The organism is Mesotoga sp. UBA5847, assembly GCF_002432735.1.
Classification (GTDB): domain Bacteria; phylum Thermotogota; class Thermotogae; order Petrotogales; family Kosmotogaceae; genus Mesotoga.
The window spans coordinates 1-115,343 of sequence record NZ_DJGL01000014.1; the positions used below are offsets into that span (position 1 = coordinate 1).

Sequence of the window (115,343 nt, forward strand, 5' to 3'; positions counted from 1 at the left end):
CGCCCGTTGCCAGAAGAGTCTCAACCGCGACTCTAGAATCTTCATCCTGAGTCAACATCGCATCGAGTATCGAATCTGAAATCTGATCTGCCATTTTGTCGGGATGGCCTTCGGTAACGCTTTCACTGGTGAACAACCAAGTCTTCATGACTGCCTCCTATAAACTGAATCTATTCTCCATATTCTTCCTCGGACAAGAATCTACCACCAATTATCTCGAAGGACAAGGGCCTGAATGCTCTGCTGAAGTCGGCAATGATCTGGATCTTGTTCTGACACTTGCTGCCAACAAATTCTTTATCCAGTCTATAGGCTCCCTTTCCCTTTCCGTAATTGACGCTCACATCGTAGTACTTTCTCAAGTGACTTCTAAACTTCTCCCCACACTTGTTGCATTCAAAATGCACGATAATTGTGTTTCCACTGTCGTAAAACGGATTCTTACTTATGTCACGCGGCTTCTTCTTGAAAAACATCCGAAACTACCTCCTCATGACTATTCTGAAGTCCTTCGAAGCCTCGTTGCCCCAGTGATCACGAACTACTACCCTGGCATCTCTTGGATTCGTCCAGTCTATGTCGTCCCAGATGTTTATCGGAAGCAAACTGAGAGATATCCTGGAGTTAAGGTTAAACCAGTAGTCAGACTCTGTCGATGGCGAAGAGTATATTTCGTGGACCCTGTCTGCTTCGTCCAAATCGAAAGAAACGAAGTCAATCTGATACACGAGATTGTTTTCAACATAAAGCTCGATCGTCTTCGGGCTTACCGGATGCCTCAGTTGCACCTTGGCATGGAGATCCAGAGGGGTGCTGGGGGTCATTTCGATCGTTGGCTTTCCCTGTGCGAAAGAATAGGTCTTTCCGCCTGCCCTTATGTCAAGAATCTCAACCGCAGATGTCGGATTACCTGTGTCAAAATAGAATCCGGGATTGATTATCGTCTTCATAGTTGAATCTCTTACTTCGAGATGAAGATGAGGCGGCACATTTCCACTGTTTCCGGATTTCGCAACAACATCGCTTTTCCTAAACGGAAGCTCTCTCGGGTCGAAGGTTACTTCGATATATTGATCTCCAAACTCGGAGATCAATTGATGATAAAGATCGTTGAGTTTTCTTCCGGTGAGAGAGGAAGTATCTCCAATCTCGTTAACGTGAGCGAATATAACATTGATTCCTTTCTCGTTTGTGAGAATGTTCGTAACCTCTGGAAGCATCAGAGCTATACCGATCCCGTATATGGGATGATTTAAGTATATCTGGTGAACATACGAGTTGTCCGGAGAAAGGAGATCTAATCCAACGATGCTTCCCGTGGAGTAATCCATTCCCATATGGAAGTGCTCGGGATAATTGATGTTTCTTGAGTTGCCACGATACTCGCCAAAGTAACCTGTTACTTCTGGAGCCCTCTTCAGCGGAAACAGCAAAGTCGCAGAAAACAGCACACCTACTAATAAGAGTACCGCTGTGACCGACAATAATCTCTTCATTTCCTTCCCTCCTCACAAATAGAAGAAATGAGCCTTTTATTTATCTCATCGGAGGACACATACTCAACCTCAATAAGATCCTTTTCGTAGTTCTCAGAAAGAATTTCAACCGAACCCCTGAACCTCATGAAGCTCGAAAACTCGGTAGGTTTAAGTCTAAGTTTTCTCCGAGATCTCTTACCGTATAGCCGCGTTGATATCTCGCTCAATATACCTTCGATATTGTAACTCTTCAGAGCACTAACCATCACGGCTTCTGGAAAGATCGTCCCGAGCTCCGCAAGTCTCTCATTCGTGCATAGATCGATCTTATTCAAGACATGGATCCTCTTGATTTCACCGGCGCCGATGTCCCGCAGGGTACGATCGACGATTTCATATTTCTCTTTGACTGCCATGTCAGAGGCATCGGAAACTACAGCCAGGAGATCCGAGTATTTGACTTCATCTAACGTCGATCTGAAACTCTCCATCAATTCGTGTGGCAGTTCTCTAATGAATCCAACGGTATCTGAAATGAGAACCTGCATTCCTGCAGGTAGTCTAGCTCTCCTGACTCGAGTATCAAGAGTCGCGAACAATTTGTTCTCTACAAGAAGGTCTTCACTGCTGATTTCAGATACCAGCGATGACTTCCCAACATTCGTATATCCTACAAAGGAAACCAGTGGGATCGACGAAACGAGTCTTTTCTTCCTCGAGATCTCTCTCTGCCTGCCCATCTCTTCTATGTCTTTGCGAAGCCGAGAGATTCTGTCCTGCGCCTGCCGCCTGTCCGTTTCAAGCTTCTTCTCTCCGGGCCCTCTTGTTCCTATTCCCGCTCCAGTCTGTGAAAGCATCCTTCCGAAGCCTTTCAGCCTCGGCAACTGATACTTAAGACTGGCCATCTCAACTTCGAGTTTCCCTTCCTTGGTCGATGCGTGGTCCCCAAAGATCTTCAGGATAAGTTGCGTCCTATCCATTACGGGGACTCCAAGAAGCTTCTCCAGGTTCATTGCCTGAGATGGAGACAGCTCATGACGGGTGATAATGAGGACTGCACCAAAAGCTTCCAGTGTTCTCCTCGCAAAATCCACCTTGCCTTTGCCCAGATAGTGACGGGGATCAGGGTAATCGAGGTTCTGGACCACCGTCTCAACGATTTCGTACCCAGCAGTCCGGGCGAGCTCGTTAAGCTCGCCCAGTATTTCTGACTTGATATTCTGCTCTTCAGACGAAAAAACAGCGACAAGTAAAGTGTCTATGCTCGCTTCAGTCCTCCTTCTTGCCAGTAGTATTCGTCAATTTCACGTACTTCTGGGGAACCATCATCTTGATTGCATGTTTGTAGACCAGAGTCTGCTCCTGACCGTCCTCAAGCAGCACCGTGAAATTGTCGAACGACTTGACCAAACCCTTCGTCTGGAATCCCCCTTCGAGGTACATCTTCACTTCGATCCTGTTAACCCTAAGAAGATTCAGGAAACGATCCTGCAAATTGAACTTTTCAGCCATTCTTACCCCCCCAAACTGAGAGAATCGCATTTTCTAAAACCCGAGCAGCCTCACCTTCCAGACTGGACAGGTCAATTCTCAGAGCTTCTGAATATCTTCTAAACCACATAATCTGACGACGAGCGTATCTTCTTGTGTTCACAAGAATCCGCTCGATGGTATCCGAAAGGGATACACCACACCTAACATATTGTACCATTTCGGCGTAACCTATTGTCTTAAATGCGTTGAGCTCGGGCCCATAGCCTTTCGACAGAAGGCTCTCGGTCTCATCGGCAAGGCCTGCGCGAATCATCTCATGTAGACGACTCTCTATTCTGGCATGGAGCTCGCTCCTATCCCTTTCAAGAATGACAAGAAAAAACTCACGATTGTGATCTCTCTCGTTCTGCAACTCAGTTAGCGGTCTTCCCATTTTGAAGAAAACCTCAAGATACCTTATAGTTCTCTTGAGATCGTTCTCGTGGAATCTTTCAAAGGCATTCTTGTCGACTCTTTCCAGGATCTTCCTCAGCGATCCTTTGTTTTCGGATTCTATCTGAAGAAGGGCCTCTCGCACCGTTTCATCTCTAGGAGGGACGTCCACCAAACCCTTCATAAGGACCTCGGCGTAAAGGCCAGTTCCACCGGCGAGAATCGGGATCTTCCCTCTAGCAGTTATGTCCGCAACACTTTCCAGAGCAAGGTTTCTGAACTCCATCACATCAAAGTCTTCATCAGGATCACGTATGTCGATCAGCCAGTGCTTAAGGACGGCCTGTTCACTCTCGGTCGGCTTGGCCGTGCCGATATTCATGAAACGGTAGATCTGACGCGAATCAACGGATACAATTTCTATCGGGAGTCTCTGAGCCAAATCCAGAAGAAGCGATGTCTTTCCCACAGCGGTCGGTCCGAGGAGAATTGGTATCATTCTTTATCAATAACCCCGTACAGGACACCGCTCTTTTTGCTGCCCCAGAGCCTGTCAAACTCGAGATCGAGCTCTTCGAAGAGGCTGTCTCGTGTTCTGCTTTTGATAATAAACCTCTTTGATGAAATCCTGATCATTTCATCGACGTCCGATCTATTTATCCTTTCATACATCGCAAATGGCCTTAGAGGGTTAATCGAATGAGACCTCATCTGCGGGCTGTCAAACATAGGATCACAATAGACTATATCGTAGGCATTGTCTTCACAGCCTTTCACAAAGTCTCGTAAATCTCTATTATGAAGCTCTATCCTTCTCGAAGCCTCTATTAACCATTCATCTGCATAGGGGTAGTTGCGAAGACCGTGAGAAACGATCCTGTATATGTGTTCGGACGCCTCCAGGCCTATCACTTTGCCCTCAGGCAGATAGTGCGCGATAAGAAGCGCTTCATTTCCGAGACCGAACGTTGTATCCAACACAGTTTCACTTCCGGAGAGATCCATGCTCTTGATCAAATAGTCGGAGTCTTGAAGCCTCATGTTCTTGAATCTTACCTTTGACATTCCGGGGTGAAAGAAGAAAACCGTCTCCCTATTTCTAATGGTTAACTGGCCATTCTTATCGAAAACATAGTAGAAGTCGAGCGAATGCTCGCTCTCAAATTGCTTAAGCCGGCTTCTTGAAACATATTTAACACCGAGTTCTTCGGCCAGCTCTCTCGCAGAAGACACCTCTTCTTTCGTCGGTTTGTACGAAGTCGTAACCACGAATCTCATCTGTTTTCTCCATTGTTGATGCCAGGAATCAACTCTCTAAGCAGATCAAGTTCGGATTCCTTGATTCTTATCTCTTTCTCGAGCGCATCATACTCTTTCTGGAGATTCTCCAGTCTTCTTTGAGCCTGTTTGTAGCTAAGGTAAGCGTTGACATTCGTTATCGCCAGGAGCGATAAGAGAAGAGCCATGAACAAGAACAACCCGAGCGGGAATCTTGACTTATCCTTCTTGCTCTTTATTTGAGACCACTCCTGGCAATTCCGGCAATGAAGTACTTCTGCGTAATCAAGAAGAGAATTACAACAGGAATTATCGAGAAAGTGGCAGCGGCCATCAAAAGGTGATAGTCGCTTCCGGTAGCCGAACTGAAATTCTGGAGCCCGACAGGTAAAGTTCTAATCTCCGGACTCTTTGTAACAATAAGAACCCAGAGGAAAGAATTCCAGCTTCCAACGAATTTCAGCAGCGCACCAGTAATCACCGCCGGCTTTGAGAGCGGAACGAGAATCGTCCAGAGAAAACGCCACTTTGAGAGTCCGTCTATCATAGCCGCATCGTAGAGTTCATTAGGAATCGTCATGAAATGCTGCCTCAGAAGGAATATCGCAAAGACGGAGACAACCCACGGAACGATTAGAGCATAGTACGAGTCCACCCAACCGAGCGCCGTAAGCGTGATATAGTTCGGGACCAACAGGACCTCGCCAGGAACCATCATCGTTGCCAAAAAGAGCGTGAACAACAGATTCTTGCCGAAGAAATCCATCTTCGCAAAGGCGAATGCGGCCATCGCCGCAAAGATTATCTCTACAAAAGTCGTAACCATCGCCACAAACACAGTGTTGAAGTAGTACCTGCCAAACGGAGCCGCATTCCAAGCCGAAACGTAATTCTGGAAGAAGTTCTTGAACGTTTCAGCAAATGTGAAATTCGCCTTGCCGGCTGGAACATCGTCTTTAAGCCAGACTGCGTGTATTCCCGCAAGCTTTATGTCAAAGGACTTCGCTCCGGAAGGAGAGATTATTCCCCTGTAATAGACCCTCTCAACCTCGACCGGCTTGATTGAAAGGTCAAGCTCGCTGAAAATGTCGGAATGTACCTTCGAGAAAGTACCGACCATAGAAGTCTCTTTCCATCTACGTCTGATGAAATCAGCAAACGGTTCTTGACCACTTATGTTCGCCTGTCTATCAAGGTTGGCTACTATTCCTCCGACCCCTATCGTTTGACCGGCAGATGAGGCCACTTCTCTCAAAAGGGCCACAAGATCAGCATAAGTTGTGTTCTGATCCATTGCGCTTCTGACCTTCCTGTCAAGCTCCGGATTAGCGGCAACAAGTAGTGATGTCCTCAAGAAGTTCATTGCGTCGTTGACGACCTCTAGCGGTGTTTGAGTATTCGTGAAGTACTGCGAAAGGCTGTTCTTGAAATCCCTGTCGAGATAGTTCAAAAAGATCGTAACTGCACTTCGAACATTGGATGGATTAATTGCGGAAAGCAGATAATCCTTCAGCTCCCGCTCAACATTCCAACTCTCTATGAATTGCGAAAGCAACGCATGGACCTCAGCATCGGTTCTGATTCTACCCACAATCGAAGAACCTGAAAGATTGGCGTTCTGAGATTCGTTGTAAAAGACTTTTATGTCGGAGTAAAGGTCAAGCAAATCCGACCATTGCACCAGCCCATCAGGGATGCTTTCCAATGAACGCTCCAGCTGGCGTACAGACAGGGACATCCGAGCGTCTCCAGCAGAGACTTCTTCAGACAAAGCGATAATCTCGGAGACAGCCTTCCGAATTTCATCTGTGCTGCTTCTAAGATCGGCCACGATCCTTTCTAGTTCGCTCAGTTCGGTAACTCCTGTTGTACCGGTTCTGTAAGACTCAAGTGACTCTATTGACTTTGCAAGAGCAGCAACAGGCCCTTCAAGGAGTACAGCCGACTCTTCGCGGATTCTTGCCTTCATCTCTTTGGTTGCATCGGTATCTATTGGCAGTTCCTTCATCGCAGTCTCAACGCTTTGAGATAGCCTTTCGATCGCTCTTGAGTACTGCGCTCTTAGAGAGCTAACCAGGACTACTCTCTTCACAAACCCACCATCACTATAGACAGCTGCGTTGAAGAATCCGTCAAGAAATCTCCCTGCATCTTCTACCGGTAGATCTCTTAATGACTTTGCATGAGCATCCGGTACGTTATCCTTGATCGCGCTATATCTGTCGACCAATTCGGCAAAGAGCTGTTCATCAACTTGCGATGCGTAGTTTGCAGGAGCGCCATCTCTGCCAAGCAGCTGGATCTCTATTTCGCCTCTCCTTATGGGGTCATCGTTCAAATTAACAGAAAGGGTATCAAAACTAACTGACTCTTCCATCAGTGCCGCGAAGTTCCTGAATTCGCTAAGACTCAGCGTCGCAAGATCGACAGAGGCGCTGGTGCTCTTCTGCTTAATCTGAGTCTTAAAGGTGAAGGAGCTTGCTGCATTTTTCGTGGTCCAAACTGGCGGCCAGCTAGAAACCTCGCTGGGAGCTTTGAACGACGTGGCAACCATCCATGCAAATGGAACGAGCATCAGGAATGCTCCCCCAATAATTACTACATAGAGAAGGATTTTCGAGATTATCTTAGTCGATGATGTGGTCATCTGCGCACCTCAACCCTCATAGTGAACGCGCTTCTTGCCTACGTACATCTGTACCATAGTAAGAATCAGGATTATCACGAATAGTATGTAGGCAGCTGCGCTTGCGACTCCCATTCTCTGCTGATTGTAGAAGGCATCAAATACATAGTAGACAAGTGTCAACCCACTCTTGTTGACAGGTCCGGGCAGTCCCTGGTATAGTATGAAAATCTGCGAGAAGACCTTGAATGCACCTATCATCGTTATTATCATAATGAAGAACGTCGTACCCGAAAGAAGCGGCCACGTGATGAATTTGAACTTCTGCATGCCGCTTGCTCCATCGACATCTGCAGCCTCATAATACGATCTATCTATATTCTGAAGACCGGCAAGGAAGATTACAGTGGTGTAGCCAACGTGCTGCCAAACCGAGACTATGGCGATAGTCGGAATGGTCCACACTTCTTCCTTAAGCCAGGCGATCCTCGGCAGATTGAAGATCGAGAGAACATAGTTCAGTAACCCGAACTGGTCATTGAACATCCACTGCCATACCAGAGACACGGCTACTACTGACGTGACAAAGGGTATGAAGTAGGCAGTCCTGAACAGAGAACGAAGCTTGATGTTTTTGTTGAGAAGCATCGCTATGATCAGAGCAAGACCTATCTGAGTAGGCACGGCAAGCAAGACGTAATAGACGGTGTTGTAGATAGATTTCAGAAAGTCCGAGCTCTCTTTTGCAAGAGTGAAGTACTGAACAAAGTCCGCGCTTTGCTTCAATACTACAAAGGCCAATACGTAATATAGGGCAGCGAAGAGAATCATCGTAGACCACTGGCTGGACCTCATCTTAATGCTCTGAATGCTTCCTCTCCTTCGGAGAAGCACAAAGAGCCCCAAACCCATCAATCCAAGTCCAGCGAACAGTCCTGCAGCGGAAAGATCACTCGATAAGTTGCGCAGCAGGATATAGCCGATTAGCGCAGCAGCGAACAATCCGTACAAAAGCGAGTGGCCTTTCTTTGTTTTGTCGTATTTGCTCATTAGCCCGAACAGATGATAGAGAATCTGAATCACCACAAGAACAACAACGACGTATACTGCCGTGTTTATCAGCGAGTTGACAAAACTCAACTGAACGGGATATGTAAGTCTGAAAAGCTCCTTATAGTTGTCAAGACCTATGAAGTACCGGGTAGTTGAAGTATAATCCCATTTGAAGAAACTCAGAACAAGAGAGAAGCCGATCGGCCAAAAGACAAACACACTCAAGATCACTATCGAAGGCAATAGAAAAAGATACGCTTGCCAAGTCTCCTTCCAATACTTCTTTGAACGCTTAGCGTAAGGCAAATCATTCCCTCCCATTTGCTATGCATGGGTTTAGTATCTTAAGTATACCAAAGATTCGACCGTGCTCCTGAACATCATGGATGCGAATTATCTCGACCCCTTTCAGATACAGGTAAGTTGAGATTGAAAGCGTCTCTTCCAATCTTTCTTCTACCTGTGTTCCCGTAATCTTGGAGATGAAACTTTTTCTTGAATGCCCTACAAGAAGAGGGAACCCCAGTTGCTTGAACTTAGAGATGTTTCTCAGTATCTCGATGCTCTGCTCCGCATTCTTGGCAAAACCTATCCCCGGATCGAGGATTATCCTCTCTCTACTTATCCCCGCTCTAATTGCGCGGTCTGCTCTTTCAACCAGCCATGCCGAAACCTCTCCGACCACATCGCGGTAATCGGTCATCGCGCTCATAGTAGCAGGGTCTCCTCTCATATGCATAATTATTACTGCCGCATTGTTCTCCGAGATGACGTGGATCATCTCCTCTGAACTAAGCCCCGTAATATCATTTACTATGTCCGCTCCTTCAGAAAGTGCGAGTCGGGCAGTTTCGCTGTTGTAAGTATCAACAGAAATAACGGCATCCGGCCTCCTGTTGCGCAGCTGCCTTATGACCGGGACTACTCTGGAAATCTCTTCGCCGATACTTACCTTCTCCGCGCCCGGCCTTGAAGACTCTCCACCTATATCGATTATCGAAGCTCCCCAATCTAGCATCCTTATCGCGGCTTCTACGGCAGTAACTCCGCCTTGGTACCTGCTGCCCGGGAAGAAAGAATCCGGAGTCACATTGAGTACCCCCATAATAACGGGGCTGGAGAGATCGAGCTTTCTTCCACCGCAGAAGATCACTATTGATTCCTTCGCTTCTCTATGACTCGCTTGACGAAGAGTTCGAACACCGGATTAGGCTTGCCCACTTTCGATCTGAACTCGGGATGATACTGAATTCCGACAAAAAAACTCTTTTCGGGAAGCTCGACTGCCTCCACGAAAGTCGCTTTTGAGGATATTGAGAGTTTCTTTACATCGATTTCTCCGGGCATTCTGAAGAGCTCGGGGAAGCGATCAAGGTTGACTTCGTATCTATGCCTGTGCCTTTCATAGACTAACGGTTCGTTATAAGCTTCAAAAAGGACGGTGTTTTGCTCAATAGGAGTCTCTTGGGCACCAAGTCTCATGGTTCCGCCGAGTTTCATGATTTCCTTTTGTTCTTCCATAATGTCAATTACGGGATAAGGGGTCGACGGATCGAACTCCGTAGAATTGGCTCCCTCATATCCGGCGACGTTCCTTGCAAACTCGATAACCATAAGCTGCATCCCAAGACATATTCCAAGAATTGGAGTATCTTCTTCTCTGGCGGCCTTTATTACTGAGATCTTCCCTTCTATTCCCCTCTTTCCGAAACCGCCGGGGATGATTATCCCGTCGTACTTCCTGAGCTCAGATTTTATTTGCTCTTCCGTCATGTCCTCAAAACACTGCGAGTCGATAACTTCGGGTTTGCTTACTCCACAAAGCGCGATGCTTTCCGAAATGCTCTTGTAAGCATCATCGGTGCCAAGGTATTTTCCGATCAGCGCGATTCTTGCTGGAAGGAATGATCTGGGGTAATTCCAATCGAACCTTTCCTCAATTTCTATACTGAGCCAGGCGGCAATCTTTCTATGAATCCCGTACGAGTAGACTATAAGAGGAACATCATAGACGTTTTCGGAGTCGGGCAGATTGTAGACCATCTGTCGATCAACTCCACCGAAGAGAGCGATCTTGGCAAGCTCATTCTCCTCAATAGGCTTTTCGGACCTGACAGCGATCATCTGAGGTTGAATGCCAATTCTTCTGAGAAGCTGGACAGACTGTTGAGTAGGCTTGGTCTTGAATTCGTTGGTCACTCTGAGGTAAGGAACATATGTTACATGAATAAAGAGGAAGTTCTCAGGACCTTCTTCGACCCATAGTTCGCGAACGGCTTCAAGGAAGATCTCACCTTCAATGTCACCGACGGTACCACCGATTTCTATCATTATGAGTTCACCGGGAACGCTCTTGATTCGTGACTTTATTTCGTCTGTAACGTGAGGAACCATCTGTACGGTCGCCCCGAGAAAGTCTCCCTCTCTCTCTTTATCGATTATTGTCTTGAATACCTGGCCCGCGGTCATATTATTTTCTCTTCTCATGTTCTTTCCGAGAAATCTCTCGTAGTGTCCAAGATCGAGATCTGCCTCGTATCCGTCTTCTGTGACGAAGACTTCACCATGCTGATTAGGATTCATCGTTCCGGCGTCAAGATTTAGATAGGGATCGATCTTGAGGGTGTTAACCTCTACCCCACATTCCTTCATTACGCGCGCGATGGAGGCAGAGAGTATCCCCTTGCCAATTCCGCTTATTACACCTCCGGTAACCACAACGAACTTCTTCTTCATCGATTACAGTCCTCCACTATCCGAGTAGTCTCTTAATATACTCAATTTCAGAAGCGTGATCCTCATCGTCCCCAGGCGTCTCCAGAAGCCAAGGTTTTTCCTGAATTCTCTCATTGGAAAGAAATTCTCTGAAACCATCGTCTTTTCCGATATGGCCTTTACCGATCATCTCGTGTCTGTCTTTGCCGGCACCTAGAGGAAACTTGCTATCGTTAAGATGTATCATCTTCAGTTTTTCGTAGCCCACCGTAGAATCAATCTTGTCGATTAGTCTCGAGGTACCTTCCTTGTTTCTTATCTCGAAACCCGAATCGAACCCGTGACAAGTATCATACGTTATTCCGATTCTCTCTGGTTGTACGGCTCCGTCAATAATTGACTTGAGTTCCTCAAAGCTGCTGCCTATGTGATTTCCTTTCGCAGCAACGTTCTCGAGCAGCAGCATGACATCATTTTCCCGGTTCTCGCCTAGTACAATCTCTATACCTTTCAGAATCCTCGCAATTCCCTCCTCGAGACCATCTCCAAGGTGGCTCCCGGGATGGAAGTTCAAATACTTCAGACCGAGGGAAGCGGTTATTTTCATCTCAAGGGAAAGCAAAGTAACGGATTTTCCCCAAACTTCCTCGTTAGGAGAGGCGATGTTGATCAGATAACCCGAATGTACCATAGAATCAAAGGGATCCAGCGATTCCCTTTTCATTTCATCTTTAAAGCTATTCGACATCTCCTCTTTTGGAAGCGATGCTCTCCACATTCTGGGACTGTGAGGAAATATCTGGAAGGCGTTGCCGCCTATCGAAACAGTTTCTTTTGGGACTCTGTCAAAGCCCTTCGATGTGGACATGTGTGCTCCAAGCTTTATCATTCGGTTCACCTCATCGCTCTTCTTCGCCAATCCTTAGAATAGCGAGGAAAGCGTTTTGCGGAATCGATACCTGCCCAATCTCTCTCATCCGCTTTTTTCCCTCTTTCTGCTTCTCAAGGAGCTTCATCTTCCTCGTCAGGTCCCCTCCATAACACTTCGCAAGCACGTCTTTTCGTAAGGCCTTTATGTCACTCCTCGCGATTATCCTACCTCTTGATTTCGCCTGTATGGGAATCTGAAACTGGTGCTGAGGTATTAATTCGCTCAGCTTGTCGACAACCTTCTTTGCAATTGGATACTCCTTATCGACATGGACGATGAACGATAGTGAGTCAACGGTTTCTCTGTTGACCAGGATTGTCACTTTCACCAGATCAGATTCTCTATAGCCGAGGATCTCGTAATCCATCGATGCATATCCCCTAGAAATAGCCTTCATCCTGTCAAAGAAATCAAACATGATTTCAGAGAGCGGGGCTTCGAATCTCAAAACGACACGGTTCTTTCCGGCGTTCTCTACCGCATTGAACTCCCCTCTTTTCTCTGAAGTTATGAAACCGATGAGGTTCCCCATATACTCGGAGGGGGTGATAATAGAAAGATCTACGAACGGTTCTTCAACCTTCAGAAACTCTCCCGGCTCGGGGAAACTTGCGGGATTCGTTATCTCCTCAACATCCCCGTTCTGCATCGTAACTCTATAGACAACGTTTGGAGCGGTCAGAATGCAGGTGATGTCGAACTCTCTTTCAAGCCTCTCCCTCACTACATCCATGTGAAGCAGTCCAAGAAAGCCAACCCTAAATCCAAAACCAAGTGCCGGAGAGTTTTCTGGCTCGAAGACGAGTGCTGCATCGTTTAATTTGAATTTGTCCAGCGCCTTTCTCAGTTCATCGTAGTACTCCGGCATCCCGGGGAACATTCCGGCGTAGACCATCGGCTTCGCCTCTTTGTACCCCGGCATCGCTTCCGCGGTGGGGTTGCTGGCCGAGGTTATCGTATCGCCGATTTTCGCACTCGAAACGTCCTTTATGACGGCAATGATGTAGCCTACTTCGCCGGCATCTAGAGAGTCTGTCTTTTCCATTTGAGGCAGAAAGTATCCGACTTCTACAACTTCGAAGGTCTCTCCCGAAGACATCATCATTATCTTGTCTCCGGCCTTGACGCTTCCATCGAAAACTCTGACATGAACTACTACTCCTCTATACTTATCGTAAATGGCATCAAAGATTAGAGCTTTCAATGGGGCTTCAAGCTTTCCGGAAGGAGGCTTGACTCTGCTGACTACCGCTTCCAGTATCTCCCTCACTCCCTGACCTGTCTTCGCGCTTGCCTGAAGGCAATCGTCCGAAGAATAGCCGATGAGGTCGATTATCTCTGCCAGCGTCTCTTCAATATTTGCGTTAGGGATATCGATTTTGTTCAAAACCGGTATGAGTTCCAGATCATTCTCGATAGCCAGGTACGTATTCCCCACGGTCTGGGCCTCAACTCCCTGAGAAGCATCTACCAGAAGAATTGCTCCCTCGCAAGCCGCAAGGCTTCTCGAAACTTCGTAGTTGAAGTCGACATGACCCGGCGTGTCGATGATATTTATCTCATAAGTAATTCCGTCATCAGCCTTATAGTTGAGCTTAACCGGCTTCGACTTAATAGTTATGCCTCTCTCCCTTTCTATGTCCATCGAATCCATGAATTGATCCTGCTTATGTCTTCTGTCCACTATATCGGTTATGTCGAGAAGTCTATCGACAAGTGTCGTTTTGCCGTGGTCGATATGAGCAATAATCGATATGTTTCTTATACGATCTCTGTTATACATTAGAACTCCCTCCTGCCGGTCAAGGATGATTCTATCACGGCGTAGGTTAAGCAAGTTGAATTGAACAGAAAAGAATGAAAACATATCCAGCAAAAAAGCTGGACGAGCCATCTCGTCTATGAATAATCTGGTTTAGTCTATCACCAAGGCCTTAACGAGTTAACACTTAAAATTGACCGGTCAACTCTTTAAGAAACGTCGGAAGAGCAAACGAAGCCCTGTGAATCTCCGTATTGTAGTATCTCAAAGGTGCTCCGAAATCAAGCACTCTCTCTTCATCGAAATCTTCTCTCGGATCCGCTTTCTTAGATCCAATAGTATATGTCCACATTCCTGAAGGATAAGTGGTCATGAAACTCGTGTACATCTTCGAAATCGGGAAGACTGAAGAGATTCTGTTGTAGGCTATCGCCACCCATCCCTTGTCGTAGAAAGGATCCTCGGTCTCTGCACAGAAGACTCCATCCTTTCTAAGGGCTTTGTAACAATTAGCGTAGAATTCCTTTGTGAAAAGATGGCCACCCTCGCCTGCCGTGGGATCGGTTGAATCAACTATTATTACGTCGAAGTAGTCCTCGTTCCTTCTCACGAAGTCGGCTCCGTTTTCGTTTATTATTGATGCCTTGGGATTGTCAAGTTCGACCGACATCTCCTTGAGATAGAGTTTTGCCGCGTCTATTACATAGGGATCGACCTCGCAGAGAATCGCCTCCTCAATGGAAGGATGCTTCAGAACCTCCCTCAGACTTCCCCCATCGCCGCCTCCAATGATCAAAACTCTTCTCGGATCGGGATGCGTGAAGAGAGGTACGTGAACCAGCATCTCATGGTACATGAATTCATCGGCTTCAGTGAACATTGTTATCCCGTCCAAAACCAGGACCATGCCAAACTCAGGGTGTTCGAAGACATCTATTCTCTGAAAGGGACTCTGGTAAGAATATACAAGTCGCTTCATTTTCATAAAAAGACCTGCATTCCCTCCCGTATAGTATTCCATGAACATTAGATGATTCAAAGTCCTCAACTCTCTATCTTCCATTCCTTCACCTCCGCGTTATCATCACAATTATCTCACCGGTCTGGAACACTACAATGATTAATTCACACTATTCAAAGCTTATAAAGACTTCAAAGCTTTTGTCACAATTACTTTTCTACTTAGGCCAAATGGATTCTATCACTTTGATTAAGGCATAGTCAAACTTGCGGAATGCCTTATCTAAGGGCTCAATGAACGAAATTCCCTGATTTCTGTACTCTTCGTCATTGGGCCGCATCCTGATGGTAGAATTAAGAGTAAAGACTTTCCCCGACAGGAGGCCTTCGAATGTTCTTAAGGCAAGACATGGGTATTGATTTGGGAACTGCCAACACCCTGGTTTATGTGAAGGGACAGGGTGTGGTAACAAATGAACCTTCGGTTGTTGCTATTGACGTGAATTCAGGCAAGATCCTTCAGGTAGGCCTGGAGGCAAAGAGAATGGTGGGAAAGACACCTGCAAGCATTGTGGCGACCCGCCCGTTGAAAGACGGAGTTATTGCCGATTATGATATCGCTCTCGCAATGTTGAAGTATTTCATGGGCAGAGCAACGGGCAGACGGCGCTTCGTCAAACCCAGAATAGTTGTCGGAGTTCCTTCGGGTGCGACCGAAGTCGAAAGAAAGGCGATCGTCGATGCCGGTATTGAAGCGGGAGCCAAGAAGGTCTTTCTCATTGAAGAGCCGATGGCAAGTTCAATAGGCGCCGGGCTGAATGTTGAAGAGCCGACAGGAAATATGATTGTCGATATCGGCGGCGGCACAACCGAAATCGCCGTAATATCTCTTGGGAGTATCGTTTTGAGCCAGTCTATAAGGGTCGCCGGAGATGAGATGGATGACTATATTGTCCAGTATATCAAGGAGAAATACCGGCTCTTGATTGGTGAAAAGACTGCCGAGAGAATAAAGATGGAGGTTGGTAATGTTGTTGAGGCAGAAGAGGCCGATAGCTCTTATTCAGAAATCGTAGGTCTCGATCTCAATTCCGGATTGCCGAGAAAGATCTCCGTTTCAGGCGCAGAAGTACGCGAAGCCATTGTAGAACCGGTGGCGAGAATCGTCGAGGCGGTTAAACTCACTGTTGAAAATACGCCTCCAGAACTCATCTCGGATATTGTTCAGAGCGGTATAGTCATTGCGGGCGGAGGGTCGCTCCTCAATGGCATGAAGGAACTAATACAGGGTGAGACTGGAATCACGGTTGTTGTTGCCGAAGACCCCCTAACCTGTGTAGCCAGAGGCGCCGGTCAGGTTCTTGAGAGAGTCCCCATTCTTGAACGACTCGAAAAAGGCAACCTTAGATAGGAGGAGCTTCGCAGGTGAAGTTCGCCGAGGCGGCAGTAGTGATTCTTATGATCTTTCTCATCCTTCTGACACTTTCAGAAGTATCTGGAGTGAACAGAAAGATGAGTGATTTGCTTGAAACCCTTGCCCTGCCGCTGATAAATATTAGAGTAGACATAGAGAACTTCTTCAGATCGGTATTTCAACTCAGGAGTATCGATCGAGTCATCAGAGACCTGAACAGGTATGCTGAGTCTTTCAGCAACAGGTTTCCATATCCTCTGCCAATGAGAGTCGCATTCTTCAGCTTCGAGCGAAACAACACCGCCATCATGACTACTGATAGAAGCGCGGCTCAGGGAGTTCCTGTTGTTTCGGTCTTTTCTTCGACCATCTATGGTGTGGTGAAGAGCTCGCATGACGGATATGTTATGGTCTCACCATTAACGGCTCCTGGTGTGAGGATTTCCGCCGTAGTACAGAAGGATAACAGAACAGTTGAAGGAGCTGTCTACTCGAGTGGAGGTAAGCTGTACTTCTCTACTTTCGACCCCTATTATCTGGAGAGCGGTGATCAAGTAAGAATCGCTTCGACGGTCCAGGGTTATGGGTACTACAAGACCATGAAGATTGATCTAATCGGCGAAATCGCCGGACTCCACGGAAGCGACTATCTAGTAAATACTCCAAATGTTTTTGGTGATTACTTCGTCTATCTGGAGTGGCAGGAATGACCTGGTTATTACTGATAGTCCCTGCTCTGTACTTTGATCTCGGATTTGGAGATCTCATACCTCTATATCCTGCATATTTGACATTGCTCGTCTTCCTTCCAACCAGAAACATCGCTTTTGTTCTCTCTGTTGCGCTGGTCATTTCATGGATAGTGGGGATGGCTCTGTCTGGAATCAGCATGGTTATAGTGCTCTCATTGATCGTTACATTATCGGCGTTGGCGATTCACGGGAGATATCGGACGCTCAGTTTCGGAGCGCTTACATCGGCAGCTATTGGTCTTGCTGGAGTGTTTTTTTCGGGTACGAGCTTTGGTGTCCTGGTTCCTTTTCTGGCAACATTCTGCATCCTGAGGAGGTTGAGCATTGAAGACTAAGAGTGCCAGGAGGTTTGACCTCTTCTTCGTGCTTTTCCTTCTAGTGATGGGACTGTTTGTATATAAGCTCTACGATTACCAGATAGTCAACCAAGAGAAGTATGCGAAACAGGTAGAGAGTATAAGCCGTAGATCCATTTCAATCCTTCCTCCCAGAGGCATGATTATTGATCGCAACGGAATCCCTCTTGCTTGGGACGCACCTTATTACAGGATTACGAAGAAAGTCGTCTTTCTTCCTGAAGATCTGAAGAGGATGATGGTTGACGCTTCAGAAAACAGAGAGAAAATGGAAAAGCTGATTCGGCGTCTCGAGGTTTTTGGCAGCGTTGAGACAGTCCTACCAGCTTCGGTCGCAGAGAGACTGAATGACTTTCCCGAGTTGGAAGTCTCGGAAAGGATCATAAGGCATTACCAGGATAATCCTGGAATCTCTCACGTAGTGGGTTACATCAAGTCTGATGGGGAACCGGTTATGGGAATAGAGAAGCAATACAACGAACTCCTCAGAGGAACTCCCGGTGAACAGCTCATTCGTGTCGATGCTTTAGGAAGGCAGATTAGCCTCGAAGGCGAAATACCCCCTTTGCCGGGAGATGATCTGAAGATCACAATAGATTCTAAAATGAGTGAATATATCTATAACCTCATAAACGAAACCGGAAAGACCGGCGCAGCTGCTGTAATGAAGACCGACGGAGAGGTTCTCGCTCTTGTTTCAGTGCCAAGCTTTGAAAGCATGTTTTTCACAACGGGGATTTCAAACAGGGATTGGGACCGTCTTAATCTCGATCCTTCGAGACCTCTGGTAAATAGAGCTTTGAGCCCCTTCTCGCCAGGCTCTGCGATCAAACCGTTCATTGCCATGGTGGCTCTGGCAGAAGGGAAAGACAGCACAAAGGAGATCGACTGCGGAGGGGTTTTTCAGTACAAAGACAGTCGAGGCGTGGTTCAGGGAGTATACAGAGATTGGAACCTTTACGGCCACGGAAAGACCGATCTTGCCAAAGCTATAACAGTATCTTGCAACGTTTATTTCTATCAGCTCGGTCTAGAACTGGGAATCAACACGATCAACAGATACGCAGAACTGTGGGAGGTCTTTAAACCTACCGGAATCGATCTTCCCGAGGAGTCAGTCGGCTTGATGCCCTCCCCCACTTGGAAACGTGAGAGGCTTGAGGAAAGCTGGTTTCCTGGCGACACGATTCAGATATCAATAGGCCAGGGTTATCTCAGCATCACTCCGCTGCAGCTGGCAAAGTTAACAGGCGAAATCGCGACTAGAGGGATCGAGATCATTCCTTTTATCGGTTCAAAGAAAGAGAGTAGCAGAGAAGCAATCAATCTGAAAGACAGCGATTGGGATCTTCTCATCAATGCAATGGGAAATGTCATAAGCAAGGGTGGAAGTGCCGCCGATGCGGGAACCGCATACTCTGCATTCAGAGGTTTTGAAGAGACGGCCGCCGGAAAGACCGGTACTGCGGAACAAGGAGGTTCGAAACCGGCTCACTCCTGGTTTACAGGTTTCATGCCTCTTCATGAACCGGAGATAGTTGTTACGGTGTTCGTTCACGAAGGCGGCTACGGATCGGGCCTGGCTTCACAAATCTCAAGAAAGATTATGGATTATTATGTGACAGAATACGCCCGGTAGAATCATTCCACCGGGCTCACAAAACTCAACTCTTCTCCCATCTCGAAGAGAATCCTTCTCTCTTCGAAGAAGTAGCCGACCCTATCGATATTCTCTTTTCTGACCGCAAGCGTTGAAATAACCCTATCAGAGTAGTCTACATTTCGAACGGAGAAGTCTCTTCCTTCCACGAACAATCTGCTGAAGTCGTTCCACTGACTGTAGCTCATCTCGGCAGCTAGCTCAACTCCCGGGCAAAACAGAGCTGGCTTTCCTGACCTCAAGGCCTTCAGGGCCGTTTCACCATAGGCGTCTATCAGTCCTCGTATTCCCAGCTTAACTCCTCCGAAGTACCTTATGACTGCCACTGCAACATCGGTCAACTCGAGTCGACAGATCGATCCAAGTATTGGCTGCCCTGCAGAACCGTGAGGCTCTCCACCGTCGGAGTAATTAGCCACTTCCCTTCCTGGAAGCGAAATACGATACGCCCAGCAACAGTGGTCGGCACCTGCGTGATCCTGCGAGACAGCCTTTATTAGTGACTTTGCTTCATCCTCGTTCTCACACCTCTTACTGAAGCCGATGAACTTTGACTTCTTGATGTTTATCTCACTGCTTCCGGTTTCGAGAAGTGATTTCGTACAATCCATTACTCTCCTCTTGAAAACTTATCTATGAAATCCATAGCAGGTCCGAGAATGTAATTGGCATCGGCAAGTGTCTTTTCGTAGACTTCCAGCCTCTTCATGAACTCGTAGAATTCCGGATCTCTGTTGTATGCATCTGCATAAATGGTGAGAGCTTGAGCGTCTCCCATCCCAGTTATGATATCTGCTTCCTTCTGTGCAGTCGCCATCATTATCTGCGCTTCTTTGTCGGCCTCCGCCCTAAGCTTCTGAGCCTCTCTATTCCCTTCGGCTCTAATCAATGAAGCTTCCTGCATTCTCTCGGACTTCATTCTTTCGAAGACAGCATTTCTGTTTTCGTCGGGCAAGTCGGCCCTCTTAACACGTACAGATATTATCTCGATCCCAAAGTCCTTCATGTCATTTGCGGCAAGTTTGGTTATCTCGTCGAGAACATCGGTTCTTTGGCCGGAGATAATGTCATCGTAATCAAGTTTCCCAAAAGTATTTCTTACGTGAGAGTACACAATGTCGTCTATCCGTGTGAGTGCGATCTGTTCTGACTTCATTGTCTCTACGAAACTCCTGGGATCTACTATCCTCCATAGCGCGAAGGTGTCTGTAAGAATCGTCTTTTTATCCCTAGAGTAGATCCTCTCAGCATCAACATCGTAGATCTGAATTCGCTTGTCGAACTTCCTTACAGAGTCGATGAACGGAGTCTTGGTGTAAAGACCGGCCTCGGTAACTGACTCGCGTATTTCGCCAAATCGAAGGACCACGGCCTGTTCAGTCTCGTCAAGTATGAAGAAGAAGCTAGGCAGCATAACTGCCGCAACTATTACCACAATAGCAATCGGAATGATGAATTTGTACTTCATTATCTCTCGCTCCCTTCAAGATCAAGGAGTTTAAGAACGCTGCTCTGGTCAAGAACAACGGTCTTACTGGCCTCTCCAAGTACTTTAGCAAGCGTTTCCAGATACATCCTGGTTCGAGTAACCTCCGCAGCCTTTTCGTACTCCTGGAGAATCGCAAGGAATCTATCCGCTTCTCCTTCTGCATTGAGAATCCTCTCCTGTGCGTAGCCTTCCGCGACTCTAGTCAATTGAGCCGCCTCTCCTTCTGCCTTGGGAATGAGGTCGTTCTTGTATTTCTCGGCCTCATATATGAGTTTCTCTTTGTCCTGCTTGGCACTGTTCACATCGTCGAATGCGGCGATAACCTGTTTTGGAGGCGCCACCTCTTGCAGGAACACGTTTTTCACCAATATGCCTGTACCGAGCCTCTCAAGTTCGGCCTGGACTCTCTCTGCGGTCCGAATTGAGATTGTGTCTCTCTCGGTTGTGAGAATTGAGTCTATAGTGCTGGAAGCAACTTCCTCCCTAAGCACCGACTCTGTTGTGAACTTCACGATGTCGCCATCATCCACGATATTGAAGGCGAGTTTTGCCGGATCCCCAACATAATACTGGATAACCATTTCCACCGAGACGATATTTCCATCTCCGGTGAGCATGAGAGACTCATTTGCCAGGGTCTGGTAAGTACCTGTTCTAACGGTTCTAAAACCGATTTCCTGCTTTCTCAAATTCGAAGTATCTACAACGACTACGCTCTCAAACGGAAATGGCAGATGGTATCCAAGTCCTGGACCGACGGTATTTGTATACTTTCCGAATCTCTTGATCAGTCCGACCTGATCGGGCCCAACCAGGAAAAACCCGCTCAAGAAATACACGGCAACGATTGCGACAATAACCAGCAGCACAAAAAGCCCGGACCATAAAAAGCTCTTCTTAGGGCCTCCACCGCCTGTGAAATTATCTTCAGGTTCCTCAATTTTTACGTCAACCATTATCCAACCTCCTTCCAGATTTCTATCTCTGTTCCAAGATCGACGCCTGCAGCCTCTCTTACTTTTCGCTTGATCACTTCAATTAAACTCAAAACGTCTTCCTGGCTGGCGTCTCCTTTATTGACTATAAACCCTGCGTGCTTTTCCGATACTTCAGCGTCCCCGACCCTAAAACCCTTCAAACCTAACTTTTCGATGAAGGAACCTACATAGAAGTCAGGCCTCGGTCTCATAAAAACGCTCCCTGCACTGGGATACTGAAGCGGCTGCTTCTCAAGCCTTTTCGCCAGGATCTCAGACATCCTTCTACTGATTTCAAGCTTCTCTCCTCTTCTAAGAGCGAACTCGGCTCCGAGGATGATTTTGTTGCTGGATCTGAAAATACTGCTTCTGTAAGAAAAACCAGCGGCCTTCCCGTCGATTTCTCTTGCCCTGTTGCTTTCATCCAGATAAGTCACTCTGGCAACGCGATTCCCGAGTTCGCCACCGAAGGCACCCGCGTTCATGAGAATCGCCCCCCCGACAGAACCGGGCAGTCCAGTGAGAAATTCAAGGCCAGTCAACCCCTCAGATAAACAGTGCCAGATTAGAGTATTGACACTGGTCCCGGCCTGAACGAAGACCCTCTCTCCTTCGGACTTCATCAAGTTCAGATTCTTGGTCGAGACTACAACTCCTTCAAAGCGGGCGGGACAGATGATATTTGAACCTCCTCCGATGATTCTGAATTCAATCGCCTCAGATTTCAGAAAGCTCACGATTTCCGCAAGCGACTCAACGGAATACGGCTGAACAAAGACTCTTGCAGGACCTCCTACCCTGATCGTCGTATGCCACTTCAGAGGCTCATTAAGCCTTACATCCGCCCCCAAAGAATAGAGGATATCAAAACAGTCTGTCAGTTCTCTTTTTGCCATTGATAAAGCCTTTCAGTGATCTCCCTACCATTGTGAAGGCTTTGGAGATAGTTCTTCAATTCATACCTCCTTGAGAGAATTGAGTGAACTGCTTCAAGAATGAAGGCCTTCGTAGACTTGTCGGTCGTCTCTCTCCCATACAACTCAGCAAGCGCCTTGACAGCCATTGAGGAATTAGTGCTGCTTAGAGCCATTATGACTTGGTCTCGGAGTTCCGAGTCATTGTTCTCACTAAGCATCAAAGAGAGAAGACCCACTACCTTCTCTCCTTCACCCAGGCGCGCAAGAGCCTCGTAGATAACGACTTGAGACCTCTCGTCACTGAAATCTTTCAGCATCTCATAAAGGTTTGTAACGGTTCTCCTGTCACCTATTTCACCTGCGAGGTCCGCAAGGTACAGCCTGGAGACGGGGTCGATATTCGTTATTCGCATCTTCTCTATGAGAAGCGGAACAACTGCCTCTCCCATCTGCAAGAGCGCATCAAAGCAAATGTGCGCAGTTTCGCTGTCTTCATTGACCAGAAGGTCAAGAAGAGCAGGAATCGCCTCCGTTCCCTTTTCTTCAACTATCCTGTTTATTAGCTCTTCTCTATTCACTAGACGCACCTCATTTCTCAATCTGGAATCTGGCCGCTCATTTCCTCGATCTCTCTTTCTTTAGAGCAGCCATGAAGCTCTTCTATACTCGAAATGGTGTTGGAACCGAACTGCTCTTTTCTGACGACAAAGTGCTTGTCTGCATTCTGAGCAATTTGGGGAAGATGGGTTATAACTATAGTCTGTATCTCCTGCGAGATCTCTCGCAGTTTGTCCGCCACTACCGCTCCCAGCCTCTGCCCAACACCAGAGTCAACCTCGTCAAACACAATCGTTCTAAGATCCAGCTGCTCTCTCAAAGCAGACTCAAGCGCCAGTAAGAACCTTGAGAGTTCCCCTCCGGAGGCCACCTTACCTATCTCCATAAATTTCATTCCGGGATTTGTCTTCACAATCATCGTCACTCTGGAAGTACCGTAGTTTCTCGGTATCTCTTCCTGGCGCAAATGAAACTTCAGTTCTGCACCTTTCATCCTAAGGCTTTCAAGATGAACTCTTATTTGCTCTTCTATCTCCCTGGCCCTGGCCAATCTCTTTTGGTCGAGAATCTCTCCGGTCTTCTTCAATTTGTCAAGCAGATCCTCTTCACGCCTCTTCAGCCTCTCTTTTCTCTCCTCAAGCTCTTGCAGAGACCTCAACTCTTCTTTGAACGTCTCGAGCTTAGAGAGTATTGCATCTGCAGAATCACCGTATTTTCTCTTCAGCCCCTGGATTAAGGTCATTCTGTTCTCAATCGATGTAAACTCTTCATCGTCGATGTCAAGGGAACCTCTCTCCTCTTCGACCTTCGAGTACAGGGAGTCGAGCTCTTCTAGTGCAACTTGGAGATTTTCTCGCCACTCACCATATCCAAAGCTTTCAATTCTCTCGACTATAGTAACTGCATCGTTAAGCGAGTTATAAACAGACAAATCGCCGTCCTTAAGAAGCTCTCGCAGCTCATGAAACGTATCTAAGAGGGCTTGAGCGTTTCTATATCTTGTATACTTCATCTCTACGATTTCATCCTCGCCCGGCTGCAGTCCCGCCTCTTCTATCTCGCTAATCTGGAAACTCAAGAAGTCCTTCTCTCTCTCTATGTGAGCAGGGTCTACACTGAACGATTCGAACTCGCGCTTGACCTTCAAAAACTCTCCATATAGCTCTCTGTAATTTGTAAGGCTCTCTTCGCCTTTCAGCGCATGATCCAAAATTTCGTGGTGCTTAGACTCGTCTAGAAGACTAACACTGCTGTGCTGAGAGTGAACCTCTACCCTGTCGCTGAAGGCAGTCTGAACAATCTGCCTTGGCACCATCCTCCCGTTTATCCTGTAAATCGTCCGTTGCCCAGTGAAACTTACCGTTACAAGGAGGTGATCTTCTTGAATCTCGATTCCCGTTTCTCTCAGTTTCGAGCTCAAAGAATCGTCGACCACAAAGTTTCCTTCAATACTTCCGGCATTAACGTTATCCCATTGGGGAGGGAATCCTAACACTGTCAAGAGCGCCTTAAGAAAGATAGTCTTCCCTGCTCCGGATTCACCGGTTATTGCGTTCATTCCTTCAGAGAATTCAACGTAGAACTCCCTGAATGTAAGAAAATCCCTTCCTGCCAGCGATAGCAGCATATTTTCCTCCAACTTAGTGTATAGTCCAAGTGGAACTCATACATCAATCTATTATACTATCGATCAACAGTACCTTCAGTGACTCTGCTTTCGGTCCGGCAAGACACCGGCATATCGGCGCCTTGACAGTCCCTGCCACACTCCGTATAATGTTCACTGTGACGAATTCACTGGAGGTTGTTTATAATGAAAAGAACATATCAACCATCAAGAGTTAAGAGGAACAGAACACATGGTTTTCTTGTTAGATCCCGAACGGTTGGCGGCCGAAAAGTGCTGGCAAGTAGACGAAGAAAGGGAAGAAAGAGACTGTCTGTGTGAATCTGAAGGATCAGTCCCTTAGTAAAACAGAAAGACTAAGAAGAAAGGCAGACTTCGACAGAGTCTTCAAAAAGGGAAAGTCAATTGTTGACCCTTTTTTTGTTGTATTGTATGTTAAGAATAGTCTGCCTTTTTCTCGTATTGGAGTATCGATAAAACGGAAATTCGGCAAGGCGCACGTGAGAAACCGACTCAGAAGATTGGTGAAAGAGGTTTACAGGACTAATAAATCAGTCTTGCCCGCGGGGTATGATATACTTTTCATTGCTAGAAAGGATTTATCTGACCTGTTTAAAGAGAGAGAAGTTGGGTACTTTGGCATTATGCTCGTTATCAAACGAATCGCTGAGAAAATTGGAGAAACGTCCGATGAAAAAGATACTACTGTTTCTAATAGATTTCTACAGAAGAAAGATCTCACCTAGAACCCGCCCAAGATGCAGGTTTTGTCCCACGTGTTCAACATACACATATGAAGCTATAGAGAGATTTGGAGCTTTCAAGGGGCTCGTTCTCGGAACATGGAGAATACTCCGATGCAATCCCTTCAATCCAGGGGGCTTCGATGAAGTACCAGATCACTTCACGCTACTGAGGAGGCACGGAAAATGAGAAGAGCGATACTTCTTACTTTGATCTTCATGACACTTTGCACGCTCTCTGTATCGAGCAAAGAACTAGTTACTCAGGAAGGAACCAGTACACTCATAGTCTCAGGCAAAACGCTCAAGGTTACCCTCGACACAGTGAGAGGGTTGATTCTTGGAGTTACGAGTTATGCCGATAACAAAACAGTCGAGTTCTATGTCTACAACGAAAGTCTTGGCAAAGACGGCTTTAACGTATTCGATGCTGAAGGAAACGAGCTTCTTCCAACTTCATTTTCATACAGGGAGGATATCGACGGAAACATAGTTGTGACATTTAATTACGAGCAGGGCAGTAAGTCTTTCATTATTCTCAACAGTCCTTACTATGATTTCAAAGTTCAGTTCGATTTCAACCAGAGAGTAGAGGTCGCTTTGCCGTTCATATCTTACCAAAATCAAACGTTGGGACCCGATTCCTCTTACTATATGACATATGACAAGTTCAGCGGCCAGAAGACGCTGTTTGCAGTAGCGTCGAACCAGGGGACATTTAAGTTCCAGAGATACGAGCTTGAAAGTGGAAGAGGGGTTCTGGAATCTTTTGCAGGCCCAATGAGATTAATACATATTAAGCAGGCCCTTCCAGAACACTACGACGCAATAGTCAAAGATCTCCAAGACTTTGGCGGGGTGACCATTTTCTCATGGATCTACCATGGGATAGTCTACTTCCTCTTCTGGCTTTACCAGTGGTCTGGGAACTTCGGATGGGCGCTGATTATCTTCACTATAGTAACGCGATTCATCCTCTATCCCCTTTATCATATTCAGACGAAGTCAATGCTGATGATGAGGATGCTGCAACCGGATGTTGATAGAATAAAAAAGAAGTACAAGGACCCGAGAAAGCAGCAGGAAGCAATGATGGCACTCTACAAGGAAAAGGGATACAATCCCGCTTCCGGCTGTCTCCCGATACTTCTTCAGTTACCCGTGCTGATTCTTCTCTACAACGCGATTCGGTACTTCAGTGAAGCGATGGCATATTCTCCGGGTTTCTTGATCTGGAAGGATCTATCCGTTGGCAACTTTGTCATGAACATTCCCTTCATAATCATCACGGTCGTTGTGGGAATATATAGTTCGTTGCTGACCGCTCAAGATGCGCGATCTGCAAGATCCGGAGTAATTATGCAGATCATTTTCCCGATTCTATTTGCAACGTTCCCATCAGGGTTGTTGCTGTACTGGACAACCCAGAGTGTGCTACAGCTAATGATTAGCTGGGTTGTTTACAGACGTCACGGAATAAAGGGGCTGACTTTGAGGCAGATGCTCAGTCTGCCAGAAAAACCTGCGAAGTAGACAGAGATGAGCTCAGGAGGTGTTAGTTCGAGATGAAACCAATTGAATACAGAGCCGAGACCGTTGAAGAGGCGATAAGGCTGTCTCAGGCTGATCTCGGTGCCTACGAAGACGAAATGGAAGTTACTATCAAGGAGAAAGGCTCAAAGGGTTTTCTAGGAATTTTCGGATCAAAGGAATCGGTAATAGAAGTCTCTCTTCTTGACAAACACTGGGAAAGGAAACTTCACGACTTCCTTAAGGGAATACTCAAAAGCTTTGACGAAGAGACTTTTTCCGAAGTGAAGCTCGTCGGAAGAACTTACAGAGTTCGAATAGAAGGCGAAGAAGTGGCAAGGCTCATTGGAAAACACGGAAAGACAGTGGCCGCATTGCAGCATATTATGAATATCTATGCAAACAGGATGGCTCCTACCAAAGTTAATGTAACTGTCGACATAGGGGACTACAGACTTGAAAGGAAGAGACTGGTTGAAGAAATCGCTCACAGGACAGCAAAGTCGGCTCTTTCCAAGAGAAGCAAGATCATAATGGAGCCAATGTTAGCCTTTGAGCGCAGACTCGTTCACGAAGTTATCTCGCAGTATGAAGAGCTCAAGAGTTATTCCGTAGGATTCGAGCCATACAGGAAAGTTGTTGTCGAATACAGCGAGAGAAAACACTCTTACGATAGAAAATCTGATCCAAAGAGGAGGCGCTACGAAAGTGTCAGACCGAATTCTGATAGGCAAAGCGCATGAAGTTGAACCACAGCTGTTCGACAATGAAAGTGCAAGGAAGGTCTCCAAGAGAGTATTGATAGGAAAGGCTAAAGGCGCCGAAAACTTCGTCATGAGGTTGTTCACCGTTGGAGAAGGAGGTCATAGTCCTCATCACAGTCATTTGTGGGAACATGAAGTCTTCATTGTCTCGGGTGAAGCGACAGTTGTTACGAATCAGGGCGAGGTCCAGGCATCTGCCGGGAGCTACGTCTTCGTTCCTTCAGGAGTGAAGCATCAGTTCAAGAACACAGGAAAGGAAAATCTCGAATTCATCTGTGTGATTCCATCTTCGGCAGATGAGGAATAGAATAGATACAGTTGATAAATAGAATTTGATGCGAAGGAGGGACCGACATGCCGTTTTACAGATATAAGTGTGAAGACTGTGGAGAAGAAACCGAAGCCTTCCAGAAAATGTCCGATGAACCCCTTACGGTTTGCCCAGCATGCGGGGGCAATCTGAAGAAACTGGTGAACAGCGTGGGAGTTGTTTTTAAGGGTGGAGGCTACTACAGCACAGATTCAAAGAAGTCTCCGACTGTTGATAGCAGCAAGAAGCCTTCAACTTCTACTAGCAAATCAGAATAATTAAAAGACATCTAAGCTTAGGTAAGGCACTGCGTTTGTTGAAAGAGGGGAGAACAATCCCCTCTTAGCTTTTTCATATGCAACCATCGCGATCATTGCCGCGTTATCCGTGCATAGATTAACAGGTGGGAAGAAAGCTCTTATCTTCGACTCTTCCGACAGATCATTCGCTCTCTCTCTCAAGCGAGAATTCGATGCAACCCCACCGGCAAAGGCGACTTCTTTCAGACCCTTACTCTCGGCTGCGTGGAATGTCTTCGTAACCAACGAATCGACTATAGCTTCCTGAGCAGATGCCGCGACATCATAAGCCGAGGCCGACGGGTTCTTCTTCAAGAAGTACAGGACTGAAGTTTTGATGCCACTGAATGAAAAGTCGAAATTACCCTTCTCTTGAAGCGGCCTTGGAAAGTGATATTTGACTTCTCCTTTCTGTGCTGCCTCCTGTATTGCAGGACCGCCCGGATAACCCAGCCCAAGCAGCCGCGCAATCTTATCAAGGGCCTCACCTGCGGCATCGTCTCTTGTCCTTCCTACAAGCTCAATTCTATTCCAGTCTTCAAGCACAAGAATTTCGGTGTGACCTCCCGATACCAAAAGCACCATGAAGGGCGGTCTCAGTTGAGGGTACTCCAGGAAATTCGCATAGACATGACCAAACAAGTGATTCACACCGATGAACTTTTTGTTCATTGCAAGGGCCATCCCTTTTGCAAAAGACAACCCGACCAGCAGAGATCCCACAAGCCCGGGACCCATGGTCGAGGCGAAGACATCTATTTCTTCCAAACTCAAATTCGCCTCATCGAGTGAAGCGGAGACAATCTTGTCAACTATTTCTAGATGCTTTCTTGCTGCGATTTCCGGCACAACCCCGCCGAATTTCCTGTGAACATCTATCTGAGAAGAGACTACAGAAGAGAGAAGATGGCCATCTTCAATGATGGCCACCGCTGTTTCATCACACGAACTTTCAAGAGCAAGAACCTTCATCAGGCAGATTCTCTAGAGATTATCTCCGGAGAAGAGTTATGGACTATGACGTCTTCATTAATGACAACCTTCTCCACGTTGTTCATTGTTGGAATATCATACATTATATCAAGCATTACCTGCTCCATCACGCTCTTAAGAGCTCTGGCGCCAGTCCCTCTCTTCATAGCTCTTTCAGCGATCGCAGACAATGCACCTTCGGAGAATTCCAGCTCGACACCATCAAGCCCCAGCAGTTTCTGGTATTGCTTAATGATAGCGTTTCTCGGCTCGCTCATTATCCTCTTCAGATCCTCAACATCGAGATCATTCAAAGCGGCCAATACGGGGAACCTACCCACAAACTCAGGAATCAAGCCGTATTGAATCAAGTCATCGGGAACGACCTGCTGGAGAACCTCACCAAGCCTAAGTTGATTCTTCCCCTTGACTTTTGCCCCGAACCCCATGGAGGAGTCTAGAACCCTTTGCTTAATTATGCTGTCTAGACCGTCGAAAGCACCACCTACAATAAACAGAATGTTGCTCGTATCTACTTTTATGAATTCCTGGTAAGGATGCTTTCTTCCGCCTTGCGGCGGAACATTCGCAACGGTCCCTTCGACGATTTTCAATAGAGCCTGCTGTACTCCCTCACCAGAAACATCTCTAGTTATCGATGGATTGGGAGATTTTCTTGCTATCTTGTCGATCTCGTCTATGTATATTATCCCGAGTTGTGCCTTCTCCACATCATAGTTCGAAGACTGGAGCAGCCTTAGGACTATGTTTTCAACATCTTCTCCAACGTATCCAGCTTCGGTAAGAGGTGTCGCATCTGCAATCGCAAACGGCACATTGAGAATACGTGCAAGGATCCTTGCTATGAGGGTTTTTCCCGAGCCAGTCGGGCCAACTAGCATAATGTTCGACTTCTCAATCTCGACATCATCTACATCATTGAAGACTCTCTTGTAATGGTTGTAAACGGAGACTGAGATTGTCTTCTTCGCGTTCTCCTGGCCTATCACATAGCGATCCAACTCCTTCTTGACATCTGCAGGAGTTGGGAGCTTCTTACCGGGCGCCTTTCTTGCTTTCTGATCCTGCTGAATTATGTCATGAAATAGTTCGACACATTCATTGCATATGTACCCTTCCGTTCCCGATATTAACTTTTTTACCTGCGGTTCTGATCTTCCACAGAACGAACAATATCTCTCAAACGGCAAAACTTTCCCTCCCATTAATCGGTGCTTTTATTATACACTGTAATAGGATAGCACGCACATAGCACGCACATGGAGGTAATTGATGAAGGCTCTCATTATAGACGGATACACCGATGAACCGGCGGCCTTCGGAGTACCGCCGTACATATCGCCAAGAATCAGGGCTTTGGCCGGCGCCTTTCTGCTTAAGAGATTTGAGACAGACTACCTTACTATAGATCAGGTAAGAAGTGGCAACCATTGGAACCGACCAAACGACTACGATTTTCTTCTAGTATATGGGGGGGTCACAACCTCAGGCAGGTACTTAGGAGGAACCCCGATATCCAGCTCCGAAATATCGAGACTTCTTGAAGCGAATAAGGACCCGGTGAAAATCGTCAGCGGTCCCTTAGTGTCTGTTGGCTATACTCTGAGAGGAGGTACAACCGCCTTTGCTCCTCGCTTTCTAGGAGCAGATCATCTCTTCAGGGACGAATTCGAGCTCGCTGAGCTGCTTGGCATAGATTACGACGGTTCGCGTTATTCGCTGCTGAACAAGCTGTACGAGGCCGGAGCGAATATTATCGTACTTCATCCCTCTTATCCAGATGTAATAGCTGAAATCGACATATCTTCAGGCTGTGAGAGAAGTGACGGCTATTGCTCTTTCTGCACTGAATCTATTCTCTACGGAGGTTTTGAGTGGAGAAACCTAAAGGGGATTATCTCGGAATTTGAAGCTCTGAGGAGGCTCGGCGTAAAGGCAATTAGGTTCGGAAGGAGTGCAAACGTGATCGCGTACGGTTACTACAAGAATAGCGACAAACTCGATACACGTTTAATTGAAGAACTTTTCAGATCAGCCAGACACATACTGGAACCCGAAGTGCTTCACATTGACAACGGAAATCCGATTTTCATTGCCAACCATCCCGTCGAATCGAGATCCGTGCTTGAATCGATAGTCAGGTATAATTCCGCAGGAGACACGATTTCTTTCGGCGTGGAGAGCTTCGACAACGAAGTTCGGGAGAGGAATAACCTCGGAGGAAGCGTTGAAGACATAATGTTCGCTATTGATCTGGTCAATGAAGTAGGTGGTACAAGAGTTGATGGTGTCCCGAAACTGCTTCCGGGTATCAACTTGCTTTATGGTCTTCCAGGACATAGCAGAAACAGTTACGAAGTGGACTACGAAAACCTGGTCTGCATAAGAGACAAGGGGCTACTTGTACGAAGAATAAATATAAGGCAGGTAATGGTCTTTCAGGGGGCAGCGATTGCCAAGATGAAGAGGCCGAAAATCGATCATAGATTGTTCGAAAATCACAAACGGCGTATAAGAGAATCAGTAGACACTTCGATGCTAAGGGCAGTCTTCCCTGTTGGAGCGGTTATACGAGGCGTCCTTCCGGAATACAGCGATGGAATGGTTCACTTTGGCAGACCTCTGGGTACTTATCCTATTCTGGTCGGTACTCCTCTAAGCTTTAAAGAGAAGACCGACTTTGTCGTTATTGACCACGGCATGAGATCTGTAACCGGCCTTCCCGTTGGAACTGAACTGAATGAGCTCGGTGAGAGAGAGCTCCAATATCTGCCCGGAATAGGAAAAGATAGGGCAAGATCGCTAGTTATGAAGAGGCCCAAGACGGTAGAAGAACTGGTAGAGATTGTGGGACCCGAAACGCACAAGACACTATCGTTGGTTAGGACAAAACTAGGAGGAAAGCAAATATGAAGCAGAGAGTCGTTTTAGTTACTACAGGCGGCACTATCGCTATGGTAACCGACCCTGTTACAAGGGCTTCGATTCCGGCTCAGGGGTTAAACAAACACGTGGCCAATGTCGAGGGGCTTAAAGAAGTAGCTCTTGTTGAGCACCATGAGTTTTCAAACATCCCAAGCCCTTATATCAACCCGGAGACCATGTGGAACCTCTCTAAGAGGGTGCAGGGGCTCTTAGACAGGGAGGAAGTTTGCGGAGTAGTCATTACTCACGGAACGGACACTCTCGAGGAGACGGCCTACTTCCTCGATCTAACAATAAGGAGCGAGAAACCCGTGATTTGCACAGCAGCAATGAGGAACATCGACGAAATGGGAACCGATGGTCCAAGAAATGTGCTCTCATCTGTCAGAGTTGCTGTCAATCCGCTCGCAGTTGGAATGGGAACCATGGTCTGCCTGAACGACGAAATCCACGCAGCCAGAGAGGTAACAAAGACCTACACCAGCAACGTTGCGACCTTTGACTCTCCTGGCCATGGCCCGCTTGGAATAGTTGACGAAGATTCAGTTATCTTTTTCAGAAAGCCTTTGCTCAGAGCGGTTTTTAACGTTGATAAGATTGAACCGAAAGTCGCCCTTGTCAAGACCTTCACTGGCGATGACGGCTCGATCCTCAGAATTCTGCCCGAGCTGGGCTTCAGAGGATTGGTTCTTGAGACATTTGGGAGAGGCAACGTACCCGTTGAAGTCTATCACGTAGTAAAATACCTAATAAGAGCGAAAGAGTTTCCTGTTATCATTACTTCAAGGTGTTTCAAGGGAAGGGTTCTTGGAGTTTATGGATATGTCGGTGGAGGAAAGAGTCTGGCCGATTTAGGCGCGATCTTTGCTCAGGAGTTGTCCTCAATAAAAGCAAGAATCAAACTGATAGTTATAATGGGGATCACAAGTGAAATGGCGGAAATCGAGAGACTCTTTAAACTCCCTTTGAAGGGGGCATGACGTGGGACGTGAAGTACTGAAGAAACCTCGTTTTCAAGCAGCGGTATTCACATTATTCTATCTTGCAATTTGCTTTGTGGTATTCTCGGTTTCACTAAGAACTGCCGTTATTCTCTTTGCGACTTTCACAGTTGTTCTTTTACTTGAACCCTGGACAAGGTTCGCACAAAAGTATTTTAGAATCAAGCGTTCAATCTCTTTGGGAATTGGACTGACTATTATGTTCGCAGGAATAACTCTTTTGATTGTCTTCCTGACGACTCCTGTCGCAAAGGAGGCCTCGAAATTCTACAATATTGTCAGAGATTTCTTCCCTTCCGTTCAGGAGGCTGAAATTACCTCTTTCGAAGTGAATGCGAACATCGACAGATTTCTTTCGGACGAAGACCTCCTCGCACAGCTTTCTCATGAAGAGATCGACTCGCTCGATCTACTGTCTAAAGATCTGAAGAACTATTTCGTTGACGTAATGAGGCCCATACCTGCAAACCCGGAGGGGTTGGAACAGGATCTCGCTCTGCTTGAGGAGACTCTCAAAGAGCGCAGTGACTATCTTGTGATTGTCAGCAGTAGCAAGTATAAGCAAGCTTCATTTGACGAGATTCATGGCATCGTGGCAAACTATCTGAATCCCGAAGTGGCCGAGTCGCTTTCTGCCATCGTAATGGAGAATGCAATGATAGTTCAGTCACAGGAACTGTGGAGAGATGTAGTGGAATACTTCATGCCGAAAAACATCGATCCGGCAAGACGTAGGGCAACTTATGAAAGCGTAAGGAATTTCCTCATTCAGGTGCAGAACAGCCTTATGAAATTCCTTCCGGGAGTACTGGAAAAGGTGCCCAGTTTCGTAACCACCACGGGGTTCGTTCTTTTCTTCACGATAGTGGGCGCGATCTACCTAAGCTACTACTTTCTGACAGTTAAGGAGTTCGCTCCAAAACTCTATCCGAAGAGGATTCGCGATATTGCTCTCAACTTCCTTTCAGACACGTACAAGAACCTTGAGAGGTACGTGATCTCGGTAGTTCTGATAGCATTGATTGTGGGGATCGTAGTCGGCATTGTGGTTCAGTCGATGGGATTGAAATACAGCCTCCTAATGGGGCTCTGGGCTGCTTTTACTAATCTCATACCCATAGTGGGAGTACCACTTGAAATTGTGCCCCTCGTTCTTCTAGCCGTATCCACACAGAATCTCGTTCTTGTCCTGATACTCCTTGTCGTTTTAGTAATAGTTCACGCGGCGGCCTTCATCCTTTTCCTGGTATTCATGAAGGGCTACAACAGAATCAATCCAGTAATAGTCATTTTGATGATTGTGGTGGCAGGACAGTTGCTCGGGCTTTTTGGCGCGATTGTTGCCGTTCCGTTTGGCATTATATTGAAGATGATGTGGATCCACTTCTTCTCACCGATGCTCGAAGAAGAGGAACAGGGTCAACTCGGCGAGTAAGAGATAGCTACGAACTGCGACTGTCATGATCTACCCGAAGCTCACATAATAAAACATGCATCTCCAAAGGAGAAGAATCTGTATTTCATAGAGATAGCTTGTTTATAAGCAGAGAAAATCAATTCTCTCCCTGCAAAAGCAGAAACGAGCATAAGGAGAGTCGATTTTGGGAGATGAAAGTTTGTGACAAGCGAGTCGATTATCCGGAATCTGTAAGGTGGAAAGATGAATATATCCGTCTGGCCGCTGTCTCCCACGAGTTTCCCGTGTCGTGTCGCAATGCTTTCAAGAGTTCTAACTGTTGTGGTACCCACAGCGACAATTCTCCTGCATTCTGCTCTCGCGTCATTTATCCTCTTTGCCGTTTCCGATGATACCGTGAAGTACTCGCTATGCATTTTGTGCTCATTCAAGACCTCTGATTTCACCGGCCTGAATGTTCCTATTCCAACGTGAAGCGTGATGTACTCAATAGCGACTCCTCTGCTCTCAATGGATCCGAGAAGCTCATCCGTGAAGTGAAGCCCTGCGGTAGGGGCAGCGACTGAGCCCTCCCTCTGCGAATACACAGTCTGATAAGACTCGGGATTATCCGGATACTTGTGAATATACGGAGGAATCGCAAGGAGACCGGCCTCTTTTATCTCTTCATCGGCAGCTCCATGGAAGTCAAGGACTCTGCTAGAGTCTTCACAGTGTTCTACGACCTTACAAGAGATGCTTCTGAAGATAAGCTCATTTCCCAGCTTGATCTTGGAACCAGGTCTCACTATCGCTTTCCAGAGGCCTGAGCCCAGTTTTTCTATCAAGAGGGCTTCCACACTGGCACCTGTTTCCTTTCTACCTATTAGTCTCGCCGGGACGACCCGACTGTTGTTTAACACCAGAACATCACCCGGACGAAGGAGCTCAGTGATTTCTGAGAAGACTCTGTGTTCAAATAGGCCTGTCTCCCTGTTGATCACCAGTAGTCGAGAGCTGTCTCTCGGATCAGCAGGTTCCTGAGCAATCAATTCTTGTGGAAGATCGTAATCAAAGTCTGAGACTTTCATCTATGTCCTCCGGCCGCACTATCTTTATATCATCAACCAAATGATCCAGGAATCTGTCGTAGGTGACAACCACTGAGTTGTTCTCTCTCGCGAGGAAGATTATCCTATCATCAGCAGGTGAATAGGTCTCGACTTGTGGCAACGAGAGCAGTTTGTTAAGGCTTTCCTGCTGGAAACCGCCGAGAGTATACCTGATGTTGGCATCAAAGACGATCCTGTAAGGGAACAAGGCGATTCTACAAAACGACATTCTAAGGAAGAGGTCATCGATTCTGTTAAGATCGGCATGATCGCTCTTCGAGAATACTATATTGCTTCCATCTACAACTACCGATCTTGCGTGACTAGATAAGAGGACCGTTTTCACATACGGATGCGTGAACTTTAGATTCGCCAGTCCTCTCCTCTCCTGCCTGGACAGATTGGAAATCGCCCCTCTCAACAGCTCGAGTTCAGTGATGTTAGTATACACCGCTTGGCCAACTCTGTAAGCAAGATCGGGTTTCTGGGCTAAATCGTCTCTCTCGTACAGTAGCGCCGCCTCAAGCATGACGAAGTTCTGGATTCCATGTCTGCCGATTGACTTACAGAAGGAAAGCCATTCTTTATAGTCGTCTACCGATTTGATTTCCTTTATGATAGGGCCGGTAACGGGCGGGTTATTTCTGGGATCGATCAAGAAAAGCAAATGACCGATACTGGCCAGAGAAGCTTCCGACAGAGACGAAACATAATCGACCCTTTCTTCAGGTGATTTGTCTCGTTCTCTAAGGATGTCTATTGAAAACTCCATCTCTTCATAAGAGAGAGAGCTCAGATCGGGAATCCGTTTTCTTACCTTTGCGATTGCTGCACTACTCACAGGGTTCTTCTTAAGGTGACTGGACAGTCTTTCGATGTGTTCCTTTCTTTTGCTATAATAAGTATAGAAGCCCTGAGAAGAGGCCGACTGTTTGAGTCTACCCAAAACATCTGTAATCATCACTATTCTCCATTCTACGACAGCTTTCAGCCATAAGTAAGTCTTTGACACGCTTTCCTCTCTATGATATAATGAGTTTTGTGCAAATTACAACATGAAGAGGTGAAGCCCCGATGAAAAAAGAAATGCACCCTGAGATGAAGCTGATTACCGTAAAGTGTACCTGTGGCGCAGAACACAAATTCTTCTCGACAAAGGACAACATAAAGATTGACCTTTGTTCCAGCTGCCACCCCTTCTTCCGTGGAGATGCATCTTCAATGATTCTCGACACTGAAGGAAGAGTACAGAAGTTCAGAAACAAATACGGAGACAATTACTGAGTCAGCGTTCTGCGCTCTCTCAAGTATATAGTCAATTGGAGGTTAGTCATGTGAGTGTGAAAGTGGGTACCGTTGTTGAGGGAAGTGTAACTTCTGTCAAGAAATTCGGAGCGTACGTAAATCTTGAAGGCGGTGAGGAAGGGTTCATTCATATTTCCAAAGTGGCAAGAGAGTACGTGAAGAACATTGAAGACTATCTCAAAGTCGGTCAGAAAGTGGAAGCAAAGGTTCTTGGGACAACGAAGGACGGAAAGTGGGAGCTGTCAATCAAGGATCTCAAGGGCAAGGGTTCAGAAGAAGGAACGACAAGTCAGGACTTCGAAAAGAAATTGGCCAAGTTCATGAGAGATAGCGGCGAGAAGATATCTGCCTTTAAGAGAAGACTCGACAAGAAAAGAGGTATCCGTAAAAGGCCATAATGCAGAATAGTCCAAGAGATATAAAAAGGGAGCGGTGCTCCCTTTTTTGTTTGGCATACCGACCAGTAACAATGTGCAAGAGCACAATACAAGAGCAAGATCGTTCCTAACAAGGTATAATTGGACATAACACCAGAATTTAGGAGGGTATATTGATGTACTTCCTCGAAAGGGTTATGGCGGTACCGAGACTGCCAGAAAAACTGAATAGACTCGAAGAGATTGCGAGAAACCTTTGGTGGAGCTGGAATTACCCTGCTCAGCAAATGTTCAGATACATGGATCCTGAGATGTGGTATCAGGAGAAGAGAAGTCCGGTCCGTTTGCTTCGTAGGGTCAGCCAGAACAGACTTTATGAACTCTCTGAAGACAAAGACTTCGCGGAAATGTACGAAAGCGTAGTAAGGCAATTCGATGAGTATATTGCTGGGAAGGACACCTGGCTTGAAAGGGCCCATGGTGAGCGAAAGAATCAGTGTATAGCGTACTTCTGTGCGGAGTATGGCTTTCATGAATCCTTTCCAATCTATTCGGGCGGCCTTGGAATCCTAGCCGGTGATCATCTTAAGACAGCAAGCGATCTAGGACTTAACTTCGTCGCAGTCGGCCTTCTGTACAGGAATGGATACTTCGAGCAGATGATAGATGAATCTGGATGGCAGCAGAATATGTATCATTCCTATGAGTTTGAAGACTTCCCGGTAATTCCTGCGCTGGATGCTTCCGGTGATGAAGTGTTCGTGAATGTTGATTTTCCCGGAAGAAAAATATGGGCTAAGATATGGAAGGCAGCCATAGGCAGAACGTCGCTTTATCTTCTCGACACCGATATCCCTCAGAACGAGCCCGATGATAGAAAGATCACGGCTACTCTGTATGGTGGAGATCGCGAGATGAGAATAAAGCAGGAAATACTGTTAGGCATCGGTGGAGTTAGAGCCCTAAGAATGCTCGGATACTCTCCAAAAGTCTGGCATATGAATGAGGGTCACGCTGCCTTTTTGTCGGTCGAAAGAATAAGAGAGCTCGTTCAGAAAGACTCAATGGATTTCTCGACGGCTTCTATGATTGTCAAGACGAGCAGTGTCTTCACAACTCACACACCGGTCCCTGCAGGCAATGATACGTTCAGTCTCGACATGATTGACAAGTACTTCCGGGACTTCTGGAGCAAAATGAAGGCCGAAAGAGACGAATTCATGGATCTAGGGATCGAAAAGGTTCCAGGCGGGGGCCAACAATTCAGCATGACCGTTCTAGCGTTGAGATTGTCTGCGCTCGCCAATGGCGTAAGCAAGCTACACGGAAGAGTGAGCAGAAACCTGTGGAACCACATATATCCGGATTTGCCCGCAGTTGAGGTTCCAATAACCCACGTGACGAACGGTGTCCATATCTGGACGTGGCTCAATCCTAACCTCGTCGAGTTGCTCGACAAGTACCTGCCTAAAGGCTGGCACGAAAAGGTATACGACCCAGAGGTGTGGGAAGGGGTCGATAGCATTCCCGAAAAAGAGATTTGGGAGCTTCACATGTCCCTCAAGTCAAGGGCAAGAGGATTTCTTCAGGGCAGGCTTAAGAAACAGAGAATGAGACTCGGAGAGACGATAGAAGATCTTCTGGAAGTAGAGGAAGCCCTTCCCGAAAATGTGCTCACAGTTGGTTTTGCCAGGAGATTTGCTACATACAAGCGCGCAACTCTTATCTTTAAGGACATCAACAGATTGAAATCAATAATCACTAACTCTGAAAGACCTGTCCAGTTTGTCTTTGCCGGAAAGGCCCATCCTGCAGACGATCCCGGCAAGGAGCTTATAAGAAAGCTTTATGAGATTTCCAGAACCCCCGAGTTCAAGAGTAGAGTAATCATCGTCGAGAACTACGATATGAATATCGCAAGGCATCTTGTCAGCGGGGTTGACATTTGGCTCAATACACCGAGGAGACCGCACGAAGCCAGCGGAACGAGCGGTGAGAAGGCAGGCATGAACGGCGTTTTGAATTTCAGCGTACTCGATGGCTGGTGGGTTGAAGGCTTCAATGGGGAAAACGGCTGGGCCATAGGAGACAACAGAGACTACAAGGACCATGAGCTCCAGGACAGAATAGACTCGGTCTCGATATATAGCACTCTGGAGAAGGAGATAATACCTCTCTATTACTCAAGAGACAAAGACGGTGTTGCAAGGCAATGGGCGAAAAGAATGAAGAACTCCATAAAGGAGATTGGGAGTAGATTCAATACTCACAGGATGATCATTGACTATGCGAACAATCTGTATTTCCCCGCTGCAGATCTTTCTGAAGAAGCTGAAAGAGATGGCTTCAAACTCGCCAAGAGCGCAGCCGTGTGGAAAGACAAGTTCAGTTCCAGCTGGAACGCCATAAGGATCAAACCTAACGTGCAGGGAGAATCCTCAGCCAAGTCAGTAAAGGTAGGTCAGGAGATATCTCTATCGGCAAATATCTATCTGGGTACACTCGATCCCTCTGAAGTTCTCGTCGAGATCTTCGTAGCAAAGATGAACGAAGAAGGAGAGCTGGACAGTTTCAGTCTGTACCCTATGAAGCTCGTTAAGGAAGACGTTCATGGAGAATACGTTTACGGAGGAAAGTTCACCGTATCCGAAGAGGGCGATCTGGCCTATACCGTAAGGGTAATTCCAAACCCTGACAAGTTGCCTGACAGATACTTCATACCTGCTGCGAAATGGATTGTATGAAAGAACCCGCCGCCTTTAGGGCGGGTTTTTAATTATTCATAGAGAAATCTGTCAAAGTTCTCTCGAACTCTCCAGAAGAAATTGCTCCCCATAGCAGCGACTTATACAGACCGGGAACGGTCATGATGGCTCTAAGTTCTTCATCAAGGAAGACTCTCTTCCTAGGGTCGTATTCACCGTCCAGAATGGTCTCTGTCGACTCTGAACCCGAAGAAATAATGCCGACAACCGCATTGTAGACTTCGGCAATCTCTGCTTCTCTTAGTCCCAGCTTTTGGAGCTGTTCGTAAATCTCGTGGCTTTCATTTCCCTCAGCTATCATCCTCAAAACAACATTTATATAATCAGGAAACGTCATCGTCTATTCAGGCACCTCCTAGCATTTCTCTCAATTGAATAGCGTTATGAATTGCCCTACCCATGTAGCAGTTGTTAAAGAACACATAGACGGGCATATCACGTTTATGAAATTGTAGCACATCGAGGGCAAAACTTCTCAGATCAACTTCCGAATAATCGTAGTTGTATCTTTCGCTTCCGCTACTTCTGAACCAGTTCGAGTTTCTGCCATGGAACCTGAAATAAGCACCTTTGGCACCGGCGCTGGGGATATAAGGAAACAACTCGCCGATAGATGGTTCATCGACCGTGACGGGTACTCCTCCAATCCTCTCCAGAGCTTCAAAAGTGGCCTTGTTCGCCCAACTATCGTGTCTGAACTCGAAAGCGAGAAGATTACTCTCTGGATCGAAAGAGTCGGCAACCTCTTCAAGATACATCACGTTTCCTTCATTGAATTTGAAAGACCACGGGAACTGAAAGAGAGTCGGACCCAATTTGCCCTCTTCTCTCATGGGAAGCAAAGCACTAAAGAACTCACTTGAGACTTCCCTTAGGCCCCTTGAATCACCCTTCCATAATTCATGAGTCACCCGGCCAGGCGCCTTCACAGAAAAAGTCATCTCCCCTGGAATCTTCCGTAAAATGCCTGTTATAGTCTTCAGCGATGGCATCCTGTAGTATGTGAAATTCAGTTCAACAGAATTGAACTTCCAGACAGAGTGATAATACCTGAGCATCTGGGAAGAGCTTATTCCTTCGGGGTAAGCAGTTCCTACCCAGTCGGGAAATGAGTATCCGCTCGTTCCCAAATAGATCACTATAGCTCCTCGATTATGTATACAGGATCGTTGTTGTTTATTATTGCAGCGTTGGCCTCATCAACATCGACATGGAATTCAAGCGCATAGCTGGAATGTACTCTGACTAGAACATCGTCGAAGATTACCCTTCTAGTCCCTTCACCTTCCGCGTAAACCATAACGATATCCTTGTCTTTCACACCATAGACTTCTGCATCCTCAGGAGTCATGTGTATGTGTCTTTTTGCCAGCATCACTCCTGAGTTCAGTACAACCGTTCCCTTTGGTCCTACAATCGTGAGACCGGCAGTCCCGGCATGGTCGCCAGAATCCTTTATCGGGGGTTTGATCCCCAGAGAGAAGGCATCGGTTCTGGATACTTCTATTTGTGTTGCCTTTCTTGCAGGCCCCAGTACCCTCACTCCTGTTATTGCTCCCTTCGGACCGACAAGGATCACTTTTTCGTCACATGCAAACTGTCCGGGTTGACCCAGATCCTTTATTGGAGTGAGCTGATGACCACTTCCAAAGAGTCTACCGATGTCTTCCTCACTCAGGTGCAAATGCCGATTCGAAACTCCAGATTTAATCGCAGGTTGCTTAAGCTTCACAAAAACACCTCCAGTTATCTATTCTTCTTGAACTTCTTAGAACCCACGAGCCCTTTTCTCACTTTCAAAGCTACGTTCTTAGGCCTGGTTAGACCTATTGTAAGTGGACCTTTAGCTACGTTTATCCACCCCAGGCCGCATATGTGAAGCTCCTGACCAGTACGAAGCCTGAATTCCTTAGCCTCCCATCTATACTTACCTCTTTTCGATCTATCAAAGGGAGGTCTCAGTATATCGCCGAACCAACTATCCCATTCTTTGGCAGCGGTGTTCGGGTTAGTTTCATGCACCGAGACGCTCTCCGGGACAAAAGTATGAAATATCCCGACTGGATCGCTCTGATTCTTCGCGTCTATCTTCACGAATCCGCCAAGGAAAACCGTTCGAACATCATGAAATTGAAAAGTAGATTTTTTGAGTCTTTTTCTGGCAAGAAGCCTGCTCTGATCCTCGGTACTCATCAAATCCGTCAACCTGTCGTTCGTGAAAATCCCCGGAGTATCGTAAACGGTCACAGCTGAGTTTTTCAGAGTCTTCGAAGCTACCTCTACAGTTGTTCCGGGGAAACGGCTCACTATTATCTCTTCTGAACGCATGAGCCCATTCAGAAGAGAGGACTTTCCAACATTAGTCACTCCTATCGAGACAAACTCCTCCGCTGCGGACTTCAGATAGGCGTAAAGCGAATTCAGTCCGTACTTGCCCAGTACAGAGACGGGTCTCACTCTGCTCACAGGCTCTTTGATAATGTCCGACGCCCACTCCCTTATCTCTTCAACCTTCACCTCTTTGGGAAGGAGATCTATCTTGTTTAAAACATAGTGAACGGAATGGTTCTTGAGTAGTTGAGAAATATCCTTCCTGTAGGTGCCGTCAAAATCGGAGATATCGATTACGTAAATCACTTCTCGCGCAAGCTTCAGGTACTCGTTAAGGTTATCGAGTGTATGTGACACGGAATCATTCTCAGGCAAAGAACTATAGTGCTTTATCAAGAAACACCTTCGGCACATTATCTCCTTGCCAGCCTGGAGCCTCGATTCCAAAACCAATTCAGGTAGGTATCCCAGTTCTTCCGGGTCTTCATGCTGCAGTTCCACACCACATCCGCTACATCTCATCTATCAAGCACCTCCACCTCCGGATGCTTTTTCATTTTGCTTAGAAGAAGACCTTCAGCCATTCTTACAAGCTTCGTCCAGAAGAATTCTCTCTCCGAAATAGGTTCGACCTTTATTGTGTACGCCCCTAGAAGATTACCCATAATCATATCTGTGAAGAGCTGGTCTCCCACTACCACTGTCTTGTATGATGGAATATCAAAGTCCTTAAGCACTCGTTTCGCTTTGAATGTCAGAGGCTTTCTAGCTCGGCTGATTACCCTTATTGAATCCAGCTCATCATCGATTCTGCCGAGCCTGCCCGGCTTGCCATTCGAAATTAGAACGACCTCCATACCCAGTCTTTCCACTCTGCTGAGAAGCAACCGTTTCTCCTTCGAGATCGAGCTTGCTCCCCAGGGCTCAAGGGTATTGTCGAAATCGAAGATCACAAGTTTATAACCGGACTCCTTCAACGCATCAAAATCAATGTCCATAACGCCTTCGGCAAACAAATGAGGCGTGGCCAGCCTTCCCGTTCTGAAGATCCAGCCAATACTGAAGAAGAAGACAAAATAAGCTGCAATCGTCATCTTCCCCAGAAGCCTCTTATACCACTTCTGGCTAATATCGACCAGTGGTGCCACCAAGATTGAATACATCCCCATTCTGTTCCCCGCAATAATATCTGTGAAGAAAAGGTCTCCTATTATTACTGTCTTCTCAGGCCGCGACTTCATATCGCTCAGAACCTTCCGGAGTTCCTTGGTACCGGGCTTCCTCATCGAGTGATAAATCCTGAGTTTTTCTCCAAAGAGGTCTCTTAGGTTCCTCACTCTGGATTGCGGACCGTTTGTGACAACAGCGACCTTCATCCCGGCAGCTATGAGATCGTCGATTACCGACTTATTCCTCATATCGAACGGCTCTCTCCAGACTGCTATCGTGTTGTCGTAGTCAAAGAGAATGGTGTTGTAACCTAGCCTCCGGAGCTTGTCGTAGTCTATCTTCCTCACATTCTCGGCTTTGTCGTTTGGTACGGCACTATCAAGTATGTCCAGGATTCGCACGAATCTCCACCACTTCCAAATCTATCCGCTTCTTGATACTCTGAAGGAAACTCTTAAGTTCCTCCAGCAGATCAGCAGGAACGATGATTTTGAGTAGACCTTCATCTGTAACATGCCTTATATTCATCAGATTGTCTTCTGCTTCCGCAATATAACACAATACGTGGATGTCTTCCGGCCTGATCCTAATAAAGAGATCATACTCCAGTGCTTCATTCATCCGACAACCTCACAGCAGCTCGGCAGCCAGACTCGCCAGTTCAGAGCGCTCACCCTTTGTAAGGGTCACGTGGCCCGCAAGCGATTTGTTTGTCAGCCTTGAAGCGGAGTAGGTCAACCCATTACTGTATGCATCAAGGTATGAATTATCAATCTGATAGGGGTCGCCGATCACGACTATCTTCGTGTTTTCGCCCACCCTCGTAATAATCGTCTTGACTTCGTGAGGCGAAAGATTCTGGGCCTCATCGATGATGAAGTATTGATTGGGAATGGACCTCCCCCTAATGTAACTTAAAACCTCTACCTGAAGTTGCTCTCCCTTCTTCATGAAGGCATTCAGGTCCATGTGGCGGTTGTTGAACAACATATAGAGATTGTCGTATATGGGAGTCATCCACGGGTTGATCTTCTCTTCCATCGAACCGGGAAGATAGCCGATGTCCTGGCCCATTGGAATGATCGGCCTTGCCACCAGGAGCCTCTCGTACTTCTTCTCATCCACTACTTTTCTCAACCCGCAGGCAAGAGAGATTAGTGTCTTTCCGGTGCCGGCCATTCCAGGTATGAACACGACCCTTATGCTATCGTCCAATAGAAGCTCCATTGCCATCATCTGCTCGCGGTTTCTCGGTTTTATACCCCAACTGCCAGACTCCATCGATACTTCAAGAGGAACTATCTTCTTCCCGTCCGGTACAACTCTTCCGAAAATCTCTCGTCCGAAATCAACAAACTCATTCGCCCCGACAGGTTCTGGCAGTCTTCCAGTTGAGAGCTCGTCCTTATTTATGAATTCATCCCTGAGAGAAGCATCATCTACTGTCGTTATGCCTGAAAGCTTGTCGTCGATCTCTACCTTGTCATGCAAATAGTCTTCTGCTTTAAGTCCCATAATATCTGCCTTTACTCGCATGTTTATGTCTTTGCTGACTAAAATGACAGGTAGTTTCTCTACGAGATTAAGCTCCATCATGTAAAGCAGAATGGCGTTGTCTTTGTAGTCGTTTGCAGCAAAAGGCGGCAGCTTGCTCTTGAATTCGTTGAACACTGCAATACGCAGTGTACCTCCTGATTCAAGCCTTATCCCCTCTGTGAGTCTCCCTTTCGATCTCAAGGAATCGAGAAACCTGTTAACCTTCCTTGCATTCTGACCGACAGAACCTGAGTTCTTCTTCAATTTATCTATCTCTTCCAGAACGGGAAAGGGAATAATAATGTTATTGTCCTCGAAATTAACAAAGCAATACGGATCGTGAACCAGAACGTTGGTGTCGAGAATGAAATCCTTAATCAAACCTAACCCCTCCACTTCTTTTCATATTTGATCATTTCGAATACTCCGCCCAGTCTCCTAGCCAAGGCAAGGAAGACCTTCGCCGTTACCCTCGCATCGTCCATAGCTCTGTGAGTAGGAACATCTCTTATCTTCAATCTCTTGGCAATATTGGTGAGGCTGTATGGACCTTCGAAAAAAACCTCATGAGCGATGTCAATCGTGTCTATATAGTTGTTTACGAGTGGCAGCACTCCCGTTTCCTTCGATGCGATATCGAAGAAAGTCATATCGTTCACGATGTTGTGCCCAACGAGTGTCGCCCCACCAACATAGTCGCGAAATCTTGGAAAGACCTCTGCCATAGTGGGCTCTTCCGACACATCTTCGTTCTTCAGTCCATGAATCCCAGTTATTTGCGCCGGTATCTTAACAAGTGGATTCACAAGAGACTGGAATGAGAGATTGTGCAGGATTTTGTTCCCATACACCGGGATTGCCGCTATTTCGAGAATTCTATCACCAGAGAGCGGACTGGACCCGGTGGTCTCCGTGTCAATGACTAAGTAGATCTTCTTCATTTCAAACCCTCCGTGAAAATTCTACCATGAGAACTGCTTACACTCCTGACCACTTGTTTACTATACAATTGAGTGAGGTGATCCAATTGAAAGAGCTATCAGTAACTGTAAATCATGATCTGGGCAGTGAGAACGCCAAGAAGAAGTTAATGAGAAGAATCGAAGAGCTTAAGAGTGATTATGAAGGGAAGTTCACTCTGGACTCGTCCTGGAAAGATGATTTTCTCGAGTTTCATCTGAAAGCGGCAGGGATTAAGACCGATGGCTATTTGAATGTCACTGAAAGCGAAGTATCTGTTAGTGGAACTCTTCCCATTTCTCTAGCCGTATTCAGAGGGAAGATCGAAAAGACATTGAAGGCAGAACTTGAGAAGCTTCTAAGTGACGGTGACTGAGAATTGCCGATAGATCTTCACAATCATAGCTTGTTTTCTCCAGACAGCGACACGCCTATAGAAGAGATAGTGAAAGAAGCCACTGGAAAGGGCTTGAAAGTGATAGGCATCTCCGATCATGACGATCTCGACACTTCTTTCCCACTCAGCTACAGGCTCAAGGATCCGGAGAGCTATCTGGAGAGTCTCTCCACCCTAAAAGAGAAATCGAACATAAAGGTTCTATCCGGACTTGAAGTGGGTCTCCAGTCATGCGCTAAGATACCGCCTGATGGAGACTTCGATTACTTCATCTATTCGGTACATGGAGTACCGGGAGTAACTGATCTTTCGGTAGAGAACCTTTGGACGCTCTACCTGGAAGAGGCTATCGAGGCGATTTCGGAAATAGAGAGGCCAGGCTTCTTCGGTCACATAGATTTTCTGAGAAGGTATATTCCAGGTCATAGACCTCTTGATAATCGAATTCTTCTGGACGAATTACTGAAAAGGCTTATTCGAGTTGGAATCGGAATAGAGATTAACACATCCGGCTGGCGGTACCCGTACAAAGAACCGAGTCCGCAGCGCTGGATCGTGGAGAGGTATGTTTCTCTTGGGGGAAGGGTCATAACTGCCGGGTCGGATTCTCACCGCAAGGAGGACGTTGGCAGCTACATACACGACGCCGTCTCTTTGCTAAAGGAGATTGGCGTGAAAGAGATCTTCTACTGTGAAAGGATGGAGTATGTTCCCATCCAGCTCCAGGAGATCTAGAGACTAACTTTCTCTTCCTCTCAGCAGATTCTTGAATTTCATTAAGTTACCAAGCCCGAGAATTCTTATAAATAGAAAGTACACTGCGGTCCCTGCAGTCAGAGTTATCAACGTTGAAATAGATCCCGTTCCAAAGACTGCCTTCCCAAAAAGCATTAGTCCGGACATGACAAGAGAAGCAACGATGATTTTCAGCATGGCCGTTACCTTCGCCTTTTCATATCCGGTCCATCTGAGGAGTGCTGCCGATACGATGACTGTACCGACAATTCCCGCAATACTTGTCGCTAGTGCCACACCCAAAGGTCCTATTGTAAAGCCGAGCAATATATCGAGAACCACATTCACACCAACCATGATCGCAGAGATTATTGTGGGCGTCCTGGGGCTCTTCCTTGCATAATATGCCCTTGATAGAACACCGTAAGATCCATAGAAAGGAAGTCCCAGAGTGTACCCGTAAAGGAGGGTTGTGGTTAAGGCCGTATCTGCAGGAGTGAATGAACCTCTCTCAAACAGAATGCGGACAATCCCTTCGCCGAGAACAAGAAGTCCCAGCGTTGAGGGGATAATCAAAAAGGCGAGAACGGTTAACGCGTCCCATAGAGAACTCCTGAATTTCTCCTTAGAACCTTCTCCGGTAAGTTTTGAAAGTTTCGGAAGCGCTACCGTGGCCACCGCGATTGCGAAGACGCCGAGAGGAAGCTGATAGAGCCGCTGGGCGTATCCAAGACTCGATACGGCTCCCCTCCCAAGCTCAGTTGACACTCTAATATCGACAAAGGAGTTGATTTCGTTGATCGCCGGGGAAATCGCAGAAAAAAGGAACAGGAGCAAGAAATCCCTGACATCGCTTTTGTTGTAGCCTGGCTTGAAGACAAAACCCTTTGATCTTGCGGAGAGAGCGACCACGCCGAGCTGGATGACTCCTCCGACAAGAAATCCGATCGTAGGACCGACAATTGGAGTTGAGAACCTTCCTGAAAGCAAAATTCCAGCGATCGTCGAGAGATTTATGAACATTGGTGAGACTGCCGCAATGAAAAAGGCATCGAGACTGTTGAGAACACCGCAGTAGACTGCCCAAAGAGATACTAGTACAATAAACGGAAAGGAAATCCTTATAAGTTGAGAGGTCAGTTCAAGAGCTGATTGATCGAAGCCTCCGGCAAAGGCTGAGGCAACCCCGTCAGAGAATAAGCTTCCCGCTGCTGAAATCGCGCCCGAGACAATAACTACGAATATGAGAACGGTAGAAGCGAACATAAAAGCTCTCTCTCTCGAGCTCTTCAGCTTCTCGTTGAATACTGGAACGAAAGCCATCGTCATCGCTCCATCTGCAAAGATCTTTCTGAGAAAGAAGGGAATCATGATCGCAACTAAATATGCGTCGTACTGAGCCGACGTGCCGAAATAGCTGGCAAAAAGGGAGTCTCTGACGAGACCCGTAATTCTTGATAACAACGTTGCTATTGCAAAAAGAGCCGTGCTTCTGACCGTGCTAGCCGTCATAGAAACCTCCAGAGAAGATTATAATACATGGTCGAAGGATTGGATAGGAGAGAAGTCTCAGATGTCCAGTCACGAGCGAAGTTGATAACTATGATATACTGAGCATGGCTATTACGAATGATCCTAAGGAGGGAAAGCCCCAAGGCTGCTGAGTATGAAAAAGGTAGCTCTGATATTCGGAACCAGACCGGAGGCAGTGAAGATGGCTCCTGTCTATCTGGCGCTGAAGAATTCCTCTCTTAGGCCTGTTGTAATTGCTACGGCCCAGCACAGAGAGATGCTCGATCAGGTTCTCTCACTCTTCGGCATAAAACCCGACTTTGATCTGAATATCATGCAACAAAGGCAGTCTCTTTCGGGCCTTACTTCCAGACTGATCGAAAAACTCGACGAGATATATTCGCAGAACAAGTTTGATGCAACGCTCGTTCAGGGTGATACCACATCTACTTTCGCGGGCGCTCTGGTATCTTTCTATCATAAGATCCCAGTTGGTCATGTTGAAGCGGGGCTGAGGACCGCCAACGTTTACGATCCCTTTCCTGAAGAAGTCAACAGAAGGCTCAACGGAGTCATTTCAACGTACCACTATCCTCCAACTGAGAAATCAAAGCTGAACCTGCTTAAAGAAGGAGTGCCTGAAGAAAACATGCTTGTTACAGGCAATACTGTCATCGATGCCCTGCTGTGGGTAACAGGCAACAAGTCCAGGCTTACTTCGAGCTTCAGAGAAGCGCTTGGTGTGGAGGGTGATGACTACATTCTAGTAACCATGCACAGAAGGGAAAACTGGGGAAGACCGATGCAGGAAGTTATGAAAGCAATAAAGGACGTCCTCAACGAGTTCCCCCGGATGAAAGTTGTCTTTCCGGTTCATCTCAATCCTGCCGTCAGAGAAGTTGTCTATCCGGAGCTTGAAGAACACGACAGGGTAGTCTTGACTGATCCGCTAGATTACCTTCCCTTCGTTTCTTTGATGGAGAAATCAAAGCTCATACTGACGGACTCTGGCGGAATCCAGGAAGAGGCCCCTGCTCTTGGAAAGCCGACATTGGTACTGAGGCGCACAACGGAGAGACCAGAAGCGATCGAAGCAGGTACTGCCAAGCTTGTAGGAACAAGTAGAGAAGCCGTCTTCATGGAGACAATGAGACTTCTCAGCGATTCACGGGAATATGAGCGTATGGCGAAGGCTAGAAATCCGTTCGGAGATGGTACTGCGTCAAAAAGGATCTCTGATCACCTCTGTAAAAACCTGTAGATCCATTTACCGACTGCTAATCCTCGCTTGCTTTCATCTTAAGCTCCCAGAAGTATTCGTACAGCTCTGAAAGTGAAGAGAATTTTATCTTCAGATGATCAACTAACGCTGAAGTCATTAGAATGTCGTCTATCTCCCGATTGGCAGCGATGTAGAAGTCTCTATATTGAAACCATTCGAGCAGCTCTTCGGAGACTCCTTCTCTCTTCCGTCTTCTCTTGTACTTCTCTCCGAAAACCGAGAAATCGCTCTCTCTCAGAATACGAGCCTTTTCTGTAAACCTCGATGGATTCTTCGCTATTTCTTCATGGATCTTACTCATAGTCTCTCGAGATGGGAAGTAGAATCCCATACCGTACCGGTATCTGTCGGGAAAGAGCTCAAAAAAGTATCCGGGAGAGTCCTTCCAGTCGGGCCCTGGCACCCTGAAAGTGAACCACATATTGGTTCTGTAGGGAGGCTTTCCCTTGTTGCGCCTTGCATCCCGACTTATCCTGCTTATGGTCTTTCCAACCTGAGGTCTCACTTCCATAAAGGGATCAAGCCTTTCCATGAAGGGCGCAAGTTCACTTACAAGTGCCTTGAAGGGTTCAAGCAAGCACACGCGATACCGATCACGGTTTTTATCCATCCAGGAACGGTTGTTGTTCATCCCGAGATCCATGAGAAATGAAATAGTCTCACCTGAAAATCCCGTGAACTGTCTTTCGCTCATCTCGCCTCCGCAATCGAGTGGGAAACGTAACTACCTTTCTCACAGTAGAATACCTCTTTAACTCCAAGCTTACATAGAAGAGAAACGGCCTGTGAATTGTAGCTCCCCACCTGATATGCTCTATGAGAGTCAGAGCCTATAGTCAGTAGACGTCCTCCGAGTTCGAGGTATCTCTCTACCACCCATGATTGAGGGGTAGGGTCTCCGATTCCGTACATCCAGCCCGAAGTATTGACTTCAAGCCCCACATGACAGGATACCAGCTTCATAAGCAGCTGATCCATCTGCGGTCCGGATCTAGGTGGCTTTGCGTAAGGAATATGCCTTCTGAGGAAATCGAGATGGCCAAGAAAACCCGGTTTCTCGATCAAATCAACTGCTAGAGTCGCCTCGCGAAGGTAGATATCCCAAGGGTCCTCAAGAGTCTTCAGATCTGGCCTTCCCGGAACCGTGTGGACTGAGTAGATGAAGAAATCCATCTCCTCAAAAGGCAAGAGAATACCCTGGGACTGAAGACCCAGTTCAAGCCCGGCAAGTATCTTGATGGGAAACTTTCCCTCAAAGCTCTTGATCTCCTTGAGATAGCCCCCCGTTTCTTCGGGCTGCAAGCAGACTTCCTGAGAGACGTAAGGGTCGAAGTGATCTGATATGCCGACGACATGAAGCCCTTTGAGTGAAGCCGACTGAATGACTTCCTCGACCGTATTCCTTCCGTCTGAAAAAATTGTATGATTGTGAATATCTATCATCATAAGGCTCCGCAATCTATACTAGCATATTAGTCAGAAAGCAATTGTACAGCCGCTCTCTTTTCTCTATCGGTTATATGCAAATATATACTAGTTGTAGAAAGATTAGCATGGCCAAGTAATTCCTGTACTGTTTTTATACTTGCTCCTTTTTGTAGAAGTTGTGTAGCAAAACTATGTCTGAATATATGCGGAGTCACTCGCTTCTCTGGATATACAAGTTTTACTTGTGTATTCAGCACTTTTGGAATAACGTTCCTCGCCATCGGCTCCCCCCGGGTCCCGATAAAGACATGATCCTCATACTCGCTGAGCGGGAAATCCTTCCTTATCTGGAGGTAATCCTCAATTATGGCAAGGACCTGATCGTTCAGAGGAACCTCCCTGTCTCTATTTCCCTTTCCGCTCAGTATTCTTACAGCTGGCGAATTGCCCATCCTAAGATCACCGAGTCTTAGTTTGCATACTTCGCTGACTCTCAGTCCACAGAAGTACATCACCGCCACAATAGCCTTGTTTCTCTTGCCAAGATTGGTTTCCTTGAAAGACGATATGATCTTCATTACCTCATCATGACTTATGTAGTCGGGAATTCTGCGTCTCGTCTTAGGGTTCTTTATGAGCTCCGTAGGGACCTTGCCTACCGTACCGCTTATATAAAGAAATGTATAGAATGACCTAATAGTTGAGAGATTCCTCGAGACGGTAGTTGCAGAGGGCCTCTTCCTGGAGTACTTCCCCTGAGAATACTCCTTCACGAAAAGTTCGATGTCTCTTCTCTTCACCTCTTTAAAATCGGTATTATGACTCTCTAGAAACAACTGAAAGTGGTGAAGATCCGAAAGATATGCTGCGATAGTGTTGAATGACATATTCCTAACATATTCCATATTGTCCTTGAATCTCTCGACGGCTTCGACAAACTCCATACATACCCCCAAATTGTCATACATTATGAGTCATAATAGTAATTATGACTCATATATTGTATTATAACACAGCTCATTCTCTATACGGTGTTCTGTAAGTCTTATTAGAGGCGCATTATAGAATTACATCTCGTATATTGCCCTGTAACGCATTTTTTTTGACAGGATGCATCTTGTACTATCCAAACAGCAAGAAACGAGCGCTAAGAGCCGTTTAACGAGTATTTGTCTGTAATGCTCTCTCAAAGCCCGCTCTGATTTCCGATATTATAGCTCTGTATTTATCTGCAAGTCTATACCTCTTTCCCTCTCGCAGCACAAGCTCTTCCTTGATTCCCGAGTAGTGTTTTGAAAGAGCTCCCATTATAGCGCCCAACGCCATTGGTCCTTTGACCAGTTCGCTCTCGTTCATCTCCAGGAACTGGTTTATTTTCCCCACCAGATCGTCTCCGACCATCGGAGAATCGAGCAAGGAGAACAACATGCCAACTGTAGGAAGTTTCAATCTGTTCATTATGAAGTCTTCCAGTTCCTCTTTTGTCCACTCCTTCTGAAGAGAGACTTGAGGCTTTCGAGCGAGTTCCTTTTTGAAGGCAAGAAGCATCAGCTCCATAAACGAAGATATCCTTTTGTCGTAGTCATCGTCAGTTACAAGAATCGAGGCTACCGAACTTACAGGAAGCTCAATCTGCTCTATCATCGCGAACAACATTCCCAGGCGTCCCACAGTCACGAAGGGCCTACCCAGGTCGATAGCCTCAGGCAGTATGAGCAGCGCATTCCTGGCTACACCCTTTGCTTCTTCGAAGCTGGCGCAGATGATGGCTGCTACTCTTATCTGTATATCCTCCCCGACCTTCCAGATACCCGTGATCTTCTCTCTGCCTGAGTATTTGACGTAATCAACAGAAAAGCCGGAGATCTCGGCCAGTCTGTTGACCAGATCTGCGAAGGCTCTCCCAAGACTCTCAGAATCGCCTTTGAATGTGGGGTAGGCTTCCAGCAACCCGTCAATATCACTAATTACCGTCTCCGGTGTCTTGTATTTCGAAAGGAACTCTCTAATGAACCTGCTCCTACTTGAATGTTCACCACCTTCATCACTGAGCTTGCCAAGTATCCTCACAACATCGACAGATGCAATCTGTGCTGGCATAGTATCACCTCTTACATTATACTAACACAAAAAGAATCACGAGTGACATTGTTTATATATACATGTTCTAAGTTTGTATGCTGATATATACTACTTATATAGAACCGTATATTGCTATACTTTATTATATACATCAAACGTTGCACGGCACTATTAACAACACGCACACAGTATTATACTGGTATATCTAGTATAATGTTATATGTACTGGCTAATCGTTGTATATCCGAATACGAAAAGAATGGACTTGCTCCAGGTCTCGCAACAACCATAGATGCAAGCAAATTTCCTGTCTTCAAGCATTCTGTTTCTGTCCTGCCGGCAAGATATGCATGCAAGAATCCTGCGTTGAAGGAATCTCCCGCTCCCGTTGTATCTACTACCTCTGTGGGAAAGGCGTCTACGCGTTTCCCGTCACTGATCTTTGCTCCCTCCGCTCCAAGAGTAACCACAACAACTTTTGGCTCAGTCTTCAAAAAGCCTCCAAGATGTAGCCATTCGCTCTTGTTAACAAGAAGCACTTCGCATTGCGCAGCAAGATCGGCAACTTCTGCACCTCTTTCAAAGGTCACTATCCCTCCCGGGTTATAAGAAAACCTCGGCTTACGGATCTCCTTCAAGAGATTGATAACTTGATCGGGGGCTATCCCCCCAAAATGGTAGAAGTCAGAGGATACATCAACAGGATAATCGACTTCATTAACACCCCTGTATGTGAACAGGTGTCTTTGGCCGTCTGTAGAAACTGCGGAGAAACAGAATCCCGTCTTTCCTTCTATTCGAGCTAGATACCGAATATCCACCCCTTCTCTTGTCAAAGCCTCAATTGCCATGTCGCCGAACCGATCAGTCCCCACTGCACCCTGCAAAAACACGTTCTTTCTCAACCTACTCAACATGATTGCCGTGTTTGCCGCACTTCCTCCGATAGTGAACATCATTTCCTTAATCCTGTTCTCTTCAACATTTTTACTTTCGTTGATGAAGGCGCTGAGATCTATATTCACGTTGCCAACCACAGATAATCTCATATTCTAACCTCAACTCTTTAGGTAATTTTGGCTTTTGCTTCCTTTCACGATTATAATTGTTTATGAGCGTACAAAAAAATGACGTGGGAGGGTTCGTCTATGCTTTCATTTCCAGACGGGTTCATATGGGGTGTCGCAACGGCCGGTCATCAAATAGAAGGAAGCAATGTCTTTTCTGATTGGTACACATGGGAACATCAGGGAAAGGTCAAGAATGGCGACACTTCCGACATAGCTTGTGGTAGCTGGGAGAATCTCGACAGGGATCTGGAGGCTGTTAAGGCTTTGGGTGTAAAGGCCTACAGATTCTCGGTTGAGTGGGCGAGAATTGAACCGAAAATCAACAGATTTGATGACAGTGTACTAGAAAGATACAGAGATTTCTCTAAGGCGCTTACTGAGAACGGAATCCATCCCATTCTCACTCTCAACCATTTCGTTCTTCCTCAATGGTTCTCGGAGATGGGAGGCTGGGAGAATAAGGAGAACCTGCGTTACTTTCGTCGCTTCGTCTCGAGAATCGTCGAGTCTATGGGCGAGTTCATTCACTACTGGGTCACTGTGAACGAACCGAACGTCTACGCAGTCATGGGCTATTTGACGGGAGAATGGCCGCCGGAAGTCAAGGACATGGGAAGGGCTATGAAAGTCCTCTCTAATCTTCTCTATGTCCACAGCGAGGCATACGACGAAATAAAGGAGTCGAATCCAACGGCGATGATAGGGGTAGCTGTTAATATGATGCCTTTCTTCCCCCTCAGAAAGTTTCATCCAGGAGACAGGCTGGTGGCAAATTATCTGGACAGAGTCTACAACTACAGTTATCTTGATAGTCTGATGAAGGGCAGTATAGTTAAGCCGCTCGGCGAAGGAGAAGCGGTGCCTGAGATAGAATCAAAGCTCGATTTCCTGGGCATCAATTACTACACGCGAATCTTCGCCAAGTACTCGAAGCCCCTCCCTGAAATCGCAGCGGGTAATGAATTTGAGAAAACGGAAATGGGGTATGAGTTCTTCCCGCAGGGGATTGAAGAGGTTGTTCTGAAGGCATATAAGAGGTATCGACTGCCGATAATGATCACTGAGAATGGAATTGCCGACAAATCGGACGCACGACGATGGGAGTATATCGAGAAAGCTTTGTCAGGACTAAGAAACGCTATGGATAAGGGAGCCCGTGTATTCGGTTATCTGTACTGGTCACTTATGGACAATTTCGAATGGAAAGAAGGTTACTCAATGAAGTTCGGACTCTACGAGACGGTTCAGGAGAGTCTCGAATTGAGGCCTAGAGAGAGCGTTGCAAAATTCAGAGATTTCATCAGGGACAGTCTGAAATAGTACCGACGCAGAAAGCTAAAAGGGGTGTTGCCGAGGCGAAATCGCCGATAATTGCTCCATGTGGTATCGAATGCTCTAGATACGCTATCTTCTTGAGGACCGAAGAAAAGCTGAGCTATTGGAGAAGCAGAAATGTAGATTCGGAACTAGCTAGATGCAGCGGCTGCCAAGCCGGTGAAGGACCTTACCGCTTGACAGAAAGCTGCAACATTTTCGATTGTTGTGTAGCAAAAAGAAACCTGAGTCACTGTTATGAATGTGCAGAGTTCCCTTGCGATGCCCTTAAAGAACGAGCATCAGCCTATCCGCACCACAGATCGGCACTCGGCAGACTCAGGTCGATGAAAGAGAATCTATCAAGAAGACACATCTGATTTTCGATAGTAGCTCATGCGCTACTACTGAATCAGAACTCCTAGTAGCTCTTCGGTTCCCTGCCGTTTCTCTGAAGAAACTGTAAATACCGGAGGTTTTCCCCAAAAGGCAACTTCCCCGGTTATCGATCTTTTCATCTGGAGCTGGCGACTCTTCGATAGTTTGTCGGCCTTTGTCAGAACCAAGACAAAAGGGATGGAATAGTGCGTAAGCCACTCAAGCATCTGCTCGTCTGCCGGCTGCAACGGGTGCCTTATGTCAACGAGCATAACAACGAGAGAGAGGTCTTCTCTCGATTCAAAATAGTCGGTAATCAGCCTCTGCCACTTCTCTCTTTCCGACATAGAGGCCTTGGCATATCCATAACCGGGGAGATCAACGAAATAGATCTCTCCGTTTATTTCATAGAAATTTATCGATCTTGTCTTTCCAGGAGTCGAACTTGTCTTTGCAAGTTTCCTTCCAAACAAAGCGTTCAGCAAAGAAGACTTGCCGACATTTGACCTTCCTGCGAAGGCTATCTCCCTCCTTAATGGAGGGGGATATTCGCCTTTCGTGTATACGGTTCGGACAAGTTCAGCACTCTTCACCATCACCTTGAATCAAAGCCTCCTCTAGTACTTCGCTTATATTCTCAACAAAGACGAATTCCAGTTTCGACTTTATTTCTTCAGGGACTTTATCGAGATCTCTCTTGTTTGCAAGAGGAATCAGAACCTTCTTCATTCTGGCACGGTAAGCTGCCATCAGCTTTTCTTTCAAACCACCAATGGGCAGTACCTTCCCTCTAAGAGTTATCTCCCCAGTCATTGCAATGTCGTTTCTCACTTTTCTTCCGGTGACGGCCGAGACAATCGCCGTCGTGAGAGTAATCCCGGCACTGGGTCCATCCTTGGGAACGGCCCCTTCGGGAACGTGGATATGGAAGTCCTTCTTCTCGAAGATCTCGTTGAACTTCTCATCTCCACAAAGCTTTCTGGCAAGCGACGCCGCGATCTGTGCCGATTCCTTCATAACATCTCCCAGCTGACCTGTTATGATAGTCTTTCCTTTCCCGGAAACGGGCAGGACTTCGATGTACATGATTTCTCCTCCAACCGATGTCCAGGCCAGTCCAGTCGCCACTCCGACCTCTGGATGCTTCCTGAAATCACTCTCTTTGAATAGAGGTGCTCCAAGATACTCTCCCAGTTCATTGACACCGACCGAGATTGAATCGCCGCCCTCAGCTATTTTCAGAGTGGCCTTTCTGATGATTTTCGCCAGATTTCTATCGAGTTCCCTAACTCCGGCTTCTCGTGTGTAATCTCTAATTACGTCTCTTGTTGCGGCCGGTGTTATTTTGAGTCTACCGGCCTTCATGTTGTGTTCATCGAGAAGCTTCGGCAATATATGCTCCCTGGCTATGTGATACTTCTCAGACTCCGTATAGCCTGGAATCTCGATAATCTCCATCCTGTCTTTCAGAGCGGCAGGGATCGAATAGAGAACGTTTGCCGTGGTAATGAACAGGACTCTGGAAAGGTCAAAAGGCACTTCCAGAAAATGATCGGTAAAACTGTTGTTCTGCTCGGGATCAAGGACCTCGAGAAGAGCAGAAGCAGGGTCTCCTTGAAAACTGATTCCCATCTTGTCGACTTCATCCAGCACGATTACCGGATTTCTGGTCTTCAGCTTTCTGATCATCTGCATAATTCTGCCGGGAAGCGCTCCTACATAAGTACGTCTGTGGCCCCTTATTTCTGCCTCGTCTCTCATGCCTCCCAACGAGATTCTACCGAACTTCCTTCCCATAGCCTCGGAAACAGACCGACCAAGTGAAGTCTTCCCAACACCCGGAGGCCCAACGAGGCAAAGAATCGGAGCGCGTAGGTTCTTCGAAAACCTCCTGGCCGCCAGGAATTCAAGGATCCTTTCCTTCACATCGTCCAGTCCATAATGATTGTTATCAAGAGTCTTTCTGACGTCCTTGATCACTATCTCATCATCTGTCTCTTCCTGCCAAGGGAGGTTCAACAACCAATCGAGATAGGTTCTCACAACCGTCGCTTCCGGAGAATATGGGGACATCTTTTCCAGTCTCGAGATCTCTTGCTCTGCCTTTTCCTTTACCTCCTGAGGAAGCTCGCCGGACTCGGCCATCTCTTTAAGCTCTTTGATTTCCTCGTCTTCTTCGCCCTCGAGCTCCTCCTGGATCGCTCTCATCTTCTCTCTCAGGTAGTACTCCTTCTGCCCCTGCTCAATCTTCTCCTTAACCCTTTTGTCTAGTTCTTCCTCTAGAGAGAGAATCTCTATCTCTCTTGTAAGTAACTCCATTAGCGTATTGAGACGATCCTTCGCTTCAATTTCCTCGAGAAGACGTTGTTTCTCTTCCAAAGAAAAGGGCACCATTGAGGAAACGAAATCTGCAAACTTGTCTGCATCGGAAGTATCTTCCAGCGCCATTATCGCTTCGTCGGGGAAACGTCTGCTCATCGATACATATCTCAGCGCAAGTTCCTTCACCCTTCGAACCAGCGCCTGAAGCATCTTACTTTTTCTACCCTTGGACTTCAGCTTCTCTGCAACGACGATAAACGTGCTCTCTCCTTCCTCCACTGAAGAGAGCCTGGCTCTTGTCAAACCTTCAACAAGAATCTTGTAGTTCCCATCGGGCATCTTCATCAGCTGTACTATTCTCGCTATCGTTCCAATCTCGAATAGATCCTCGATCTCGGGTTCTTCTTTAGTAATGTCCCTCTGAGAAACGAGAAATACTATCTGATTGAATTTGCCAATTGACTCCTCCAGCGCCGCCAGGGACTTCTCGCGTCCAACATACAACGGCATAACTGAAGAAGGATATACCAACATGTTTGTTCTCGTCGGTATAACCGGCAGTTTGTCGGGTATCTCAATCTTTCGCTCGCTTCCTACAGCAGCCTTTTCAAGCAACTCAAACTTCTGAGCCATCTATTCACCTTCCTTCATTCTTATCTTGATCTATTCTCTTAACCAAACGATCCAAAATGCTCTTCATTCTGCGGCCAAATGGCTTCAATTTCACGGTTCGTTTGAGCTCGTCGAAATGCTCCAGTTCAACTATGAGATAAGGCTCGCAGACATACTTAAAGTAAAGTTTAGGCCATTCTACCGCTAGAACCGTATTGCAATTCATTAGATCGTAGAGAGCTAGATCCAGAACCTCTTCTTCGCCGGTAATCCTGTACAGATCAACATGAATGAGAGCGGGATGCACTCTTGCCGTTTCGACATCGTCGCTTCCGCCAGTCGAGGATCGGCCGGGATAGAAGTTGATAATGTTAAAAGTCGGACTTCTCACGCTATCCTTATCGATTCCCAACCCGCTGGCCAGCGCCTTTACAAACGTCGTTTTTCCACTGCCCAGATCACCGAATAGAAGGACAGTCTCTCCTCCTTCAAGCGCCTCTCCAAGTTCTTGTGCAAAAGTCTCGAGATTTTTCAGCTCTAGTTCGCCCAGTTCATAGACCTTTTCAACGCTTCTTTCCACCTTTTGTACTCTGCCTCCATTGTATCGCCCGAAGGTTCGAAGACAACCTCGCTGATTCTCTTGTTCTTGAGACTATCCTGATCCCATAGATCGGTGCAAATTCCTGCAAGCATTGCAGCNNATTCCCGTTTCTTTTTCCATCAGCTCAAGAATTTCTCTTGTCCTGAAAGCGATGTATTCGAGAACGGCTCTTACTATATGTGCCTTCCTCGTTCCCCTTGTTAGACCGATCATCATGCCTCTCGCTGAGGAGTTCCAGTAAGGAGCTCCCAGCCCTGTCAAGGCACCGGAGAAAAAGACTCCTCCATTGTCACTGACTTCTCTGGCAAGAGGCTCCGTATCTGAAGGGCTGTCAATAATCCCCAGTCCATCTTTCAACCAGCTTATAAGGGCTCCGGTGGCAAATATCGAACCTTCCACAGCGTAGACTGTCTCTTCCGTTGACTTCCAGCCTATTGTCGTAAGCAAGCCATGATCGGAAATCTTTGGTTTGTTTCCAATGTTCATCAATATAAATGAACCAGTCCCATAAGTACATTTCGCGTCACCGGTCTGAAAGGCCGTCTGACCGAACAGCGATGCCTGTTGATCTCCAGCTATTCCCCCGATATTTGGGCCGTAGATCGAAGGACCGAGAAGCTTACTCGATTCCACCACTTCGGGCAGAAACTCTTTCTCCACTCCAAAGAGATTGAGTAGGTCGCGATCCCATTCAAGCTTCTCGATGTTGAACAACATCGTTCTCGACGCGTTCGAGAAATCACAAACATGGAGATTCTCTCTAGTCAGATTCCAGATTAACCAGGAGTCAATCGTACCAAATCTCAATCGCCCTTTTCTTGCCGCCTCTCGAACTACCGGTACATTCTCCAGCAGCCATTCCATCTTCGTCGCGGAGAAATAGGGATCCGGCTTGAGGCCGGTCTTTCGTCTTATCAATTCTCCATGAGACTCTTCAATCTCTCTGCATCTGTCGGCAGTTCTTCTATCCTGCCACACTATTGCGTTGTAGAGCGGCTGATCAGTCACCGAATCCCAGGCAACGACCGTTTCTCTTTGATTTGTGATGCCGATTGCCGCAATTTCCCTGTATGAGATCCTGGCATCCGAGACTACTTTCTCAATTGCACCCATTGTGCTTAAGATGATGTCTCTAGGATCGTGCTCAACCCACCCGGGTTTGGGATAGATCTGCGCAAACTCCTCCTGAGCAACGGCAACTTGATACAGTTCTTCATCAAAAAGAACGGCTTTGCTGCTGCTCGTTCCCTGATCGATAGCAAGAATATACTTCATCTAACCCCTCCTATCTATGAATACGTCTTCTGAAGACGATGGCATCTTCAGGGCAAAGTTCATGGCAAACGTAACAAGCTATGCACTTACCATAATCGATATTGAACCTGCTTACGTCGATTGCTCCAGCCGGACAGGCCCTCTCGCAAACACGACAGCTCACACACTTCTTCCTATCTATTTTCGGAAACTTTGTTACTAATCTCCTCAATAGGGATGCACCGTAAACACCGATTAAATTTGTCTCGGGGAGAGAGAGTTTTTTCGGCTCGACTTCATCTCCGACAACCTTGTAATTTCCTACTAACCCTTTCTCCCTTGCCAAACGGAGAATTGGGACCTTTGAATTTATCACTCCAAAGAGTTCTGCGATGGCATCATCTAGTGCGAAAACATCTTCTGAAATACCAATTATTCCTGGCCTTATAATCCTCCCGTTTGACGGACCGTTGCCATCCATGCCTTCTACGCCGTCGATTATTGTCAGGGACGGCTTCAAATAGCCAGCCAGATCAAGAAGCATAACCGAGAACTCCTTCATGTTTCTTACTCTGAAATGCCAACCCTGCTTCTTAACACCCGGAACACAGCCAAAAAGATTCTTGACCCCGAATGTGACCTGAGTGAGTGAATGTGTCTTGAGCTTCGGAAGATTCACCAGAAGATCGGTTTCAAGAACCGGCCTGGCAATCTCGAAGCTTCTGTACGTACCATGCTCCAGGACTACAGGAACGGGATCATCGAAATCGACAAGTGGAACGCCCAGGTCTTCGCAGACAGAAGCGATCCCGGATGCGTGGGCAGCGACTGCAGTGCTCACGCTTGCCGGAGAATCCCCGATGCTCACCTTGGCTCCCCTCTCCAGGAAGATCTCTGCAACCGCGCGCACAAAAGCAGGATTCGTGGTTACACAGTTTTCCGGAGATCTTGCCGATAGAAGATTCACTTTCAGAAGAACTTTCTTTCCCTGCAGAGTTTCGTTGAACTCGATCAGGTCCAGCCCTTCGCTAATCTTCTTCCTGCACCTTGCGTATTCTGGGCTGCTTAGGACCGCCACCCTTTTCGTTAGATTCTCGTTTTCCATAAATGATCCTCTTCTTTTTCCTTCTATCATCGACTATGCTGGACACCCCTTCGGGCAGCTTCAGCTCGGAAGAAGCAAGAGTCTCCACAATGACCTCTTCAGGAATTGAGGTGACGGCCCAGAGATCTGTGAGATAAAGTCTCTCTCCAGATCTTATCGGAGCTTTTTGAACTGCTGATTCAAGAGCCTTTCTATACCGTTCCCTGATTTCCTCTTCGGAATGATTTACCTTGTCATCCATCGTGGATCACCTCATGAAAATTATACTCTATACGTTGCCCTTGGTTTGGAAAACAGCTCCCATGATCTGTATAATTCTTCACAAGTTTCTTTTTGACCTCATTCTGAAAACCCTCACTTCATTATAAAATCTAAGGGGAGGGAAGTCTATTGGAGTTTGTTGTCCTTGATACTGAAACTACCGGGCTAAGCGTAGAGCGGGGTGCAAGGCTCATAGAAGTGGCTGGAGTGCGAGTGAGAGACTGGAAGGTCAACAGAAACGACACTTTCGAATCACTAATAGACCCCGGGTGCATAATTCCGATTACAATAACTGCCCTGACGGGAATCAGCAATCTCACAGTTAAAGGGAAACCTTCGGTGGCAGACGTATTAAAGGATTTCTATTCCTTCGTGGGCGATTCGACCCTTGTTATCCATAACGCTCTCTTTGATCTCTCGTTTATAAATCACTTCGGCATTAAATCCGGGCTTGGCAAACTGGACAATCCGTATATCGACACGGTAGAAATGTCCAAGACCGTTTTCAGATATGGCAGAAACAATCTGGACATTTTACTTGCCAGACTGGGTATAATTCCCGAATCGCGACACAGGGCGCTTGGAGATGCTCTCGCGACAGCAGACGCTTTTATCGCGATGTTAACTAGAATTGGTAAAAACAACGTAACTCGTTTCATACGGAACGCTCACAAGTAACGATTGCAATCTTTGAATATGCGATCGCCTTTTTCCGGTAATTCTGTGGACCACTGCTGGAAAGTCTTTCACGACAAATCGCAGATTTTTCTCACTGGAAGAACCGGTTTCTTAGTCCAAATGATGCTCTTTTCTTTTTTTGAATTATCCATATATTGTGGTAAAATCATTTTTGGACACAATTTATAGAGCCCTTCATCATTAGCCGATTCATGGAGGTATTGAGATGTTGAATGTAAGAAAAAGGAATGGAGCCATAGTCGAATTCGACCTGGAGAAGATAATCAACGCCATGAAGAAAGCATTTGAGGCGACTGAGACAAATTTTAACGAGGATATTCTTGAGAGGGTTGCGCTAAGGGTAGTAGCCGATTTTCAGCCGAAGGCCACCGATAATCTGGTGGACATTGAGGATATCCAGGATTCCGTTGAAAGAACTTTGGAGAGTCTAGGATTCGCTGACGTCGCCAAAGCCTATATTCTATACAGAAGGCATCGAGAAAAGCTAAGAGAACTCGATTCTTCCATGCTCGATTTCTCTAAGACAGTCAACAGTTATCTTGACATGCTCGACTGGAGAGTTCACGAGAACTCCACAGTAACCTACTCTATCGGCGGTCTGATTCTGCACAACAGTGGAACTGTGACCGCCAATTACTGGCTGAGGGAGGTATACGATCCCCAAATTGGGAATGCCCACCGCGAGGGGGACATTCACATCCATGATCTATCGATGCTCTCGGGCTACTGCGCGGGTTGGAGCCTGAGACAGCTCATAGAAGAAGGACTTGGTGGTGTACGTGGAAAGGTATCCTCCTCACCTGCAAAGCATCTATCAACGCTTGTTAACCAGATGGTCAATTTCCTCGGAATACTTCAGAATGAATGGGCAGGCGCCCAGGCGTTCTCTTCATTCGACACCTATTTGGCCCCATTTGTAAAAGTAGATGACCTCTCTTTGAAGGAAGTAAAACAGAACATTCAGTCTTTCGTTTTCGGAGTAAACACACCTTCGCGATGGGGAACACAGGCCCCCTTCACGAATGTTACTCTTGACTGGGTGGTTCCATCTAAGCTAAAGAGCGAACCTGCTATTGTCGGCGGCAAAGCTATGGACTTCACATATGGTGATTGTCAGGAAGAGATGAAGATGATCAACCGAGCCTTTCTGGAAATTCTCGACGAGGGTGATGCCAACGGACGCGGTTTCCAGTATCCGATACCCACATATAATATTACAAAGGATTTCGATTGGGACAACGAAGACGCCCAGCTTCTATTTGAGATAACCAGCAAATACGGTACTCCATACTTCCAGAACTTCATAAACTCTGATCTGGACCCGGATGATGTCAGAAGTATGTGCTGCAGGCTTCAGCTCGATAAACGAGAACTGAAGAGAAGAGGGGGAGGGCTCTTCGGCTCGGATGAGTTCACTGGGTCTATCGGCGTCGTTACGATAAACTTGCCGAGAATTGCATACCTTAGTAAGAGCGAAGAAGAGTTCTTTGCACGTCTTTCTAAAATGATGGATTTGTCGAGCAGAAGCCTTGAAATAAAGAGATCGGTAGTGGAGAAACTGAACAGTGAAGGCCTTTATCCATACACAAAGAGATATCTGAAGAACTTCGATAACCATTTTTCTACGATTGGCTTGATAGGAATGAATGAAGCAAGTATGAATGCCCGATGGATCTTGAAGACTATAGCCGAAGAAGAGGGCTATCAGTTTGCATTGAGAGTGCTGGACTTCATGAGAAACAGGATGATCGGCTATCAGGAGACAACCGACCATCTCTACAACCTTGAGGCGACACCGGCCGAATCAACGGCTTACAGGCTCGCCAAGATGGACAAAGAGAAATTCCCTCAAATACTTACTGCCGGAAAGGATAACCCGTATTACACAAACTCCTCTCACTTACCGGTAGACTACACAAGAGATATCTTCGCAGCGCTTGATCTGCAGGAGGAACTCCAACAGAAATACACAGGCGGCACCGTATTCCATGCTTTCCTTGGGGAGAGAATCTCCGACTGGCAAACCACTCGGCAGCTGGTAAAGAAGATTGCAGAGAATTATAGAATTCCCTATTTTACTATATCGCCAACCTATTCTGTCTGTCAGAACCACGGATATATAAGAGGTGAACAGTTCACATGTCCCGAATGCGGAAAGCCAACCGAAGTGTATTCAAGGATTACAGGCTACTACAGACCAGTACAGAACTGGAACACTGGAAAACAGGAAGAATTTAAGACGAGAGAGACTTACAGAATTAGGGGAGAGAGAGTAGATGAATTTCGCAGGAATGGAGAGGGTCAGTCTAGTGGACTATCCGGGCAAAGTAGCCCTGACACTGTTTACCTCAAGCTGTAATTTCGACTGTGCTTATTGCCACAATCCTGAACTGAAGAAATCGGTAGAGGAGAAAGTTGGTGAATCAGAGGTCTTCAAGTACCTTGACAGAAGAGCGGCTCTCATTGATGCGGTTGTTATTACCGGGGGGGAGCCTACACTCAGGGCAGATGATCTGATTCCATTTGTCGAAAGACTGAAGGCCCAATTTCCGACTGTGTTGGTTAAGCTCGATACCAATGGCTGGAATTCAGACATTCTCAGGGAGTTCCTGAATGTCATCGACTATGTCGCAGTTGATCTCAAGTCTCTGAACTATGAGCCTTTTTCTACTGTAAATCTGAAGCAAATCCAGAAGAGTATTGAATTGGCAAAGACTTTCTCCACTCATGAGATAAGGATCACAATGTTTCCACCTTACGTTCCCGAAAAGGATTTCGAAGAGCTCGCGAGGATTTGCAGCGGAGCGTCGTTGGTTTCCATTCAGCAGTATAGACCGGTATCCGGGTTTTGCGAATCGCCACCTTATCCGGATTCAGTGTTAAGCGAATTCGCCGACTCGCTCTCTGAATATGTGAAAAACGTTTCCGTTAGGAAGTAAGCTGAAGGACATGGGGTGGCAGAAGAACCGGCCTTTTTTCGTGGCCGGTTCTCTCGTTTTGTGCTTGCAAAGAAAAGCAAATGATCTTCTTGTGAAGCTAGCCAAGAAGTTACCTGAGTTCGAAGTAGAATTTGAAACCGTCTCCCCCGAAGAATACTTGAGGCTCCACTCCAACTCCCAGTGGTGTTCTCCACTCGAAACCTATTCCTATCGACAGACCGAGAGTGGAGTTGTCACCCGCGGCCGCCATCAAGTAGAGCTTGGGAATGAAGACGCTCATATCATCGGAAGGAGCAATGCCGAAGCTCTCAGTGAGAGGGACTCCTGCCTGAAGTATCTCCAGCGCATAGAATCTAGGATTAAATGCATTGGGGTTCCAGCCCTTGAGATCGGTGCTTCCTCCCAGGTAGAAACTCCTGGTGACCGGCGCAACTCCGAAATAAGTCACACCTGCTCTTGTCTCACTCTCGATATAAATTCTTCCAATTATCCTGTACCAGTAATTTACAGACGCCTTCTGCTGGAGATAGCATATTCCTTCCCCAAATCCAAAGGAAAGATTTGTCTGCCCGTAGAGATTACCTCTCTTCTCCTGATAATTGTCTTCATCCCCGAAGGCAAAGGCTCCTGTTAGTATTGATACAGAGTAGTCGTTTGAATCCGTAGCCTCAAATGTTGCACTTTCAAAGGTGTAAGAGAGTCCAGCAACGTAGTCTCCAAAGGGATATGTCGCACCCAGATCTACAGAACTAAGAGAAAGAATAGTATCTGCTTGCCACGGAACATCTTTAAACAGAGTCACTTCAATGAAGGGATTGATTCCTGTTCCAAAGACGCTAAGCGTGCTTGCGCCAAATCTCAATCCCCCCCAGAAGAACTCGGGTTGGGGAAGGAACCCGAGGATTTTCTTGTCGGTCAATCTGAGAAACCGAACCCCGCCATAGATATTAACACCGGTACCGAGGAGATTTCTCTCCCCCAAACCCATTGACATGTACATGCCAAAATAGGGATAGATTGTCGAGCTCTCCTGAACCGTAATCACCAGCTTATAGTCGCCATTTGAGTCTCTAAGCTGAAGATATACGTCTGTAAAGAGACCGCATTCTTCCAGATTTCTCTTTGCCCTGTAGACTCTCTCGATGTCCAAATCTTCACCGATCTTGAGCCCGGAAATATTGATCACCACTTGTGGAAGTGTCTTATCAACACCTGTTACTTCAATTTCAACGATTTTGTTGGCAAAAACCGTCAGAGAAAAGAAAATGAATATTACCGACAGAAGTATTCGCTTCATCTCATCACCTCACTCAAGCAACGCGTTGACTTTCGTCACAGCACTATCGAAAGCCGATTTTGGCTCTGAAACCCCTTTTCTTACCTGCTCAACAGCGTCGTAAAGAATATTCCTGATCTCAATAATATTTGTGTGAACCGGCCTGGGTCTGGCAAACTCTATCGAGTCTATTGGAGCCTTCAACTGCGGGAAGCGCTGCCAGATAAGCTGTATCTCAAGAGAACTCATTGCAGACTTCAGAACCGGCATGTATCCCGTTCCCTCATACCAGAACAATGTGTTCTTCTCTGAAACCATCCATTTGATGAAGGTCCAGGCGGCCTGAAGCTTCTCTTCTGAGAGTCCGGCCATTATGGCAAGAGAACCTCCTCCAAGCGTTGTGGTTTTCTGCTTACCTTCAGGAAGAGGGGCTACTCCCAGACTCCAGGGTATGTTCTCGAGAGCGTACCTAATTCCTCCGCTCGTCATGGGGCCCATCGAGATTCTCCCCATTGTGAAGGACTGTATTCCTTCATCGATGGTCAAGTCCACCGGAGACAAACCCTCGACGAACCAACGCCTCCACGTTTCCAGAGCCTCGACTCCTTCAGGAGAGTTGATTACACACTCGGTCATATCTTCATCGAAAATCTCTCCTCCGTTCTGCCAGACAAGAGGTTCAAACTGATAGAACATGGTGTCTACACCCCATAAGAGACCATACTGAGAGGGTCTAGAATCCAGAGATTTTCTTATTGTGAGTCTTCTGGCGTACTCCTCGAGTTCCTCCCAGTTCTGAGGAGGTCTGTCTGGATCAAGTCCCGCTGCTCTGAAATGATCCTTGTTGTAAAAAAGCATAAGCGCACTGATGTTGAAAGGAAGCGCATATGGCTTTCCGTCACGAACTATTGTCTGCCAGAAGCTCTGGACAAAGTCATCGGGGTCAAGCGTAGGATCGCCGGCCAGAAGATCTGTGAGATCCTGGAGAGAATGGTCTTTTGAAAATATCTGGATGTGCTCGATGTTAACCTGTGCTACATCCGGCCCTTTTCCAGCCAGCAAAGCCGCCTTTAGTTTCGTAACGGTCTCATCGTACGAGCCCTGAAAGATTGCCCTTACAGTGATGTCCTTGTGTGCCTTGTTGAAATCAGATACGAGTTTGTCGATAATCGGCTTCTGATAATCGGACATCGAGTGCCAGAATGTGAGCGTGACAGCTCCCATTCCCGTTAGTGCAAAGATCATCAAGATAACTACCATGGTCACTCTTTTCATCTCTTCCTCCTTATCGCTATCCTTTTAGTCCCGTAAGGGTTATTCCCTTCACGAATTGCTTCTGAGCGATGAAATAGGCTATCATGATCGGAAGCGTAGCCACTACAGTTGCGGCCATAAACTCTCCCCACTGTATTCCCCCTTCAGACTTGAACATTGCTAGTCCCAACTGAACAGTTCTCATCTCAGGTTCGCTAATAATCAAGAGGGGCCAGAAGTAGTTGTTCCATGACCACATGAAAGAAAAGACTGCGATTGTTGCTATCGCGGGTTTTGTGAGAGGTAAAAAAACATTGAGCAGAGTTCTTAAAGGACCGCAACCATCGATTATCGCAGCATCCTCTAGATCCCTTGGAATCGTGAGAAAGAACTGCCTCAGAAAGAAGATCGAGATCGCAGTGGCTGCGTGAGGAATAATGAGGCCAAGGTATGAGTTGTCCAGATTGAGTCTCATTACAACGAGATACTGCGGAATCATTACGACTTGCTGAGGGATCATCATAGTTGCCAGAAAGATGTAGAATATCACTTCTCTGCCCCTAAATCTCATTCTCGCAAATGCAAAGGCCGCTAGAGAGGCCGTCACAAGTTGCAAGAAAGTGGTTCCCAGCGCTACGATAGTGCTATTGAGAAGGTATCTTGCGAATGGAACTTTCGTGAAAACACTAACATAATTCCTCAGTGTGAACTCCTTCGGGATAAGAGAAAAGGGATCCATGAGAATCTCTCGCAAATCCTTAAAGGAGGTCATGAAAGACCAGAAAAACGGGAAAATCATCACAACTGCACCGGATATCAACACGAAGTACTTCAGAATCCTTCCAATCCTCTTACTCATAATGAACAGTCCTTTCAATTGTCTTTACCTGGAATGCAGTCAAAAATATCACAAAAAGGAAGAGAACAAAGGCCATTGCGGACGCATAGCCAAACCTGTAATAGGAGAAGGCCTCTCGATAAAGCCGAAACACGACAACGGAGGTTGTATTAAGCGGTCCGCCGTCTGGAGTCATAACCATAATCGGTCCAAAGACCTGGAAGGAGCTTATGCTGAACATTATGAGAAGGAAGAACGTTGTCGGTGAAAGAAGCGGAACGGTGATCTTTCTCAACATCTGGAACCTGTTAGCTCCACTCAACGCCGCCGCTTCATAGTATGTGGTAGGGATATTCTGAAGACCGGCCAGATAGACAACCATGGCATATCCGATATTCTGCCATATTCCCATTAGAATTATCACGAAAAGCGCTATGCTCGGCCCCTGCAGAATTCTGGGAAGCTGAATGCCTGTCCAGTTGAAAAGAATTTGAATTACGCCCTGAGGATTAGTTAACCAGTTGATGTAATCCCCGCCAAACAAGGAGATGATATGATTCACATAACCGAGTTCCGTACTGAACAGAAAGCTGAAGCCCATACCGGCAGCTATGGGCGATGTTACTACCGGAAGGAAGTAAATCATTCGAAAGAACCCTATCCCCTTCATCGTCGAATCGTTCAGAAGATTGGCAAAGAGAAAACCGATAAGGAGCGAAAAAGGGAGAACGCCGAGAATGTAATAAGCGGTGTATAACATTGAGTCCCAGAATTCGCTCGATGAGAGAATCTGTGAGTAGTTCCTCAAACCCACGAAAGTCATTGTCGGAGACAGGTCCCACTCAAAAAAGCTAATGGCAAATGAGTAAATCAATGGATATAACAGAAAGAAACCAATAATTGCACCTGCTGGTGCAATAAATATGTAAGGAGTAGCTTTCTTCACCTGTAGACCCCCATAATGCTATTGGTCAAATACTGAAACACCAGCCCTTCCTTGAACGCCCACAAATTTCAAAATCCTGAAGACTCAACTAACTTGAGAGTCTAGTCGCACCGACATAAATACCACCCTGTCGTAGATGAAAGCCTAACGTCTTTTACAATGGGAAAATTCTCTTTGAGCTCTTCGAAGGCTTTCGGAACGAAGTTTCTGTAATCGCTTCTTTCGAAGAACTCGACAACATAGACCAAGAGATTTCTATTCGGAAAGAACTCATGAACCAGAACCTCTTTCCTGCATATTCTGCGACTCTCTCTATAAAACTTCTCCCTGCCGTCAATCTTATGACCGTGTACAACATAAGATGCAACGAGAAGATCAAAACTATTGTCTTCAAAGGGAAGCTTCTCAAAAAAGTCGCCTTGAACGACTTTGACTCCGCTTTCCTTAAGATTATGCTTCGCTATCGCTACCATGGGAGTCGAAGCATCAACAGCCGTTACTCGGTATCCCAGTTCGTCGAATGCTTTGGCAAGAGCACCTGTTCCGCAACCGATATCGAGAACGCTCTTGATGTCGTCGCCAAGTAGAGAACGATGTTCTTTCAAAAGGCTTCGATAATTCTTAAGCTGCGACTTGAAAGCAACGTTATAAAATGGGGAAATTAGTGAAAACAGCAAGACATGAGCTTTGTTTCCCATCTATCCTCCTCACTTAGATAATATCAGAAATTCTCCAGAATTCGGCAAAGCTAGATTTGTTGTTGACATTGTTAGCTGCAACCAGTATAATATATATGATTACTGCATATATAGGAGGTGACAATATGCCATTTGGATCTGGTCCTATGAGGTTTAGAGACGGTTCCTGCAGATACTACGGCTTCGGCCCTGGATATGGAGCGGGATACGGAAGAGGAATGGGATACGGTAGGGGATTTGGACCCGGAAGAGGTTTCGGTTATTATGGACCATACGCCTACGATCAGGAGATTTCACCTGAGATGGAGAGTCAGGAACTGAAGGAGTATCAAGCGATGCTTAAGAGAGAGCTTGAGATGATCGGCGAAGAACTCAAGGAAATAGAGAAGAGATTGGAAACGCTTGAAAACACAAACAGTACTGAAGAGGAGGAGTGACAATATGCCGTGGAGAGATGGAACTGGACCCGAAGGTTATGGGCCGATGACCGGCTGGGGCATGGGAAACTGTGCTCCCGATGATCAAGTGTCGAGGCCGACACCCGCAAGGAACTACTACCGACCATTTCCGAGGAGAAGACTTTTTCTCGGAAGAAGGATGGGTTTTGGGGGAGGATTTGGAGCCGGAAGAGGCATGGGCTATCGCTTCAGGAGATGGTGGTAGGCCTTGGTTATTGCCGTACTAAGTGGCAAGGGAGGCACAGGAAAGACAACCCTTGCCACAAACCTCGCATACGCAATATCTGAAGAGTTTGATGTTCAACTTCTGGACGCAGACGCAGAAGAACCCGATGTACATCTGTTTTTTAACTCAAAGATTGAGCATGAAGAGGAAATTGAGCTGATGCTTCCCGTAATAGACAAGGAAAAGTGCACTCGTTGCCGCAAATGCGCTGAAGCCTGCCAGTTTGGAGCACTTTCTGTTTTTGACACGGGTGTCATGGTCTTTGAATCTTTGTGTCATGGCTGCGGTTTGTGCACTTTTGTCTGTCCCGAGAAGGCAATCACCGAGAGGCCAAAAACCATTGGAAAAGTCATGACGGGTAAGATCAACAACAAAATCGATTTTGGAATGGGAATACTGGAAATTGGAGAACCATCTCCTGTAAGGGTCATCAGAAAGCTTAAAGAGAATATCGATCGAAATAAGGTCGTCATCATTGATTCTCCCCCGGGAACGTCCTGTTCTGTGGTAGAGACACTAAGAAAAGTAGATTTCGCGATACTGGTAACCGAACCCACTCCATTTGGTCTTCATGATTTGAAACTTGCAGTTCAAATTGTAAGAGAGATGGGAATTCCTTTCGGTGTCGTAATCAACAGAGATACGAATTCTTACACAATGATAGATGAGTATGCTGGTGAAGAAAACCTCGTTCTCCTCGAAAGAATACCCTTTGACCGCAGCATAGCGGAAGCCTATTCAGAAGGCAAGCTATTTACTGAGACTTCGCCATCATGGAAGATACGGTTCAAAAAACTGGCGGAAAAGATCATCTCTTCATCGGGGGTGTCATGATGTTCCAACTTGCCATAGTAAGTGGAAAGGGCGGAACTGGAAAGACAACACTTGCAGGATCGCTTTCCTCTCTTTTTGACTCAATAGTGATGGCCGATTGTGACGTAGACGCACCAAACCTTCACCTCATTCTCGAGAATAAGCAGATCGAGAGATTTGAATACTATGGTGGCAAAAAGGCCGAAATTTCTGATCAATGCATATCATGCGGACTCTGCGAGAAATTCTGCAGGTTCGATGCGATTATCAGGGGAGGTCCTTACTCAATCGATCCCTACGCATGTGAGGGATGCGGCATGTGTGTGGCTGTCTGCCCGGCAGATGCGATTTCACTCAAAGACAATAAATCGGGCGATTACTTCTTGTCTCAATCGAATGAAATCCCTCTTGTCCACGCTTTATTGACTCCAGGGGAAGAGACTTCTGGAGGGTTGGTGGCCGAGGTCAGAAAGCTGGCAATTAATGTCGCAGAGAGAGAAAAAAGAGAAGTAATTGTGATCGATGGTGCCCCGGGAATAGGGTGCCCCGCAACTTCATCGATTACCGGGGCAACTTACGTTCTTGCAGTTGCCGAACCGACTGTTTCTGGAAACCACGATCTTGCAAGGATAGTGGAGACAATAAAACATTTCAAGAGAGACTTTGGAATAGTTATAAACAAATGGGATTTGAATACAGCCAAGAGCGCTTTCATAGAGTCCTGGTGTGGAGCCAACGGTATAGAACTGCTCGGCAAGATTCCCTTTGACGAGCAGGTAGAGAAAGCGACGATTATGGGAAAACCGGTTGTTGCAATGGAAGACTCTACGGCAGCGCAAGCAATAAAGCGAATTGCCTTGAGGTTGAAACGGAAAATTTCCGGAGGTGTAGAAGAATAATGAAAATAGCTATCCCAGTGAAAGAAAAGAGTATCAACAGCATCCCAGACGATAGATTTGCCAGAGCTAAGTTCTTTCTGCTGTATGACCCGGAAACGGGAAGCGAAGAATATGTAGAACCAGACAACAGTGTGGCGCACGGTGCCGGACCTATGGCAGTAAATATGCTCACAAAGCAAGGGATAGACACAATAATAGCTTTCCATCTTGGAGGCAACGCCATTCAAGCTATAGAAGCAGCAGGCATGGCCTTCTATGAAGCCTTTGTCGGCACGGCAAAGGAGAACATTGAAGCTGTTCTTAGCAGAAGGAAAAAATAAATCCACGGGCCTATCCTCTGATATCCCGATCCCTATGTCACTCATTGAGGCTTTTGTATGCCTGGATTTTGTCTAAGCAAATAGATTCACTTCAAATAGAGCGCAAGAGAATTCCGAGCATCTTACTCTCTGCCGGTTGTAAGCGGTGTAAAATACACTGAGAGGTGATACCGGTGAGAAAAGAGGAACTTGCAATGCAATTTGACTTGCTCTCGAGACTTCTCAAGGTCATAAGAGACAACCCGTTCAAAGTGAGAACCTACGAATTCGCCGCAAGAATAATCAGATCAAATTTGCCGGGAGGCCATCTCTCAGATGGTGACATAACAAAGCTTTTAGAAATAAGTGGCATTGGAAAGGCCGTAGTGGACAAATCTCTCGAGTACCTACAGAAGGGTGAGATCAGCAAGGTATGTGAGATAAGTGATGAAATGCCCTCGCCAATATACCTTCTCACCTCTCATAACCTTGTAGACGCTGAAGTAATTTCCTTCATGTGGAAAGATATGGCGATCGTTGAGCCACAGGAAATAATCTCCTTTCTTACTAGTAGAAAGGAGAGTCTGAAGCTTTCATCCGACAGACTCTCCGAAATTGAGGCCTTACTTGAAGATCTAAAGGCCTCTGAGAACTAAATGAAGTAGATTTCGGAATACTTATCGATGACATACTTCAAGAAATAAGAAGAATCTAGCTCCTTTCCCGTCGCTACTTTGAGAAGCCTCTCCGGTTCATGCTTTCTGCCTACAGCATGAATGTTCTTTCGCAACCAGTCTACAAGAGCCAGAACGTCTCCCTTCTCAATCCTCTTTTCGAGATTTGGGATATCCTGTCTTGCTTTCGCGTACATTTGAGCGGCGTAAAGGTTTCCAAGCATATAAGAGGGGAAGTATCCGATCATTCCCGATGGCCAATGAATGTCCTGCAGCACACCGTCCCGGTTGCTCTCAGGTTCAATTCCCAGGTATTCTCTCATCTTTGCATTCCAGGCAGCCGGAAGCTCAGACACTTTCAAATCGCCTTTCATCAACGCTTCTTCAAGCTCAAACCTTACCATGATATGAAAGTTGTATGTCACTTCGTCGGCTTCTATTCTTATCAACGAAGGTTTGACATTGTTTACAGCTCTATAGAAGTCACCAAGCGAAACACTCCTGAAGTTTGACGGGAAAGCCTTCTGAATCTGAGGATAGAAAAACGATAGAAACTCCTTGCTTCTTCCCACTATGTTTTCCATCATTCTTGACTGCGATTCGTGGATTCCTAATGAACATGCACCATATATAGGTGTATCTTTCAGAGAAATCGGCAGCCCCTGCTCATAAATTGCGTGACCCCCCTCATGGATAGATCCAAACAATGAGGGCGTGAACTCTTCGATCACGTACTTGGTAGTCACTCTAACGTCATTCACTCCAATGCCAATCGTGAATGGATGGACAGTCTCATCCAGCCTACCTGCATCGAAGTCATAGCCAATGAATTTCAAAGCCCTTCTGCTGAGCTTCTCCTGAGCCCTCTTGCTGAACATCCCTTGAAGGATTGACGTGTCAGGATGTGTGCCTTTATCCAATATCTTTTTTACGAAGGGTATTAGTTCTGATTTCAGTGGTTCGATGACCTTCCGTAGCTTTCTTGCCGTCATCCCTTCTTCGTAACCTTCGAGTAGCGCATCATAGGGGTTTTCTTCATAACCATACAGTTCTGCCATTTCTCTAGAAAGATCGACAATCTCTTCCAGATATGGCTCCAAGCTGCTAAAGCTGTTTTCTTTTCGCGCTCTCTCCCATACCCTTTCACTCTTAGACGTTAGGACGGAAAACCTATGATGAAGCTCAGGTGGAATTGACCTGGCCCTTTTGTATGCTTTCGTAGCAACCCTGACCATTGCTTTTTCATCATCTGTTAATCCTTCTTGGGTTGCTCTTTCGTTCAACTGGCTTAACAATGCTCCAAATTCATCTGAGACTGCCTTCTTGAATGCAAGAGTTGATACATAACCTAGAGCCTCCGCCCTATTCTCGGCCCCTTTAGGGGGAATGTAAGTCCTCAAATCCCAGACCATCAGGGCCGCTGCATTCTGAAGATATGAGATCTCGGAGTATTCTGATTTAAGCTGATCTATTAATTCCAAAACTGCACCTCCAATTCGATGAATTATATCATGGTCCGACTCGGCTATTCTAAGAGCCTCTTAAGTATCCTCAACCATTAGGAATCACGAAAGCTGCTTCGCCTTTCTTCCGCCGTATGAGATAGCAAGGATAGCAAGAGAAGCGAAGTAAGGTAAAGACAATAGTAACTTAGGAGATATTTCTGTGGAAACTTGCAGGAAGATGGAGAGTTCTGTAACAAAGCCCAACATGACAGCCGAAACAACTACAAGAAGCGGGTTCTTTCTCCCCATTATTACGGCAACAAGAGCCAGCCATCCGCGCCCCCCAGACATATTGGATACAAAGGCTCCTAACGGTATGGAAAGTGCTGAACCGGCCAAACCCGTGAACACTCCACTGCCAATGTATGCTATGAATCTCATTTGATCTACTCTAACACCGCTGTAAAAGGCGCTTTCATCGTCATACCCACAGGCCCGCAATTTCACCCCAACCACCGTCTTCTTGAAAAGATAGAAGAGAGCAAATGGAGTGGCAAAGGCGATTAGATCAAAAAAACCGAGTCCATTCAACCAACCAAATACAGTACCGCCTAAGACATCAATAGAAAGAGCGGCAGGCCTGGGGGAACCTCCGAAGACAATTGTGCCTTTACTACTGAACCAAACGTCCGTCAACACTACAGTCAATCCGACGGATAGAAGGTTGACCGCAATTCCGACAACAAAGAGATTCGCCTTCAGAAATCTCACTGCAAAGTAGATAAGCGATGAAAGAATGATCGACACAATAATAGAAGCAAGAGTTCCGAGAAGGATGCTACCCGTGGTCGATGATATTACTACTGCAAAAAACGCACCTGAGAGAATTGTACCCTCAAGTCCAATATTGAGCCATCCCGAAACCTCTGTCAGCAATCCTCCGCTTGCTGCAAGAACGATAGGCGTCGAATTCCTTATTGTGTCACGTACTATGGCTTCAAACATATCTTCTTCTCCTGAAGCTCACGGGAGCAAGTGCCTCTGCAGTGACTAGAAAGAAGACCACTGCCTGGACTATCTTAGCCAGTTCAGGCGTGACACTCGCTTCAATAGATGATATCTGTGCTCCGCTTTCCAGGTATGCAAAGAACAGAGCTGCAGGAATAACAAACAACGGGTGATTTCTTGCGATAAGGGCAACCGCTATTCCATTCCATCCGTATCCGGCCGAGAAACCCCTCATAACTCTACCGTGTGCGCCTATTACATCGATTATCCCTGCGGTGGAAGCAAGTCCCCCACTCAGAAAGAGAGACCAAAAAATGACTTTGCTGGTATTCACACCTGAATAACGAGCGAACATCCTGTTCTTGCCCGAAATTCTTAATTTGAAGCCTTCTCTAGTCCTGAACATGAGAAACCAAAGAACAAAAGCGACTATCAGTGAGAAAAAGATCCCAGTATGCAGACTTGAAGGTTGCATGAGTCTTGAAAACCTGAGATTCGCGGGCAAACTTAAGGATGCCGCAAGTCCCGACTGTCTGTCGTTGAAAGGTCCCTCAACGAAATAGTCTACGACAAGAATTAGCCCATTGCTGAGCAATAGAGAAGAGATTAGCTCACTGACACCCATACGAATTTTGAGGACGGCTGACAAACTTGCCGCCCCAGCCCCAAACAAGAAACTCACCAGGATCATTGCCGTAATCCCTAGAGTACCAGACAAATTACCCGATAGAAGTATACCTGTCGCAGTCCCGACAAATGCCCCGAGATATACCTGCCCTTCAATGCCAAGATTGAAGGAAGACGAACTGAAGGCTATTGAGGCTGCAAGCCCGGTGAGGATAAGTGGAATTGCATTTGAAATAAGATTGCCAAAGTAAAACCTGTCTGAAAAGACGGAAAGGAAGAATGATCGGGCCGAATTGATGGGCTCTTCACTCATCAAAACTACGAGTAATAGCCCGGCAATCAGTGCAATACCTATAACAAGGAGTGATCTTCTCAAATCTTGAAAGCTTGTCATCTTCGATCTTCCCTCAACGTTCCAGCAAAATGCTCTCCTATTGCCTTCTTGCTGAGTGCTGGTCCGTTCGCTCCGGAAAAGACTATCCTTCCCTCTGACATCACAACAACTCTATCCGCCACAATTAGTGCTTCGTCAAGATCAGAAGTGAATATCACAATGGCCATCTTCTCTTTAATACTCTCTAGAGTGCTGCGCAGCTTCTCCAGATGTCTGACATCGAGCCCTCTAAAAGGCTCTCCCAGGAGAAGAAGCTTTGGCTCCGAGCTGATCTCTCTAGCTAGCAGCAACTTTTGCAGGTTTCCACCAGACAAAGTGAAAACCGGATCGCCGATACTGCCAAACACAACACCATACTTAGAAAGCAGTTCCCTCGCATAGTTATCCATTTCTCTGCCCGAAACAACCCAGCCTCCACTGAGGACTCTCTGAATAACTAGATTGTCCCGTATCGATGAACCTCTACAACTCGCCAACTTATCTCTGTCTGAAGGTAGCGAAGCCACTCCGAGTCTTCTGAGTCTATGCGGCGGTAGATTGGTAACGTCAATTCCGCCGAGCAGGATTCTTCCAGAAATCACCTTTCTAACTCCGAATAGTCCTTCTTGAAGCTCCTCCTGGCCATTGCCGGCCACTCCCGTTATAGCGATAAGCTCACCCTTTCTAGCCTCGAAAGATACATCCCTGACTGCATCTGACCCTTCTACAGAAGACTCTACACAGATCTTCTCAACTTTTAGAACGACCTCTTCCGACAAGGAACTCCGGACAGAAGACCCGGGAGATTCTTCTCCGGCCATCAAATCGTACAGTCCTTCGACCGAGATCTCATCTTTCCTGAAACTGCCTACTATAACCCCGGATCGAATCAGGTAAATCCTGTCGGACACAGAATAAGCTTCCCGCAGCTTATGAGTAATGAACACAATGCTCTTACCTTCACCCTTAAGTTTGTTGAAGGTTTCGAACAACTCTGCCTTCTCGTTTTCGGAGATCAGAGCGGTCGGTTCGTCGAATATTAAGATATCTGGCGAGTTCTGAAGCAGCCTCAGGATTTCCACTCTCTGTCTCTCTGCCAAGGAAAGAGTTCCAACTTCTCTATCCAGAGGCAGCTGTAACTGATATCGTCCTATCAACGTCTCAATGTATTCTCTGTAGCTTTTCGCCGTTCTTTTCAACCTATTCGCTTTACGTGCGATCAGAAGATTTTCAAGAACAGTAAGCCTGTCGATTACTCTCAGATTTTGCGGAACCATCCCAATGCCCATTTTTAAAGCCTGTGAAGGGTTCGACGGAGAGTACGGCTCTCCTTTGAGAAGCATTGAGCCACTGTCTGGTTTTTCTATTCCGACAATTGCCTTCATGAGTGTTGTCTTTCCCGCAGCATTCTCTCCCAGAAGCGAGATTAACTCGCCCGGGAAAAAGGAAAGCGTCACTCCGTTTAAAGCTTTTGTTTCGCTCGTCTCATAAGTTTTCTTAAGATCCGATACTTCCAAAATCGGCTTAGACAACTCAGCCCCCAAGTAGTGATTTTCCCTCTACAATGTTACCATCACAAAAGAAAAGCGGAAAGCTATTTAAGCTTTCCGCTTCTATTAGAAGTACCTACTCAAGCCAACTCCTCTTCCTGTAAACGAGAAGGGATTGAAGCTTCTTCCACCTGCAGATTTGCATACATGTCAAGACCTGTTCCGGCAGGTATAAGCTGACCAACAATTACATTTTCCTTCAGCCCCTGAAGGAAGTCTGACTTACCCGCAACAGACGCCTCGGTGAGAATTTGAGGCGTTTGCTGGAACGATGCGGCCGACAACCACCCTTCACTCTCAAGAGATGCCTTTGTGATCCTTAGAAGCTTTCGCTTGAACTTAATGGGATCTTTCGGCATTATCTGGATCTTCTTCTCGGGAATTACCGTATCGGGGTTGAAGTCATCGACCAGCTTCTGATACTGATCCTCATCCACATCATAGATCAATATCTGCTTGATTCCGCCCTTCAATATCTGATTCAGGAGCTCTTCCGTAATCGGCTCGGCCTCGGCTGCAATCTTCTGTATCTTTCCATCTTCATCTTCGCCTAGGACTCTCCTCGCCAATCTCTTATCGATTACATACTCTCTGTTCTCTCCGACTCTGCTGTTGGCTTCATCTATTGTTTTGTTTATCTTTCTGATTTCGACAATGTCTAGGAGATCTCCAGGCAGGAAGTCTGTGTCTCCGGGGTCCGTGACTTCAACTTTAGAAAGCATTTGTCTGATGATAAGTTCAAAGTGCTTGTCGTGAATTTCGACTCCCTGTTCGGCATAAACCCTCTTGATCTCTGTCAGGAGGTATAGCGCCGTCTGAACGAGGCCTAGCTTTTCCATAAGTTTCCTTGGCCTCACCGTTCCAGTTGTTATGGCCTCTCCTTCTGTGACTTTGTCACCAATCTCGATTTTTGGCTTTATGCTCGAGGAGAGATCGTATTCGCTGATGCCTCCGGTCTTCGTTTCGATGTAGACCTTTCTCCTACCCTTGTCGTCAGGGACGAGATCCTTCACGAACCCGCTATCGCCCTTTTCTATAAAGAGCGCCTCAGGATCCTTGAGCTTCTTTCGGGCCTCAAACAATTCCTCTGCCCTGGGAAGACCTCTGGTGATATCCTGTCCAGTCGCTATACCGCCAGTGTGGAATGTTCTCATCGTGAGCTGTGTACCCGGCTCTCCAATTGACTGGGCAGCAACTACACCTACGGATTCTCCAACATTCACTATTTCATGGTTTGAAAGATCCATTCCATAGCACATAGCACAAACACCACTGTCGGATTCACAAGTAAGAACAGACCTGACCTTTATCGTCGGTCGGACTAAGACCTTGTCGATCTCGTTCTTTTGCAGCTTCTTGGCAGTGAGCTCGTCTATCTTCTCCTGATACTTGACAAGCATTTCCTTGTTACTGTTCTTTATTGGATCACCTGCAAATACCTGACCGACGCAGGGGAAGATAACAACTTTCACTTCTTCGATATCCGAGTTCTTTAGCTGGTGCAAAATATCGCTGCCGATATGGGTTCCCGCTTTGTATTCCTTATCGTTTATTGTGATGGTTTCTGCCAGCTCTGTATAGTTGATCAACCGGGTCACTTTCGGAATACTAAGCACTTCTTCTCGCGCAACTTCGACTTCGGCCCTGTAGTTCGAAAGGAAAGCCGCATCTTCATCTCTGATCATTGTATCGCGCAAGTATTCCTTTCCCGTCTTCCCATTCTTAAGAGCTCTTCCAGTCAGCGGGTTGATGATATCTGACGTAAGAACTCTTCCAAAGAGAAATTCTTCGAGCTTCTCTATCGTTACTCCGTCTGCCATGAGCTCTATGGCTTCAATGCCCTCGTGAGTTCCACAGTTCGGAGTCGTTACGGTTATAGTCTGGGAAACGTCTACAAGTCTTCTGGTGAGATAACCTGCAAACGACGTTCTTAATGCCGTATCGGCAGAACCCTTTCTGGCTCCATGGGTAGATGTGAAGAATTCGAGCTCCGTAAGTCCATCTCTAAAGTTTGACTTTATCGGTACTTCGATCGTCTTTCCCGATGGATCTGCCATCAAACCTCGCATACCTGCAAGTTGCTTAAGCTGGTCGATATTTCCTCTGGCTCCGGAGTCAACCATCATATAGATTGGATTGAAGGGATACTTCTCGAACTCTGCGTATGTCTTCTCCATTATCTCCTGAGTGGTATCTGACCAGATTCTGATTATCTCCTGTGTTCTGCCCTCTTCTGTAAGAAAGCCTGACTTGTACAGATTCTCGATCTGATCTACCCTCTCCTGCGCGGCCTCTATAACCTTGTCCTTTTGCGGATACACAACAATGTCGTTTATGGATATTGTGAGCCCGGAAGCAGTCGCGTAATGGAATCCAAGAGACATCATGTCATCCAGAAGGTCTGCGGTTCTGTCTATTCCATATTCGTGGAAGCAGTCGTAGATTAGCTTCTTTATCGCTTTCTTGTTGAACTTCTTCATGTAGTCCCTAAGCTTTTCAGGAACTATGGTGTTGAAGATTATCCTTCCTACCGTTGTTAGCGTGAGCTCTCCGGATGAGGGATCTAGCTGAACAAGAATAGGATCGTGAAGTGATATATATTCCATGTCGTAAGCAAGAAGCGCTTCTCCCGGAGAAGAGAACTTCCAGTCAACCCATTCAAGGGCCTTCTGCCTAACCATCCTCCTCGCTTCAACATCGGAAATCTTTTCATCTTTGAGGAGGGCTGAGTAGTAATCCATTACCTCTTTCTCTTTCTTCTCATGATCGTGGTCAACGGTCGTGAGATAGTAAACACCGACGATTATGTCCTTGCCTGGCATTGAAATAGGCTTGCCGCTGGCAGGGGAAATCACGTTGTATCTGCTCAGCATAAGGAACTTCGCCTCTGCCTGCGCAGCTGCGGATAAAGGCACGTGAACAGCCATCTGATCGCCGTCAAAGTCTGCGTTGAAAGGTGCGCAGACAAGCGGATGAAGCTGAATCGCGTTTCCTTCGACCAATTTGGGTATGAAAGCCTGTATGGATATCCTGTGAAGCGTCGGTGCCCTGTTGAGAAGAACGGGGTGTCCCTTGATCACATCTTCGAGGACTTCCCACGCTTCGGGCATTTCCTTTTCTATGATTGTTTTCTTAAGTTTTCTCGCCGTCTTGCTCGATTCACTTCCGTGAAGGAGCTTTGATAGAACGAACGGTTTGAACAACTCCATTGCAACCCTCTTGGGGATTCCACATTCATGAATCTTCAGGTCAGGCCCAACGACGATGACCGCTCGACCGGAGTAATCTACCCGCTTTCCAAGCAGATTCCTTCTGAATCTCCCCTTCTTGCCCTTCACCAGGTCGGTGAGAGACTTCAAAGGCCTTCCCGATTTGTCGGATACTGCTTTTCCTACCCTACCGTTGTAGATTAGGGAGTCAACTGCCTCCTGAAGCATCCTCTTCTCGTTTCTGATTATTATGTCGGGAGCCCCGATCTGCAAGAGTTTTGCAAGCCGGTTGTTTCTGTTTATGACCCTTCTGTAGAGGTCGTTGAGATCGGTTGTAGCAAACCTTCCACCTTCGATTTGAATCATAGGTCGAAGGTCTGGCGGGATTACCGGAACAACATCCATTACCATCCATTCCGGCCTATTGCTAGACGCTATGAAGTCCTTGACATACTTGAGTCTTCTGAGAAGCTTGAGAGCCCTGGCACTGCTTTTGGGAATAGTCTTCAATTCATGTTCTATCGCTACCTGTAGCTCTTCGAGATCCGTGCCCTGCAATAGTTTCTTAATTGCAGCAGCACCGTAATCACAGGTTACTTTGCCCGGGTAAAGCTCTTTGTATGCCTCATATTCGTTCTCTATCAGGACTTCACCGATCGTTCTTCCTGTCTCCTCCGAGACTGCAGGGTCGATCTCGGTGATTATGACTATAGGTCTATCGCTCTCGGTATCTGTTTCAACTTCGAACTTGCCGGGATAGTACTCGTCGAAGATCTTATACTCAGTCGCCGAAAGAACTTCATCTTCAAAAAGGAATCTGTCGGCAAGGGTATCTCCCTTATGAACTTCATCCTCATTCTGGACATATATAAGGGCGCCTTCAAAGACCGGGTACTTCTTCTCTATCCCAGTTTCATCCTTGACGATTATCCAGTTCAGTTCTCTCTCGGTACTGCTGTCGATCCTCTCGATCGTCACTTTTCCGTCAATGTCCGTTGTAACCGGTCCGTGAGGGTTTTTTACCTTGTAACCTTGCTCTACTTCGAAGCTGAGTTTCTTCGTGTATATTTCGTATTCGGTCTGGTACATCGTCATTCCAGGGAAGAAGTCCGTCTCCTTAGGGTCTGTCACGACATAAAGTCTCTCTATAACCCTCTTAGATCCGTAATAGATGATGTTCTCGAGATCCTTCGCAGGAATGTTCAAAAGTGAAGAAAGAACACTAGGCGCACTCTTCAAGTACCAAACATGAGTAACAGGAGCGGCGAGCTCAATGTGACCCATTCTTCTCCTGCGAGCCTCTTTAGATTCGACTCTCACACCACAACGTTCACATACTGTACCCTCGTACTTTTTACCCTTGTACTTTCCGCATGTACATTCGTAGTCTTTTGTCGGACCAAAGATCTTCTCACAGAAGAGTCCGTCTCTCTCCGGTTTGAATGTGCGATAGTTTATCGTCTCGGGCTTCTTGACTTCCCCGCTTGACCAGCCCTTGATTCTGTCCGGCGACGCGATATCAATTTCCAGCTTATTGACTTTTCTCTTATATGCGCTTACTGGCATCTGCTTCCCTCCTTGAGGGGTAGCTCCCTTCTATTGATCCTCATAGTTTATCCACATCCAGCTCGACATTGTTCTGGTCAAAAACTTTGACGTCGAGTGAAAGCCCCTGAAGTTCCTTTATAAGAACCTTGAAACTCTCAGGTATTCCTGGCTCGGGGATGTTGACTCCCTTAAGTATTGCCTTATAGACATCATTTCTTCCTTTGATGTCGTCAGATTTAATTGTGAGCATTTCGTTCAGAGTGTGGGCCGCTCCATATGCCTCAAGCGCCCAGACTTCCATCTCACCAAATCTCTGACCTCCAAAGTGAGCCTTTCCACCTAGAGGCTGCTGATGTATGAGTGAATAGGGACCTGTAGATCTTGCGTGAATCTTGTCCTTCGCTATATGAACTAGCTTGAGCATGTACATTATTCCTACCACTACCGGGTAGTCAAAAGGCACGCCAGTCCTACCATCTCTTAGGGTAACTTTACCTGTCTTCAGCTCTTCGCTGTCACCGGCTTCAAGTCCAAACTCTTTTCTAGCCTCGTAAAGCTCATTCATGATCTCTTCTTCTGTAGCCCCATCAAAGATTGGTGTCGCAAAGTAACGATTCGTAAGTTTCCCAAGCCAACCGAGATGTGTCTCGAGCACCTGCCCGACATTCATCCTCGACGGAACGCCAAGAGGTGAAAGAACAAGCTGTATAGGAGTTCCGTCAGGAAGGAAGGGCATATCCTCTTTTGGGATTATATTCGAAACGACACCCTTGTTGCCGTGTCTACCCGCAAGCTTGTCTCCTACATCCAGCGGCTTTCTGATACCAACGAAGACTTTAACAAGCTTGTTTATGCCCGAACCGAGTTCAGAAACCTCTTCCTTCTCGAAAACCTTGACGTCGATGACTCTACCTTCAACACCATGAGGGAGTTTTAACGATGAATCCTTGACATCCCGTCCCCTGTCTCCAAAAACCGACCTGATAATCTTCTCTTCGGGGGTGGTCTCGGATTCGCCCTTTGGAGTCACCTTTCCAACAAGAATATCCTGAGACGTGACATATGCTCCTACTCTCACTATACCGCTCTCATCTAGATTCTTCAGAGACTCTTTCGAGACATTTGGAATATCAGCAGTTATCTCTTCGGGACCAAGTTGAGTATCCCTGGCGATTGTTTCATACATCTCAACATGAATAGTTGTGAAAATGTCGTCTTCGAGAAGCTCCTGGTTGACGAGAATGGCGTCTTCGAAGTTGTACCCCTCCCAGGGCATAAAAGCTACAAGAACGTTCTTACCCAGTGCAAGCTCTCCCATCTCGGTCGATGGACCGTCGGCGATAGGAGCGCCCTTTTCCACGACTTCACCAACCGAGACAATTGGACGCTGGTTTACCGCGGTATCCTGATTGGTTCGAACAAACTTATACAACGTATAGACATCTTCAATTGCTCTTCCTTTGTCGTCAAGTTCCGACTTTCCCTTTTCGTCTATTCTTTGCACAATGATTCTTCTTCCATCGACGTTAACAACTTTACCCCGATGCTTCGCTAGAACTACATATCCGGAGTCTCTTGCAGCTACTCCTTCGACACCGGTGCCGACTATAGGAGCTTCAGACTTGACAACAGGAACCGCCTGTCTCTGCATGTTAGATCCCATCAGTGCTCTGTTTGCGTCATCATTTTCGAGGAACGGGATCAAAGAAGTCGAGATTGAGACAATCTGCTTGGGGGAGACTGACATGAAGTCTACTTCCTCCCTCATAACATATCTCACTTCACCGGCGTAACGAATCTCTACGTTTTCATCGGCAATACACCCGTTGTCGTCCATTTTAACTGTGGAGTGAGCGATATTGTAACTTTCCTCTTCATCTGCTGCGAGATAAACGATATCTTCAGTAACGAACCCCTTCTGCACCTTCCTGTAAGGCGTGAGAATGAAACCATACTTGTCTATCTTCGCAAAAGTTGCCATTGAGGTCATAAGACCAATATTTGCGCCTTCAGGCGTCTCTATAGGACACATCCTCCCATAATGAGAGTGATGGACGTCACGCACCTCAAACCTCGCGTGTTCCCTCTTCAAACCTCCCGGTCCTATTGCAGACAATCTTCTCTTGTTCGTCAATTCAGCCAGAGGATTTACCTGGTCCATGAACTGCGAAAGCTGACTTGTTGCAAAGAATTGATGCAGCGTGGTCATGAGAGTTCTTACGTTAACCAGGCTCTGCACCGAAATCTTGTCGAAGGAAGTGTATATCGTAAGCTTCTCTTCGAGAAGCTTATGGATCTTCATAAAAGCCTTCTCAAACTCAGTTTCCATAAGCTCGCCCACTGTTCTTACTCGCTTGTTTCCCAAATGGTCTTTGGTATCGAGAAGTTCGGGACGGCTTTCTATCTCTGTCAAGTGCCTTGCAGCAAGTACAACATCTAAAACAGTGAGAACGCTCGACTCTTCGGCATAGTCGGTGTCTTTCGAAACCTTCTTTCCTTCGATCTCCTTGAGATAGTCTTGATAGACTTTCTTAAGTCTGCTGTTGACCTTGTACCTTCCAACGTTTGAGAAGTCAAAGCGGTCCGGACTGAAATAAAGGTTAGTAATATAACTCTTTGCAGCATTTATCCTCGGAATTTCGCCCGGCCTAAGCTTCCTGAAAAGCTCTATGTAAGCGTCGTCCTCAGTCATACCTTCACCGTATGTCTTCTGCAAAGCGCTGAAGGTCTTCATAGCTATAGGAAGCGGCATCTTGATGGTCTTCACATCGGCTTCAATTGCCCTTGCAATAATATCCTCTGTAAGAAGTGTTCCTTTCTGAGCTATCAAATCTCCTCCGGGAGTCTTGACATCTTCAAGAATCATGCTTCCGACACTTGCGAGCAATTCGTCCTCATCCGACCCGTCATATTCATGTTCGAAAAGTCTCAGTAGATCAAGATCATTCTCGTAACCCAATGCCTTCAAGAAGACGAAGAAGTTCAGTTTCCTTCTCCGGTCGATCCTCGCCTGCATTATCTGCTTGTTAGGGTTAAGAAGTATCTCAAACCAGGCTCCCTTTACAGGCAGAAAATGGGCAACATAAATCGGCAGAGAACCAGACACTGCCTTTGTCGGTTCGTCAACAAAGTAGACACCCGGCGACCTTACAAGCTGATTGACTATTACTCTCTCCGCTCCGTTAATTATGAAAGAGGCGTTATCAGTCATGTAAGGCAAGTATCCGAAGAAAGCCTCTTCCTCCTTGATCTCTCCTGTATAGAGGTCGGTGATTCTTACGGTCACATAAAGCGAAACGGAATAAGTTAGCCCCTTGTCTTTGCACTCCTGGATGGAATGCTTTGCCTCGCCGATTCTAGTTGAAACAAAATCCAGAGAGAAGCCTTTCTCGCCCTTCTTAAGATCCGAACGCTGAATTTGCGATTTAATTGGAGAATACTTCTTCAGAACACTCAGAAGACCTTCATCGATGAACCATTCAAAGGAACGAGTCTGGATCTCAATGAGATTCGGAATTTCAAGAGGTTCATACACTCTTCCAAAGACCCACCGCTCTCGTTTGCCAAAATTGGCCTTTCTCATCAGATCACCTCTCGTATGTTTGAGCACACCAAACCCACATCAGAGCATCATCCCTGATGTGGGTGTATTTATTATACAGACAATATGTAACCAGACAATTGCCCAATTACTTCAGTTCGACTTCGGCGCCAGCCTCTTCGAGCTGCTTCTTCAGTTCTTCGGCCTCCGCTTTCGGAAGGTTCTCCTTCACAACACCCTCTGGACTGCCGGCCTTTTCAACAAGATCCTTTGCTTCCTTGAGTCCGAGTCCGGTAATTGTTCTAACGACTTTAATGACATCGATTTTCTTAGCCCCAAAAGACTTCAAAACAACCTTGAATTCAGACTGCTCCTCTTCTTCCTCGACCGCTACTCCGCCCGCTACAGGCCCTGCTGCAACTGCCATAGGTGCTGCTGCACTGACTCCAAATTCATTTTCAAGTGCTTTCACCAGTTCCGAAAGTTCTGAAACTGTCATTTCTTTTATTGCGCTTATAAGTTCTTCCTTAGTCATCTTACCACACCTCCACCTGAATCATTCAGCTTTTTTATCCTTAATTGCATTTAGAGCATACAGGAACTTTGTCAATATTCCGTTCAGAGTATATACAAGACCGGTTATCGGGGCGGCGAATCCTCCAACGACCATTGCGATCAACTGATCTCTAGACGGAAGCTTCGCCAACTCAGAAGCCTGGCTGCCGGCAAAGTATCTGCCTTCAAGATACCCTGATTTTATCAACGGAAGGGTCTTGTTATTCTTGTTGAACTCAGTGATTATCTTTAGCGCTGAGACCGGGTCTTCGTCCTCGACAGTCAGTACCGCCGTAGTTCCGATGATTGACTCTTTCCATTCACTCTCGTCGAACCCGGCCTTGTTCAGAGCAAGCCTGACCAATGTATTCTTCTTTATTGTGAACTGAGCTCTATCGTCGTACTTTTCGTAGAGCTTGTCCCTGAAAGCAGTGATACCGTCAACCTTCATACCCTTGTAGTCGGCGAACAGAATCAATGAAGACTTTTTGTAGGCTTCTGTTAGGCTCTCAACGATTTCTTCCTTTCTTTCTCTGGTTAGCACTTCTTGCACCTCCTTTCAAAAAAGCGGCCCCAAATCGAGGCCGCAGAAGGCATTCACTTCTACTTACCTCGGTAGGTGGCTTACGCTCTTAATAACCTACTGTCTTTGGCAGTGAGTACATATATGCTTGGGTATCTTAAGCTATTTCTCGGTTTCTTTAACAAAGTAGACCTTTATTCCTGCACCCATGGTTGTAGTGAGGAATACCTTTTGAACAAACCTTCCTTTTGAACCGGATGGCTTCATCTTCATTATTTGATCGAGAGCTGAAACGAAGTTTTCGCGCAGCTTCTCCTTGTCAAACGACTTCTTTCCGACGGGCAGATGTAGATTACCGGTCTTGTCGTTCTTGACTTCGATCCTCCCCGCCTTAAAACCCTTCACGGCATCTTCAACGTCTGTTGTCACAGTTCCTGCTTTCGGAGACGGCATCAGACCACGGGGTCCCAGAACTTTCCCCAATCTACCTATGTCTCTCATCATGTCTGGTGTAGCTATCGCGACATCGAAATCGGTCCAGCCACCCTGAATCTGCTGAACCAAATCGTCGGATCCAACAAAATCCGCGCCAGCCTGCTTGGCAACTTCTGCCTGCTCCCCCTTCGCAAACACTAGAACCCTAACATTCTTTCCAGTTCCGTTAGGAAGAGAGATAGTACCTCTGACCTGTTGATCTGATTTGGCTGGATCTATCCCGAGCTTTATGTGCATCTCAACCGTTTCGTCAAACTTTGTCGACGGAAAACTCTTCAAAAGCTCGATTGAATCCTCCACAGAGTAAACCTTATTTCTGTCAACGGATTTCCTCGCCTGAATATATCTCTTTGATCTAACCGACATTTAAACCCCTCCTCAACCTACGATTTCGATGCCCATATTGCGAGCTGTTCCAGCGATGATTTTCGCAGCGGCATCTACTGTTCTGGCGTTGAGATCAGGCATCTTGATCTTCGCAATCTCCTCAAGCTGTGCTCTGGTAACCTTCCCAACTTTGTCTCTATTGGGCACTCCTGAACCCTTTTGTATTCCGGCTGCTCTAAGCAGCAAGAAACTAGCGGGTGGAGTCTTGAGGATGAAGCTGAAGGATCTGTCGGCATATACCGAAATAACAACCGGTAACACCATACCGGCTCTGTCAGAAGTCTCTGCATTGAACTGCTTGCAGAACCCCATAATATTCACTCCATGTTGACCGAGAGCCGGTCCAACTGGAGGTGCTGGCGTTGCCTTCCCCGCTTCAAGCTGAAGCTTGATTTGGGCAATGACCTTCTTAGACATATTTACTTACCTCCTTGTGGTTAACGGGCTATTCCCTCCCACTCTTTCTTGTAGATTAGACGATTCTTTCAACCTCAGATAGGCTGAGGATAACCGGTGTTTCTCTTCCGAAAATGCTCACAACGACTTTCAGTTCCTGTCTTTCAGGATCGAGACCCGTCACTTTTCCAACAAAGTCCTCAAACGGACCTGTATTAATTCTGACGACCTCTCCGATATCAAACTCAACTTCAATCTTGACAGGACCACCTGAGTGCTCTTCATACTCTTCAATACCGACTAATCTGAGCAGAGCCTTTATTTCCTTTTCCTTAAGCTGCACAGGCTGTCCACCTACAGAGACGAAGTTCACGACGTTCGGAGTATTCTTAACGAGGTTCCACGTCTCTTCGTTCATTATCATCTCAATAAAAACATATCCAGGATACAATCTTGTCCGGATGATTTTGAAGATCTTTATCTCTTTCCGTCCAGGGAGATCGGAAATCTCGATCCTTCCCTCAGTCTTGGAAAAGATCTTCCTTGTATCTCCAAACAACTGTCCGCGCTTCACAAGATTACCCTTCTTAGCTACCTTGGCGTCATAACAATCGGGGTGAACAAGATAGACATCTTCTTCGCCGTTCTCTTTTTCAACAACGATGCGCTTCATCTTCTGTGTATATACTATCTTTCCATCCAGCTCACAGAAGTACTCACCTTGCTTTGCAAGAGGCATTCCCTGCCTTATCCTCGCACCCATTTTTATTCCGGTCTCAATTTTCGCGCTTTCGGGAATGTAGTAAGTCTTCGTATATCGCCTATCGGCAGTTTCAATAAAGATAACTCGGTAGTTCTTTACTTCCGCCACCGTACCGTCGTTTTTCACCTTTATTTCTACTTCTTCAGCGACAGGGTCTCCTTTTGCCACATCCTGATTGTCCTTTACAAGAAGCCTGGCGTTGGCGGGGACAATATACTTCTCGGCAGCGACATTGGTTCTATCAAGTTTCGTCTCTTCCGGCACAAGAATCTTGCCAAACATGTGCGAAACACCGAAAGACTCTATCTTAATCTGAATTGCCTCTCTGATAGAGTTTTCGAGACCAGAGTAAGTCTGAATTATGAACCATCTCTTTCGCACAGTCAATCACCAACGTAGAACAGCATTAAACGGCGCCTGTCAAGAAATTGAGAAGCGACCCGATTACATTAGTAAAGAGAATATCTAGAAGAGCAAGAAAAGCTCCCGCCACTACCAGAATGACGAGCACGGCACCTGTAGACGAAATCATCTGCTCCCTGTTAGGCCATGTCACCTTCTTAACTTCGCTCTTTACTTCGGAAAGGAACTTCCAAAACTTTGCCTTGGCCATGGGATTCCTCCTGACTCAGTTGAAACGACTCAACCTTACTTCGATTCCTTGTGCTCGGTATGCTTTCTGCACTTTGGACAGTACTTACTCGTGTCCAGCTTATACTTCTTCTGGCGGTTCTTGAACCTGTAATAGTTTCTAGTACCGCACTCAGAACATTTCAACGTTACAAGAACCTTATTTCCCTTAGTTTTCTTTGCCATTGCTTGCACCTCAACAGTAGCAAAATTAATGGTGGTAAGGGGTGGGTTTGAACCACCGAAGGCGTTCCGCCAGCGGATTTACAGTCCGCCCCCTTTGACCACTCGGGCACCTTACCACCGATAGTTAACCTATGGAGCCAACGAAGGGACTTGAACCCCCAACCTGCTGATTACAAATCAGCCGCTCTTCCGATTGAGCTACGTTGGCCCGACGCACGATACTTATTATATCTAATGACCTTATCCCTGTCAACAAGGCAAATAAAGTATTTTCTGCGTTTGCCCGAACATGAAGTGATCCGGTTACTTAACTTTCGGTACAAGGATCATCAGCATTTCCTCATTTCTTATCCTGATGTATCCTTCTTCTAGCTCCTTCAACGCTACGGTGATCTTATCACCTGCAGCCCTTACCGTTGCTGCATCAAGCTTTGGGCGGCCAAAGTCCTCAAGGTCTTCCGCTCTCTTAGCAGCAGCCACAGGAATTGCATACTTGTGCCTTATTCTCTTCAAAAGCAAATCATAATTGATTATCATGTAGTTTTCTCCTCAAACAGGAATCTTTCTCCCTTTTCTTTCACGATTCTATCAACGCGGAGCCTTGCTGCGGTGATGATAGCCTCAAGTTGATTTACCGAGTGGTTTAAGTTATCGTTAACAACAAGATACTGAAAGTGTTTTACCTGTTCTAGTTCCCACTTCGCATCTTCCAGCCTAACCTTGAGCGATTCGGTGTTCTCGGTTCCCCTCGCTTCGAGACGCTTGACCAGCTCACCATAAGAGGGTGGAGCCACAAATATATAGACTGCGTCTGTAAGCTCCCTCATTACTGACATCGCTCCCTGAATATCTACATCCAGCAAAATATCTCTACCCGAATCAACACTCTTTCTAACTTGTGTTCTGGATGTTCCATAGTGATTCCCATGAACCTTGGCCCACTCCAGAAACTCCTCTTCTTCTCTAAGTCTTCTGAATTCATCTTGCGTCACGAATATGTAGTCTTTCCCATCGACTTCTGTCGGGCGTCTCTTTCTTGTAGTATAAGAAACCGAAAAATCAAGATCGCTGTTGGCCTCAAGCACTACCTTCAGTATTGAGGTCTTTCCCGCCCCTGAAGGGCCGCTAATCACAAAAACTATGCCTTTCATTCTTCAAAGCTCTGTCCAGAAACCCTTATGTCTTCCAGAAGCTTCTCAATATCGCTGAAAGTCTGCATGAATCTGGAAGCGATCGTCTCGGGTTGAATAGCTGAAAGAATTATGTGGTTACTATCGGTGATGACGATTGCCCTGGTCTTTCTTCCATAAGTGGCATCAATAAGCTTTCCTTCGTCTTTTGCAACTTCCTTAAGCCTTTTCAGCGGCGCGGATTCGGGATTGACTATCGCGATAACTCTGTCACCTATAATTACGTTTCCGAACCCAACGTTAATGAGTCCGTACAAGTGAAACACCTCCTACTCTATGTTCTGAACTTGTTCCCTAAGCTTATTGACCAGTGTTCTACCTTCGATGGAAAGATTGGTTATCGCAAGCTTCTTCGATTTCGATGCAATGGTTGAAAGCTCTCGATGCATCTCCTGGCAAATGAAGTCCATCTGCACTCCACTCTCTTTGTCAGTTCGCATAACTCCCCTGAACGACTTCAGATGAGAGTGCAACCTTACGATTTCCTCCGATATATCGGCCCTTTCAGCTAGAAGCGCTACCTCCTGCTCCAATCTATTCTCGTCAAACTGACCTTCAATAATCGTCTCGATTCTCTTCTTCAGGAAGTCGCGATAGTACAGAACCATGTCCTCAGAACTAGTAAGAAGCTCATTAGCAATAACTTCAAGTCTATTAAGATACTCGCTCATCGCTAGAGCAAGGTTCTGTCCCTCCCTTTCTCTGTCTGCGTTGAGCTGATCCAAAGCTTCAATAAGCAGTTCTTCAATAACACTCCAAATTTTGTCTGCGAGGTCTTCAGAAGGTCTGCTCCTGAAAATCTCCTTGAACCTGGCCATCGAATCGACAGAAACCTCACCGGCTAGTTCAAAACGGTCCTTAATCGTTTTCAGAGAGTTGAAAATCGAGGAGGCTATACCATAGTCAGGCTGGAGAAGATCATCGCTGTCCGCAAGAGATATGTCGATCTTTGCTCTTACCGTCCCTCTCTTGAGGTTTTCCTTTATAAACCTACTTGCTCTCATTTCTAGCTCAGAGAAAGCATCTCCTATGTTTATATCAACATTCAAATACTTCGAATTGACTGTTTTCAGTTCCACGAATGCGTTTACGCCGCGAACAGCCTTTTCGACCCTCGCATATCCGGTCATGCTCCTGAGCAACTATATCACCTCAAAGGCAATTAAATCTAACTACAGTCAATTATAACCGTTTGTGGCTAGAATTTCAAAAGAGGAATCGTTTTCTTCAGTTTTTCTATCAAATCCTCCACATCTTCCTCTGTTGTGAATCTTGACATACTTATTCTTATTGATCCCGAGGCAATCGATGGACTTATTCCCATCGCATCTAGAACATATTGACCTCCATCATTTCTTGAAGAACAAGCCGAAGAGGTACCAACAAAAACGCCTTCTTCTGATAAAGCATTAACCAAAACTTCTGATCTTATTCCGCAGAAAGATGCATTTACTGTGTTGCAGATGGAGCACTCAGGAGTATTGATATATCCTCCTAGCTCAACAACAGCTCTAGATATTCGATTCTGAAAGTCTTTCGTTATTCCGGATGCTTTCTCCATACAATCCAGAGCTCTTTGCATCGCTATCGAAGTCACTAAGACGCCGGGCACGTTTTGTGTACCGGAGCGCAAACCTCTTTCCTGATTTCCTCCTGTGAGCATAGGTTTGATTGGAGATCCCCGTTTGACGAAGGCGATTCCAACACCTTTCGGTCCGTGAAATTTGTGAGAAGAGAACGAAGCGTAATCGCAAAACGAGGATTCCGGAGTGAAGGGAATCTTCCCGATTGTCTGTACAGCATCGACGTGATAGAGAAGATCTAGACCAACTAACTCTCTGCCTATCTCCTCGAAAGGCTGGATCGCGCCTGTTACGTTATTCACAGCCATTACAGAAACGAGAAAGGTCTCGTCATCTACTTCTCTCAGGAGCTTCTCGGCCTCAACTATTCCGTTGCTTTCGGGCGGAATCTCGACATAGTCGATATCGAGAATTGCCTTAAGATCTTTGAGTGTATTGAGAACGGCCTTATGCTCGATTGAAGTCGTCACGATCTTCTTCTTCTTCCCCCTGAAGAAGACCGTGGACCTCAAGATCCAGTTTATCGTCTCGGTCGCACAAGAAGTAAAGAAGATTTCGCTGGAATTGCAAGAGAGACATGAGGCCACCCTTGCACGCGCCTCCTCCAGCATTCTTGACTGCTTCACACCAAAGGTATGCATAGAATTCGGATTAGCGTACTCTTCAGTACAAAGACTTGCCATCAGTTCGGCAAGATCAGACTCCATTTGAGTAGTAGCATTGTTGTCAAAGTAACGAATCAAGATCCTACCATCTCCTCAAATTCCTTCTCATCGATTATCTGCGTTCCGAGAGAACGAGCCTTCTCCGCTTTCGACCCCGGGTTATCCCCGACAAGAACGTAATCGGTATTCTTCGAAACCGAAGACATAACCTCTCCTCCCAGTTCAACAATCCTCTCCTGAATTTCCTTTCTAGAATAGCTGGGAAGAGTTCCCGTTACCACGAATTTCATACCCTTCAGCGGCTTTGGACCATCACGACTTTCATCTTGTGTATTGACGAATCTCATCAATTCTTCGATCTCTTCTCTCACGGATTGAGCAGATAGATGCTTTCTTATTTCTGAGGCCAACTGATCGCCTATTCCCGAAACTGCTTTCAGATCCTTTTCACTTGCAGACATGAGTGCTCTTAAACTTCCGAAGCTGTTAGCAAGATCCTTCGCAAGTTTGGATCCTACTCCTGGAATACCAAGCCCAGTTATAACCTTGAATAGCGGGTTATTCGTGCTCTTATTAATTGCCTTGATGAGATTGTCCGCCATCTTCTCCCCTATCCTTTCTCCAAGAGCCAAAAGATCTTCTTTTGTCAGTTTGTAGAGATCGGACGGGCTCTTCACAAGGCCCGATTCAACAATACGCTCGACTAGCTTTTCACCAAGGCCCTCGATGTCCATGGCCTCTCTGGAACAGAAGAACTGTATTCTCCTACCCACCTTAGCGGGGCAAGAGGGATTAAGACACTTCAAAGCAACGTCCTCTTCTCTCTCTTTGCCTACCGGTCCTTTGCAAATTGGGCACTCGGAAGGAGGTTCTATTGGCTTCTCTACACCTGATCTCTTATCAGGAATACTCTTAACGATCTGTGGAATAATCTCCCCAGCCTTCTCTACAACAACTGTATCCAAGATTCTGATGTCCCTCTCCCTGACAAAGTCGAAATTGTGCATGCTTGCCCGTCTAACGGTTGTTCCGGCCAGTTGAACGGGTTCGAGTTCAGCAACAGGCGTTATAGTGCCTAGCCGACCGACACTGAGGTTAAGACTTATAAGTCTTGTCGTTGCTTGTTCCGCCGGAAATTTGAAGGCTATGGCCCACCTGGGCGCTTTCGTAGTGTATCCCAGTTCCTCCTGATAATGTAGATCGTCCACCTTGACAACCACCCCGTCAACAGCATAGTTCAGTGTAGATTTCAGCCCAGACCACGTCTTCCAGAATTCGATTACGCCCTCCGTGCCGTCTACAGTCTTGAAATTCGGCTCAATTTTCATTCCAATAGTCTTCAACAGCTCCAGCTGCTGGCTCTGCTTTTCAAGCCGAAACCTTTCTGGCTCCACTATCTGGTAGAAGAAGGCACTCAGTCTCCTCCCTGACACTTCTCTGGGATCAAGTTGTCTGAGAGTTCCAGCTGCCGCATTGCGAGGATTTGCAAAGGGCTGAAGACCGTCTTCTATTCGGGCTCTGTTAAGGTCATTGAAGACGTCTTTCGGGAGATATACTTCTCCTCTCAGTTCAATCGAAAGACTCTTTCTGAGTCTGAGAGGTATCGATTTGATCGCCTTTATGTTTTCGGTGACGTCCTCACCGACAAAACCATTCCCCCTTGTTGCTCCTCTCACAAGCAACCCGTCTTGATACTTAAGCGATATTGACAGGCCATCGATCTTTAGCTCACACATGTATTGAACTCTTTCAATGCCAAGTGATTCTCTCACCCTCTTATCGAACTGCAATACCTCGGCCTCTGAGTAAGTATTGTCCAGGGAAAACAACCTGTGCTCATGAATCACTTCCTTGAAGGAGTCGATCGGCTTCAGGCCAACACGAACAGTTGGTGAATCAGGTGTCTTCAGTTCTGGATAACGTTCTTCAAGTTCGGTTAACTCATCCATCAGCCTGTCGTATTCAGAGTCAGATATCTCTGGATCATCCATAACGTAGTACCTGTGAGCATGATAATCGATCTCTTTTCTCAGTTCGTCGACTCTCTTCTTAGCCTCATCGAATGGAATCACGTTAGCCCCTCCCAAAGAGTATTACAACTGCCACCGCATACTCCCGCTCATGAGAAATGCTTACCGTCAGATCTTCGCCACCCAGCAGCTTCTTCAGTTCCTCGGATGGAATCGGGCATCCCTTTTCATCAACGAGAAACTGGATTTTCGAGAACTCAAGGTCTCTACGCCCGGATGCCTTGACGAAGGCCTCCTTTGCGGCGAAACGCCCAGCTGCAAACTCCATCTTTCTCCGTTCATTTCCAAGAGAATCAAAGACATCTTTCTCTTGCCTTCCGAGTACCCTGTTTGCCACAGCTTCAGACATTCGTGAGATCTTGACTATGTCGATTCCAGCTTTCATTCTTGCTTATACCTCCACAACCGTGACTCCGCTACCGCCTTCTGAAGGTGCACCAATCCTGAAGCTCTTAACTTTCTTTGAGCGTCTCAAGTAACTCCATACTCCTTCGGCCAGTTTTCCAGTGCCTTTTCCATGAATTATGCAACCCTGCTTTGTTCCATTTATCTTGAGAGTCTGGAGAAAATTGTCAATGATAATAGGAACGTCTTCAGTGACACTTCCCCTTATATCGATCTCCTGAGTCATACTCTCACTGACATACTCGAGAGAAGAGGCATCTGATTCCGACTTCAATCTTCCGATGATTTTCACTCTTGAAAACGGGACCTTCAGCGTAATCTTACCTGAGTCAATTACAACTCTATCTCCATCGACTGCACTGACGATTCCTTCTGCTCCACTATCTATAAGCGTAACGGTATCGCCGATTTCGGGTATCTCAAAATCGCCGTCATCACATGAAGAACTTCCGAAACGCTTTAATTCACTTCTAAGCTCATTAAGTCTCTTGACCGCGGTAACCTTGTCTCTTTCATTTGAAGATCTTGACATGCTAATAGCCCGTTCAATTTCCTTTATTACAGATCCTAGTCTTTCCTCAAGCTCGGCGATCTCTCTGCTGATCTCTCCATACCGCTTTTCCTTAATCATTGAAAGCTTGTCTTCAAATTCGCTGCTCTTGGATTCAAGATTCTTCTTCGTCCTCTGAAGTTCTCTTCGTTCCTCTTCTAGAGTCGACCTCTCTATATGAAGCTTCCCTATTACTGCTTCGAGATTTCTTGCATCACTATCAATATATGATCGAGCTCTTTCGATAATATCCGGTGCAAGTCCAAGTCTCTTTGAAACCTCTATCGCATTTGAGGAACCGGGAATTCCCATCAAGAGCCTATACGTTGGTCTAAGACTGGCAACATCAAATTCTACGCTCGCATTAAGAATGTCGGAACGCTCCATAGCATAGAGCTTAATTGGTGTCAGATGTGTTGTGAGGATCAATTTCGACTTTTCCAAAAGCCTCTCAACTATCGCAATCGAAAGTGCCGATCCCTCTACCGGATCAGTTCCCGCCCCCAATTCATCAAGCAAAACTAAAGAGTCACCGTCGACATTCTCAATAATTCGGATTATCCTGGATACATGAGATGAGAACGTGCTTAGACTCTGCTCTATCGATTGCTCATCTCCAATGTCTGCAAAAAGCTTCTTGAAAAGCGGGATCTCTGATGTCTGATCAGCAAGAACGGGAAGACCACAGAGCATAAGTATTACAGAGAGACCTATTGTCTTCATCGCTACTGTTTTCCCGCCGGTGTTGGGTCCGGTAATGAAAACTCCATTGATTCCCTCTTCCATAGTAAATGTTATTGGAACTACCTTCTCGTCATCGATCATAGGATGTCTGACGTCCTTCAGGAAGAAGCGACCCGATGACGAAGGCTCAATGAAAACTCCATTCCTCTTCTTGGCATATCTGCACGCTGCGAAAAGAGCATCAAGGATTCCAAGCGCTTCCAGTGAAGGTTCAAGCCTTTCAAAGGTATTGAAGAAGTAAGTCGTCAGTTCTCTAAGTATCCTTCTTATCTCCTCTTCTTCTCTCGATTGCAGAATCCTCATCGAATCATTAAGAGCAATCAGCTCTTGTGGCTCGAAATAGACGGTCGCCCCACTTCCAGAAGAGCCATGAATCACTCCCTGATACTCATTCTTCTTGCTCGCAGACAACGGCAAGACATAACGACCTTCTCTACTCAGCACTAGACTGTCTGTGAGCCCGTCTTTATACCTGTTCATTATAGAATCAAGCTTTCCTCTCAGGTTTCTGGTAAGTGACTTGAGTTCGTTTCTGATTTCCTTCAAGGCTGGAGAGGCACTGTCCTTTATCTGCCCGTCTTCCGAGATCTTCTTCTTGACTTCGTTTATAAACCCACGTTCACACCCAAGAAGAGCAACAACTTCGCCTACAGCAGTAAACTCCGAAGAGACTCGTTCAAAGAATTCCTTGAGCCGACAGATGTTCTCCATGGTAACGGCGCTTCTGTAAAGCTCTTCACAGCCAAGGCTGAAACCTCGTTTCACCCTGTTGATATAATCACTTAGATCGTGAAAGACTGAAAAAGGTGGCTCCCCCTCATTTTGAAGAATAATACTGAACTCGCTCGCTCTTCTGTAGAGTAAGTCTGTGTCATCTACTAATGGCCTAAGAGATTTGATTCTCTCTCTACCGTACCTTGAAATCGCCTTCTTAGAAATATCTTCCAGAACGCAGTCAAACTCCAGAAGTCGCAGCGCATCTTCATCGAACAAGGAATCCATCCGGTAACTCCACCCTTCTAATAATCTTTGGCATAAGCTTCTCCCTGTTTCTTCTGTCGTAAACTGCAATCAGCGCGTACACGACCACAATTGAAGCAAAAGCTGCCCCTAGGGCCAATCCTTCAGAATTGAGAATGATGTTCGTCACAATCAAAGTAACCAGGAAGACGGCTAAGGGTATTCCATAAACAATCATCGAGACCCTAGTTGCGTTTAGCTTCCCTGTCTCTATTTCCACAGTATCCCCTGGATCGACTTCTACACCATTCCTTAAGGCCTTTATGGTAACTTTCTTATCGCCCAAAGAAACGCCGCAGTTACTCTTAGAACCGCATGTAGAACAGGCTTCGGTTCGCGGCTTTTCCAGGAGCACCGTATCTCCTTTTAGCTCCTTAACAACGGCCAACTCTCTCATATCGACAACCTCCGCTAGAAACGGTAAGTAATCTCACCGCCTGCATGAACAACTGGAAGTGTTTTCGTTCCGAAGAACTGCTCTAACTCAAGGCCCGCCGCAACTCCGAAGGAAAGAAAGCCAACTCTAACGTAAACGACGGGAGTGATCGAGAAGAAGACTCCGAACTTTTCAAAGTTTGCAGCCATAAGGCCAACCCGAGAGACAACTCTTAACCCGGCGGCCGATTCCTCTGTAAGATCGTATGCATGGCCAACAAAGGCTTTAAGAACCGTGTTGAAATGACCGCTCTTATAGAATAGCTCCGAGGAAGCGGAGGAAATGAAGGAGAAGTTTCCTCCAATTTCAAATGAGTTCTTCCCTATCTGGCTAATGACATATGCTGCGTTTATTCCGTCATAGATCAGCATATCACTTTCCGACTCTATACCAGAGTAGTGAATTCCATCTATAATTAACGAAGAAAAACCCATGGAACCCAATACGATTACCATCAGGAACAACATTATCGCTTTCACACGACACCTCCAGTTCATCGAGATTATAGCATGTGTTTTTATGACGTACCGAAGGCCAAACATGGATCTATTTGATTTTGTAACTCACTTAAGCAAGGCAGCAAGATAACCGACAGTTCTGTACCTGTCTCCGATGACTTCACCGCTCGTCGTGTTGCAAAGTATATCCATCGATTCAAAGGTTTCTCTAACCGCCACCATAGGTCCTAGACCACAGGCGGTGATTCGCTCGCTTCTGGATATCTCGTATGACTCTGCGTACTTCCTCTCCTTGACAAGATTCACGAGTCTCCTGTCTTTCTCCATAGTTGTTTCGTGAGACTCGTAGTGATTCAGATCTGAGGAAGCGATTATCAGTAGGTTACTCTTCTCGCTCAGGATCTTCCTTAGCAGCCCGGAAACCATTAATGCCACTTCCAGTCTCTGATCACTCATAATTATCGGCACGATTTTGAAGTCACTGTACAGAAACTGCAGGAACGGCAGCTGGACTTCTATAGAGTGTTCGTACAGGTGGGCCGCCGTGTCAGATACCACAAGTCCGCTAGACATAGTCATGATTGACTTCCCAAGCTCTTTATCTATCTCTACTTCACCCAGAGGTGTGTCCCAAGAATCTTCATTCCACAGAGATAGCCTCGTCCCAAGGCCGGTATGATTGGGACCGATAATTATTACCGTTGAAGGGGTAATTAGAGAATACGACTTCCAATAGCTCCAGGCAGCAACCGGACCGCTTGCCATGTACCCCGCATGCGGCACTACCAAACCAACTGAGCTTTCAGATTTTCCAGGATTCTTAGGAAGACTCCCTGGTCCTATCGGATGAAAGAAGCAATTCTTGATCTGGCTCTTGAGGTCCTCACTGTCATCTGCGTAGAACTTGCCGCTGACAACGGGGCTCCTTTTCACGGCTCTACCACCTCCGCTGTGATGAAGATAACCAGTTCTCTCTTATCAGACGTTCTGTTTTCGGTAGTAAATAACTTACCGATAAACGGCAAATCGCTCAAGAAAGGCATCTTATTAACGGTTACAGTATCCTTGTTTGCAACAAGTCCACCGATCGTCAATGTATTGCCGTTCGAAATAATCAGTCTGCTGTTTGCTTCCCTCGTCTTCTCACCATATAGCGTTCGTGTTCCGTCCTGATACTTCTCGGGCTCGCTGACTTTTATAAAGAGATCGAGAAGTATCTTGCCGTCATCATTGACAGTTGGAGTAATTCTTAATTCGACTCCTGTGTTCAGATACTCGATAGTCTCGATCTCTACGGGATTACCATCTACGTACTCGATTGTTCGAACCAAGTAGGGAATGGTGTCCCCGATATGAATCTTCGCTTCCTGACCACTCATTGAGACTATCGAAGGACTGGAGATAAGGTCGGAATCGGTGTCCCTATTGCTCAGGTCTGCCCCGATCTTCACGACTGCCGTATTTACGATATCGTCTATCAGTTTCGTAAAATCAAGATAGTCGATGATTTTGAAGTCGAGATCTATCGAACCGCTTTCAATGAGAATCTCAGGAGTGTTAATCCCTATTGCCGTCTTGAACTCCCTCTGAATATCATCAACAAGCGATTTATCCACGAGCCTTGTTTCGATTCGTACCTGCTTTTTAGGACGCGAGAGATCGGATCCAATTTCGTCAAAGATATTATCAACTCTTGATTTGGCCAGGCCTCTGACTACTATATATCCGTTCACCGGATCTGAGAGAACTTCACCTCCATAGAACTCTATAAGCCTTGTTACTTCTTCAACATTGTGGTAAACACGATAGACTAGTTCAACATCGGTCGGTTCTTCACCGGCCTTCTGCTCCTTCTTTGTCACCGCATAGATATCATCGATTCTGCTTATCTCAACCGGCTTCGTGGCATTTATTACTCTGGTAAGAGCTTCCCATGTGAGATCCTTGACAGACATGGTGATCCTCTCATTTATGTCGTCAATGAAAAGGAGCGAGATTTGAAGCTTGTCGGCCACTAGTCTCAACAACTCTTCCAGATCCTGATTGGCGACATTTATCTGGACAAGCTTTCCCTCAACCACTACTCCCCTTTCCAGCGGATCTACTGCCTTTCTCGACTCCTGGACCTCTTTGATCATCTTTTCGGCCATATCAAGGAGAGCTGAACTCTTCGATTTTATCAGCAGCATCTGAAGTTCGGTGAATGTCTGAACCGTGATACCCTCGATCGATTCTCTTAAGAGAGAGGCCAGTTCCTCAGGATTCACCGTGAGATCGGTTATGTATCTCGAAATCTCCCTATCGGCAGCTGCCTCCTCGACTGTCCTGGTTATGATCATTAGTGACTCGGGTTCACCGATTAGCAACCACTGCCGATCTAGGTCGACAAATTCGATTTCGAGACCCAGTTTGAAGATCAGTTCCGCTAACTGGGCCTGTGTGACGAGGTTCTTCTCGATCCTCACCGACTCTCTTTTAGAATCAACAGCGAGTATGTTCAGCGCTGCCCTAGCGTTCTCAAGTCCGACCTGAGTCCCAATTCCAATGAGCCTTCCTGAGTATTCAATGATTGATTTCAGCTGAATTTCCGCGGCTTCCAGGAACTGTGTGACTTGTTCTGTGCTCCAGCCGCTAACAGGAGGAAGGTCTTCGATGTTAATTTGCTCTGATGCTTCCTTGCTGCCCGCATTCCGATTCAGCTCTGAAATAAGCTCTCTCGCGAAGTCAACGTGGTCACTCTCTCCTACCAAGAGGAGGCGAGTATCGAACCTACCGATGAAGACAGATACACCAATGTTCTCAAGAGCCTCCTCAAGGCTAGCCATTCCTGATCTTTGGCTCCCCTGAGCAAAATAGACGCTCTCTAGATCCTCTAAGAAGGCTTGCCCTACTGTGATAAGGGAATAGGACAGGAATTTAGCCTCTACAGTTACTGCTTTGACAAGTACCTCTTTCAGTGCTGCTACATCATCAAAGTTACCGACTATCATGTACCTAGATGGTGTGATTTGAACAACGGATACCTCCAGGAGAAGATCGCTAACCATAGCTTGAAGAATCTCAGGAGTTATACTGGCAGGTAAATCAATATAAGCGAAGTGGACCTGCTGGTTGTTAACCAGGTAGTCTATCACGGCCTGTGCTTCGTCGACTGATTCGCGGGTTCCAATTAGCAAATAACCACCGCTCACATCGAAGACTCCAGGAAGAGAAATCGCTTTTGCCTCAAGATACGCATTAAGAGTTTCTGCATCGATTCCGGAGAGTCTCTTTGCGAACCTTGATTCATTTACAATCCCTGCTTTCTCGCTTGTAAGACCGCCTATAACCTCCTCGAATTCAGCAATATCCTCGCCCGTACCTATCATGAAGACCATGTCTCCGACCGGTTCAAATTTGAGCTTCAGTTCCATCAACCCCGCAATCGTCTCGAATTGATCGACTTGCGTTCCATCCGGCTGCACAAAGGTCTTATAAGAGATAGATCCATCGGCAGAAGTTCCCATCGAATCTATCCCTATCCGTAGAGAGGAAATCAACTCTTGAGCTCTCGCAAGGGAGGGCTTGGTTCCGACGATAATCGCATAGTCACCTGCTTCAATAATACCAACCGGTATCTGAATCGACTCGAAGGCAATCTCAAGCTGCCCGGGCGTCAGATTCCTTGGAAGGATGGTAATTGTGTAAGACAGCGGACCTTCGTCTGCCTCGACAGTTTTTCCAAGTGAGTTGTAGACATCGACGGCTATCTCCAGATCCGTTCTAGTTCCGACAAACACAAGCGCAGTATCGCTTTCAAGAATCTCCACTTTGACGCCGATCAACCTGAAGAGCTGATTAAGCAAGTTCGATGAGACTTCGTCTTCAAGATCAAGAATTTCAAATTCACTCTTCTCTCCCGAATCGCCGGTAGACACCTGAACGAGCCTTTCCACAAGTGCCAGAGCGTTCTCTATCGATTCTCTGGTTCCGATAAGAAGCAGAACGTTGCCTACTGAATCCAGATCCACACTGAACCTTAGCTTATCTAACACAGCCTCCAGTGAACTGAGATCGAAACCCTCCGGCAAGGAGATCGTAGCGAATTCGATCTCGTCAGTTTCAGGTTCTTGATCCTCTTTTTCAAACTTTGAGAAGAGCTCAACTGCTCTTGCGTTGTTTTCTCCTGAACCAATGAACACAATGTAATCCGCTACTTCTACGATCTTTACAGGTATATTGAGAGAGGAAAGAAGCTCTCTGAACTGCCCCAAAGAAATCTCTTCTACTAGCTCAACGATTTCGTATTCGGGGCTCTCGAATTTCCCTATTCCCAATGTTGCAGAGACCGAACTCACCAATTCTCTGAAGCGGTCAACATTACTCTGGGTACCAACCGAAACCACGTCTCCACCGACTGGAAGAATCTGGACATTGAGCGATAGACTCTCAACAAGGGCCGCCATTTCGGCTAGCGAAAGCCCATCACCCAACGGGACTATTGAGTACACTCTCTTCTCATCGACCGCAGGATCCTCTGGAGTTAGGTATTCAACTATCTCTTTTGCCGTTCTTAAGTCACTATCGGGGCCAATTAACATCACTTCCCCGTCAACTTGAACAGCCGAAATACTGAGAGCCATGTCGCTCAGAATCCTCTCAAACTTTTCGAGAGTCAGTTCGGCAGGAAGTTTCGCAAGTCTATAAGAGACTCCTTTTCCTAGCCCGCTTCGAATAACTTCATCAAGTAGAGCAACAGCCATATTAACATCCTCTTCGAGACCCGATACGGACATGCTTTGCCCCAGCTTTGTATAGGAGAGGTTGAAACCGGCGGAAACTAGTATCTCCCGTAACTCCTCAAACGTCATCCCGGATGGAATAGTATATAGGGTAGTCAGCTTCTTCGTCTTCAACTCGAGACCGTCCATCAAAGCCGGTATTTCCGCAAGCTGATCTTCGGGACCTATTAGCAGGTAGCCTTGACTACTTTCGTGGAATACCTTCACGGCAAAGCTCATCGCCATGAAGAAATCAGAGAGAGTCTCGCCACTCCAGCCTTCGAGTTTCGGGAAGAACTGTGCCGTAAGGCTCTCCGCCGTCGGCGCCGACCCCATCTCCTTGAGAAGACTCTCAAAGACAACAATATCCTCTTCGTTTCCAACGACCACTATTCTGTCTCCCTCTCCGAAAACGATTAGAGAGGAGTTCATACTTGACAGAAGCTGATTCAGGAAATCAGTACTATGGCCTATCCCACTGAAGATGCGCATTTCTTGCGACTTCTCGGACGGTTTATCGGAAGTTAGGCGGTTAAGAATGTCCCTTACCTGTTCAATCTCTCCTTCCTTTCCATAAACGACGAAGCTGCCCCGAATCTCGAGAACGGAGATTTCCAGGCCAAGTGTGTTAATTATCCCATCGAGTTCTTCGATGGTAACTTCACGAGGAACTATAACTGTGACTTTGTGTTCGCTGATAATATCGTTCCTTATCTGTACGAATCTTTCAATCTCCTTCTCTGCTCCGATCACTACAAGTCTCCCGGCCACAGAAAGAGGATAGACGTTTATGTTGAACGCCGATTTGACTGATTGGGCAGCTGCAAGATCAAATCCGTCACGAACCTCGACTACTAGATAACTCTGTTCGCCGTCAACAACCTGAACCTCTCTTCGCGAGAGGATCGAGCTAATAGTCTCTTCGGCCTTCTTGACGTTTTCCTTTTGGCCGACCGCTATTACTCCGGTTGGCGTATTCAGAAGATCAATACGAATACCCAGCCTAGAGAAGATCGCTCTGAAACTGTCGGTCTCCTCAGTTGGGATTTCCACAAATGCAAAGATGTCAGGTTCATCGCCCTTGGGAAGCACTATTCCTTCAGCAAGTTCGCCGAAGACTCTTACGGTAGAACGAACATCGCTTTCCGGACCTATCACCATCGACCTTCCATCAACGGTAACAACTGTAACTGCAAGCCCCATCTTCTCCAGCATACTCTGCAGATTCTGAATAGAAGGAACGGACTCAACTATCTCGTAGTGAGGTCTCTCAAGACCTGAAAGCCTGGTTGTTTCGGTGCTTATTCGGTCAAGAATTGCCGTGGGACCCACAATGAGATAACCTGATTGGACCGGTGTTACGCTTATCTTTGCCCATTCTTTTTCTCCCAAATAACCCCGCAAGTATGAAACTAGCTTGCCATCTTCCCAGCCGGCAGGGTTGTTGAAGAATCTAGATTCGACCGTCTCATCTTCTTCCGCCCTTGAAAGCACCGAATGGACAACTTCTATCGCCTTTGTCGACTCCTCTTCGGTTCCAACCAGAACAACGCCGGAAGGAGATGAGAGAAGCTCAACATCTAGTCTTAGACTCTCAAGTATGGCAGTGAACTCGCCGATCCTGTCATTTGGAATATCAGTGAAAGCGTACTTGAGTTCCTTGTCGGTCTCAAGTATGACGGTTCGATCATTTATCGATTTTACGACGCTCGCTGCATTTTCAAGGTCCTCACCGTATCCGACAATTATCACGTTGCTTCCAAAGCTCAAAGCAGTAGCGTCTATCTTCAGTTCCGAAAGTACTTGTCTGATCGTCTCGAATGTGCCTTCGCTTGCAGGCATTATTATGTAGTCGTATTTTCTCGAGGTCAGTGGAGCCTCAAGACCGTTTCTCAGCATCTTGATCAATTCGACTGTCTTCTCTACACTCTCCTTCATGCCAACGACAAGGTGTTTGTCTCCGACCGGTAGTATCGTCACCTTAAGTCCCAGCCGTTCAAGAAGAGTGTCCAGCTGGTCTATTGCAGGAAGTGAGGTTTCTATGACAAAGAACGGATCTTCGATCCCTGCCAGACGATCGGCTTCCGCAACCAATCTCGAGATAACTTCCAGCGGACCGACAACGATATAGCCACTGGACGAAGGGGTGATTGAGATCCTAGAGAAATCGTCCTCGCCAAGGAAGTCCATGAAGTAGCTGGCATATTTTGCATCGTTCCAGCCCGGCACAACTGCAGCTACGTTTGAAACTCGCCCCTTCTCTCCTTCGGTTTCAGCAACCAGGGCTTCTCTTTCGAGAATCGCGTTGACGGTCTTGATTGCTGTCTCGACCTTTTCTCTGTCACCGATCATTAAAACCCCGGTGGCAGAAGGAAGAAGCTCTACTCCGGCACCAAGCTTATCAAGAATTGCCTGATAACTATCTATCTCGCTGCTCTGTATGCCCGTGAAGGCGTACGTGGGTTCATAAACCTGTGCTGTAGTTCTTCTACTAAGTATGTCATCTACTACCATGATCGTTCTCTCAACTGCCTCTTGAGAACCGATTACGATAACTCCGGATGGGGATGTAATTAAGGATACTTCAATTGCGAGTCTCTCAAGAATCGCATTGAAGCTGCCGATGTCTTCCCCGGAAATATCAACGACTCTGTATTCTACAGCTTCAGGCACAGTCACATCTTGTGAGACTGATTTCAAGAGCTGCTCCATTATCTGGCTTGTGCGTCGTACATCTTCACCTGAACCGATTACAATGGTGGAACTACCCATTTTTGCGAGATCAACCATAACCCCCAATCTAGCCAGAAGCCCTTCAAGATCGTCGACGGGAGGTATCCTGTCAAACACTGCGAAAGCCGGATCCTCAAATTCCCTGAGTCTCGAGATCTCTGCCTTGACTACTTCTGCCAGGACAATTGGAGTTAGGGCAATAAACCCGCTGGAGGACGTCATAATTGAGATTCTCTCAAAGTCGTCGACTCCAAGGAATAGTCTAAGGTATTCGCTTACCCTCGCAAGATCCCAACCCGGTATGGCCTTGATGTCAAGAGACACTCTTTCTTCCCTTTCGATTTCCTGAGCATGAAGCTGTTTATATAGAGATCTGAACTTTAAGAGATCCTCTTCTTCACCTATCGCGACAATCTTGTCAGCCACCCCGACTGCAAATACTCTGTAGTTAAGAAGTTCAAGGGCAGGTTCCAGTGACTGAACGGTAATTCCTGACGATAACGGAAGAAGAAGGAAACTCTCATACTTATCCTGAAGTGGAACATCTTGCGATTCTCTTGAGTTGATCGCCTCAATCAACTCCTCCGCACGTTCAAGCTCAGACTCTGCTCCAATGGCGACAACACCTGTAGGGGTGTTGAGCAGTTCGACATCAATACCCAGCCGTTCGATGATCGGGAGAAGTTGTGCTATCGAATCCGATCTAACATCTACAAATCTGAATCTCAAACTGAGATCTGCTGAAACACTTTCGGAGTGAGCCATTACCGACTCAACTATGTCAAGTGCCTTTAGAAGCTCTTCCCCAGAACCCACAGCAACTACTCCTGTAGAGATCTGGATGAACTCCGATACGACCCCAAGCTTTTCCATTACTATCTCCAGAGGAGCAATATCTTCAGGTCTTACAGGCAAGAAAATGAACGTTTTTGACTCTAGCGCCTGCTCCTCGGGTTCACCTTCCGGATAGATCGCATCTATAAGCTGATCGATGAGCTTTCCGGTTCTGTCAACACTGTCACGGTTTCCAACTATTAAGTACTTGTCTTCAACAGGAATGATTCCGACCTTTATTCCGAGAGCATCTATTAAAAGCTCCAGCTGGTCAAGAGGAGGTAAAGCTCGCTGTACCATGAAGTGCGGGTCCTGAATCTCTTCAAGTCTGGCGATCTCTTCCTCTATCGTCTTTAGAAGTTCAACCGGGCCAACGATTATGTATCCACTCACTGAAGGAGCAATCGAGACTCGAGAATAGAGGTCTTCGCCTAGATAGTCTCTTAAGTAGCTGGAAAGCATTTCGTTGCTCCAACCAGCTACCTTCTTAACGAAGGTCGATACGTTCCTTGTATCTTCAGAGGGACCTATCTCCTTCTTTTGATCAACAATCGTTTGCACTACAGTTTTGGCCCTTGAAACCTCTTCCGACGAACCAATCAAGAGGGCCCCTGAGGGAGAAGATAGTAGTTCAGCGTTGATTCCCATTTTCTCCAGAACCAAAGAGTAATCGCCAATCTCGTCAGAAGAAACTGAAACAAACTCGAACACCGATTCCGTCACAATAGTCGACGGCCGCTTCTCAAGGATTGATTCTGAAGTCTCCATTGCTTTTGCGACTTCTTTGCGTTCACCGATAATCAAGACACCAGACGGGGAGTCGAGAAGCTCCACTTCTATACCGATGCTCGAGAATATTCCTCTAAATGCTGCAGAATCCTCGCCCGATATTTGAGAGAGTTCAAATACCATTTCACCGACTTCGGGCTCGTCACCGATTATCTCCAGAAGCTTGGCAACTATCTCTATAGTTTGTTTGACATTGGGTTCAGTACCGATGATAACGAAGTAATCATCAACCTTCAGAATATCGACTATTACTCCGAGTCTCACTAGAAGAGAATTCAGTTCGTTTAATGAGGGCATCCTTCGCTCTATAGAGTAGAAGGGGCTTTCTATTTTCCTGAGCCTATCGAGTTCCCTTTCAACACTTTCCAAGATTGACTCGGGACAGTTGATGATGTATCCCTTGGCGGTCTGAACGAGAGAAATGCTGGCAGTCTTGTCAACTCCCAGGACTACTCCCAGATACGACAATAGTCGTTCAGAGTCCCAACCGGGCACCCCCAAAATCTCTTTGCTTGCAAAAGCCCCCTCCGCACTCTCTGAGGTGAGAATCTCTCCGTACAACCCTCTGAACAACTGAAGGTCGAAGCTGTTTCCGACAACAACGATCTTGTCGTAGATCTCTGTGATAACGAGATCGAAACCGAAGACATTTATCACTGAGTTTAGAGATTCTATTGCAATCTCAGGTTTAGAAGAGATTATCAGGTACGAACTATCGGCATCTACTTCTTGAGGAAGTGTAGTTGGTTCTTTCTTTAGAATCTCATCGACAATCTTCTTCGCTTTAGCCAGTTGTGTTTCGACACCGATTCCGATTATCCCAACTGGTGTTTCCACAAGATCAATCTCGTAACCAAGAAGGGTTAGAATCTCTTCCAGGCTACCGACCAAGGACAACTCAACATCTATTAAGCTATAGCTTTTTGGACCGGTCTCAATCGTCTCAATTCTCGACAAAATCGAACTAATAACTGCCATTGCATCTTCAAGGCGGTCCTCAGTTGCCACAACAGCCACGCCGGTTGGTGTGTTTACAAACTCCACTGACAAGCTAAGTTTATTCAGAAGCTCGCTGATCCCTTGAATCTCGGAATAGGGCAGATTTATGAATTCATACTTGTACTCTAATTTAGCCTCAGAAACGTCCCCCTGCACAGGAAGTCCGCTACTCAGCTGCCTTACAAGCCTTGATGCTTCCTCAACGTTCTCCCTGGAGCCAATAATCATGAACTGGTTCTCGACTGGAACTATGGTCGCAGCAATACCCAGTCTTTGCAATAGGACTTCAAACTGGGAAAGAGAGGGGATAGATGTCTCCAGTCTGTACGATGGGTTCTCAAATCCTCTCAGTTTTTCCGCTTCAGCGGAAACCGCTTCAAGAACAGATTCTGTTGCAATAACTATGTATCCATTGCCTGAAGTTGTGAGAGTGATATCAGAGAAGAGTCTAGGTCCAAGAAAGTCGCTGAGGTAGGCTCTGAACTTCTCGATATCCCAGCCGGGAATAGCCCTTATCTGGAGGGAGAGGCGAGTCTCCTGACTTGCCATCCTGCTTTCAACCATCTCAGTGATTCTGGGAATTCTCTCTTCAATGATCCCTTCTATCTCAGAAAGCCTTTCCGGATACGCTCTGATTACCAGAAGACCCGCAGAAGTGATGAAATCAGCCGTCTCATTTTCTACGAGAATCGTTTCGAGCAGATCCCCCAGACCGGAAGAGTAGATTTCGGGAGAGATCTCGAGAATCGATTCCCTTGTCACCCTGTATATCTGTCTTTCATGTTGTTCAAGTTCGTTGATGGCCCTCCCCATGATTCCTGAAGGACCATACATGAAGACCAGTCTGTCCGCAATCTGCTGAATTGTGTACTCACTCTCAACGAGACCTTGGGCAGCAAAGAACGTACCAAGAAAACTGGATACTTCTTCATATGAATCGTTGGTCTTCAGTTCCAGGTAAGTGCTATCATAGTCATCAAATGTAATCCCGGTAAATAACGACAGCAGATATTCGGCAGTCTCTATAGAGCTCTTAGCACCCTTCACGATGTAACCCTTTCTCTCGCCTAAGGGCTCAATTATTGAACCTGTAATTCGTTCGACCTGAGCTACTATCGACTCTTCTATTGTAAGGTGATAGTTCACCATGAGGTATGAAACGTCTTCAGAAATTGTGGAGAAAGAGTCTGCGATTCTCTCCAGAACAGGAACTAGATAATTTGGCAGCTCGAAAGTGACTTTTCCGATAGGCTCAAAGGTTCTGTCAACGGAAAGTTCCTCATAAACTGCATAGCTTTGAAGAATCCCGAAGATCGCTCCCACGAGGGTCCCGTCATCAGGAAGCCCCGACCCTGAAGCACTTACTAGTTTCAGAACGTCCTCAATCAAGAAGAAATTGTCGGGGAGAGTCAATGTAACCCTTGTCCTGCTCGAATCAAGATCTTCTGAGGTCAAATACAACCTGTAGAGATCGAGATACTCATAAAGGGCCGTAACTTGAGAATCGTTTCCAGAGAATATCAGCTTGTTGAACTCAGGAATACTTACTATGGTAAGGCTTTCTGAGAAGAGCAGCGAATTAAGACTCCTTGCCAATTCGTAGTATGCTGTAAGCGGTTCAACATCGACGTTAGTTATCTCCCACGGGACAGAGTATTCTTTGGTGACCGTGTTTTTCGTAAGAGCTGCAGAAAGACTCATGTGGGTCTGGAGATCGCCAAACACCATCAAAGAAGCCTCGTTCGGCAGATACTCTATGTAGCTATTTACTGGAAGAGTCTTTCTCAGCCTTTCAATCTGTTCTGAAACGGTCTCCCCCTCAATATTGAAATCAACACCGATATACGTCTTCCAGAAGGCATTAACAAGATCTTGAACTTCTTCAGGCGAACCCAGATAGAAGGTTCCGTCAGTCAAATAGGAATAAGCGACCCTATCTCCAAGAGACGTAAGGATATTTCTCAGAATATCTTCGGGCATGGCCAGTGAGAAACCAACCACAACCTGCTCATTTCTAACACTTGGAGAGATGATATACGATAGATCTAGCATTTCTTCCGAAAAAAGATATGTCATCGCAGTAGATAGCGTCATACCATATGTAGTGAATTTCTCGATATTCACATTAATATTCGATCTAAAGAATCTAAGCGTAACAACATTCTCCATAATCGTAACTTCTGGATCATCGATTGCTGGAATCAACAAAGCGACGTTCACCGACAGTCTCTTCGGATCTTGCCTGGTCCACAAACCTTCAACCGGACCCATTCGAAGCGGTAAATTCATATCTCTGCCGCTTACACCGTTTATTGCCAGAGAATATATGGTCCTTGAAGGATTCGATTGTATATTGTAATCTGTGACATTGTCCTTAAAGATCAGAGTCACTGTTACCGATTCTGCATCCATAGTGGGAATGACTGAATTCAGCTGATTAGAGAAACCAATACAGAAGAAGCCCAGAACTAGAAATAAGACCGCTATTCTTCTCACACGAATCACCCCATATTCACCCTCGAGTTTATGACCTGAAATACTTCACAACAAAGAAGCTGTTCGTACTAGTATCATTTAGCAGAACAGCAAATTCCGTAATTCCATATACTATATAGGAGGGAGCAACTTGCTCGCCCACTCTTACTGTTATCTCCGTCTCACCCGTCTGTAGAACTGCGTAATCAACCTTGTTCAACCTGTAATAGGCAACATACCTGACATTCTCTGCCTCTTCGCCGACTTCTAGCATTGAACTTATGACCTCCGAAGGACTCGCATAGAGTGGGAGGAAATGATTCTCCATACTGAAGACGCTCACCACCCTAGAAGTATCAACGGGATCAATTCTTATTCTGCTTGCCGCAACATCAGCAATCTCTACCGGTTCGAAGAGCAATACCAAGAGTACACCACCCGTGACTAACAGAGTAATTGAGACCACTATTATCAAAACGATCTTCTCCATAAAATCAGCTCCGTCTAGAAGGTCCCTGTTACAGCAATGTCCGTCCTCAACTCAAGCAAAAGATTGGACGGAATATTAGACTCCGGCAGAATCGGAAATCCAAGGTTTGATCTCAGATCAAGCTTTCTGACAAGAATTCTCGGTTCACTGACAATCATCTCAACAAGATCAAGAATATCTCTCGAACTACCTGAGACAGTGATTCCTTTGTACTCTCCTTGAGAAGACCTTATCGGAATCCTCTCCTCTATCTCCTTAAGATAACTCCTTGTACTCATTGCGCCTATCGCTTCGTTTCGGACTCTTGAGAGCAACTGAACCTCAAGGTATGCACTTTCAAGACCGTTCACCTCTTCGACCAGCAGAGATGTATTCTCGAAAGTGTTGTAGGAGTAAAGTACCACCAGGAACAAAAAACCTACGATCGTCAAAGCGATCAACGACCAGAAGGCAATCTTTGAGTTTATTCCCTTTCTGTCAAGAATACTGAGTCTTCTCTTCAGCTTATTAGCATAGTCTCTGTGAATGAAAAAGCCATCGTTGCTCTCAAAAGATCCCGAGTCGACAAAGGCATTAATTTCTTCGATGTTAAACTCGTCTCTCTCATTCATCGAGGCCACCCACCTTGAGGTCGACAAGTTGAAGAGAGTAAAGCTCCGCGAAGTCCAAATTACCCCTCACGCTTGGCCTGGCAAGAAGGGTTGGTGTGGTAAGCGGTGACGGGAAATAGGTATTATCACCTTCAAATATTAGATAGTAGAAGGAGTTACCAACACCACTTTCAAACGAAATTCTCGAAGCAATCGTCTTCAGAGCGTTCTCGTCTTCGAGATAAGCTTCCATTGTTCTGAAGACATCCATCTCTAGCGACTTCGAGCTTACATGAGCGCGAAGATCGCTAACCTGTCTACTAAGTCTATTCCGGATTGCAATGTACTCCTGCTTCTTGTCGAACATCATGTCAATGTCTGCTATCAGATTCCCTGTAAGGTATGTTCCAGTATTATCAAACAGATAGCCTTTCATTCTAGAAACCTGTCTAAATCTTACATCAAAGGCTTGGGTCACAAAAAAACGAGACCCGATAATCAGAACGACAATTATCAGCAGGACTATTAAAGAATACTTAAGCCTTGATACCCGTTTCTTCCTTGAATGTAAGTTTACGTCGACCAAGTATCTCACCACCTCTCATGAGTAGTCCCACCGAAGTATATGTTATCCCAGTCGTTTCCTTAATCCTAAGAGGCATGCTGACCACCTCTGTCTCGTCTCCAAGAATTCTCTGAAATGCTCTTGAGTAAACGGCTGTAGAAAGACTCGAGGGCCCCACTACAAAGAACCTTGTGAAGAGAGACTCGTCGGCCGCAGAAGTATTCGGAGAGTTCGACAGAGTGTTCGTAAGATACATCCTAAGCTGATAGGAGATTAGCCCTTCAAGTCTCTCGGAAGCCTCTTCTATCAATGAATCGTAATATGCCTTGGAGCCGACAAGGAACTCCCTCTGGATATCTGTTTTAGGAGAAAGAGAGTTGTCCTCACTGAAACCACTTGCCAGCTCGTCAAAACCATCGCTTA

Annotated in this window: 109 protein-coding genes, 2 tRNA genes, 1 pseudogene and 1 other annotated feature (1 of these 113 running past the window's edge); of the genes and pseudogenes, 31 read left to right on the top strand and 81 right to left on the bottom strand. The window is 46.4% G+C overall.

Annotated features, from left to right (window positions below; translation table 11 throughout):
* The 15 genes from B3K91_RS01275 to speE form a co-directional block, all read right to left on the bottom strand.
* On the bottom strand, positions 1–148 hold a 148-nt coding region (locus B3K91_RS01275; RefSeq protein WP_292593919.1), incomplete at its 3' end, for an S-adenosylmethionine synthetase N-terminal domain-containing protein.
* Between the two features lie 22 nt (positions 149–170).
* On the bottom strand, positions 171–476 hold the full coding sequence (locus B3K91_RS01280; protein ID WP_292591958.1) for a hypothetical protein: 306 nt from the start codon (positions 474–476) through the stop codon (positions 171–173).
* 6 nt (positions 477–482) lie between these two features.
* On the bottom strand, positions 483–1,496 hold the full coding sequence (locus tag B3K91_RS01285) for a hypothetical protein (RefSeq protein ID WP_214059934.1): 1,014 nt from the start codon (positions 1,494–1,496) through the stop codon (positions 483–485).
* On the bottom strand, positions 1,493–2,773 hold the full coding sequence (gene hflX, locus B3K91_RS01290) for a GTPase HflX (RefSeq protein WP_349682097.1): 1,281 nt from the start codon (positions 2,771–2,773) through the stop codon (positions 1,493–1,495). The genes B3K91_RS01285 and hflX overlap by 4 nt, the downstream gene beginning before the upstream one ends.
* The gene (gene hfq, locus B3K91_RS01295) at positions 2,748–2,990 is read right to left on the bottom strand and encodes an RNA chaperone Hfq (RefSeq protein ID WP_099828549.1); all 243 of its coding nucleotides are present in this window, start codon (positions 2,988–2,990) and stop codon (positions 2,748–2,750) included. The genes hflX and hfq overlap by 26 nt, the downstream gene beginning before the upstream one ends.
* Entirely contained in the window at positions 2,983–3,903 is a 921-nt protein-coding gene (gene miaA / locus B3K91_RS01300) for a tRNA (adenosine(37)-N6)-dimethylallyltransferase MiaA (protein WP_214059933.1), read from the bottom strand. Before miaA ends, hfq begins: the two co-directional genes overlap by 8 nt.
* Positions 3,900–4,682: a class I SAM-dependent methyltransferase gene (locus tag B3K91_RS01305; protein WP_102819374.1), complete on the bottom strand. Its 783-nt coding sequence runs from the start codon at positions 4,680–4,682 to the stop codon at positions 3,900–3,902. Before B3K91_RS01305 ends, miaA begins: the two co-directional genes overlap by 4 nt.
* Entirely contained in the window at positions 4,679–4,870 is a 192-nt protein-coding gene (locus B3K91_RS01310) for a hypothetical protein (protein ID WP_258394188.1), read from the bottom strand. Before B3K91_RS01310 ends, B3K91_RS01305 begins: the two co-directional genes overlap by 4 nt.
* A gap of 47 nt (positions 4,871–4,917) precedes the next feature.
* Positions 4,918–7,329, bottom strand: coding sequence for an ABC transporter permease subunit (locus B3K91_RS01315; protein ID WP_292591963.1), 2,412 nt, complete (start codon positions 7,327–7,329; stop codon positions 4,918–4,920).
* A 9-nt stretch (positions 7,330–7,338) separates the two neighbouring features.
* Positions 7,339–8,667, bottom strand: a complete 1,329-nt coding sequence (locus B3K91_RS01320; protein WP_292591965.1) for a carbohydrate ABC transporter permease — start codon at positions 8,665–8,667, stop codon at positions 7,339–7,341.
* Position 8,668: 1 nt separating this feature from the next.
* A complete protein-coding gene (gene folP, locus B3K91_RS01325; protein WP_292589381.1) occupies positions 8,669–9,514 on the bottom strand; it encodes a dihydropteroate synthase in 846 nt (281 codons plus the stop codon).
* The gene (locus B3K91_RS01330; protein ID WP_292591967.1) at positions 9,514–11,097 is read right to left on the bottom strand and encodes a CTP synthase; all 1,584 of its coding nucleotides are present in this window, start codon (positions 11,095–11,097) and stop codon (positions 9,514–9,516) included. The genes folP and B3K91_RS01330 overlap by 1 nt, the downstream gene beginning before the upstream one ends.
* 16 nt (positions 11,098–11,113) lie before the next feature.
* Positions 11,114–11,965, bottom strand: a complete 852-nt coding sequence (locus B3K91_RS01335) for a deoxyribonuclease IV (RefSeq protein WP_292591969.1) — start codon at positions 11,963–11,965, stop codon at positions 11,114–11,116.
* A 10-nt stretch (positions 11,966–11,975) separates the two neighbouring features.
* Positions 11,976–13,790 carry a translation elongation factor 4 gene (gene lepA / locus B3K91_RS01340; protein ID WP_102819367.1) on the bottom strand — a complete coding sequence of 605 codons (1,815 nt, stop codon included), beginning with the start codon at positions 13,788–13,790 and terminating at the stop codon, positions 11,976–11,978.
* Positions 13,791–13,956: 166 nt separating this feature from the next.
* Positions 13,957–14,832, bottom strand: coding sequence for a polyamine aminopropyltransferase (gene speE, locus B3K91_RS01345; protein WP_292593874.1), 876 nt, complete (start codon positions 14,830–14,832; stop codon positions 13,957–13,959).
* A gap of 288 nt (positions 14,833–15,120) precedes the next feature.
* On the opposite strand from speE, the gene B3K91_RS01350 reads away from it, so the two are divergent.
* Genes B3K91_RS01350 through B3K91_RS01365 form a run of 4 tightly spaced genes read left to right on the top strand, consistent with a single transcriptional unit; the run spans position 15,121 to position 18,890 of the window.
* The gene (locus B3K91_RS01350; RefSeq protein WP_103134023.1) at positions 15,121–16,140 is read left to right on the top strand and encodes a rod shape-determining protein; all 1,020 of its coding nucleotides are present in this window, start codon (positions 15,121–15,123) and stop codon (positions 16,138–16,140) included.
* A gap of 14 nt (positions 16,141–16,154) precedes the next feature.
* Complete coding sequence (locus B3K91_RS01355; protein ID WP_214060193.1) at positions 16,155–16,853, top strand: hypothetical protein; 699 nt, start codon at positions 16,155–16,157, stop codon at positions 16,851–16,853.
* On the top strand, positions 16,850–17,230 hold the full coding sequence (locus B3K91_RS01360) for a hypothetical protein (RefSeq protein ID WP_102819363.1): 381 nt from the start codon (positions 16,850–16,852) through the stop codon (positions 17,228–17,230). The genes B3K91_RS01355 and B3K91_RS01360 overlap by 4 nt, the downstream gene beginning before the upstream one ends.
* Positions 17,220–18,890 (top strand): penicillin-binding transpeptidase domain-containing protein, encoded by a 1,671-nt coding sequence (locus tag B3K91_RS01365; protein WP_292593876.1) that lies wholly within the window; start codon positions 17,220–17,222, stop codon positions 18,888–18,890. The genes B3K91_RS01360 and B3K91_RS01365 overlap by 11 nt, the downstream gene beginning before the upstream one ends.
* A 2-nt stretch (positions 18,891–18,892) precedes the next feature.
* Here B3K91_RS01365 and B3K91_RS01370 read toward each other — a convergent pair whose 3' ends face one another.
* The 6 genes from B3K91_RS01370 to B3K91_RS01395 are packed head-to-tail and all read right to left on the bottom strand — an operon-like array spanning position 18,893 to position 24,479.
* The gene (locus tag B3K91_RS01370; protein WP_102819362.1) at positions 18,893–19,522 is read right to left on the bottom strand and encodes an IMPACT family protein; all 630 of its coding nucleotides are present in this window, start codon (positions 19,520–19,522) and stop codon (positions 18,893–18,895) included.
* Positions 19,522–20,379, bottom strand: coding sequence for a protease modulator HflC (gene hflC / locus B3K91_RS01375; protein WP_292591977.1), 858 nt, complete (start codon positions 20,377–20,379; stop codon positions 19,522–19,524). The genes B3K91_RS01370 and hflC overlap by 1 nt, the downstream gene beginning before the upstream one ends.
* Positions 20,379–21,356, bottom strand: coding sequence for an FtsH protease activity modulator HflK (gene hflK, locus B3K91_RS01380; protein ID WP_099828533.1), 978 nt, complete (start codon positions 21,354–21,356; stop codon positions 20,379–20,381). Before hflK ends, hflC begins: the two co-directional genes overlap by 1 nt.
* Positions 21,356–22,273, bottom strand: coding sequence for a UDP-N-acetylmuramate dehydrogenase (murB, locus tag B3K91_RS01385; protein ID WP_103134017.1), 918 nt, complete (start codon positions 22,271–22,273; stop codon positions 21,356–21,358). The genes hflK and murB overlap by 1 nt, the downstream gene beginning before the upstream one ends.
* On the bottom strand, positions 22,255–22,872 hold the full coding sequence (locus tag B3K91_RS01390) for a HEAT repeat domain-containing protein (protein ID WP_102819358.1): 618 nt from the start codon (positions 22,870–22,872) through the stop codon (positions 22,255–22,257). Before B3K91_RS01390 ends, murB begins: the two co-directional genes overlap by 19 nt.
* 17 nt (positions 22,873–22,889) lie before the next feature.
* The gene (locus tag B3K91_RS01395) at positions 22,890–24,479 is read right to left on the bottom strand and encodes a DNA repair protein RecN (protein ID WP_292591979.1); all 1,590 of its coding nucleotides are present in this window, start codon (positions 24,477–24,479) and stop codon (positions 22,890–22,892) included.
* A 186-nt stretch (positions 24,480–24,665) separates the two neighbouring features.
* Between B3K91_RS01395 and rpmH the strand changes: the two genes are divergently transcribed.
* From rpmH to B3K91_RS01430, 7 genes are read left to right on the top strand one after another with little or no spacing between them, the layout of a single operon-like run.
* Positions 24,666–24,800, top strand: a complete 135-nt coding sequence (rpmH, locus tag B3K91_RS01400) for a 50S ribosomal protein L34 (protein WP_102819356.1) — start codon at positions 24,666–24,668, stop codon at positions 24,798–24,800.
* Positions 24,797–25,225 carry a ribonuclease P protein component gene (gene rnpA, locus B3K91_RS01405; RefSeq protein ID WP_292591980.1) on the top strand — a complete coding sequence of 143 codons (429 nt, stop codon included), beginning with the start codon at positions 24,797–24,799 and terminating at the stop codon, positions 25,223–25,225. The genes rpmH and rnpA overlap by 4 nt, the downstream gene beginning before the upstream one ends.
* Positions 25,170–25,412 carry a membrane protein insertion efficiency factor YidD gene (gene yidD / locus B3K91_RS01410; protein WP_292589354.1) on the top strand — a complete coding sequence of 81 codons (243 nt, stop codon included), beginning with the start codon at positions 25,170–25,172 and terminating at the stop codon, positions 25,410–25,412. Before rnpA ends, yidD begins: the two co-directional genes overlap by 56 nt.
* A complete protein-coding gene (gene yidC / locus B3K91_RS01415; protein WP_292589351.1) occupies positions 25,409–26,755 on the top strand; it encodes a YidC/Oxa1 family membrane protein insertase in 1,347 nt (448 codons plus the stop codon). The genes yidD and yidC overlap by 4 nt, the downstream gene beginning before the upstream one ends.
* A 32-nt stretch (positions 26,756–26,787) precedes the next feature.
* Complete coding sequence (gene jag / locus B3K91_RS01420) at positions 26,788–27,495, top strand: RNA-binding cell elongation regulator Jag/EloR (protein ID WP_214060932.1); 708 nt, start codon at positions 26,788–26,790, stop codon at positions 27,493–27,495.
* Positions 27,461–27,823, top strand: coding sequence for a cupin domain-containing protein (locus B3K91_RS01425; protein WP_292591982.1), 363 nt, complete (start codon positions 27,461–27,463; stop codon positions 27,821–27,823). Before jag ends, B3K91_RS01425 begins: the two co-directional genes overlap by 35 nt.
* A gap of 47 nt (positions 27,824–27,870) precedes the next feature.
* Positions 27,871–28,104 (top strand): FmdB family zinc ribbon protein, encoded by a 234-nt coding sequence (locus B3K91_RS01430; RefSeq protein WP_214060930.1) that lies wholly within the window; start codon positions 27,871–27,873, stop codon positions 28,102–28,104.
* On the opposite strand, the gene tsaD is transcribed toward B3K91_RS01430, so the two are convergent.
* Both tsaD and clpX read right to left on the bottom strand, forming a co-directional pair.
* Positions 28,105–29,097, bottom strand: a complete 993-nt coding sequence (tsaD, locus tag B3K91_RS01435; RefSeq protein ID WP_292589346.1) for a tRNA (adenosine(37)-N6)-threonylcarbamoyltransferase complex transferase subunit TsaD — start codon at positions 29,095–29,097, stop codon at positions 28,105–28,107.
* Positions 29,097–30,308, bottom strand: coding sequence for an ATP-dependent Clp protease ATP-binding subunit ClpX (gene clpX, locus B3K91_RS01440; protein ID WP_292589344.1), 1,212 nt, complete (start codon positions 30,306–30,308; stop codon positions 29,097–29,099). The genes tsaD and clpX overlap by 1 nt, the downstream gene beginning before the upstream one ends.
* Before the next feature lie 82 nt (positions 30,309–30,390).
* Here clpX and B3K91_RS01445 point away from each other — a divergent pair, with 82 nt between their 5' ends.
* Genes B3K91_RS01445 through B3K91_RS01455 form a run of 3 tightly spaced genes read left to right on the top strand, consistent with a single transcriptional unit; the run spans position 30,391 to position 34,479 of the window.
* The gene (locus tag B3K91_RS01445) at positions 30,391–32,031 is read left to right on the top strand and encodes a radical SAM protein (RefSeq protein ID WP_292591983.1); all 1,641 of its coding nucleotides are present in this window, start codon (positions 30,391–30,393) and stop codon (positions 32,029–32,031) included.
* Positions 32,028–33,023 (top strand): asparaginase, encoded by a 996-nt coding sequence (locus B3K91_RS01450; RefSeq protein WP_103134008.1) that lies wholly within the window; start codon positions 32,028–32,030, stop codon positions 33,021–33,023. The genes B3K91_RS01445 and B3K91_RS01450 overlap by 4 nt, the downstream gene beginning before the upstream one ends.
* Position 33,024: 1 nt before the next feature.
* Positions 33,025–34,479, top strand: a complete 1,455-nt coding sequence (locus B3K91_RS01455; RefSeq protein WP_292591984.1) for an AI-2E family transporter — start codon at positions 33,025–33,027, stop codon at positions 34,477–34,479.
* Positions 34,480–34,520: 41 nt separating this feature from the next.
* On the opposite strand, the gene queA is transcribed toward B3K91_RS01455, so the two are convergent.
* The gene (gene queA / locus B3K91_RS01460) at positions 34,521–35,531 is read right to left on the bottom strand and encodes a tRNA preQ1(34) S-adenosylmethionine ribosyltransferase-isomerase QueA (protein ID WP_292593878.1); all 1,011 of its coding nucleotides are present in this window, start codon (positions 35,529–35,531) and stop codon (positions 34,521–34,523) included.
* Entirely contained in the window at positions 35,512–36,564 is a 1,053-nt protein-coding gene (locus B3K91_RS01465; RefSeq protein ID WP_292591987.1) for a ribonuclease, read from the bottom strand. Before B3K91_RS01465 ends, queA begins: the two co-directional genes overlap by 20 nt.
* Before the next feature lie 62 nt (positions 36,565–36,626).
* Here B3K91_RS01465 and rpmE point away from each other — a divergent pair, with 62 nt between their 5' ends.
* The 3 genes from rpmE (at position 36,627) to glgP (ending at position 39,978) form a co-directional block, all read left to right on the top strand.
* Positions 36,627–36,836 (top strand): 50S ribosomal protein L31, encoded by a 210-nt coding sequence (rpmE, locus tag B3K91_RS01470; protein ID WP_099829009.1) that lies wholly within the window; start codon positions 36,627–36,629, stop codon positions 36,834–36,836.
* Between the two features lie 50 nt (positions 36,837–36,886).
* Entirely contained in the window at positions 36,887–37,255 is a 369-nt protein-coding gene (locus tag B3K91_RS01475) for a S1 RNA-binding domain-containing protein (RefSeq protein ID WP_214059798.1), read from the top strand.
* 155 nt (positions 37,256–37,410) lie between these two features.
* Positions 37,411–39,978 (top strand): alpha-glucan family phosphorylase, encoded by a 2,568-nt coding sequence (gene glgP, locus B3K91_RS01480; protein ID WP_292591988.1) that lies wholly within the window; start codon positions 37,411–37,413, stop codon positions 39,976–39,978.
* 28 nt (positions 39,979–40,006) lie between these two features.
* Here the strand turns inward: glgP and B3K91_RS01485 are convergent, their stop codons facing one another.
* From B3K91_RS01485 to B3K91_RS01520, 8 genes are read right to left on the bottom strand one after another with little or no spacing between them, the layout of a single operon-like run.
* On the bottom strand, positions 40,007–40,336 hold the full coding sequence (locus B3K91_RS01485) for a hypothetical protein (protein ID WP_099829006.1): 330 nt from the start codon (positions 40,334–40,336) through the stop codon (positions 40,007–40,009).
* A 7-nt stretch (positions 40,337–40,343) separates the two neighbouring features.
* Positions 40,344–41,138 carry a DUF72 domain-containing protein gene (locus B3K91_RS01490; RefSeq protein ID WP_292591989.1) on the bottom strand — a complete coding sequence of 265 codons (795 nt, stop codon included), beginning with the start codon at positions 41,136–41,138 and terminating at the stop codon, positions 40,344–40,346.
* The gene (pduL, locus tag B3K91_RS01495; protein WP_292589325.1) at positions 41,138–41,731 is read right to left on the bottom strand and encodes a phosphate propanoyltransferase; all 594 of its coding nucleotides are present in this window, start codon (positions 41,729–41,731) and stop codon (positions 41,138–41,140) included. Before pduL ends, B3K91_RS01490 begins: the two co-directional genes overlap by 1 nt.
* A gap of 14 nt (positions 41,732–41,745) precedes the next feature.
* Positions 41,746–42,852 (bottom strand): GTPase, encoded by a 1,107-nt coding sequence (locus tag B3K91_RS01500; RefSeq protein WP_292589323.1) that lies wholly within the window; start codon positions 42,850–42,852, stop codon positions 41,746–41,748.
* Positions 42,849–43,901, bottom strand: a complete 1,053-nt coding sequence (locus tag B3K91_RS01505; RefSeq protein WP_292591990.1) for a YqeG family HAD IIIA-type phosphatase — start codon at positions 43,899–43,901, stop codon at positions 42,849–42,851. Before B3K91_RS01505 ends, B3K91_RS01500 begins: the two co-directional genes overlap by 4 nt.
* Positions 43,879–44,121, bottom strand: coding sequence for a DUF4911 domain-containing protein (locus B3K91_RS01510; protein WP_103134002.1), 243 nt, complete (start codon positions 44,119–44,121; stop codon positions 43,879–43,881). Before B3K91_RS01510 ends, B3K91_RS01505 begins: the two co-directional genes overlap by 23 nt.
* A gap of 9 nt (positions 44,122–44,130) precedes the next feature.
* Positions 44,131–45,417: a PhoH family protein gene (locus tag B3K91_RS01515; protein WP_214060133.1), complete on the bottom strand. Its 1,287-nt coding sequence runs from the start codon at positions 45,415–45,417 to the stop codon at positions 44,131–44,133.
* Between the two features lie 2 nt (positions 45,418–45,419).
* Entirely contained in the window at positions 45,420–45,977 is a 558-nt protein-coding gene (locus tag B3K91_RS01520) for a 3'-5' exonuclease (protein ID WP_099828999.1), read from the bottom strand.
* A 77-nt stretch (positions 45,978–46,054) separates the two neighbouring features.
* On the opposite strand from B3K91_RS01520, the gene B3K91_RS01525 reads away from it, so the two are divergent.
* Complete coding sequence (locus B3K91_RS01525) at positions 46,055–46,372, top strand: polyhydroxyalkanoic acid system family protein (protein WP_292591992.1); 318 nt, start codon at positions 46,055–46,057, stop codon at positions 46,370–46,372.
* 3 nt (positions 46,373–46,375) lie between these two features.
* Positions 46,376–47,128: a histidinol-phosphatase HisJ family protein gene (locus B3K91_RS01530; protein ID WP_292589313.1), complete on the top strand. Its 753-nt coding sequence runs from the start codon at positions 46,376–46,378 to the stop codon at positions 47,126–47,128.
* 3 nt (positions 47,129–47,131) lie between these two features.
* On the opposite strand, the gene murJ is transcribed toward B3K91_RS01530, so the two are convergent.
* Complete coding sequence (murJ, locus tag B3K91_RS01535; protein WP_292589311.1) at positions 47,132–48,640, bottom strand: murein biosynthesis integral membrane protein MurJ; 1,509 nt, start codon at positions 48,638–48,640, stop codon at positions 47,132–47,134.
* 154 nt (positions 48,641–48,794) lie between these two features.
* On the opposite strand from murJ, the gene wecB reads away from it, so the two are divergent.
* On the top strand, positions 48,795–49,901 hold the full coding sequence (wecB, locus tag B3K91_RS01540; RefSeq protein WP_292589309.1) for a non-hydrolyzing UDP-N-acetylglucosamine 2-epimerase: 1,107 nt from the start codon (positions 48,795–48,797) through the stop codon (positions 49,899–49,901).
* 16 nt (positions 49,902–49,917) lie between these two features.
* On the opposite strand, the gene B3K91_RS01545 is transcribed toward wecB, so the two are convergent.
* The 5 genes from B3K91_RS01545 to B3K91_RS01565 form a co-directional block, all read right to left on the bottom strand.
* A complete protein-coding gene (locus tag B3K91_RS01545) occupies positions 49,918–50,616 on the bottom strand; it encodes a DUF2461 domain-containing protein (RefSeq protein WP_292591993.1) in 699 nt (232 codons plus the stop codon).
* Positions 50,613–51,368 carry a PHP domain-containing protein gene (locus B3K91_RS01550; RefSeq protein WP_292593880.1) on the bottom strand — a complete coding sequence of 252 codons (756 nt, stop codon included), beginning with the start codon at positions 51,366–51,368 and terminating at the stop codon, positions 50,613–50,615. Before B3K91_RS01550 ends, B3K91_RS01545 begins: the two co-directional genes overlap by 4 nt.
* A gap of 26 nt (positions 51,369–51,394) precedes the next feature.
* Positions 51,395–52,294, bottom strand: a complete 900-nt coding sequence (locus B3K91_RS01555) for a tyrosine-type recombinase/integrase (protein WP_214060730.1) — start codon at positions 52,292–52,294, stop codon at positions 51,395–51,397.
* 214 nt (positions 52,295–52,508) lie between these two features.
* Entirely contained in the window at positions 52,509–53,450 is a 942-nt protein-coding gene (locus tag B3K91_RS01560; protein WP_213918883.1) for a hypothetical protein, read from the bottom strand.
* A 173-nt stretch (positions 53,451–53,623) separates the two neighbouring features.
* A complete protein-coding gene (locus tag B3K91_RS01565) occupies positions 53,624–54,481 on the bottom strand; it encodes a carbohydrate kinase family protein (RefSeq protein ID WP_292591997.1) in 858 nt (285 codons plus the stop codon).
* 99 nt (positions 54,482–54,580) lie between these two features.
* On the opposite strand from B3K91_RS01565, the gene B3K91_RS01570 reads away from it, so the two are divergent.
* Entirely contained in the window at positions 54,581–55,822 is a 1,242-nt protein-coding gene (locus B3K91_RS01570) for a glycoside hydrolase family 1 protein (RefSeq protein ID WP_292593882.1), read from the top strand.
* A gap of 50 nt (positions 55,823–55,872) precedes the next feature.
* The gene (locus B3K91_RS13650) at positions 55,873–56,196 is read left to right on the top strand and encodes a DUF3795 domain-containing protein (protein WP_414674579.1); all 324 of its coding nucleotides are present in this window, start codon (positions 55,873–55,875) and stop codon (positions 56,194–56,196) included.
* A gap of 24 nt (positions 56,197–56,220) precedes the next feature.
* Here the strand turns inward: B3K91_RS13650 and yihA are convergent, their stop codons facing one another.
* The 6 genes and pseudogenes from yihA to B3K91_RS01600 form a co-directional block, all read right to left on the bottom strand.
* Positions 56,221–56,793, bottom strand: a complete 573-nt coding sequence (gene yihA / locus B3K91_RS01575; RefSeq protein WP_414674168.1) for a ribosome biogenesis GTP-binding protein YihA/YsxC — start codon at positions 56,791–56,793, stop codon at positions 56,221–56,223.
* Complete coding sequence (gene lon / locus B3K91_RS01580) at positions 56,774–59,149, bottom strand: endopeptidase La (protein ID WP_292593884.1); 2,376 nt, start codon at positions 59,147–59,149, stop codon at positions 56,774–56,776. Before lon ends, yihA begins: the two co-directional genes overlap by 20 nt.
* Positions 59,150–59,153: 4 nt before the next feature.
* Positions 59,154–59,708: a tRNA (adenosine(37)-N6)-threonylcarbamoyltransferase complex ATPase subunit type 1 TsaE gene (gene tsaE / locus B3K91_RS01585; protein ID WP_292593886.1), complete on the bottom strand. Its 555-nt coding sequence runs from the start codon at positions 59,706–59,708 to the stop codon at positions 59,154–59,156.
* A pseudogene (locus B3K91_RS01590) lies at positions 59,666–61,004 on the bottom strand (FGGY family carbohydrate kinase). The gene tsaE and the pseudogene B3K91_RS01590 overlap by 43 nt, the downstream one beginning before the upstream one ends.
* A 10-nt stretch (positions 61,005–61,014) precedes the next feature.
* Positions 61,015–62,088, bottom strand: coding sequence for a DUF362 domain-containing protein (locus tag B3K91_RS01595; RefSeq protein ID WP_214061419.1), 1,074 nt, complete (start codon positions 62,086–62,088; stop codon positions 61,015–61,017).
* Positions 62,012–62,329 carry a hypothetical protein gene (locus B3K91_RS01600; RefSeq protein WP_292593889.1) on the bottom strand — a complete coding sequence of 106 codons (318 nt, stop codon included), beginning with the start codon at positions 62,327–62,329 and terminating at the stop codon, positions 62,012–62,014. The genes B3K91_RS01595 and B3K91_RS01600 overlap by 77 nt, the downstream gene beginning before the upstream one ends.
* Before the next feature lie 149 nt (positions 62,330–62,478).
* On the opposite strand from B3K91_RS01600, the gene B3K91_RS01605 reads away from it, so the two are divergent.
* The 3 genes from B3K91_RS01605 (at position 62,479) to B3K91_RS01615 (ending at position 65,987) form a co-directional block, all read left to right on the top strand.
* Positions 62,479–63,027: a 3'-5' exonuclease gene (locus B3K91_RS01605; RefSeq protein ID WP_292593890.1), complete on the top strand. Its 549-nt coding sequence runs from the start codon at positions 62,479–62,481 to the stop codon at positions 63,025–63,027.
* Between the two features lie 226 nt (positions 63,028–63,253).
* A complete protein-coding gene (locus tag B3K91_RS01610) occupies positions 63,254–65,407 on the top strand; it encodes a ribonucleoside triphosphate reductase (RefSeq protein WP_292593891.1) in 2,154 nt (717 codons plus the stop codon).
* Positions 65,325–65,987 carry an anaerobic ribonucleoside-triphosphate reductase activating protein gene (locus tag B3K91_RS01615; protein WP_214060596.1) on the top strand — a complete coding sequence of 221 codons (663 nt, stop codon included), beginning with the start codon at positions 65,325–65,327 and terminating at the stop codon, positions 65,985–65,987. Before B3K91_RS01610 ends, B3K91_RS01615 begins: the two co-directional genes overlap by 83 nt.
* Before the next feature lie 109 nt (positions 65,988–66,096).
* On the opposite strand, the gene B3K91_RS01620 is transcribed toward B3K91_RS01615, so the two are convergent.
* The 5 genes from B3K91_RS01620 to B3K91_RS01640 form a co-directional block, all read right to left on the bottom strand.
* A complete protein-coding gene (locus B3K91_RS01620) occupies positions 66,097–67,284 on the bottom strand; it encodes a BamA/TamA family outer membrane protein (protein ID WP_292593892.1) in 1,188 nt (395 codons plus the stop codon).
* Positions 67,285–67,293: 9 nt separating this feature from the next.
* Positions 67,294–68,538, bottom strand: a complete 1,245-nt coding sequence (locus tag B3K91_RS01625; RefSeq protein ID WP_292592573.1) for an ABC transporter substrate-binding protein — start codon at positions 68,536–68,538, stop codon at positions 67,294–67,296.
* A gap of 16 nt (positions 68,539–68,554) precedes the next feature.
* Positions 68,555–69,376 (bottom strand): carbohydrate ABC transporter permease, encoded by an 822-nt coding sequence (locus tag B3K91_RS01630; RefSeq protein WP_214060599.1) that lies wholly within the window; start codon positions 69,374–69,376, stop codon positions 68,555–68,557.
* Positions 69,369–70,301 carry a carbohydrate ABC transporter permease gene (locus B3K91_RS01635; protein ID WP_214060600.1) on the bottom strand — a complete coding sequence of 311 codons (933 nt, stop codon included), beginning with the start codon at positions 70,299–70,301 and terminating at the stop codon, positions 69,369–69,371. The genes B3K91_RS01630 and B3K91_RS01635 overlap by 8 nt, the downstream gene beginning before the upstream one ends.
* 101 nt (positions 70,302–70,402) lie before the next feature.
* A complete protein-coding gene (locus tag B3K91_RS01640; RefSeq protein ID WP_292593894.1) occupies positions 70,403–70,999 on the bottom strand; it encodes a class I SAM-dependent methyltransferase in 597 nt (198 codons plus the stop codon).
* A 125-nt stretch (positions 71,000–71,124) separates the two neighbouring features.
* Between B3K91_RS01640 and B3K91_RS01645 the strand changes: the two genes are divergently transcribed.
* The 6 genes from B3K91_RS01645 to B3K91_RS01670 all read left to right on the top strand — a co-directional run bounded on the left by B3K91_RS01645 (position 71,125) and on the right by B3K91_RS01670 (position 74,350).
* A complete protein-coding gene (locus tag B3K91_RS01645) occupies positions 71,125–71,436 on the top strand; it encodes a DUF5320 domain-containing protein (RefSeq protein ID WP_214078172.1) in 312 nt (103 codons plus the stop codon).
* A 4-nt stretch (positions 71,437–71,440) separates the two neighbouring features.
* Positions 71,441–71,662, top strand: a complete 222-nt coding sequence (locus B3K91_RS01650) for a DUF5320 domain-containing protein (protein WP_214061055.1) — start codon at positions 71,441–71,443, stop codon at positions 71,660–71,662.
* Positions 71,663–71,665: 3 nt separating this feature from the next.
* Entirely contained in the window at positions 71,666–72,517 is an 852-nt protein-coding gene (locus B3K91_RS01655; protein WP_292593895.1) for an ATP-binding protein, read from the top strand.
* On the top strand, positions 72,517–73,395 hold the full coding sequence (locus B3K91_RS01660) for an ATP-binding protein (RefSeq protein WP_292593897.1): 879 nt from the start codon (positions 72,517–72,519) through the stop codon (positions 73,393–73,395). The genes B3K91_RS01655 and B3K91_RS01660 overlap by 1 nt, the downstream gene beginning before the upstream one ends.
* On the top strand, positions 73,395–73,715 hold the full coding sequence (locus B3K91_RS01665) for a NifB/NifX family molybdenum-iron cluster-binding protein (RefSeq protein ID WP_214061058.1): 321 nt from the start codon (positions 73,395–73,397) through the stop codon (positions 73,713–73,715). The genes B3K91_RS01660 and B3K91_RS01665 overlap by 1 nt, the downstream gene beginning before the upstream one ends.
* Before the next feature lie 173 nt (positions 73,716–73,888).
* Positions 73,889–74,350, top strand: coding sequence for a helix-hairpin-helix domain-containing protein (locus B3K91_RS01670; RefSeq protein WP_292593899.1), 462 nt, complete (start codon positions 73,889–73,891; stop codon positions 74,348–74,350).
* Here the strand turns inward: B3K91_RS01670 and B3K91_RS01675 are convergent.
* The 31 genes from B3K91_RS01675 to B3K91_RS01825 form a co-directional block, all read right to left on the bottom strand.
* Positions 74,347–75,849, bottom strand: a complete 1,503-nt coding sequence (locus tag B3K91_RS01675) for a carboxypeptidase M32 (RefSeq protein WP_292589269.1) — start codon at positions 75,847–75,849, stop codon at positions 74,347–74,349. The genes B3K91_RS01670 and B3K91_RS01675 overlap by 4 nt on opposite strands.
* 84 nt (positions 75,850–75,933) lie before the next feature.
* Positions 75,934–76,818 (bottom strand): ABC transporter permease, encoded by an 885-nt coding sequence (locus B3K91_RS01680; protein WP_099828967.1) that lies wholly within the window; start codon positions 76,816–76,818, stop codon positions 75,934–75,936.
* Positions 76,811–77,842, bottom strand: coding sequence for an ABC transporter permease (locus B3K91_RS01685; RefSeq protein WP_214060512.1), 1,032 nt, complete (start codon positions 77,840–77,842; stop codon positions 76,811–76,813). The genes B3K91_RS01680 and B3K91_RS01685 overlap by 8 nt, the downstream gene beginning before the upstream one ends.
* Positions 77,839–79,353: an ABC transporter ATP-binding protein gene (locus B3K91_RS01690; protein WP_292592583.1), complete on the bottom strand. Its 1,515-nt coding sequence runs from the start codon at positions 79,351–79,353 to the stop codon at positions 77,839–77,841. The genes B3K91_RS01685 and B3K91_RS01690 overlap by 4 nt, the downstream gene beginning before the upstream one ends.
* A 98-nt stretch (positions 79,354–79,451) precedes the next feature.
* Positions 79,452–84,146 carry a DNA-directed RNA polymerase subunit beta' gene (locus tag B3K91_RS01695; protein WP_292592584.1) on the bottom strand — a complete coding sequence of 1,565 codons (4,695 nt, stop codon included), beginning with the start codon at positions 84,144–84,146 and terminating at the stop codon, positions 79,452–79,454.
* A gap of 40 nt (positions 84,147–84,186) precedes the next feature.
* Positions 84,187–87,711: a DNA-directed RNA polymerase subunit beta gene (locus B3K91_RS01700; protein ID WP_214061043.1), complete on the bottom strand. Its 3,525-nt coding sequence runs from the start codon at positions 87,709–87,711 to the stop codon at positions 84,187–84,189.
* Between the two features lie 106 nt (positions 87,712–87,817).
* On the bottom strand, positions 87,818–88,204 hold the full coding sequence (gene rplL, locus B3K91_RS01705) for a 50S ribosomal protein L7/L12 (RefSeq protein WP_292589261.1): 387 nt from the start codon (positions 88,202–88,204) through the stop codon (positions 87,818–87,820).
* Positions 88,205–88,225: 21 nt separating this feature from the next.
* Positions 88,226–88,768, bottom strand: a complete 543-nt coding sequence (gene rplJ / locus B3K91_RS01710; RefSeq protein WP_099828961.1) for a 50S ribosomal protein L10 — start codon at positions 88,766–88,768, stop codon at positions 88,226–88,228.
* Between the two features lie 8 nt (positions 88,769–88,776).
* Positions 88,777–88,895, bottom strand: a sequence feature (ribosomal protein L10 leader region).
* A gap of 14 nt (positions 88,896–88,909) precedes the next feature.
* Entirely contained in the window at positions 88,910–89,608 is a 699-nt protein-coding gene (rplA, locus tag B3K91_RS01715; protein WP_214061044.1) for a 50S ribosomal protein L1, read from the bottom strand.
* A gap of 12 nt (positions 89,609–89,620) precedes the next feature.
* Complete coding sequence (gene rplK, locus B3K91_RS01720; RefSeq protein ID WP_099828959.1) at positions 89,621–90,046, bottom strand: 50S ribosomal protein L11; 426 nt, start codon at positions 90,044–90,046, stop codon at positions 89,621–89,623.
* A gap of 55 nt (positions 90,047–90,101) precedes the next feature.
* Entirely contained in the window at positions 90,102–91,169 is a 1,068-nt protein-coding gene (gene nusG / locus B3K91_RS01725) for a transcription termination/antitermination protein NusG (RefSeq protein ID WP_099828958.1), read from the bottom strand.
* 25 nt (positions 91,170–91,194) lie between these two features.
* Positions 91,195–91,401 carry a preprotein translocase subunit SecE gene (secE, locus tag B3K91_RS01730; RefSeq protein WP_099828957.1) on the bottom strand — a complete coding sequence of 69 codons (207 nt, stop codon included), beginning with the start codon at positions 91,399–91,401 and terminating at the stop codon, positions 91,195–91,197.
* A 35-nt stretch (positions 91,402–91,436) separates the two neighbouring features.
* On the bottom strand, positions 91,437–91,604 hold the full coding sequence (gene rpmG / locus B3K91_RS01735) for a 50S ribosomal protein L33 (protein ID WP_099828956.1): 168 nt from the start codon (positions 91,602–91,604) through the stop codon (positions 91,437–91,439).
* A gap of 29 nt (positions 91,605–91,633) precedes the next feature.
* Positions 91,634–91,720 (bottom strand) — tRNA-Tyr (locus B3K91_RS01740).
* 16 nt (positions 91,721–91,736) lie between these two features.
* A tRNA-Thr gene (locus B3K91_RS01745) sits at positions 91,737–91,812 on the bottom strand.
* 95 nt (positions 91,813–91,907) lie between these two features.
* Positions 91,908–92,141, bottom strand: coding sequence for a DNA-directed RNA polymerase subunit omega (locus tag B3K91_RS01750; protein ID WP_099828955.1), 234 nt, complete (start codon positions 92,139–92,141; stop codon positions 91,908–91,910).
* A complete protein-coding gene (gene gmk / locus B3K91_RS01755) occupies positions 92,138–92,755 on the bottom strand; it encodes a guanylate kinase (RefSeq protein ID WP_214060215.1) in 618 nt (205 codons plus the stop codon). Before gmk ends, B3K91_RS01750 begins: the two co-directional genes overlap by 4 nt.
* Positions 92,752–93,051 carry a DUF370 domain-containing protein gene (locus tag B3K91_RS01760; RefSeq protein WP_099828953.1) on the bottom strand — a complete coding sequence of 100 codons (300 nt, stop codon included), beginning with the start codon at positions 93,049–93,051 and terminating at the stop codon, positions 92,752–92,754. The genes gmk and B3K91_RS01760 overlap by 4 nt, the downstream gene beginning before the upstream one ends.
* A 12-nt stretch (positions 93,052–93,063) precedes the next feature.
* Positions 93,064–93,936, bottom strand: coding sequence for a YicC/YloC family endoribonuclease (locus B3K91_RS01765; RefSeq protein ID WP_292592587.1), 873 nt, complete (start codon positions 93,934–93,936; stop codon positions 93,064–93,066).
* 56 nt (positions 93,937–93,992) lie between these two features.
* The gene (locus B3K91_RS01770; RefSeq protein WP_292592589.1) at positions 93,993–95,120 is read right to left on the bottom strand and encodes a cysteine desulfurase family protein; all 1,128 of its coding nucleotides are present in this window, start codon (positions 95,118–95,120) and stop codon (positions 93,993–93,995) included.
* Positions 95,117–97,114 carry an NAD-dependent DNA ligase LigA gene (gene ligA, locus B3K91_RS01775; RefSeq protein WP_292592591.1) on the bottom strand — a complete coding sequence of 666 codons (1,998 nt, stop codon included), beginning with the start codon at positions 97,112–97,114 and terminating at the stop codon, positions 95,117–95,119. The genes B3K91_RS01770 and ligA overlap by 4 nt, the downstream gene beginning before the upstream one ends.
* Position 97,115: 1 nt before the next feature.
* The gene (acpS, locus tag B3K91_RS01780; RefSeq protein WP_099828950.1) at positions 97,116–97,457 is read right to left on the bottom strand and encodes a holo-ACP synthase; all 342 of its coding nucleotides are present in this window, start codon (positions 97,455–97,457) and stop codon (positions 97,116–97,118) included.
* 6 nt (positions 97,458–97,463) lie between these two features.
* Positions 97,464–99,773, bottom strand: coding sequence for an endonuclease MutS2 (locus B3K91_RS01785; RefSeq protein ID WP_292593901.1), 2,310 nt, complete (start codon positions 99,771–99,773; stop codon positions 97,464–97,466).
* Positions 99,754–100,188, bottom strand: coding sequence for a SoxR reducing system RseC family protein (locus B3K91_RS01790; protein ID WP_292593903.1), 435 nt, complete (start codon positions 100,186–100,188; stop codon positions 99,754–99,756). Before B3K91_RS01790 ends, B3K91_RS01785 begins: the two co-directional genes overlap by 20 nt.
* 14 nt (positions 100,189–100,202) lie before the next feature.
* Positions 100,203–100,706, bottom strand: a complete 504-nt coding sequence (locus tag B3K91_RS01795; RefSeq protein WP_214078161.1) for a hypothetical protein — start codon at positions 100,704–100,706, stop codon at positions 100,203–100,205.
* An 84-nt stretch (positions 100,707–100,790) separates the two neighbouring features.
* Complete coding sequence (gene amrB / locus B3K91_RS01800) at positions 100,791–101,618, bottom strand: AmmeMemoRadiSam system protein B (RefSeq protein WP_292592597.1); 828 nt, start codon at positions 101,616–101,618, stop codon at positions 100,791–100,793.
* Complete coding sequence (locus B3K91_RS01805) at positions 101,615–113,296, bottom strand: type II secretory pathway, component HofQ (RefSeq protein WP_292592599.1); 11,682 nt, start codon at positions 113,294–113,296, stop codon at positions 101,615–101,617. Before B3K91_RS01805 ends, amrB begins: the two co-directional genes overlap by 4 nt.
* A 28-nt stretch (positions 113,297–113,324) precedes the next feature.
* Positions 113,325–113,765 carry an alpha/beta hydrolase gene (locus B3K91_RS01810; protein ID WP_099828944.1) on the bottom strand — a complete coding sequence of 147 codons (441 nt, stop codon included), beginning with the start codon at positions 113,763–113,765 and terminating at the stop codon, positions 113,325–113,327.
* A gap of 14 nt (positions 113,766–113,779) precedes the next feature.
* On the bottom strand, positions 113,780–114,376 hold the full coding sequence (locus tag B3K91_RS01815; protein ID WP_214060206.1) for a hypothetical protein: 597 nt from the start codon (positions 114,374–114,376) through the stop codon (positions 113,780–113,782).
* Positions 114,369–114,791, bottom strand: coding sequence for a hypothetical protein (locus B3K91_RS01820; protein WP_292589236.1), 423 nt, complete (start codon positions 114,789–114,791; stop codon positions 114,369–114,371). Before B3K91_RS01820 ends, B3K91_RS01815 begins: the two co-directional genes overlap by 8 nt.
* A 100-nt stretch (positions 114,792–114,891) precedes the next feature.
* Positions 114,892–115,343: the end of a hypothetical protein gene (locus B3K91_RS01825; RefSeq protein ID WP_292592601.1), read on the bottom strand. Its footprint extends 586 nt past the window's final position; the window shows 452 of its 1,038 coding nt (coding positions 587–1,038); its start codon lies off the right edge, out of view; it ends in the stop codon at positions 114,892–114,894.

Excerpts from the sequence above, each read along its gene's own strand:
- B3K91_RS01485 (WP_099829006.1), bottom strand. The coding sequence starts at position 40,336 with ATGACGTTTCCTGATTATATAAATGTTGTTTTGAGGATGATAGCTGAG.
- rpmH (WP_102819356.1), top strand. The coding sequence starts at position 24,666 with ATGAAAAGAACATATCAACCATCAAGAGTTAAGAGGAACAGAACACAT.
- B3K91_RS01570 (WP_292593882.1), top strand. The coding sequence starts at position 54,581 with ATGCTTTCATTTCCAGACGGGTTCATATGGGGTGTCGCAACGGCCGGT.
- B3K91_RS01680 (WP_099828967.1), bottom strand. The coding sequence starts at position 76,818 with ATGTTTGAAGCCATAGTACGTGACACAATAAGGAATTCGACGCCTATC.
- B3K91_RS01595 (WP_214061419.1), bottom strand. The coding sequence starts at position 62,088 with ATGGAAAACGAGAATCTAACGAAAAGGGTGGCGGTCCTAAGCAGCCCA.
- B3K91_RS01820 (WP_292589236.1), bottom strand. The coding sequence starts at position 114,791 with ATGAAAGGCTATCTGTTTGATAATACTGGAACATACCTTACAGGGAAT.
- rplA (WP_214061044.1), bottom strand. The coding sequence starts at position 89,608 with ATGTCGGTTAGATCAAAGAGATATATTCAGGCGAGGAAATCCGTTGAC.
- B3K91_RS01610 (WP_292593891.1), top strand. The coding sequence starts at position 63,254 with ATGTTGAATGTAAGAAAAAGGAATGGAGCCATAGTCGAATTCGACCTG.
- B3K91_RS01700 (WP_214061043.1), bottom strand. The coding sequence starts at position 87,711 with ATGAGAAAGGCCAATTTTGGCAAACGAGAGCGGTGGGTCTTTGGAAGA.
- B3K91_RS01645 (WP_214078172.1), top strand. The coding sequence starts at position 71,125 with ATGCCATTTGGATCTGGTCCTATGAGGTTTAGAGACGGTTCCTGCAGA.
- acpS (WP_099828950.1), bottom strand. The coding sequence starts at position 97,457 with ATGAAAGCTGGAATCGACATAGTCAAGATCTCACGAATGTCTGAAGCT.
- secE (WP_099828957.1), bottom strand. The coding sequence starts at position 91,401 with ATGGCCAAGGCAAAGTTTTGGAAGTTCCTTTCCGAAGTAAAGAGCGAA.
- B3K91_RS01650 (WP_214061055.1), top strand. The coding sequence starts at position 71,441 with ATGCCGTGGAGAGATGGAACTGGACCCGAAGGTTATGGGCCGATGACC.
- glgP (WP_292591988.1), top strand. The coding sequence starts at position 37,411 with ATGTACTTCCTCGAAAGGGTTATGGCGGTACCGAGACTGCCAGAAAAA.
- rpmG (WP_099828956.1), bottom strand. The coding sequence starts at position 91,604 with ATGGCAAAGAAAACTAAGGGAAATAAGGTTCTTGTAACGTTGAAATGT.
- murJ (WP_292589311.1), bottom strand. The coding sequence starts at position 48,640 with ATGACGGCTAGCACGGTCAGAAGCACGGCTCTTTTTGCAATAGCAACG.
- B3K91_RS01305 (WP_102819374.1), bottom strand. The coding sequence starts at position 4,682 with ATGAGATTCGTGGTTACGACTTCGTACAAACCGACGAAAGAAGAGGTG.
- B3K91_RS01335 (WP_292591969.1), bottom strand. The coding sequence starts at position 11,965 with ATGATAAAGCTTGGAGCACACATGTCCACATCGAAGGGCTTTGACAGA.
- B3K91_RS01360 (WP_102819363.1), top strand. The coding sequence starts at position 16,850 with ATGACCTGGTTATTACTGATAGTCCCTGCTCTGTACTTTGATCTCGGA.
- miaA (WP_214059933.1), bottom strand. The coding sequence starts at position 3,903 with ATGATACCAATTCTCCTCGGACCGACCGCTGTGGGAAAGACATCGCTT.
- B3K91_RS01550 (WP_292593880.1), bottom strand. The coding sequence starts at position 51,368 with ATGATGATAGATATTCACAATCATACAATTTTTTCAGACGGAAGGAAT.
- B3K91_RS01640 (WP_292593894.1), bottom strand. The coding sequence starts at position 70,999 with ATGGGAAACAAAGCTCATGTCTTGCTGTTTTCACTAATTTCCCCATTT.
- B3K91_RS01815 (WP_214060206.1), bottom strand. The coding sequence starts at position 114,376 with ATGAATGAGAGAGACGAGTTTAACATCGAAGAAATTAATGCCTTTGTC.
- jag (WP_214060932.1), top strand. The coding sequence starts at position 26,788 with ATGAAACCAATTGAATACAGAGCCGAGACCGTTGAAGAGGCGATAAGG.
- B3K91_RS01430 (WP_214060930.1), top strand. The coding sequence starts at position 27,871 with ATGCCGTTTTACAGATATAAGTGTGAAGACTGTGGAGAAGAAACCGAA.
- wecB (WP_292589309.1), top strand. The coding sequence starts at position 48,795 with ATGAAAAAGGTAGCTCTGATATTCGGAACCAGACCGGAGGCAGTGAAG.
- B3K91_RS01620 (WP_292593892.1), bottom strand. The coding sequence starts at position 67,284 with ATGAAGCGAATACTTCTGTCGGTAATATTCATTTTCTTTTCTCTGACG.
- yidD (WP_292589354.1), top strand. The coding sequence starts at position 25,170 with ATGAAAAAGATACTACTGTTTCTAATAGATTTCTACAGAAGAAAGATC.
- B3K91_RS01520 (WP_099828999.1), bottom strand. The coding sequence starts at position 45,977 with ATGAAGAAGATCTACTTAGTCATTGACACGGAGACCACCGGGTCCAGT.
- rpmE (WP_099829009.1), top strand. The coding sequence starts at position 36,627 with ATGAAAAAAGAAATGCACCCTGAGATGAAGCTGATTACCGTAAAGTGT.
- B3K91_RS01810 (WP_099828944.1), bottom strand. The coding sequence starts at position 113,765 with ATGGAGAAGATCGTTTTGATAATAGTGGTCTCAATTACTCTGTTAGTC.
- B3K91_RS01660 (WP_292593897.1), top strand. The coding sequence starts at position 72,517 with ATGTTCCAACTTGCCATAGTAAGTGGAAAGGGCGGAACTGGAAAGACA.
- gmk (WP_214060215.1), bottom strand. The coding sequence starts at position 92,755 with ATGAAAGGCATAGTTTTTGTGATTAGCGGCCCTTCAGGGGCGGGAAAG.
- B3K91_RS01500 (WP_292589323.1), bottom strand. The coding sequence starts at position 42,852 with ATGAGATGTAGCGGATGTGGTGTGGAACTGCAGCATGAAGACCCGGAA.
- B3K91_RS01565 (WP_292591997.1), bottom strand. The coding sequence starts at position 54,481 with ATGAGATTATCTGTGGTTGGCAACGTGAATATAGATCTCAGCGCCTTC.
- B3K91_RS01790 (WP_292593903.1), bottom strand. The coding sequence starts at position 100,188 with ATGAGAGAGTTGGCCGTTGTTAAGGAGCTAAAAGGAGATACGGTGCTC.
- hflC (WP_292591977.1), bottom strand. The coding sequence starts at position 20,379 with ATGAAGTACAAATTCATCATTCCGATTGCTATTGTGGTAATAGTTGCG.
- B3K91_RS01750 (WP_099828955.1), bottom strand. The coding sequence starts at position 92,141 with ATGATAATCAATTATGATTTGCTTTTGAAGAGAATAAGGCACAAGTAT.
- B3K91_RS01665 (WP_214061058.1), top strand. The coding sequence starts at position 73,395 with ATGAAAATAGCTATCCCAGTGAAAGAAAAGAGTATCAACAGCATCCCA.
- B3K91_RS01395 (WP_292591979.1), bottom strand. The coding sequence starts at position 24,479 with ATGCTGCTATCGCTGGCAGGAAGGGATTTTCTTACATTCAGGGAGTTC.
- lon (WP_292593884.1), bottom strand. The coding sequence starts at position 59,149 with ATGGCTCAGAAGTTTGAGTTGCTTGAAAAGGCTGCTGTAGGAAGCGAG.
- B3K91_RS01510 (WP_103134002.1), bottom strand. The coding sequence starts at position 44,121 with ATGAATGAAGCACTGGAGTATGATCTCTTTATTAGGATCAGGCCGGAA.
- hfq (WP_099828549.1), bottom strand. The coding sequence starts at position 2,990 with ATGGCTGAAAAGTTCAATTTGCAGGATCGTTTCCTGAATCTTCTTAGG.
- B3K91_RS01450 (WP_103134008.1), top strand. The coding sequence starts at position 32,028 with ATGAAGCAGAGAGTCGTTTTAGTTACTACAGGCGGCACTATCGCTATG.
- B3K91_RS01280 (WP_292591958.1), bottom strand. The coding sequence starts at position 476 with ATGTTTTTCAAGAAGAAGCCGCGTGACATAAGTAAGAATCCGTTTTAC.
- B3K91_RS01445 (WP_292591983.1), top strand. The coding sequence starts at position 30,391 with ATGAAGGCTCTCATTATAGACGGATACACCGATGAACCGGCGGCCTTC.
- B3K91_RS01615 (WP_214060596.1), top strand. The coding sequence starts at position 65,325 with ATGAATTTCGCAGGAATGGAGAGGGTCAGTCTAGTGGACTATCCGGGC.
- B3K91_RS01560 (WP_213918883.1), bottom strand. The coding sequence starts at position 53,450 with ATGCCAGCACAGATTGCATCTGTCGATGTTGTGAGGATACTTGGCAAG.
- B3K91_RS01350 (WP_103134023.1), top strand. The coding sequence starts at position 15,121 with ATGTTCTTAAGGCAAGACATGGGTATTGATTTGGGAACTGCCAACACC.
- B3K91_RS01555 (WP_214060730.1), bottom strand. The coding sequence starts at position 52,294 with ATGGAGTTTGTCGAAGCCGTCGAGAGATTCAAGGACAATATGGAATAT.
- B3K91_RS01315 (WP_292591963.1), bottom strand. The coding sequence starts at position 7,329 with ATGACCACATCATCGACTAAGATAATCTCGAAAATCCTTCTCTATGTA.
- murB (WP_103134017.1), bottom strand. The coding sequence starts at position 22,273 with ATGGCAAAAAGAGAACTGACAGACTGTTTTGATATCCTCTATTCTTTG.
- B3K91_RS01330 (WP_292591967.1), bottom strand. The coding sequence starts at position 11,097 with ATGAAGAAGAAGTTCGTTGTGGTTACCGGAGGTGTAATAAGCGGAATT.
- lepA (WP_102819367.1), bottom strand. The coding sequence starts at position 13,790 with ATGTATAACAGAGATCGTATAAGAAACATATCGATTATTGCTCATATC.
- rplL (WP_292589261.1), bottom strand. The coding sequence starts at position 88,204 with ATGACTAAGGAAGAACTTATAAGCGCAATAAAAGAAATGACAGTTTCA.
- B3K91_RS01370 (WP_102819362.1), bottom strand. The coding sequence starts at position 19,522 with ATGGATTGTACGAAATCACTTCTCGAAACCGGAAGCAGTGAGATAAAC.
- B3K91_RS01310 (WP_258394188.1), bottom strand. The coding sequence starts at position 4,870 with ATGGCTCTTCTCTTATCGCTCCTGGCGATAACGAATGTCAACGCTTAC.
- queA (WP_292593878.1), bottom strand. The coding sequence starts at position 35,531 with ATGAAAGTCTCAGACTTTGATTACGATCTTCCACAAGAATTGATTGCT.
- B3K91_RS01685 (WP_214060512.1), bottom strand. The coding sequence starts at position 77,842 with ATGACAAGCTTTCAAGATTTGAGAAGATCACTCCTTGTTATAGGTATT.
- B3K91_RS01285 (WP_214059934.1), bottom strand. The coding sequence starts at position 1,496 with ATGAAGAGATTATTGTCGGTCACAGCGGTACTCTTATTAGTAGGTGTG.
- B3K91_RS01625 (WP_292592573.1), bottom strand. The coding sequence starts at position 68,538 with ATGAAAAGAGTGACCATGGTAGTTATCTTGATGATCTTTGCACTAACG.
- rplK (WP_099828959.1), bottom strand. The coding sequence starts at position 90,046 with ATGTCTAAGAAGGTCATTGCCCAAATCAAGCTTCAGCTTGAAGCGGGG.
- B3K91_RS01695 (WP_292592584.1), bottom strand. The coding sequence starts at position 84,146 with ATGCCAGTAAGCGCATATAAGAGAAAAGTCAATAAGCTGGAAATTGAT.
- B3K91_RS01600 (WP_292593889.1), bottom strand. The coding sequence starts at position 62,329 with ATGGATGACAAGGTAAATCATTCCGAAGAGGAAATCAGGGAACGGTAT.
- B3K91_RS01545 (WP_292591993.1), bottom strand. The coding sequence starts at position 50,616 with ATGAGCGAAAGACAGTTCACGGGATTTTCAGGTGAGACTATTTCATTT.
- tsaD (WP_292589346.1), bottom strand. The coding sequence starts at position 29,097 with ATGAAGGTTCTTGCTCTTGAAAGTTCGTGTGATGAAACAGCGGTGGCC.
- speE (WP_292593874.1), bottom strand. The coding sequence starts at position 14,832 with ATGGAAGATAGAGAGTTGAGGACTTTGAATCATCTAATGTTCATGGAA.
- hflK (WP_099828533.1), bottom strand. The coding sequence starts at position 21,356 with ATGGTTGACGTAAAAATTGAGGAACCTGAAGATAATTTCACAGGCGGT.
- yidC (WP_292589351.1), top strand. The coding sequence starts at position 25,409 with ATGAGAAGAGCGATACTTCTTACTTTGATCTTCATGACACTTTGCACG.
- B3K91_RS01630 (WP_214060599.1), bottom strand. The coding sequence starts at position 69,376 with ATGAGTAAGAGGATTGGAAGGATTCTGAAGTACTTCGTGTTGATATCC.
- B3K91_RS01785 (WP_292593901.1), bottom strand. The coding sequence starts at position 99,773 with ATGGATTCCTTGTTCGATGAAGATGCGCTGCGACTTCTGGAGTTTGAC.